At 60.9% G+C, this 111,239-nt stretch carries 104 protein-coding genes; 62 read left to right on the top strand and 42 right to left on the bottom strand.

The window, feature by feature from the left end:
- Positions 1 to 126: 126 nt before the first annotated feature.
- The 6 genes from recC (at position 127) to L8K08_RS26710 (ending at position 11,776) form a co-directional block, all read left to right on the top strand.
- Positions 127 to 3,576 (top strand): exodeoxyribonuclease V subunit gamma, encoded by a 3,450-nt coding sequence (gene recC / locus L8K08_RS26735; protein WP_242201171.1) that lies wholly within the window; start codon positions 127 to 129, stop codon positions 3,574 to 3,576.
- Positions 3,573 to 7,247: an exodeoxyribonuclease V subunit beta gene (gene recB, locus L8K08_RS26730; protein ID WP_242201168.1), complete on the top strand. Its 3,675-nt coding sequence runs from the start codon at positions 3,573 to 3,575 to the stop codon at positions 7,245 to 7,247. The genes recC and recB overlap by 4 nt, the downstream gene beginning before the upstream one ends.
- Positions 7,244 to 9,313, top strand: a complete 2,070-nt coding sequence (gene recD / locus L8K08_RS26725) for an exodeoxyribonuclease V subunit alpha (protein WP_242201165.1) — start codon at positions 7,244 to 7,246, stop codon at positions 9,311 to 9,313. Before recB ends, recD begins: the two co-directional genes overlap by 4 nt.
- A 141-nt stretch (positions 9,314 to 9,454) precedes the next feature.
- The gene (locus L8K08_RS26720) at positions 9,455 to 10,021 is read left to right on the top strand and encodes a YfiR family protein (RefSeq protein ID WP_106578168.1); all 567 of its coding nucleotides are present in this window, start codon (positions 9,455 to 9,457) and stop codon (positions 10,019 to 10,021) included.
- Positions 10,018 to 11,280 carry a diguanylate cyclase gene (locus tag L8K08_RS26715; RefSeq protein ID WP_145164393.1) on the top strand — a complete coding sequence of 421 codons (1,263 nt, stop codon included), beginning with the start codon at positions 10,018 to 10,020 and terminating at the stop codon, positions 11,278 to 11,280. The genes L8K08_RS26720 and L8K08_RS26715 overlap by 4 nt, the downstream gene beginning before the upstream one ends.
- A 4-nt stretch (positions 11,281 to 11,284) precedes the next feature.
- Positions 11,285 to 11,776: an OmpA family protein gene (locus L8K08_RS26710; protein ID WP_145164391.1), complete on the top strand. Its 492-nt coding sequence runs from the start codon at positions 11,285 to 11,287 to the stop codon at positions 11,774 to 11,776.
- Positions 11,777 to 12,732: 956 nt separating this feature from the next.
- Here L8K08_RS26710 and L8K08_RS26705 read toward each other — a convergent pair.
- Positions 12,733 to 13,023, bottom strand: a complete 291-nt coding sequence (locus tag L8K08_RS26705) for a DUF3077 domain-containing protein (RefSeq protein ID WP_145164389.1) — start codon at positions 13,021 to 13,023, stop codon at positions 12,733 to 12,735.
- Positions 13,024 to 13,353: 330 nt separating this feature from the next.
- The gene (locus tag L8K08_RS26700) at positions 13,354 to 14,301 is read right to left on the bottom strand and encodes a LysR family transcriptional regulator (protein WP_145164387.1); all 948 of its coding nucleotides are present in this window, start codon (positions 14,299 to 14,301) and stop codon (positions 13,354 to 13,356) included.
- Positions 14,302 to 14,430: 129 nt separating this feature from the next.
- On the opposite strand from L8K08_RS26700, the gene L8K08_RS26695 reads away from it, so the two are divergent.
- The gene (locus tag L8K08_RS26695) at positions 14,431 to 15,948 is read left to right on the top strand and encodes a CoA-acylating methylmalonate-semialdehyde dehydrogenase (RefSeq protein ID WP_106578173.1); all 1,518 of its coding nucleotides are present in this window, start codon (positions 14,431 to 14,433) and stop codon (positions 15,946 to 15,948) included.
- Between the two features lie 14 nt (positions 15,949 to 15,962).
- Positions 15,963 to 16,850 carry a 3-hydroxyisobutyrate dehydrogenase gene (gene mmsB / locus L8K08_RS26690; RefSeq protein ID WP_242201163.1) on the top strand — a complete coding sequence of 296 codons (888 nt, stop codon included), beginning with the start codon at positions 15,963 to 15,965 and terminating at the stop codon, positions 16,848 to 16,850.
- Between the two features lie 269 nt (positions 16,851 to 17,119).
- Here the strand turns inward: mmsB and L8K08_RS26685 are convergent, their stop codons facing one another.
- Positions 17,120 to 17,464: a cupin domain-containing protein gene (locus L8K08_RS26685; RefSeq protein WP_242201160.1), complete on the bottom strand. Its 345-nt coding sequence runs from the start codon at positions 17,462 to 17,464 to the stop codon at positions 17,120 to 17,122.
- Positions 17,465 to 17,850: 386 nt separating this feature from the next.
- Here L8K08_RS26685 and kynB point away from each other — a divergent pair, with 386 nt between their 5' ends.
- Both kynB and kynA read left to right on the top strand, forming a co-directional pair.
- A complete protein-coding gene (gene kynB, locus L8K08_RS26680; RefSeq protein WP_242201157.1) occupies positions 17,851 to 18,501 on the top strand; it encodes an arylformamidase in 651 nt (216 codons plus the stop codon).
- Positions 18,498 to 19,355, top strand: coding sequence for a tryptophan 2,3-dioxygenase (kynA, locus tag L8K08_RS26675; protein WP_242201155.1), 858 nt, complete (start codon positions 18,498 to 18,500; stop codon positions 19,353 to 19,355). Before kynB ends, kynA begins: the two co-directional genes overlap by 4 nt.
- Positions 19,356 to 19,497: 142 nt before the next feature.
- Here kynA and L8K08_RS26670 read toward each other — a convergent pair whose 3' ends face one another.
- From L8K08_RS26670 to antA, 4 genes are all read right to left on the bottom strand, one after another.
- On the bottom strand, positions 19,498 to 20,901 hold the full coding sequence (locus L8K08_RS26670) for an amino acid permease (protein WP_145164377.1): 1,404 nt from the start codon (positions 20,899 to 20,901) through the stop codon (positions 19,498 to 19,500).
- Between the two features lie 71 nt (positions 20,902 to 20,972).
- Positions 20,973 to 21,980, bottom strand: a complete 1,008-nt coding sequence (gene antC / locus L8K08_RS26665; RefSeq protein WP_242201153.1) for an anthranilate 1,2-dioxygenase electron transfer component AntC — start codon at positions 21,978 to 21,980, stop codon at positions 20,973 to 20,975.
- Positions 21,981 to 22,261: 281 nt separating this feature from the next.
- A complete protein-coding gene (antB, locus tag L8K08_RS26660) occupies positions 22,262 to 22,753 on the bottom strand; it encodes an anthranilate 1,2-dioxygenase small subunit (protein WP_124418464.1) in 492 nt (163 codons plus the stop codon).
- Positions 22,753 to 24,144: an anthranilate 1,2-dioxygenase large subunit gene (antA, locus tag L8K08_RS26655; protein ID WP_242201151.1), complete on the bottom strand. Its 1,392-nt coding sequence runs from the start codon at positions 24,142 to 24,144 to the stop codon at positions 22,753 to 22,755. Before antA ends, antB begins: the two co-directional genes overlap by 1 nt.
- A gap of 327 nt (positions 24,145 to 24,471) precedes the next feature.
- Between antA and L8K08_RS26650 the strand changes: the two genes are divergently transcribed.
- Positions 24,472 to 25,464 carry a helix-turn-helix domain-containing protein gene (locus L8K08_RS26650; protein WP_145164368.1) on the top strand — a complete coding sequence of 331 codons (993 nt, stop codon included), beginning with the start codon at positions 24,472 to 24,474 and terminating at the stop codon, positions 25,462 to 25,464.
- Positions 25,465 to 25,579: 115 nt separating this feature from the next.
- On the opposite strand, the gene L8K08_RS26645 is transcribed toward L8K08_RS26650, so the two are convergent.
- Positions 25,580 to 26,455: a LysR family transcriptional regulator gene (locus L8K08_RS26645; protein ID WP_242201149.1), complete on the bottom strand. Its 876-nt coding sequence runs from the start codon at positions 26,453 to 26,455 to the stop codon at positions 25,580 to 25,582.
- 114 nt (positions 26,456 to 26,569) lie between these two features.
- On the opposite strand from L8K08_RS26645, the gene L8K08_RS26640 reads away from it, so the two are divergent.
- The 3 genes from L8K08_RS26640 to catA are packed head-to-tail and all read left to right on the top strand — an operon-like array spanning position 26,570 to position 28,971.
- Positions 26,570 to 27,697: a muconate cycloisomerase family protein gene (locus tag L8K08_RS26640; RefSeq protein ID WP_242201147.1), complete on the top strand. Its 1,128-nt coding sequence runs from the start codon at positions 26,570 to 26,572 to the stop codon at positions 27,695 to 27,697.
- A gap of 12 nt (positions 27,698 to 27,709) precedes the next feature.
- The gene (gene catC, locus L8K08_RS26635; protein WP_016974901.1) at positions 27,710 to 28,000 is read left to right on the top strand and encodes a muconolactone Delta-isomerase; all 291 of its coding nucleotides are present in this window, start codon (positions 27,710 to 27,712) and stop codon (positions 27,998 to 28,000) included.
- Between the two features lie 41 nt (positions 28,001 to 28,041).
- Complete coding sequence (catA, locus tag L8K08_RS26630) at positions 28,042 to 28,971, top strand: catechol 1,2-dioxygenase (protein ID WP_145164362.1); 930 nt, start codon at positions 28,042 to 28,044, stop codon at positions 28,969 to 28,971.
- A gap of 120 nt (positions 28,972 to 29,091) precedes the next feature.
- Here catA and L8K08_RS26625 read toward each other — a convergent pair whose 3' ends face one another.
- Entirely contained in the window at positions 29,092 to 29,565 is a 474-nt protein-coding gene (locus L8K08_RS26625; RefSeq protein ID WP_003194103.1) for an Lrp/AsnC family transcriptional regulator, read from the bottom strand.
- A gap of 144 nt (positions 29,566 to 29,709) precedes the next feature.
- Here L8K08_RS26625 and kynU point away from each other — a divergent pair, with 144 nt between their 5' ends.
- Positions 29,710 to 30,960 carry a kynureninase gene (kynU, locus tag L8K08_RS26620; protein ID WP_242201142.1) on the top strand — a complete coding sequence of 417 codons (1,251 nt, stop codon included), beginning with the start codon at positions 29,710 to 29,712 and terminating at the stop codon, positions 30,958 to 30,960.
- Positions 30,961 to 31,099: 139 nt separating this feature from the next.
- A complete protein-coding gene (locus L8K08_RS26615) occupies positions 31,100 to 32,506 on the top strand; it encodes an amino acid permease (protein ID WP_242201139.1) in 1,407 nt (468 codons plus the stop codon).
- Here L8K08_RS26615 and L8K08_RS26610 read toward each other — a convergent pair.
- Complete coding sequence (locus L8K08_RS26610; RefSeq protein WP_106578189.1) at positions 32,452 to 33,342, bottom strand: LysR substrate-binding domain-containing protein; 891 nt, start codon at positions 33,340 to 33,342, stop codon at positions 32,452 to 32,454. The genes L8K08_RS26615 and L8K08_RS26610 overlap by 55 nt on opposite strands.
- A 190-nt stretch (positions 33,343 to 33,532) precedes the next feature.
- Here L8K08_RS26610 and L8K08_RS26605 point away from each other — a divergent pair, with 190 nt between their 5' ends.
- The 5 genes from L8K08_RS26605 to L8K08_RS26585 all read left to right on the top strand — a co-directional run bounded on the left by L8K08_RS26605 (position 33,533) and on the right by L8K08_RS26585 (position 38,587).
- On the top strand, positions 33,533 to 34,297 hold the full coding sequence (locus L8K08_RS26605; protein ID WP_242201137.1) for a sulfite exporter TauE/SafE family protein: 765 nt from the start codon (positions 33,533 to 33,535) through the stop codon (positions 34,295 to 34,297).
- Between the two features lie 123 nt (positions 34,298 to 34,420).
- Positions 34,421 to 35,011, top strand: a complete 591-nt coding sequence (locus tag L8K08_RS26600) for an NAD(P)H-dependent oxidoreductase (RefSeq protein WP_242201136.1) — start codon at positions 34,421 to 34,423, stop codon at positions 35,009 to 35,011.
- A 31-nt stretch (positions 35,012 to 35,042) separates the two neighbouring features.
- Entirely contained in the window at positions 35,043 to 35,939 is an 897-nt protein-coding gene (locus tag L8K08_RS26595; protein WP_242201134.1) for a LysR family transcriptional regulator, read from the top strand.
- Positions 35,940 to 36,042: 103 nt separating this feature from the next.
- On the top strand, positions 36,043 to 36,936 hold the full coding sequence (locus tag L8K08_RS26590) for an NAD-dependent epimerase/dehydratase family protein (protein WP_242201132.1): 894 nt from the start codon (positions 36,043 to 36,045) through the stop codon (positions 36,934 to 36,936).
- 205 nt (positions 36,937 to 37,141) lie between these two features.
- Complete coding sequence (locus tag L8K08_RS26585) at positions 37,142 to 38,587, top strand: SulP family inorganic anion transporter (RefSeq protein ID WP_242201130.1); 1,446 nt, start codon at positions 37,142 to 37,144, stop codon at positions 38,585 to 38,587.
- Positions 38,588 to 38,591: 4 nt separating this feature from the next.
- Here L8K08_RS26585 and L8K08_RS26580 read toward each other — a convergent pair whose 3' ends face one another.
- A complete protein-coding gene (locus L8K08_RS26580) occupies positions 38,592 to 38,984 on the bottom strand; it encodes a lysozyme inhibitor LprI family protein (RefSeq protein WP_242201128.1) in 393 nt (130 codons plus the stop codon).
- A gap of 247 nt (positions 38,985 to 39,231) precedes the next feature.
- On the opposite strand from L8K08_RS26580, the gene L8K08_RS26575 reads away from it, so the two are divergent.
- Genes L8K08_RS26575 through L8K08_RS26560 form a run of 4 tightly spaced genes read left to right on the top strand, consistent with a single transcriptional unit; the run spans position 39,232 to position 43,330 of the window.
- The gene (locus L8K08_RS26575; protein WP_242201127.1) at positions 39,232 to 40,581 is read left to right on the top strand and encodes a gluconate:H+ symporter; all 1,350 of its coding nucleotides are present in this window, start codon (positions 39,232 to 39,234) and stop codon (positions 40,579 to 40,581) included.
- A gap of 25 nt (positions 40,582 to 40,606) precedes the next feature.
- Positions 40,607 to 41,467 carry a MurR/RpiR family transcriptional regulator gene (locus L8K08_RS26570; RefSeq protein WP_119736703.1) on the top strand — a complete coding sequence of 287 codons (861 nt, stop codon included), beginning with the start codon at positions 40,607 to 40,609 and terminating at the stop codon, positions 41,465 to 41,467.
- 1 nt (position 41,468) lies between these two features.
- On the top strand, positions 41,469 to 42,932 hold the full coding sequence (locus tag L8K08_RS26565) for a D-aminoacylase (protein WP_242201125.1): 1,464 nt from the start codon (positions 41,469 to 41,471) through the stop codon (positions 42,930 to 42,932).
- A 29-nt stretch (positions 42,933 to 42,961) separates the two neighbouring features.
- Positions 42,962 to 43,330, top strand: a complete 369-nt coding sequence (locus L8K08_RS26560; RefSeq protein ID WP_242201123.1) for a glyoxalase superfamily protein — start codon at positions 42,962 to 42,964, stop codon at positions 43,328 to 43,330.
- A 643-nt stretch (positions 43,331 to 43,973) separates the two neighbouring features.
- On the opposite strand, the gene L8K08_RS26555 is transcribed toward L8K08_RS26560, so the two are convergent.
- A complete protein-coding gene (locus L8K08_RS26555) occupies positions 43,974 to 45,893 on the bottom strand; it encodes a methyl-accepting chemotaxis protein (RefSeq protein WP_242201121.1) in 1,920 nt (639 codons plus the stop codon).
- 290 nt (positions 45,894 to 46,183) lie between these two features.
- Between L8K08_RS26555 and L8K08_RS26550 the strand changes: the two genes are divergently transcribed.
- A complete protein-coding gene (locus L8K08_RS26550) occupies positions 46,184 to 46,801 on the top strand; it encodes an FKBP-type peptidyl-prolyl cis-trans isomerase (protein ID WP_106578202.1) in 618 nt (205 codons plus the stop codon).
- Between the two features lie 136 nt (positions 46,802 to 46,937).
- On the opposite strand, the gene L8K08_RS26545 is transcribed toward L8K08_RS26550, so the two are convergent.
- The 3 genes from L8K08_RS26545 to L8K08_RS26535 form a co-directional block, all read right to left on the bottom strand.
- The gene (locus tag L8K08_RS26545) at positions 46,938 to 47,195 is read right to left on the bottom strand and encodes a hypothetical protein (RefSeq protein ID WP_145164332.1); all 258 of its coding nucleotides are present in this window, start codon (positions 47,193 to 47,195) and stop codon (positions 46,938 to 46,940) included.
- Positions 47,196 to 47,355: 160 nt separating this feature from the next.
- Positions 47,356 to 47,697, bottom strand: coding sequence for a zinc ribbon domain-containing protein YjdM (locus L8K08_RS26540; RefSeq protein WP_017254008.1), 342 nt, complete (start codon positions 47,695 to 47,697; stop codon positions 47,356 to 47,358).
- A gap of 204 nt (positions 47,698 to 47,901) precedes the next feature.
- The gene (locus tag L8K08_RS26535) at positions 47,902 to 48,870 is read right to left on the bottom strand and encodes a polyprenyl synthetase family protein (RefSeq protein ID WP_242201118.1); all 969 of its coding nucleotides are present in this window, start codon (positions 48,868 to 48,870) and stop codon (positions 47,902 to 47,904) included.
- 239 nt (positions 48,871 to 49,109) lie between these two features.
- Here L8K08_RS26535 and rplU point away from each other — a divergent pair, with 239 nt between their 5' ends.
- The 7 genes from rplU (at position 49,110) to L8K08_RS26500 (ending at position 54,882) form a co-directional block, all read left to right on the top strand.
- Positions 49,110 to 49,424, top strand: coding sequence for a 50S ribosomal protein L21 (gene rplU, locus L8K08_RS26530; RefSeq protein WP_007950961.1), 315 nt, complete (start codon positions 49,110 to 49,112; stop codon positions 49,422 to 49,424).
- 34 nt (positions 49,425 to 49,458) lie between these two features.
- Positions 49,459 to 49,716: a 50S ribosomal protein L27 gene (gene rpmA, locus L8K08_RS26525; RefSeq protein WP_003176049.1), complete on the top strand. Its 258-nt coding sequence runs from the start codon at positions 49,459 to 49,461 to the stop codon at positions 49,714 to 49,716.
- Positions 49,717 to 49,909: 193 nt separating this feature from the next.
- Positions 49,910 to 51,133: an Obg family GTPase CgtA gene (cgtA, locus tag L8K08_RS26520; RefSeq protein WP_016976186.1), complete on the top strand. Its 1,224-nt coding sequence runs from the start codon at positions 49,910 to 49,912 to the stop codon at positions 51,131 to 51,133.
- Between the two features lie 137 nt (positions 51,134 to 51,270).
- Positions 51,271 to 52,389, top strand: a complete 1,119-nt coding sequence (gene proB / locus L8K08_RS26515; protein ID WP_026013771.1) for a glutamate 5-kinase — start codon at positions 51,271 to 51,273, stop codon at positions 52,387 to 52,389.
- 16 nt (positions 52,390 to 52,405) lie between these two features.
- Entirely contained in the window at positions 52,406 to 52,870 is a 465-nt protein-coding gene (locus L8K08_RS26510; RefSeq protein ID WP_145164324.1) for a CreA family protein, read from the top strand.
- A gap of 101 nt (positions 52,871 to 52,971) precedes the next feature.
- Positions 52,972 to 53,454, top strand: a complete 483-nt coding sequence (locus L8K08_RS26505; protein ID WP_106578205.1) for a glutathione peroxidase — start codon at positions 52,972 to 52,974, stop codon at positions 53,452 to 53,454.
- A 324-nt stretch (positions 53,455 to 53,778) separates the two neighbouring features.
- Positions 53,779 to 54,882, top strand: coding sequence for an NADH:flavin oxidoreductase (locus L8K08_RS26500; RefSeq protein WP_145164322.1), 1,104 nt, complete (start codon positions 53,779 to 53,781; stop codon positions 54,880 to 54,882).
- Here the strand turns inward: L8K08_RS26500 and L8K08_RS26495 are convergent.
- Together L8K08_RS26495 and cysZ are read right to left on the bottom strand one after the other, a co-directional pair.
- The gene (locus L8K08_RS26495; RefSeq protein ID WP_119736716.1) at positions 54,851 to 56,053 is read right to left on the bottom strand and encodes a glycosyltransferase family 1 protein; all 1,203 of its coding nucleotides are present in this window, start codon (positions 56,051 to 56,053) and stop codon (positions 54,851 to 54,853) included. The two genes, L8K08_RS26500 and L8K08_RS26495, sit on opposite strands and share 32 nt — an antisense overlap.
- 54 nt (positions 56,054 to 56,107) lie before the next feature.
- Entirely contained in the window at positions 56,108 to 56,872 is a 765-nt protein-coding gene (gene cysZ / locus L8K08_RS26490; protein ID WP_242201116.1) for a sulfate transporter CysZ, read from the bottom strand.
- Positions 56,873 to 57,164: 292 nt separating this feature from the next.
- Here cysZ and trxB point away from each other — a divergent pair, with 292 nt between their 5' ends.
- Entirely contained in the window at positions 57,165 to 58,127 is a 963-nt protein-coding gene (gene trxB / locus L8K08_RS26485) for a thioredoxin-disulfide reductase (RefSeq protein ID WP_010206474.1), read from the top strand.
- A 184-nt stretch (positions 58,128 to 58,311) separates the two neighbouring features.
- Here the strand turns inward: trxB and L8K08_RS26480 are convergent, their stop codons facing one another.
- The 6 genes from L8K08_RS26480 to L8K08_RS26455 form a co-directional block, all read right to left on the bottom strand.
- Entirely contained in the window at positions 58,312 to 58,653 is a 342-nt protein-coding gene (locus L8K08_RS26480) for a HopJ type III effector protein (protein WP_145164318.1), read from the bottom strand.
- Positions 58,646 to 58,942 (bottom strand): DUF1244 domain-containing protein, encoded by a 297-nt coding sequence (locus L8K08_RS26475; protein ID WP_242201113.1) that lies wholly within the window; start codon positions 58,940 to 58,942, stop codon positions 58,646 to 58,648. Before L8K08_RS26475 ends, L8K08_RS26480 begins: the two co-directional genes overlap by 8 nt.
- Before the next feature lie 84 nt (positions 58,943 to 59,026).
- Positions 59,027 to 59,398 (bottom strand): dihydroneopterin triphosphate 2'-epimerase, encoded by a 372-nt coding sequence (gene folX / locus L8K08_RS26470; protein ID WP_003194073.1) that lies wholly within the window; start codon positions 59,396 to 59,398, stop codon positions 59,027 to 59,029.
- Positions 59,399 to 59,400: 2 nt separating this feature from the next.
- On the bottom strand, positions 59,401 to 59,961 hold the full coding sequence (folE, locus tag L8K08_RS26465) for a GTP cyclohydrolase I FolE (protein WP_145164314.1): 561 nt from the start codon (positions 59,959 to 59,961) through the stop codon (positions 59,401 to 59,403).
- A 20-nt stretch (positions 59,962 to 59,981) separates the two neighbouring features.
- Positions 59,982 to 60,692: a dihydromonapterin reductase gene (gene folM, locus L8K08_RS26460; RefSeq protein WP_145164312.1), complete on the bottom strand. Its 711-nt coding sequence runs from the start codon at positions 60,690 to 60,692 to the stop codon at positions 59,982 to 59,984.
- 57 nt (positions 60,693 to 60,749) lie between these two features.
- Entirely contained in the window at positions 60,750 to 61,310 is a 561-nt protein-coding gene (locus tag L8K08_RS26455; RefSeq protein ID WP_242201111.1) for an antibiotic biosynthesis monooxygenase, read from the bottom strand.
- A 212-nt stretch (positions 61,311 to 61,522) separates the two neighbouring features.
- Here L8K08_RS26455 and L8K08_RS26450 point away from each other — a divergent pair, with 212 nt between their 5' ends.
- A complete protein-coding gene (locus L8K08_RS26450) occupies positions 61,523 to 62,473 on the top strand; it encodes a MerR family transcriptional regulator (protein ID WP_242201109.1) in 951 nt (316 codons plus the stop codon).
- Positions 62,474 to 62,475: 2 nt separating this feature from the next.
- Here L8K08_RS26450 and L8K08_RS26445 read toward each other — a convergent pair whose 3' ends face one another.
- Together L8K08_RS26445 and L8K08_RS26440 are read right to left on the bottom strand one after the other, a co-directional pair.
- Positions 62,476 to 63,081, bottom strand: coding sequence for a hypothetical protein (locus L8K08_RS26445; protein WP_145164307.1), 606 nt, complete (start codon positions 63,079 to 63,081; stop codon positions 62,476 to 62,478).
- Between the two features lie 58 nt (positions 63,082 to 63,139).
- Positions 63,140 to 63,607, bottom strand: a complete 468-nt coding sequence (locus L8K08_RS26440) for a PAS domain-containing protein (RefSeq protein ID WP_242201107.1) — start codon at positions 63,605 to 63,607, stop codon at positions 63,140 to 63,142.
- 129 nt (positions 63,608 to 63,736) lie between these two features.
- Here L8K08_RS26440 and L8K08_RS26435 point away from each other — a divergent pair, with 129 nt between their 5' ends.
- Positions 63,737 to 64,192 (top strand): flavodoxin, encoded by a 456-nt coding sequence (locus tag L8K08_RS26435; RefSeq protein ID WP_242201105.1) that lies wholly within the window; start codon positions 63,737 to 63,739, stop codon positions 64,190 to 64,192.
- Here L8K08_RS26435 and L8K08_RS26430 read toward each other — a convergent pair.
- Complete coding sequence (locus tag L8K08_RS26430) at positions 64,173 to 65,069, bottom strand: LysR family transcriptional regulator (RefSeq protein WP_242201103.1); 897 nt, start codon at positions 65,067 to 65,069, stop codon at positions 64,173 to 64,175. The genes L8K08_RS26435 and L8K08_RS26430 overlap by 20 nt on opposite strands.
- Positions 65,070 to 65,166: 97 nt before the next feature.
- Here L8K08_RS26430 and L8K08_RS26425 point away from each other — a divergent pair, with 97 nt between their 5' ends.
- The 8 genes from L8K08_RS26425 to L8K08_RS26390 all read left to right on the top strand — a co-directional run bounded on the left by L8K08_RS26425 (position 65,167) and on the right by L8K08_RS26390 (position 75,637).
- Positions 65,167 to 65,553, top strand: a complete 387-nt coding sequence (locus L8K08_RS26425; RefSeq protein WP_119736732.1) for a CidA/LrgA family protein — start codon at positions 65,167 to 65,169, stop codon at positions 65,551 to 65,553.
- Positions 65,543 to 66,229, top strand: coding sequence for an LrgB family protein (locus L8K08_RS26420; RefSeq protein WP_145164299.1), 687 nt, complete (start codon positions 65,543 to 65,545; stop codon positions 66,227 to 66,229). The genes L8K08_RS26425 and L8K08_RS26420 overlap by 11 nt, the downstream gene beginning before the upstream one ends.
- A 150-nt stretch (positions 66,230 to 66,379) precedes the next feature.
- Entirely contained in the window at positions 66,380 to 67,162 is a 783-nt protein-coding gene (locus tag L8K08_RS26415) for a class II aldolase/adducin family protein (RefSeq protein ID WP_242201101.1), read from the top strand.
- On the top strand, positions 67,162 to 68,064 hold the full coding sequence (locus L8K08_RS26410; protein WP_145164295.1) for an alpha/beta hydrolase: 903 nt from the start codon (positions 67,162 to 67,164) through the stop codon (positions 68,062 to 68,064). Before L8K08_RS26415 ends, L8K08_RS26410 begins: the two co-directional genes overlap by 1 nt.
- Before the next feature lie 307 nt (positions 68,065 to 68,371).
- On the top strand, positions 68,372 to 69,283 hold the full coding sequence (locus tag L8K08_RS26405) for an SDR family oxidoreductase (RefSeq protein WP_145164293.1): 912 nt from the start codon (positions 68,372 to 68,374) through the stop codon (positions 69,281 to 69,283).
- Between the two features lie 483 nt (positions 69,284 to 69,766).
- Entirely contained in the window at positions 69,767 to 71,557 is a 1,791-nt protein-coding gene (locus tag L8K08_RS26400; RefSeq protein ID WP_242201099.1) for a DUF1302 domain-containing protein, read from the top strand.
- A gap of 26 nt (positions 71,558 to 71,583) precedes the next feature.
- Positions 71,584 to 72,942 (top strand): DUF1329 domain-containing protein, encoded by a 1,359-nt coding sequence (locus L8K08_RS26395; RefSeq protein ID WP_242201096.1) that lies wholly within the window; start codon positions 71,584 to 71,586, stop codon positions 72,940 to 72,942.
- 199 nt (positions 72,943 to 73,141) lie between these two features.
- The gene (locus tag L8K08_RS26390; protein WP_242201095.1) at positions 73,142 to 75,637 is read left to right on the top strand and encodes a LuxR C-terminal-related transcriptional regulator; all 2,496 of its coding nucleotides are present in this window, start codon (positions 73,142 to 73,144) and stop codon (positions 75,635 to 75,637) included.
- A 510-nt stretch (positions 75,638 to 76,147) separates the two neighbouring features.
- Here the strand turns inward: L8K08_RS26390 and L8K08_RS26385 are convergent.
- Positions 76,148 to 77,023 carry an AraC family transcriptional regulator gene (locus L8K08_RS26385; protein WP_242201092.1) on the bottom strand — a complete coding sequence of 292 codons (876 nt, stop codon included), beginning with the start codon at positions 77,021 to 77,023 and terminating at the stop codon, positions 76,148 to 76,150.
- Positions 77,024 to 77,160: 137 nt separating this feature from the next.
- On the opposite strand from L8K08_RS26385, the gene L8K08_RS26380 reads away from it, so the two are divergent.
- The gene (locus tag L8K08_RS26380) at positions 77,161 to 78,072 is read left to right on the top strand and encodes a DMT family transporter (protein WP_242201089.1); all 912 of its coding nucleotides are present in this window, start codon (positions 77,161 to 77,163) and stop codon (positions 78,070 to 78,072) included.
- Between the two features lie 122 nt (positions 78,073 to 78,194).
- Here the strand turns inward: L8K08_RS26380 and norR are convergent, their stop codons facing one another.
- A complete protein-coding gene (gene norR, locus L8K08_RS26375; protein WP_145164277.1) occupies positions 78,195 to 79,742 on the bottom strand; it encodes a nitric oxide reductase transcriptional regulator NorR in 1,548 nt (515 codons plus the stop codon).
- 147 nt (positions 79,743 to 79,889) lie between these two features.
- On the opposite strand from norR, the gene hmpA reads away from it, so the two are divergent.
- Both hmpA and L8K08_RS26365 read left to right on the top strand, forming a co-directional pair.
- The gene (gene hmpA / locus L8K08_RS26370) at positions 79,890 to 81,071 is read left to right on the top strand and encodes an NO-inducible flavohemoprotein (RefSeq protein WP_242201082.1); all 1,182 of its coding nucleotides are present in this window, start codon (positions 79,890 to 79,892) and stop codon (positions 81,069 to 81,071) included.
- Positions 81,072 to 81,291: 220 nt separating this feature from the next.
- Positions 81,292 to 81,798 carry a disulfide bond formation protein B gene (locus L8K08_RS26365; RefSeq protein ID WP_242201080.1) on the top strand — a complete coding sequence of 169 codons (507 nt, stop codon included), beginning with the start codon at positions 81,292 to 81,294 and terminating at the stop codon, positions 81,796 to 81,798.
- Positions 81,799 to 82,272: 474 nt separating this feature from the next.
- Here L8K08_RS26365 and L8K08_RS30380 read toward each other — a convergent pair whose 3' ends face one another.
- A complete protein-coding gene (locus tag L8K08_RS30380; RefSeq protein WP_347341024.1) occupies positions 82,273 to 82,563 on the bottom strand; it encodes a hypothetical protein in 291 nt (96 codons plus the stop codon).
- A 27-nt stretch (positions 82,564 to 82,590) separates the two neighbouring features.
- Here L8K08_RS30380 and cyoA point away from each other — a divergent pair, with 27 nt between their 5' ends.
- The 13 genes from cyoA to L8K08_RS26300 all read left to right on the top strand — a co-directional run bounded on the left by cyoA (position 82,591) and on the right by L8K08_RS26300 (position 96,212).
- Entirely contained in the window at positions 82,591 to 83,532 is a 942-nt protein-coding gene (gene cyoA, locus L8K08_RS26360; RefSeq protein WP_119736759.1) for a ubiquinol oxidase subunit II, read from the top strand.
- 3 nt (positions 83,533 to 83,535) lie between these two features.
- Positions 83,536 to 85,554: a cytochrome o ubiquinol oxidase subunit I gene (gene cyoB, locus L8K08_RS26355; protein WP_145164269.1), complete on the top strand. Its 2,019-nt coding sequence runs from the start codon at positions 83,536 to 83,538 to the stop codon at positions 85,552 to 85,554.
- 3 nt (positions 85,555 to 85,557) lie between these two features.
- Positions 85,558 to 86,184: a cytochrome o ubiquinol oxidase subunit III gene (locus L8K08_RS26350; protein ID WP_056858318.1), complete on the top strand. Its 627-nt coding sequence runs from the start codon at positions 85,558 to 85,560 to the stop codon at positions 86,182 to 86,184.
- On the top strand, positions 86,184 to 86,525 hold the full coding sequence (gene cyoD, locus L8K08_RS26345) for a cytochrome o ubiquinol oxidase subunit IV (protein ID WP_010206434.1): 342 nt from the start codon (positions 86,184 to 86,186) through the stop codon (positions 86,523 to 86,525). The genes L8K08_RS26350 and cyoD overlap by 1 nt, the downstream gene beginning before the upstream one ends.
- Positions 86,526 to 86,536: 11 nt before the next feature.
- A complete protein-coding gene (gene cyoE, locus L8K08_RS26340) occupies positions 86,537 to 87,424 on the top strand; it encodes a heme o synthase (protein ID WP_106578233.1) in 888 nt (295 codons plus the stop codon).
- Positions 87,425 to 87,527: 103 nt separating this feature from the next.
- A complete protein-coding gene (gene queC, locus L8K08_RS26335) occupies positions 87,528 to 88,226 on the top strand; it encodes a 7-cyano-7-deazaguanine synthase QueC (protein WP_106578234.1) in 699 nt (232 codons plus the stop codon).
- Positions 88,227 to 88,303: 77 nt separating this feature from the next.
- On the top strand, positions 88,304 to 89,389 hold the full coding sequence (locus L8K08_RS26330; protein ID WP_242201078.1) for a pyridoxal phosphate-dependent aminotransferase: 1,086 nt from the start codon (positions 88,304 to 88,306) through the stop codon (positions 89,387 to 89,389).
- Between the two features lie 214 nt (positions 89,390 to 89,603).
- On the top strand, positions 89,604 to 90,320 hold the full coding sequence (locus L8K08_RS26325) for a LuxR family transcriptional regulator (RefSeq protein ID WP_242201075.1): 717 nt from the start codon (positions 89,604 to 89,606) through the stop codon (positions 90,318 to 90,320).
- Positions 90,321 to 90,570: 250 nt separating this feature from the next.
- Positions 90,571 to 91,641: a fatty acid desaturase family protein gene (locus tag L8K08_RS26320; protein WP_242201073.1), complete on the top strand. Its 1,071-nt coding sequence runs from the start codon at positions 90,571 to 90,573 to the stop codon at positions 91,639 to 91,641.
- Positions 91,642 to 91,645: 4 nt separating this feature from the next.
- Complete coding sequence (locus tag L8K08_RS26315) at positions 91,646 to 92,617, top strand: proline dehydrogenase family protein (protein ID WP_242201071.1); 972 nt, start codon at positions 91,646 to 91,648, stop codon at positions 92,615 to 92,617.
- A gap of 13 nt (positions 92,618 to 92,630) precedes the next feature.
- Positions 92,631 to 93,881, top strand: a complete 1,251-nt coding sequence (locus L8K08_RS26310) for an ATP-grasp domain-containing protein (protein WP_106578239.1) — start codon at positions 92,631 to 92,633, stop codon at positions 93,879 to 93,881.
- The gene (locus L8K08_RS26305; RefSeq protein ID WP_106578240.1) at positions 93,881 to 95,083 is read left to right on the top strand and encodes an MFS transporter; all 1,203 of its coding nucleotides are present in this window, start codon (positions 93,881 to 93,883) and stop codon (positions 95,081 to 95,083) included. The genes L8K08_RS26310 and L8K08_RS26305 overlap by 1 nt, the downstream gene beginning before the upstream one ends.
- A 1-nt stretch (position 95,084) precedes the next feature.
- On the top strand, positions 95,085 to 96,212 hold the full coding sequence (locus L8K08_RS26300; protein WP_242201068.1) for an aminotransferase class V-fold PLP-dependent enzyme: 1,128 nt from the start codon (positions 95,085 to 95,087) through the stop codon (positions 96,210 to 96,212).
- Here L8K08_RS26300 and L8K08_RS26295 read toward each other — a convergent pair.
- The 4 genes from L8K08_RS26295 to L8K08_RS26280 form a co-directional block, all read right to left on the bottom strand.
- Positions 96,199 to 96,915 (bottom strand): hypothetical protein, encoded by a 717-nt coding sequence (locus L8K08_RS26295; protein ID WP_145164252.1) that lies wholly within the window; start codon positions 96,913 to 96,915, stop codon positions 96,199 to 96,201. The two genes, L8K08_RS26300 and L8K08_RS26295, sit on opposite strands and share 14 nt — an antisense overlap.
- Positions 96,916 to 96,984: 69 nt before the next feature.
- Positions 96,985 to 97,242: a hypothetical protein gene (locus L8K08_RS26290; protein WP_242201067.1), complete on the bottom strand. Its 258-nt coding sequence runs from the start codon at positions 97,240 to 97,242 to the stop codon at positions 96,985 to 96,987.
- A 27-nt stretch (positions 97,243 to 97,269) separates the two neighbouring features.
- Positions 97,270 to 98,517 (bottom strand): aspartate aminotransferase family protein, encoded by a 1,248-nt coding sequence (locus tag L8K08_RS26285; protein WP_242201065.1) that lies wholly within the window; start codon positions 98,515 to 98,517, stop codon positions 97,270 to 97,272.
- 89 nt (positions 98,518 to 98,606) lie between these two features.
- Positions 98,607 to 99,500: a LysR substrate-binding domain-containing protein gene (locus tag L8K08_RS26280; protein WP_242201063.1), complete on the bottom strand. Its 894-nt coding sequence runs from the start codon at positions 99,498 to 99,500 to the stop codon at positions 98,607 to 98,609.
- A 144-nt stretch (positions 99,501 to 99,644) separates the two neighbouring features.
- On the opposite strand from L8K08_RS26280, the gene L8K08_RS26275 reads away from it, so the two are divergent.
- Positions 99,645 to 100,673 carry an amino acid ABC transporter substrate-binding protein gene (locus tag L8K08_RS26275; protein WP_106578247.1) on the top strand — a complete coding sequence of 343 codons (1,029 nt, stop codon included), beginning with the start codon at positions 99,645 to 99,647 and terminating at the stop codon, positions 100,671 to 100,673.
- A 28-nt stretch (positions 100,674 to 100,701) separates the two neighbouring features.
- On the opposite strand, the gene L8K08_RS26270 is transcribed toward L8K08_RS26275, so the two are convergent.
- From L8K08_RS26270 to L8K08_RS26235, 8 genes are all read right to left on the bottom strand, one after another.
- On the bottom strand, positions 100,702 to 101,715 hold the full coding sequence (locus L8K08_RS26270) for a sensor domain-containing diguanylate cyclase (RefSeq protein ID WP_242201061.1): 1,014 nt from the start codon (positions 101,713 to 101,715) through the stop codon (positions 100,702 to 100,704).
- A gap of 184 nt (positions 101,716 to 101,899) precedes the next feature.
- Entirely contained in the window at positions 101,900 to 102,193 is a 294-nt protein-coding gene (locus L8K08_RS26265) for an XRE family transcriptional regulator (protein ID WP_145164243.1), read from the bottom strand.
- Between the two features lie 9 nt (positions 102,194 to 102,202).
- Positions 102,203 to 102,544: a type II toxin-antitoxin system RelE/ParE family toxin gene (locus L8K08_RS26260; protein ID WP_119737164.1), complete on the bottom strand. Its 342-nt coding sequence runs from the start codon at positions 102,542 to 102,544 to the stop codon at positions 102,203 to 102,205.
- A gap of 190 nt (positions 102,545 to 102,734) precedes the next feature.
- Entirely contained in the window at positions 102,735 to 104,630 is a 1,896-nt protein-coding gene (locus L8K08_RS26255; RefSeq protein ID WP_242201058.1) for an alkaline phosphatase D family protein, read from the bottom strand.
- A gap of 104 nt (positions 104,631 to 104,734) precedes the next feature.
- On the bottom strand, positions 104,735 to 104,926 hold the full coding sequence (locus tag L8K08_RS26250) for a hypothetical protein (RefSeq protein WP_242201055.1): 192 nt from the start codon (positions 104,924 to 104,926) through the stop codon (positions 104,735 to 104,737).
- A 218-nt stretch (positions 104,927 to 105,144) separates the two neighbouring features.
- Positions 105,145 to 107,388 carry an ATP-binding protein gene (locus L8K08_RS26245; RefSeq protein WP_242201052.1) on the bottom strand — a complete coding sequence of 748 codons (2,244 nt, stop codon included), beginning with the start codon at positions 107,386 to 107,388 and terminating at the stop codon, positions 105,145 to 105,147.
- Positions 107,385 to 107,999, bottom strand: coding sequence for a biliverdin-producing heme oxygenase (locus tag L8K08_RS26240; protein WP_145164233.1), 615 nt, complete (start codon positions 107,997 to 107,999; stop codon positions 107,385 to 107,387). Before L8K08_RS26240 ends, L8K08_RS26245 begins: the two co-directional genes overlap by 4 nt.
- A 193-nt stretch (positions 108,000 to 108,192) precedes the next feature.
- The gene (locus tag L8K08_RS26235; RefSeq protein WP_242201046.1) at positions 108,193 to 108,573 is read right to left on the bottom strand and encodes a response regulator; all 381 of its coding nucleotides are present in this window, start codon (positions 108,571 to 108,573) and stop codon (positions 108,193 to 108,195) included.
- 178 nt (positions 108,574 to 108,751) lie between these two features.
- Here L8K08_RS26235 and L8K08_RS26230 point away from each other — a divergent pair, with 178 nt between their 5' ends.
- Positions 108,752 to 109,126, top strand: coding sequence for a cytochrome c family protein (locus tag L8K08_RS26230; protein WP_145164229.1), 375 nt, complete (start codon positions 108,752 to 108,754; stop codon positions 109,124 to 109,126).
- On the opposite strand, the gene L8K08_RS26225 is transcribed toward L8K08_RS26230, so the two are convergent.
- The gene (locus tag L8K08_RS26225) at positions 109,127 to 111,148 is read right to left on the bottom strand and encodes an LTA synthase family protein (protein WP_242201044.1); all 2,022 of its coding nucleotides are present in this window, start codon (positions 111,146 to 111,148) and stop codon (positions 109,127 to 109,129) included. It abuts the gene before it with no gap.
- Positions 111,149 to 111,239 lie beyond the last annotated feature (91 nt).

The following is a 111,239-nucleotide window of genomic DNA, read 5'->3' as shown; positions in this document are numbered from 1 at the left end:
TTTTGTTTTGGGCGGTCGAAAACATTCCAGTCACCCCCGTTCAGTCGGCCTGCCTCACTTGCAGCCTGCGGCCGCCTTCAATGCTAAAGTCGCTGCCTCGATTTTGCTTTTCCCAAGGAAGCCGTTATGCCGGATGCGACGTCCCTCAGCGCTGGATTCATGGTGGTTCACGGCAACCGCCTGGATGAGTTGCGCAGCCTGGTAGTCAGCTGGATGCGCCGCTATCCGCTCGCGCCCTTGGAAAACGAAATCGCCCTGGTACAAAGCAACGGCATCGCCCAATGGCTCAAGTTAGCCCTGGCCGAAGACCCGGAAGACGACGACATGGGTGGCTGCGGCATCGCTGCGGCAATCGACGTGCAACTGCCCGGCAGCTTCATGTGGCAGCTCTATCGCATGGTCCTGGGCCGTGACGAAATCCCGCCCAAGTCCCTGCTCGATAAAGCGCCTCTGACGTGGCGCCTGATGCGCCTGCTCCCTGAACTCATCGATCAACCGCACTTCGAGCCGCTGCAGCGCTTCCTTACCCACGACACCGACCTGCGCAAACGCTATCAACTGGCTGAACGCCTGGCCGACCTGTTCGACCAATACCAGGTCTACCGTGCCGACTGGCTGGAAGACTGGGCTGCTGGCCGCCACCAATTGCGCAACGGGCGAGGCGAATCCAAGCCCCTTAATCCCGCAAACTGCTGGCAGGCCGAATTGTGGCGTGCATTGCTGGTCGATGTCGGTGAAGAAGGCATGGCCGAAAGCCGCGCCGGTGTGCACCAGCGCTTTATTGAACGCATCAATACCCTTGAACAGGCGCCCGCAGGCTTACCATCCCGAGTGATCGTTTTCGGCATTTCCTCACTGCCTGCGCAAGCCCTTGAGGCGCTCGCCGGCTTAGCGAGGTTCAGCCAAGTCCTGCTCTGCGTGCACAACCCTTGCCGTCATCACTGGTCCGACATCGTTGCCGACAAGGACCTGCTGCGTAATGAATACAAACGCCAAGCGCGCAAAGCCGGCATGCCGGTCACCATCGATCCACAAACCCTGCACCAGCACGCCCACCCGCTGCTGGCCGCTTGGGGCAAACAGGGCCGTGACTACATCAGCCTGCTGGACAGTTACGACGACCCCAACAGCTACCGCGCCGCCTTCCGTGATGGTCGCATCGACCTGTTCAGCGACAGCGAACCCACCACGCTGCTCAACCAACTGCAGGACGACATCCTCGAACTGCGCCCACTCAACGAAACGCGCGAGCTGTGGCCGGCCGTCGATCTAGATAACGACAGCTCCATCCGCTTCCACATCGCCCACAGCGCACAACGCGAAGTGGAAATTCTCCACGATCAATTGCTCCAACGTTTCAGTGCCGACCCGACGCTGCGCCCGCGCGACATTATCGTCATGGTCCCTGACGTTGACAGCTACGCGCCGCACATTCGCGCCGTGTTTGGCCAACTTGAGCGAAGCGACCCACGCTTCATTCCGTTCACTCTTACCGACCAAGGCCAACGTGGCCGCGACCCTCTGCTGATCGCCGTCGAACACCTGCTCAAACTCCCGGACAGCCGCTTCCCCGTCAGCGAAATCCTCGACCTGCTCGACGTTCCCGCCTTGCGTGAACGTTTTGCCATCAAGGAGCGCGACCTGCCGACGCTGCACCGCTGGATCGAAGGGGCCGGCATCCGTTGGGGCCTCAACGCCGAGCAACGCGCCGGCCTCGGCCTGCCGCATGAGCTGGAACAAAACAGCTGGCGATTCGGCTTGCGCCGCATGCTGTTGGGTTACGCCGTTGGCACCGGTGTCGCCTGCGACGGCATCGAACCCTACGATGAAATCGGCGGCCTCGACGCGGCCCTGATCGGCCCGTTGGTCTCCTTGCTCGATGCGTTAAACGACGCCCATCAGGCCTTGTCCCAACCGGCAGCGCCCCGCGAGTGGGTTGAACGCCTGCAACGCCTGATGCAACTCTTCTTCCTGCCCAGCAGCGAACACGACGACTACCTCTTAGGCCAACTCGAACAACTGAGAGAAGACTGGCTGGAAACCTGTGAGTCCGTCGGCCTGGAGGACGAGTTACCCCTCACCGTAGTCCGCGAGGCCTGGTTGGCCGGCCTGGACCAGGGTCGCCTGTCCCAGCGCTTCCTCGCTGGAGCTGTCAATTTTTGCACCCTGATGCCCATGCGCGCCATCCCGTTCAAACTCGTCTGCCTGCTCGGCATGAACGACGGCGACTACCCGCGCGCGCAACCGCCGTTGGACTTCGACCTGATGGGCAGCGACTACCGCCCCGGCGACCGTTCACGCCGCGAGGACGATCGCTACCTGCTGCTCGAAGCCCTGCTGTCCGCCCGCGACCAGCTCTACATCAGTTGGGTCGGCCGCAGCATCCGCGACAACAGCGACCGGCCGGCCTCGGTACTGATCGGCCAACTGCGTGACCATATCGCCAGCGGCTGGCATAACGCACACCAGCAAGAACTGCTGGAAGCAATGACCCAGGAGCACCCGCTCCAACCCTTCAGTGCGCGCTATTTCCATAAAGGCGACGCGCTCTTCAGCTACGCCCGCGAGTGGCAGTTGCTTCACGAGGCCGCCGACGTTCCAGTTAAAGAACACGAACTGGCAGAGCACCAACAAGAAGAACCCCTGAGCCTCGGCCAGTTGCAGGATTTCCTGCGCAACCCGGTCAAACATTTCTTCAGCCAACGTCTGAAAGTGTTCTTCGAGGCCGCCGAAGTGCCGCTCGCCGATGAAGAACCCTTCGTGCTCGACGCGCTGCAACGCTACAGCCTCAGCGACAGCCTGCTGAACGCTGCACTGACCCAGCCCGATCACGTGGATCAAGCACTCAACGCCCAGGCCCTGCGCCTGCAGGGCAGCGGCCTGCTGCCCATGGTGGGTTTCGGCGAGTGCCTGCGTAACGAACTGATCGAGCCGTTGCCCGATTTGCTGCAACGCTACCAACACTTATTGGCACTTTGGCCCACGCCACAAACCACCGCCGAGCCGATCAGTTTTGAGCATCATGGCATCCAGTTGGAAGGCTGGATCAGCGGCCTGCACCGACGCAGTGATGGCGGCTTGCTCAGCGTGACCACCATCCCCAACAGCATCGGTTCGATCAAGACGCGTAAGTGGCACCGTCTGATTCGCCCATGGGTCAATCACGTGGTGGCGTGCGCCTGCGGGCTGCCACTCAGCACCGGTTTGGTGGCAAGTGATGACACCTTGTTACTCGCCCCGCTGGATCAATCCAATGCCCGGGAAATCCTTGGCAACCTGCTGCTGGCCTGGCACACCGGCATGCGCAAACCGCTCCCGGTAGCCGTCAAAACCGCCTTCGCCTGGCTCGGCCAAACCGATCCCGCCAAAGCCCTGGCCGCCGCAAGCAAAGCCTATGAAGGCGACGGCCTGACCACCGACGGTGAGCGCCGCGAAACCCCTGCACTCACCCGCCAATTCCCCGACTTCGTCACGCTCATCGCCAGCGAAGCGTTCGAAGGCTGGGCCGAAACCCTGTATCGCCCATTGCTCAACGCAACCTGGCGATCGCTCAGCAGTGAGGAGGCCAGCGCATGATGGGTCAACCTTTAGCCCTGGCCTTCCCGTTAAAAGGCAGCCAGCTGATTGAAGCCAGCGCCGGCACCGGCAAGACCTTCACCATTTCCGCGCTGTACCTGCGCCTGGTGCTTGGCCACGGCGGTGACGAAGCCGGCTTTGGCCGCGAGTTACTGCCGCCGCAAATTCTGGTGGTGACCTTCACCGATGCCGCCACCAAAGAGCTGCGCGAACGCATCCGCATTCGCCTGGCTGAAGCCGCACGGTTCTTGCGCGCCGAAATCGAGCAGCCGGATGCATTGATCGCCGACCTGCGCGACCAATACCTTCCCGAACAATGGCCCGCCTGCGCCAATCGCCTGGACATCGCCGCGCAATGGATGGACGAGGCCGCCGTCTCGACCATCCACAGTTGGTGCCAGCGCATGCTGCGCGAGCACGCGTTCGACAGCGGCAGCCTGTTCACCCAAACCCTGGAAACCGACCACAGCGACCTGCTCGGCGAAGTGCTGCGTGACTACTGGCGGCTGTTTTGCTACCCGATGCGCGACGACGCACTTAACTGGGTGCGCAAAAACTGGAGCGGCCCCGCCGCCCTGATGCCCCGCGTGCGTGCGCTGTTCGGCAGCGAACGGCCCACTGGCGAAAGCCGTGAGCCCGCCGAACTGATCAACGCTTGCCTGCAAGAGCGCCGCGAAGCCTTGGTAAGCCTCAAGGCGCCGTGGCAGCAATGGGCGGCCGAACTGCGTGATATCTGCCTGCAAGCCGTGGCCGCGAAAGCCGTCGACGGCCGCAAGATGCAGGCGCGTTACTTCGAGCCCTGGTTTGAAAAAATCAGTGCCTGGGCGGCTGACGAAACCCTCGAACAACTGGACATCGGCACCGGCTTCACGCGGCTGACGCCCGACGGTATGGCCGAAGCCTGGAAGGGCGAGCCGCCGAGCCACCCTGGCATCGACGCCATGGCCAGCCTCAAAGCCAGCCTCGACGCCTTGCCCACTCCCGACGCCGCCGTGTTGCAACACGCCGCCGGCTGGGTGGGTAAACGCTTCGAAGAAGAAAAACGCCGTCGCGCCGAAATGGGCTTCGACGACATGCTGATCCGCCTCAACGCCGCCCTCCAAGCCGACGGCGGCGAGCGCCTCGCCAGTGTGATCCGCGAGCAATTCCCGGTCGCCTTGATCGACGAATTCCAGGACACCGACCCGGTGCAATACAGCATCTTCGACAGCATTTACCGCATCGAAGAAAACCACCTCGACAGCGGCCTGTTCCTGATCGGCGACCCCAAGCAGGCGATCTATGCCTTTCGTGGCGCCGACATCTACACCTACCTGCGCGCCCGTCAGTCCACCACCGGCCGCCACCACACCTTGGGCACCAACTTCCGCTCCAGCCACGCAATGGTCGAGGCGGTGAACCACGTGTTCCAGCGCGCCGAAAGCGGCCGTGGGGCTTTCCTGTTTCGCGAGCCGAATGGCGACAACCCGGTGCCATTCCACTCGGTGCTGTCCCAGGGCCGCAGGGAGCAACTGCAAGTCGATGGCCGCACGTTGCCGGCACTGAACCTCTGGCACCTGCCCACCGATCAGCCGATTTCCAACGCGGTGTATCGCCAGCAACTGGCGGCTGCCTGCGCCACGCAAATCGTCGCGTTGCTCAATGGCGGGCAGCAAGGTACCGCCGGTTTCCTACAGGCGGACTCCAGCTTCAGCGGCGTACTTCCGTCAGACATCGCCATCCTGGTACGTGACGGCAAGGAAGCCCAAGCCGTGCGCGCCGAATTGGCCGCTCGGGGCGTGCGCAGCGTGTACCTGTCTGACAAAGACTCGGTCTTCGCCGCCCAGGAAGCCCACGACCTGCTCGCCTGGCTCAAGGCCTGCGCAGAGCCCGACGTTGAGCGCCCGCTGCGTGCCGCGCTGGCCTGCGTCACCTTGAACCTGTCACTGCCGGAACTGGAGCGTCTGAATCAGGACGAACTGGCGTGGGAAACCCGCGTGATGCAGTTCCGTGGCTACCGCGCGATCTGGCGCACCCAGGGCGTGCTGCCAATGCTGCGGCGCATGCTGCATGATTTCAAACTGCCGCAAACCTTGATCGCGCGCAGCGACGGCGAACGCGTGCTGACCAACCTGTTGCACCTCAGCGAACTGTTGCAGCAGGCCGCGTCGGAGCTGGACGGCGAGCAAGCGCTGATCCGTCATCTGGCTGAACACCTCGCGCTGTCGGGGCAGGCCGGTGAAGAGCAGATTCTGCGCCTGGAAAGCGATGAGCAATTGGTCAAGGTAGTGACCATCCATAAATCCAAAGGCCTGGAATACGACCTGGTCTTCCTGCCGTTCATCTGCTCGGCCAAGCCCGTGGATGGCAGCCGCCTGCCGCTGCATTACCACGACGAACAGGGCAAATCGCACGTCAGCCTGCGGCCCACCGCCGAGTTGATTGCTCAGGCCGATGATGAGCGCCTCGCCGAAGACCTGCGTTTGTTCTATGTCGCGCTCACGCGCGCCAAGCACGCATGCTGGCTGGGCATCGCCGACCTCAAGCGCGGCAATAACAGCAGCTCGGTCCTGCACCTGTCGGCGCTGGGCTATCTGCTCGGCGCCGGTGCGTCGCTGGGCGAGTCGGCCGGCCTGGCGCGCTGGCTGCTGGATTTGCAGCAAGGCTGCGCCGCGATCCACTACGCCCATGTCCCGGACGCGCAAGACACGCTGTTCCACCCGCCGCGCAACGCAGCCACGTTGCTCGCGCCGTTGCTGCCCAAGCGCAAGGCCGCCGAAAACTGGTGGATCGCCTCTTACAGCGCATTGCGCATCGGCGACAGCATGAGCGCCGCGCCCCTCGAAGCTCCGGAAAGCCCACAAGCCCAGAAGCTGTTTGACGACGAGCGTCTCGACCCCGACGCACCGCGTGAAGTGGCGGCGTCTGGTGGCGACATACACCGTTTCCCACGCGGACCAAACCCTGGCACCTTCCTTCATGGCTTGTTGGAATGGGCGGGCGAGGAGGGTTTCAACGTCACCCCCGAGGCCATCGAAAAAGCCGTGGGCGCGCGCTGTAACCGGCGCAATTGGGAAGGCTGGATCGTCACCCTCAGCGCTTGGCTCGGCCACCTGCTGCAAACGCCGCTGCCGGTGGATAACGATCAGGTCACCCTGAGCAGCCTGCAGCAGTATCAGATCGAGATGGAGTTCTGGTTCGCCAGCCACAAAGTCGACGTGCTGGCCCTCGACAAACTGGTGTGCCAGTACACCCACAACGGCGTGTCCCGCGTCGCCGCCGAATCGGTGCTGCTCAACGGCATGTTCAAAGGCTTTATCGACCTGACCTTCGAACACGACGGCCGCTACTACGTGGCCGACTACAAATCCAATTGGCTCGGCCCTGACGATTCGGCCTACACCTTAGAGGCCATGGAACACTCGATCCTCGAGCATCGGTACGACCTGCAATACGTGCTTTACCTGCTGGCCCTGCACCGCCAGCTGAAGGCGCGCCTGCCCGAGTATGACTACGACCGCCACGTCGGCGGTGCGCTTTACGTGTTCCTGCGCGGCACTGAGTCGGTGAGCAAAGGCGCGTATTTCACCCGGCCGCCCCGTGAATTGATCGAAGGCTTGGACGCGTTGTTCCAGGGCAAACCCATACCGCCCAAGGTTGAGCCCGCCTGGGAACAAGGAGTGCTGCTATGAGCCTGTCGCCGTTACCGCTTGAGGCGCTGATGCCGCTCAACCGCGCCGCCGACCTGCTGCAACTGCTCGAACGCTGGGTTGACCGGGGCTGGCTGCGCGCGTTGGACAAGGCGTTTGTCGGCTTCCTGCACGAACTTGATCCGCAGGCCGACCCTCTGGTGTTGCTGGCCGCGGCGTTAACCAGCCACCAGTTGGGCCATGGTCATGTGTGCCTCGACCTGTTCGAAACCCTCAAGGCGCCGGATTTCGCCCTGTCGCTGCCGCCCGAAGGCGACCTGCAAACCGGCGCAATGCTGCTGCCGTCGCAGTTGCTCGACGGCCTCGACGGTGCCCACTGGTGTCACGCGCTGGCGGCCAGCCAATTGGTCGCCCTGGCGGTTGATGGCAGCGAAGCCGCGCAGAGCCGCCCGTTGGTCTTGTCCGGCAAACGCCTTTACCTGCGCCGCTACTGGACCTACGAACGGCGCATCGACACAGCCTTGCGCCTGCGCCTGGCCACCCAGGAAAGCGTCGCCGCCGATTTGCCGCAACGCCTCAACAGCCTCTTCAACCAACCGCCGCCCGACGGCGTGATCGACTGGCAAAAACTCGCCTGTGCCCTGGCCACGCGCGGTGCTTTCAGCATCGTCACCGGCGGCCCCGGCACCGGCAAGACCACCACCGTGGTGCGCCTGCTCGCGCTGTTGCAGGCGCCGGCCGTGGAAGCCGGCAGCCCGTTGCGCATCCGCCTGGCTGCGCCCACCGGCAAAGCTGCCGCACGCCTTACCGAATCCATCAGCCAGCAAGTGCAGTCGTTGACCGTGCCCGACAGCGTGCGGGAAAAAATTCCCACAGAAGTCACCACCGTTCACCGCTTGCTGGGCAGTCGCCCGGGCACGCGGCACTTCCGCCATCACATCGGCAACCCATTGCCCCTGGATGTGCTGGTGGTGGACGAAGCCTCGATGATCGACCTGGAAATGATGGCCAACCTGCTGGACGCCTTGCCGCCCCACGCACGCTTGGTGTTGCTGGGCGACAAGGATCAACTTGCCTCGGTCGAGGCCGGCGCCGTACTGGGCGATTTATGCCGCGACGCCGAAGCCGGCTGGTACAGCCCCGCCACGCGCCAATGGCTGCAAGCGGTCAGCGGCGAAGACCTGAATGCCAGCGGCCTGCAAGAAGACCTCGACGGCAGCCATCCGCTGGCCCAGCAAGTGGTGATGCTGCGCTATTCGCGACGTTTTGGTGAAGGCAGCGGCATCGGCCAATTGGCACGCTGGGTCAACCAGCAAAACGCCGAAGAGGCGCGCCAACTGCTCGCCGCGCGCAGCCACGATGACCTGTTCTGCCTCAGCCTCAAGGGCGAGCATGACCACGCCCTCGAGCGGCTGATATTGGACGGGCAGGGCGGCGACGCCCAGGGCTATCGTTATTACCTCAACTTGCTGCAAAGCGCGCGCCCGGCCCTCGACACCCCGCGCGAAGACCTCGCCTGGACGCACTGGGCGCAGCAACTGTTGCAAGCCTTCGACGCCTTCCAGTTGCTCTGCGCTGTGCGCAAAGGCCCGTGGGGCGTAGAAGGGCTGAACCTGCGCATCACCGCGGCCTTGCGCAAAGTGCGGCTGATCGAGGGGGACGAGCAATGGTACGAAGGCCGCCCGGTGCTGATGACCCGAAACGATTACGGCCTGGGCCTGATGAACGGCGACATCGGCATCGCGCTCAAACTGCCCGAAAGCGATGGCGGCCCCCACGTGCTGCGCGTGGCTTTCCCACGTAACGACGGCCAAGGCGGTGTGCGTTTTGTACTGCCCAGCCGTCTGAACGATGTGGAAACCGTGTACGCCATGACCGTGCACAAGTCCCAGGGCTCAGAATTTACCCACACCGCGCTGATCCTGCCGGATGCGCTGAACCCGGTGCTGACCAAAGAACTGATCTACACCGGTATCACCCGCGCCAAGCGCTGGTTCAGCCTGATCGAACCGCGTGGCGGCGTGTTTGAAGAAGCCGTGCGGCGCAAGGTCAAGCGTTTGAGCGGGTTGATGCTGGAATTGGACGTACCGGCTGGAGAAACTGACTGATTGGTCATTAAATATTTCTGATTCAGTCGTCTGAATTTTCTGAAAAAATAGCGGACTTCGCGAAGGCCCGGCTTCGCGGGGCCTTCCGCCGCTGTGCTATCGTTGCGGCATCACCCTGAAAAAACTGAAGAGAATCGCTGCATGAACGTGGCTGTCTCGCCCACAGAGCGCAGTTTGAGCTGGAGACGCATGTTACTGGTGGCACTTCTGTGCGTGCTCGCCCCGCGAGCATTTGCCCAGGCCCCCGGCCCGGCAGACCAGCGCGCCCAGGCGGTGACGCAAGTTGTGCTCGGCATCCTCAGCTATGCACGCTGGCCGGTGGAGCCTGCGCAACTGCGCTTGTGCATCGTCGGCCCCACCCAATACACCGACGATCTGGTCAAAGGCACCACCCAGGCGACCGGCCGTCCGGTGGTGGTGCAGCGTTTGCTCGCCGATCATCCCGATATCGTCAGTGCCTGCGACGCCGTGTACATCGGCAAACTCAGCGCCGATGAACGCTCGCGGTTGTTTACCTCACTGATCGGCCACCCGGTGCTGAGCATCAGCGAAGGCGGCGACCAATGCACCGTGGGCAGCCTGTTCTGCCTGCGAGTGGGCGATGAGCAAGTGTCATTTGAGGTCAACCTGGACTCCGTCGCCCGCAGCGGCGTGCGCATTCACCCCAGCGTGTTGCAGTTGTCCCGCCGTCGAGCGCCTGCGTCATGAGAACCCCGAAAGCGCGGCCGACCTTGCGCTCCGTCATCGGCCGTGGGCATTTGATTCTGGCGTTGGTGGCCGTGACCCTGGCCAGTGTGTCCTTGACCCTGCTCGGCGTGCTGGCGCTGCGCGTGTATGCCGAGCACAACCTGCACCTGATCGCGCGCTCGATCAATTACACCGTGGAAGCGGCGGTGGTGTTCAACGACAGCGCCGCCGCCACTGAAGCACTCAGCCTGATTGCCTCCACCGAAGAAGTGGCCCAGGCCGAAGTCTTCGATGCCAGCGGCAAGCTGCTGGCGCAATGGGAGCGGCCGGAAACCGGCATGCTGTCCGAGGTCGAACTGGCGCTGGCGCATGCCTTGCTCGAACAGCCCATCAGCCAGCCGATCCTGCACCAGGGGCAAACCGTGGGCAGCATTCACGTGGTCGGCCACGGCGGTAGCCTGCTGCGCTTTCTGCTCAGCGGCCTGGCCGGCATCGTGATTTGCACCGCCCTCAGCGCCTGGGTGGCGTTGTACTTGGCGCGGCGCCTGCTGCAAGGCATCACCAAACCGTTGCAAAGCCTGGCCGCGGTGGCCCATGCCGCCCGCAGCGAGCGAGACTTTGACCGACGCGTGCCACCGGCGCAGATCGCCGAACTCGACAACCTGGGCAGCGACTTCAACGCCCTGCTCGGCGAGATGGAAGCCTGGCAAAGCCACCTGCAAAGTGAAAACGAAACCCTCGCTCACCAGGCCAGCCACGACAGCCTGACCGGCTTGCCCAACCGCGCGTATTTCGAGGGCCGGCTGATCCGCGCGCTGCGCAGCGCCGCCAAGGTCAATGAACGGGTCGCCGTGTTGTTTCTCGACAGCGACCGTTTCAAAGACATCAATGACAACTTCGGCCACGCCGCCGGCGATGCGGTACTGGTGGCCGTCGCCGAGCGGGTGCGCGCGCAGTTGCGTGAAGATGACCTGGTGGCGCGCCTGGGCGGTGATGAGTTCGCGGTGCTGCTGGCGCCACTGCATAAAGCGGAGGATGCTCAGCGTATCGCCGACAAGATCATTGCCAGCATGGACACGCCGATCCCGGTGCCCGGCAACACCGAGGTGTTGACCTCCCTCAGTATCGGCATTGCCATCTACCCCGATCATGGCGCCACTCCCGGCACCTTGCTCAATGCCGCCGATGCGGCGATGTACCAGGCCAAACGCTTGTCCCAGGGCGGCCAGCAAACGGCGGATTCGGAGCCCACCGCCGCAAACGTTACCGACAGGAGTTGATCCCTTGTTCTCGACCGCGCGTTTCATGTTTATCACGTTACTGGTGGCATTCCTTGCCCTTGGCGGCTGCCAGACGGCCCCACCCAAAGGCCTGACACCGGCGCAAATCGCAGTCCTCAAACAGCAGGGTTTTGAACTGACTGACGAAGGTTGGGCGTTTGGCCTCTCGGGCAAAGTGCTGTTTGGCAGCGACGTTGAAAGCCTCAACAAAGCCAGCACCGACATCGTCGAACGCATCGGCAAAGCCCTGGTCGGCGCCGGCATCGACCGCGTACGCGTCGACGGCCACACCGACGCCTCTGGCAAAGAAACCTACAACCAGCAACTGTCCCTGCGCCGCGCCAAAAGCGTGGGCAACGTGCTGACCGGTGTGGGCATGAAGGAAGAAAACATCCAGCTGCGCGGTTTGGGCAGCAGCGAGCCGGTGGCGCCGAACACCACGGTAGCGGGGCGCACCGAAAACCGGCGCGTGTCTATTGTGGTGATCGCGGACTGAGCGGGTTCACCCCTCTTAATCTGAAATGCCATCAAACTGTGGGAGCGGGCTTGCCGGCGATAGCGGTGTATCAGCCGCAATTAAGCTGACTGACCCACCGCCATCGCAGGCAAGCCAGCTCCCACATCAATTGGCGCCTGACGCAAAATTTCCCGACCTACACAGTCCCAACTGTGGGAGCGGGCTTGCTCGCGAATGCGGTGTATCAGCCGCAGATAATCTGGCTGACCCACCGCCATCGCAGGCAAGCCAGCTCCCACACTGATTTGTGCCTGACGCAAAATTTCCCGGCCTACACAGTCCCAACTGTGGGAGCGGGCTTGCTCGCGAATGCGGTGTATCAGCAGCAAATAATCTGACTGACCCACCGCCATCGCAGGCAAGCCAGCTCCCACATTAATTGGTGCCTGGCGCAAAATTTCCCAATCCAGCACAGTTCAACTGTAGGAGTGGGCTTGCCCGCGATGGCGGTGTATCAGCAGCAAATAATCTGACTGACCCACCGCCATCGCAGGCAAGCCAGCTCCCACACTGATTTGTACCTGACGCAAAATTTCCCAACCGCCACAGTCCCAACTGTGGGAGCGGGCTTGCCCGCGAATGCGGTGTATCAGCAGCAAATAATCTGGCTGACCCACCGCCATCGCAGGCAAGCCAGCTCCCACATTAATTGGTGCCTGACGCAAAATTTCCCATCCGCCACAGTTCAAAAATGTGGGAGCGGGCTTGCTCGCGAATGCGGTGTATCAGCAGCAAATAATCTGACTGACCCACCGCCATCTCAGGCAAGCCAGCTCCCACACTGACTTGTGCCTGACTCAAAATTTCCCATCCGCCACAGTCCAAAATGTGGGAGTGGGCTTGCCCGCGATGGCGGTCGTTCAGGCAATGATGTATTGGCTGGCCCACTGCATTCGCGAGCAAGCCTGCTCCCACCTTTATGCCGCAGTGTTCGCTTAACTGCCCGGCGTCATCGCCTGCGTCAGGTCATCCACCACGGCCTTGCCCATCTCACACAGGTAATGCGCGGCCCATGCGTATTGCTCGCCGCGCACATCCATGGCGGCTTCCATCGCGAGTTTCTTGGAGTAAAAAAGCAGGGTGGAGGCGTGTTCCAGGGCTTGCTCAATCGGCATGCCGGCGTTGACGCGGAACAGGGGTTTTTGGTTTTCGCCGTAGTCGCCGAAGGTGACGACGCCGAGGGTAGTGATGGAGGAAAGCGGTGGGTCGGGGACGATTTTGCTCATGACGATTGCTCTCTGCTGAAGTAGAGCCGCCACATCACATCGCTAAACATGAAGAGGGTGGCAGCTGTGTGCAGGTTAGCGATCCGGGCCAGAGCGCATCCCGGGTAGACTCGGAAGTCTCCCGCACACAGCCGCCATAAAACGCTCAAAGCTGGCGAGCGCCAGCTAATGCTATCGGGGCAATGTCACGCCTGAAACCCGGATCGCTAAACCCGATCGCTGATGTGCAGCGACCCAGGGAGGCTAGTGACCCAAACGGTAAGGCGCAATGGGCTAGAGAGTCTCTAGGAAACGTCCTGCAAATTAAAGCGAATCGTCATTGATGGCCCTTTAATCCGCGAACCTTATCTCCCGCGTTTCCCCCATCAACAACCCGGTGTTCTGCTCCGTCACCTCTCGGATGTAATCCCACAACAACGTAATCCGCTTCAACTTGCGCAAATCCTCCCGGCAATACATCCAGAACTGCCGCGTGATCGAAATCTGCTCCCCCAACACTGGCAACAGCCGCGGGTCCTGCGCGGCCAGAAAGCACGGCAATATCGCCATCGACCGACCCTGCTGCGCGGCCACGTACTGCGCGATCACGCTGGTGCTGCGCAAACTCGCGCTGGCGCCCGGCACCACATTCGCCAGGTACAGCAGCTCCGAGCTGAACGCCAAGTCATCCACATAACTGATAAACGGGTGCTCAGCCAAATCCGCCGGCCGCTGGATGGGCGGGTGTTGGTCGAGGTAATCCTGGGTCGCGTAGAGCTGCAGTTTGTAGTCGCACAGCTTGCAGCACACATACGGCCCGTGCTCCGGGCGTTCCAGGGCGATGACGATGTCGGCTTCACGCTTGGACAGGCTGATGAAGTGGGGCAGGGGCAGGATGTCGACCGAGATGGCGGGGTAGGTGTCGACAAAATGGCTGAGCTGCGGCGTAACGAAAAAACTGCCGAAACCCTCGGTGCAGCCCATGCGCACATGGCCGGACAGCGCCACGCCGGAGCCGGACACCTGCTCGCAAGCCATGTGCAGCGTGCTTTCGATGGACTCCGCGTAACCCAGCAAACGCTGGCCTTCGGCGGTGAGCACGAAGCCGTTGGTCCGGGATTTTTCGAACAGCAGCGTGCCAAGCGACACTTCCAGTGAACTGATGCGCCGCGACACGGTGGTGTAGTCCACCGCCAGGCGCTTGGCGGCGACGCTGGCCTTGCGGGTGCGGGCCACTTCAAGGAAAAACTTCAGGTCATCCCAGTTCAGGGAGCCCAAGGACGTGATGTTTTTTTGCATATTGGACCGGCTTTTATGTGCGTTCTTATTAGAGATTTGCACATCTATACTCCAAAAACAGTCCGAACGCCTCATTCCCAAGGCGATTCACGCGCCTTGTCTCTGCATAACTACAAGATTGGAGACCACATGAACGCTTCTGCCGACATTTCCGTGCAACAGGTCAAGTTGCTGATCAACGGTGAATGGGTCGAGTCCAAGACCACCCATTGGCAAGACATCGTCAATCCGGCCACCCAGCAAGTGCTGGCCAAAGTCCCGTTCGCCACCGCCGATGAAGTCAACGCGGCCATCGACGCTGCCCATCAAGCCTTCCAGACCTGGAAGCTGACGCCGATCGGCGCGCGCATGCGCATCATGCTCAAGCTGCAGGCCTTGATCCGTGAACATTCCAAGCGCATCGCTGTAGTCCTAAGTGCCGAGCAGGGTAAGACCATTGCCGATGCCGAAGGCGATATTTTCCGCGGCCTGGAAGTGGTCGAACACGCGTGCTCCATCGGCACGTTGCAGATGGGCGAATTCGCCGAAAACGTCGCCGGTGGCGTGGACACCTACACCCTGCGCCAACCGATCGGTGTGTGCGCCGGTATTACCCCGTTCAACTTCCCGGCGATGATTCCGCTGTGGATGTTCCCGATGGCGATTGCCTGCGGGAACACTTTCGTCCTCAAGCCGTCCGAGCAAGACCCGCTGTCGACCCTGTTGCTGGTGGAGCTGGCGCTGGAAGCCGGCGTGCCCGCTGGCGTGCTCAACGTGGTACACGGCGGCAAGGATGTGGTGGATGCGCTGTGCACTCACAAAGACATCAAGGCTGTGTCCTTTGTCGGCTCGACCGCCGTCGGCACTCATGTGTACGACCTGGCCGGTAAACACGGCAAGCGCGTGCAGTCGATGATGGGCGCCAAGAACCACGCCGTGGTGCTGCCGGACGCCAACCGCGAACACACCCTGAATGCCCTGGTCGGCGCAGGTTTTGGCGCGGCGGGCCAGCGTTGCATGGCCACCTCGGTGGTGGTGCTGGTGGGCGCGGCCAAGCAATGGCTGCCGGACCTTAAAGCGCTGGCGCAAAAGCTCAAGGTTAATGCCGGCAGCGAAGCCGGTACGGATGTTGGCCCGGTGATTTCCAAACGCGCCAAGGCGCGCATCCTGGAACTGATCGAAAGCGGCGTGAAAGAAGGCGCCAAGCTGGAGCTGGACGGCCGCGACATCAAGGTGCCGGGCTTCGAGCAAGGCAACTTTGTGGGCCCGACCCTGTTCTCGGGCGTGACCACGGACATGCAAATCTACACCCAGGAAATCTTCGGCCCGGTGCTGGTGGTGCTCGAAGTTGCCACGCTGGATGAAGCCATCGCGCTGGTCAACGCCAACCCGTTCGGCAACGGCACCGGCCTGTTCACCCAAAGCGGTGCGGCGGCGCGTAAGTTCCAGAGCGAAATCGATGTAGGCCAGGTCGGCATCAACATTCCGATTCCGGTGCCAGTGCCGTTCTTCAGCTTCACCGGTTCACGCGGTTCCAAGCTCGGCGACCTCGGCCCGTACGGCAAGCAAGTGGTGCAGTTCTACACCCAGACCAAAACCGTCACCAGCCGCTGGTTCGACGACGACACGGTCAATGATGGCGTCAACACCACCATCAACCTGCGCTGAGTCGGGAGACGACCATGAAGATTGCATTTATCGGCTTGGGCAACATGGGCGCGCCCATGGCCCGCAACCTGATCAAGGCCGGCCACGCGCTGAACCTGTTCGACCTGAACCAGACGGTTCTCAACGAGCTGGCCGAACTCGGCGGCACTGTCAGCAGTTCACCGCGTGACGCGGCTAGCGGCGCTGAGCTGGTGATTACCATGCTGCCGGCGGCGGCTCATGTGCGCAGCGTGTGGCTGAATGAAGACGGCGTGCTGGCCGGGATCGGAAAGGGCGTACCGGCAGTGGATTGCAGCACCATCGACCCGCAAACCATCCGTGATGTAGCGGCTGCGGCGGCGAAGCAAGGTGTAGCCGTCGCCGACGCCCCAGTCTCCGGCGGCACCGGCGGCGCCAGCGCGGGTACGCTGACCTTCATGGTCGGCGCCACTGCGGAGCTGTTCGCCACCCTGCAACCAGTGCTGGCGCAGATGGGCCGCAACATCGTGCATTGCGGCGATGTGGGCACCGGTCAGATCGCCAAGATCTGCAACAACCTGCTGCTCGGGATCAGCATGGTCGGCGTCAGCGAAGCCATGGCCCTGGGCGACGCACTGGGCATCGACACCCAAGTGCTGGCCGGGATTATCAACAGCTCCACCGGGCGCTGCTGGAGTTCCGACACCTACAACCCCTGGCCGGGCGTGATCGAAACCGCGCCGTCGTCGCGGGGTTACACCGGCGGCTTTGGTGCCGACCTGATGCTCAAGGACCTGGGCCTGGCCACCGAAGCCGCGCGCCAGGCCAAACAACCGGTGATTCTGGGCGCTGTGGCCCAGCAGTTGTATCAATCGATGAGCCAGCGTGGCGAAGGCGGCAAGGACTTCTCGGCGATCATCAACAGCTATCGCAAGCCCCAGTAGAACGCCGAGCCCGCTTGCCTTAGCAAGCGGGCTTTCTATGGTAAACGGGCTTGTTTTGGCAAGCGGACTTGTTATGGCCAACGGGCTAGTTGTGGCTGGCGGGTTTGTTGTGGCGAGCGGGCTTGCCCCGCGTCGGGCTGCGCAGCAGCCCCAATAAAGTCAACGCATTTTCCCAGCCAAACCGCAGTGCCTGGACCAGGGGCCGCTACGCAGCCCAACGCGGGGCAAGCCCGCTCGCCACAAGGAAGAAGTAGTCCGGGTTAGATCGCTCAGGCAAACACAAAATACTTACGCACCGTCTCTACCACTTCCCACGTGCCCTTCATCCCCGGCTCCACCACAAAGATATCCCCAGCCCGCAAGTGAATCGGCTCCAGGCCTTCTGGGGTGATCACGCAGTAGCCTTCCTGGAAATGGCAGTATTTCCACTTCACGTATTCCACGTACCACTTGCCCGGTGTGCAGATCCAGGTGCCCATGATTTTGCTGCCGTCTTCGCTGGTGTAGGCGTTGAGGTTGACGGTGTGCGGGTCGCCTTCGAGTTTTTCCCATTTGCAGGCATCCAGGACCGGCAGTGGGTGGGTGTCGCGCAGTACGGTGATGGGCTTAGACATGATGGCTCCGAGGCAGGGAAGGGAAAGATGCACCCTAAGGCCTCGGGCGTTGTGCCAGTGGTCTGAACTCGACATCGGGATGCCCAGAAGCGCAGGCGAATGCGATTGCTCTGACACTCATGCAGTTCCTGTGGGAGCGGGCTTGCTCGCGAAAGCGGTGGGTCAGCCCGCACCTGTATTGACTGGCACACCGCCTTCGCGAGCAAGCCCGCTCCCACATTGGATCTCCAGTGTTTGAGCCACTTTCATCAGATGAAACTTCCTGGCGTCAACCCGACCTTTCCTCGCAGTAACTGCGAAAGAATTCCCGCCTGGCGCTGGAATTAGCAAGAAAATGCACAGCTGGCCCTCGTATCATTCACCCCAGAACGAGTGAGAGCCTTCAAATGAACCCAATAAAAACGTGGTGGGATATCAGCCCGCCCTTGAGCACGGCGACCCCGACCTGGCCGGGCGATACGCCGTTTCAGGAAGAGCGCGTGTGGCAGTTCGGCCCCGAGTGCCCGGTGAATGTGGGCCGCGTGACCTTTTCGCCGCACACCGGCGCGCATGTGGATGCGCCGCTGCATTACAGCGCTGACGGCGCGCCGATCGGCGACGTGTCGCTGGACGTGTACATGGGCCCGTGCCGGGTGTTGCATTGCCTGGGCAGTGGCGCGCTGGTGCAGCCGCAGCAGTTGGAAGGCCGTGTGGATAACTTGCCCGAGCGCGTGCTGCTGCGCACTTATCCACAAGCGCCGCTGACCGAATGGGATTCGAACTTCACCGCCATCGCGCCGCAAACCATCGAGCTGCTCGCCAGCCTGGGCGTGCGCCTGATCGGTATCGATACGCCGTCCCTGGACCCGCAACAGTCCAAGACCATGGATTCGCACAACGCCGTGGCCCGCCATGGTATGGCGATTCTCGAAGGCATCGTGCTCGATGACGTGCCGGAGGGCGACTATGAATTGATCGCGCTGCCGCTGCGCTTTGCCAACCTGGACGCGAGCCCGGTGCGCGCCATCCTCCGCCCGCTCAAGGAGCCCACGCGATGAGCCAATGCCCCTTTTCACCTGATTACCAGCCCCCGGAAGAATGGCACAACGCCGAGCTGAATTTTTCCGAGTCGATGAGCTACGGCGACTACCTGGACCTGGGCAAGGTCCTCAGCGCCCAGCACCCGCTGTCGCCGGATCACAACGAAATGCTCTTTATCATCCAGCACCAGACGTCCGAGCTGTGGATGAAACTGATGCTCCACGAACTCAAGGCTGCCCGCGAACACGTGCGCCTGGGCGAGTTGCCGCCGGCGTTCAAGATGCTGGCGCGGGTGTCGCGGATCTTCGATCAACTGGTGCACGCCTGGGCGGTGTTGGCGACCATGACGCCGTCGGAATACAAGGCCATTCGCCCGTTCCTGGGGCAGTCGTCGGGGTTCCAGTCGTTCCAGTACCGCGAGATCGAATTTATCCTCGGCAATAAAAGCGCGGCGCTGTTGCGGCCTCACGCGCACCGGCCGCAGTTATTGAACGAGTTGAAAGTGGCGATTGCCACGCCGTCGCTGTATGACGAGGCGGTCAACCTGATGGCCAAAGCCGGTTTGGCGATTGACCCCAAACGCGCCGAGCGCGACCCGACGGCGGCCACGGTTCACGATGAGTCGGTGGAAGCGGCCTGGCGTGAGGTGTATCGCGACCCGAGCCGGTATTGGGATTTGTATCAGTTGGCCGAAAAGTTTATCGACCTGGAGGATTCGTTCCGCCAGTGGCGCTTCAGGCATGTGACCACGGTTGAGCGGATCATCGGCTTTCAACCCGGTACGGGCGGCACCGAAGGCGTGGGGTATTTGCGCAAGATGCTCGACACGGTGCTGTTCCCCGAGTTGTGGCGAGTGCGTTCCACGCTATAAAAAAAGCCCCGGAATCCCGGGGCTTTTTCATGACCAATGCAAGCGAATGTGGGAGGGGGCTTGCCCCCGATGGCAGTGGGTCAGGCACTGCATCCGGTGTCTGACCCACCGCCGTCGCGGGCAAGCCCGGCTCCCACAGGGATCACTGTGCATTCGCTAAGGCGCTACCTTTTTTGATCCGCATCCGGTAGGCAATGTAGATAATCCCCACCCACACCGGCATCGCATACACCGACTCACGAATGCCATCGATCGCCAGCATCACGCTGACAATCATCACCATGAACGCCAGGCACAGGTAGTTGCTGAACGGGAACCAGAAGGTCTTGAACGACGGCGTCACGCCTTGCTCGCCCATGGCCTTGCGGAATTTGATGTGAGTGATGCTGATCAGCGCCCAGTTGATCATCAGCGAGGCAACCACCAGCGCGAACAACAACTCCAGGGCGCTCTTGGGCGCGACGTAGTTGACCACCACGCACAGCATCGTCACCAGTGCCGAAATCGCCAGGGCGCGCAGCGGCACGCCTTGTTTGTTGAGCTTCATCAGCGCTTTGGGCGCGTCGCCTTGCTCGGCCAGGCCGAACAGCATGCGGCTGTTGCAGTACACGCCGCTGTTGTACACCGACAGCGCCGCGGTCAGCACGACGAAGTTGAGGATGTGCGCGGCGGTGTCGTTACCAATCAGCGAGAAGATCTGCACAAACGGGCTGCCGCTGTAGGCATCGCCCGACGCGCCGAGGGTTTGCAGCAGTTGGTCCCACGGGTACAGCGACAGCAAGACGGTCAGGGCGCCGACGTAGAAAATCAGGATCCGGTACACCACTTGGTTGATGGCTTTGGGGATCACTTTGCGCGGCTCGCTGGCCTCGGCGGCGGTGATGCCCACCAGCTCCAGGCCACCAAACGAGAACATGATAAAGGCCATCGACATCAACAGCCCCATGCCGCCATTGGGGAAGAACCCGCCGTGACTCCACAGGTTGCTCACCGCGGCTTGTGGGCCGCCGGTGCCGCTGAACAGCAGGTAGCAGCCGAGCACGATCATGCCGACAATTGCCACCACCTTGATGATCGCGAACCAGAACTCGGCTTCACCGAAGAACTTCACGTTCAGTGTGTTGATCAGGTTGACCGCGACAAAGAACACCAGCGCGCTGACCCAGGTCGGAATCTCCGGCCACCAGAACTGGATGTACTTGCCCACGGCGGTCAGTTCGGCCATGCCCACCAGCACGTAGAGCACCCAGTAGTTCCAGCCGGCCAGGAAGCCTGCGTAGCCGCCCCAGTATTTGTGTGCGAAGTGGCTGAAGGAGCCGGCCACCGGCTCTTCGACGATCATCTCGCCGAGCTGGCGCATGATCAGGAAGGCGATGAAACCGGCGATCGCGTACCCCAGGATCATCGACGGGCCCGCCGACTTGAGCACCCCGGCCGAGCCGAGGAACAACCCCGTGCCAATCGCCCCTCCCAAGGCAATCAGCTGAATATGCCGGTTCTTCAGGCCACGCTTGAGGCCTACCGGGTTAACCATGTCATCCGCCATTAACATTCCCTTCTACTTGTTTTTCTCAGGGTTGATTGCACGCCGCACCCGCCCCTCAAAGTACTGAGGGGTCAGATATTACTCTGCGTAAACTTTTCGTAATACAGCTGAACGCCAACAAGTGCCTGATCCAGCAGCCATTGTTGGATGGATTCGACCATCGGAGGGGGGCCGCACACGTACATATCCGCCGATTGGTCCCGCAATTCGGCCAGGTCGAAATGCTCGGTGAGGTAACCGCGCTTGCCGGGCCATTCGGGCGACGGGTCACTCAGCACTTGGGTGTAGCGAAACCCCGGGATTTTCGACGCGTAGGCTTCAATGCGTGTTGCTTCGCACAAATCCTCGGCGCCACGTACGCCGTAGTACAGGTGCACCGGCTGCTCGCAGCCGTTGGCCGCCAGTTCATCGAGCATGCCCAGCAACGCCGACAACCCGGTGCCGCCGGCCACCAGCACCAGCGGCTGGGTGACATGCCGCAGGTAAAACGCGCCCAACGGTGCTTCCATCAGCACTTCATCACCGACCTGGCAACGCTCGCGCAGGTAGTTGCTCATGACGCCATCGGGCAGCAGGCGCACCAGAAACTGCAACTGATTGCCTGGCCGGTTGGCGAAGGAGTAAGAGCGCCAGCTGTCGGTGCCGGGCACCGACAGGCGGGCGTATTGGCCCGGCAGGAAGTCCAGTGGCGCCTCCACCTGCACGTGCAAAATGGCCGTGCTGGCCGAGACCAACTGCACCGCACTCACCGTGCCGCGCACCTGCACCGGCCCCGGCGCATTGCACAGGCTCGAATCGAAATCGAAGTAAAACGTTGCATCGGATTTGACCCGCGTCTGGCAGCTGAGCATTTTACGTTGCTGCAGCTCGAGGCTGGAGAGCGCTTCCTCGTCGACATAATCCTGGCTGTAGTCGCCTGACTCGCAACGGCCCTGGCAGGTGCCGCACACGCCTTCGCGGCAATCCAGCGGGATCTTGATGCCGTTGCGCAGGGCCGCGTCCAACAGGATTTCGTTGGCGCCCACCGGGAAAAACAGGGTTTTGCCGTCGGCAAAGCTGAAGGCTACTTTGTGATTCATCCGCATAACTCCGCGTATCTGATGTGATGGCTGACGAGTGAGCTTTTGTGGCGAGCGGGCCTGCTGTGGCGAGCGGGCTTGCCCCGCGTTGGGCTGCGAAGCAGCCCCAATTAATGTCACCGCATTTTTTGCGTCAAACCGCAGTGGCTGGACCAGGGGCCGCTTCGCGCCCCAACGCGGGGCAAGCCCGCTCGCCACAGCAAGCCCGCTCGCCACAACAAGCCCGCTCGCCACAACAAGTCCGCTGGCCGCAATGGGCCCGCTGGCCACACCAGGCATGGTCAAAGGTGATAAAAATCCAGCACCGAATTGATGGTGTCGTTGAGCAGCAGGGCGTGCTTGCGGGTGATCAGCCAGCTGTCGCCATGGGCTTTGAGGCTGTAGGTGGCGCTGCCATAGAACTGCTCCGACATGGCCAGCCGATAGAACAGCGTGTGCCAGTTCAACTTCACTTCCAGCAGCCCGCCGGGTTGCTCGGCAATCCGCACGTTATTGATCAGGTGCAAGGTGCGCGGCATTGGCGTGGCCGATGCCGCCTTGCCGGTGCGCAGGCGGAACACGCGGTCTTCCAGGCCCGAACGGTTGGCGTAATAGATCAACGACATCTCGCGCTTGGGGTCGCGGGTGTAGACGTGTTCCGAGTCCCATTGCGGCAGATGGAACTCACTCTGCGGGTCGAACAGCTGCACATAGGCGTCCCAGTCCTGGGCGTCGCACAGCTCGGATTTACGGTAGAAAAACTGCTCGATCTGGTACTGCAATTGCGCATTCATCACTTCACCTCCCGCAGCTTCAGCGCGTGTTGGTCCAGGCCGTTAAGCAGGAAGTGCTGCCAGTTGCGGTGCTGGTTGACGTACAGGCCTTCGTGGGTGAACTCGGTGCCGGTCATCGCCGGTTGGATGCCGATGGCTTCGCTGTTAGGCGTAGGCCCGGTTTCCCAGCGGTGGCTGCCGCGCGAGATGTCACTCCAGCGTTCCAGGCGGCCCTGGAAGCCGCGTTGGGCTTCGCGAAACTCCACCAGGTCATCGGGTGTGCCCATGCCGGACACGTTGAAGAAATCCTCGAACTGGCGGATGCGGTTTTCGCGGTCGGCATCCGACTCGTTCTTTACGCCCAGGCACTGGCTGATGATTTCGGTCTTGTTCCACGCTACCGGGCGGATGATGCGCAGCTGCGAGCTGATCTGGTCGAGGAAGAACAGGCTCGGGTAGATGTTCAGGTTGCGCAGGCGGTGCATCATCCACTCGGCCTTCTGCTGGCCGTGCTCTTGCACCAGGCGCGGCATGATGGTGGCGTAGCCGGAACGCACACTTGGGTTGGGCATGTCGCTGAACAACAGGCTGTGGCCATTGTTGAAGGCGAACCAACCGTCGTCGGTGTTGGCATCGCCCGCGCCGAGTTTGCTGTAGTCCAGCGTGCTGGCGGAGCCGCTGCCGTTTTCGGTGTTCACCTGCTGGCGATGCTGCACCGTGGCCACGTAGTTGTAGTGCACGGTGCTGACGTGATAACCGTCCAGGCCGTTTTCGTTCTGCAGTTTCCAGTTGCCGTCGTAGGTGTAGGCGGATTTGCCCGGCAGCACTTCCAGCTCACCGGTGGCGGACTGCGCGACCATCATGTCGAAGAACACTTTGGCGTCGCCGAGAAAGTCCTCCAGGCTGTCGCGGCCATTCACGTCCAGGCTGATAAACACAAAGCCCTTGTAGCTTTCGATGCGGGCTTTCTTCAGGCCACGCGTGGCTTTGTCGAAACCTTCCGGGTATTCCCCCGGCGCCTTGACCTTCACCAGCCGGCCATCGCTCTTGTAGCACCAGGCGTGGAACGGGCAAGTAAAGGTGGATTGGTTGCCTTTGCCGACGCGCGTCAGCGTGGTGCCGCGGTGCTGGCAGGCGTTGATCAGCGCATTCAGTTGGCCCTCGCCATCGCGGGTGATGATCATCGGCTGGCGCCCGGCGCGCATCGTCACGAAGTCGTGGTTATTGGCCAGTTCGCTTTCGTGGCAGGCGTAGATCCAGTTTTTTTCGAAGATCAGTTCCATCTCCAGGTCGAACAGTTCCGGCTCGGTGAACATGTCCCGGGCGATGCGGAACACGGCGTCCGCCGGGCGAAAATCCAGGCAGCTTTCGATAAACGTTTTCCACTGCTCGACGCTTTTTGCACCACTCATGGGAGGCACCTTTTTTGATAGGGGCTAATCGGTGGTTCATTAGAGGCAGCGCGGCAGGGTGCGGGCTATCCGCTTAATGGGCAGAGATGGGCCGCATAGTTGGGCGCGCATCGTTGGGCAGCAAATACCCAGTTCGGTGCAGCGAGGTGACGCGATGCGCTACTGTCATACCAAGGGAACGTCGCAAAAACCTGCGGCTTATCCACATAGTCGACCGTTGCTATCCACCCCGTTGCATTACGGGGCGCGTGGCGTAGAACTTGCTGTCGATTGTCAACGACGCGCCGCCAGAGCGCGCAACCGCCTAACCGCCGTGGGTGCACCCTGATGAGTAGCCATACACGCGAAATCCATATTCAACGCTTCGACCTGGAAGGCGCCCGCAGCTGGATGTCCGGCATTTGTGGGCCACACCGCCTGGCGACGTCGACGCCGGAGCGCCTGCGCTTTCACCACAGCGCCAATGTGTTCAAGTCCCGCGCTACCACCTTGGGCGTGATCGAGTACGGCACGGACGTGACCATCGGCATCGAAGACGCCGAGCACTTCAGCAGCTACAGCCTGAGCCTGCCGTTGGTGGGCGAGCAGGAATTGAGCAAGAACGGCGAGCGGCTGAGTTCCAATCGCGACCAGGGCGTGATCCTGTCGCCCAACGAGCATCAGGTGCTGGCGATCTCCGGTGATTGCCGCAAATTGCAGGTGGTGATCACCCGCGCGGCGATGAGTGAATCCCTGGAAGGCTTGCTGCAACGGCCGATTGAGGCACCGCTGCGCTTCGAGTCGGTGATGGACGCGGTGGAGGGGGCTTCAGCGTCGTGGTGGCGCATGGCGCGGTATTTCATTGCCGAGCTTGAGCGCAGCAGCGAGCTGTATGAGCAGGCGGCGTTTACGCGTGACCTGGAAAGCTCGTTGATCAAAGGCTTGATCCTCGCCCAGCCGAATAACTATTCAGAAGAGCTGCGCGACGTGCTGGGCGTGAAGCTGCCGCACTACCTGATTCGTGCGCGGCAGTACATCCACGACAACGCTCGCGAAGCGGTGCATCTGGAAGACCTGGAAGCGGCTGCGGGCGTGTCGCGGTTCAAGCTGTTCGATGCGTTTCGCAAGTACTTTGCGCTGTCGCCCATGGCGTACCTGAAGAAGTACCGGTTGGGCGCGGTGCGTCAGGAAATCCTTGAGCAGGGGTCTACTCGGACCATTTCCGAAATGGCCCTGGGTTGGGGCTTTACTCACTTGGGGCGGTTTTCGGCGGAGTACCGCAAGCTGTTTGATGAATCGCCCAGCCAGACCTTGCAGCGCAAGCGCCTGCGCAGTCTCTAAACCTGATGAAGATCAGAATGTGGGAGCTGGCTTGCCTGCGATAGCGGTGGTGAATGTTCCACCGCCATCGCAGGCAAGCCCGCTCCCACAGGGGATTTGTGGTGCGCGGGAGATCTCAGATCAACTCTTCCACCAACTGCAAACAATGACTGAGCCCCGGCGACTGATCATTCACCCGTTGGCTGAGAATGATCGGCGAGGTCGCGGTGCTTTCCACAATCGGCGTGTAGCCGATATCCGCGCGGTGCAGCACTTGCACCGACGCCGGCACCAGCGTCACGCCCATGCCGGCGCCGACCAGGCCGATGGCGGTTTGCAACTCGTTGGTCCACTGCGCCACCTTGAGGCTTAGGCCGTGGGCATCGAACAGCGCAATTACATGGTCGGCATAGCTGGGGCGCGGGTTGCCGGGGTAGAGCACAAACGGCTCGGCGGCCAATTGGGCGAGGGTCGCGGGCGCACCCAGCAGCGGGTGGCCGGCGGGCAGTACGGCGACCAGTCGATCCTCCACCAGCACACGCTGGACGATGGCCGGGTCGTCGATGCGAATGCGCCCGAAGCCCACGTCAATGCGGCCGGCTTTCAGCGCTTCGACCTGCTGCAAAGTGGTCATCTCCGACAAGCCCAATTCCAGCTCCAGCACCGCATCGTTGCGCAGCCGCCGAATCAACTCCGGCAGCACGCCGTACAAGGTCGACGGCGCAAAGCCGATGCCCAGCCAGGTCTTTTCGCCTTGGCCAATGCGGCGCGTGGTGTCGCAGACCTTGCCCAGTTGCTCGAGCAGCACATTGGCGTGTTCATAGAAAAACCGCCCGGCTGCGGTCAGCCGCAGCGGTCGACCACGTTCAAGCAGAATCACCCCCAGTTCGTCTTCCAATTGCTGGATCTGCCGACTCAACGGCGGCTGGGCGATGTGCAGGCGTTCGGCGGCGCGGGTGAAGTTCAGCGTTTCACCCAGCACCTGGAAATAGCGCAGATGACGCAGTTCCATGGCGGCTCCTTTCATACCTTGAGGGTATTGTGCGAGACCCATTCTATATTGGAAGCCGCAAAAAATACGGCACAGAATCGGCTCAAACCTATAAAGAACCCCACGGGTATAGCCATGCCGATTTGCGCCATCGAGTCGATTGAAACGGTCATCGTCGACCTCCCCACCATCCGCCCGCACAAGCTGGCAATGCACACGATGCAAAACCAGACGTTGGTGATCATCCGCCTGCGCTGCGCCGACGGCATCGAGGGCATCGGTGAGGCCACCACCATCGGCGGTCTGAGCTACGGCAACGAAAGCCCTGACAGCATCAAGGTCAACATCGATCGCCACTTCGCGCCACTGCTGATTGGCCAGGACGCGAGCAACATCAACGCGGCCATGTTGCGCCTGGAGCGCAGCATTCGTGGCAACACCTTTGCCAAGTCCGGCATCGAAAGCGCGTTGCTCGATGCGCTGGGCAAACGGCTTGACTTGCCCGTCAGCGAGCTGCTCGGTGGGCGGGTGCGGGATACCTTGCCGGTGGCCTGGACCCTGGCCAGCGGCAACACTGCGCAGGACATTGCCGAAGCGGAAAAGATGCTCGACCTGCGCCGTCACCGCATCTTCAAATTGAAGATCGGCGCCGGTGAGGTTGGCCGCGACCTGGCCCACGTGATCGCGATCAAAAAAGCCCTGGGCGAGCGCGCCAGTGTGCGCGTTGACGTTAACCAGGCGTGGGACGAAGCCGTGGCCCTGCGTGCGTGCAAGGTGCTCGGCGACAACGGCATCGACCTGATCGAACAACCGATTTCGCGCAACAACCGCAGCGGCATGGCTCGGCTGAATCTATCGAGCCCGGCGCCGATCATGGCCGACGAGTCCATCGAGTGCGTGGAGGATGCCTTCAACCTGGCCCGCGAAGGCGCAGCCTCGGTGTTCGCGCTGAAGATCGCCAAGAACGGCGGCCCGCGCGCCGTGTTGCGCACCGCCGCCATCGCCGAAGCGGCCGGTATCGGCCTGTACGGCGGCACCATGCTCGAAGGCGGCATCGGTACCCTGGCCTCGGCGCATGCCTTCCTGACCTTGAACAAGCTGGCGTGGGACACCGAGCTGTTCGGCCCCTTGCTGCTCACCGAAGACATCCTCACCGAGCCGCCGATGTACCGCGATTTTGCGCTGCATGTCTCCACCGCGCCGGGCCTTGGCCTGGCTATCGATGAAGAGCGTCTGGCGTTCTTCCGTCGTGACAACCACTAAGAGGCGCCCGCCATGTTGTTCCACGTAAAAATGACTGTGAACCTGCCCCTGGACATGAACCCTGAGCGCGCGGCTGGCCTGAAAGCCGAAGAAAAAGCCCTGGCGCAGCGCCTGCAGCAGGAGGGCAAATGGCGCCATCTGTGGCGCATCGCCGGGCATTACGCCAACTACAGCGTGTTCGACGTGGACAGCGTGCAAGACCTGCACGACCTGCTGATGCAGCTGCCGCTTTTCCCTTACATGGCCATCGAAGTGAATGCCTTGTGCCGCCACCCTTCGTCGATCCATGAGGACGACCGCTGAGCCTGTTTTGCACCCAATAATGACAAGATGAGGATTGCACCATGTCCATCCGACTTTCCCAGACTGCCCACGCCCAAGCGTTTCTCGAAGAAGCCAGCGGCAATCACAATGACGCTGGCAACCCGCGCGCCAAGGCGCTGATCTACCGGATCCTGCGCGACACGGTGAACATCATCGAAGACCTGGAAGTGACCCCGCAAGAGTTCTGGAAGGCGGTCAATTACCTCAACGAGCTGGGTAAACATCAGGAGGCCGGCTTACTCGCTGCCGGCTTGGGCCTGGAGCATTACCTGGATCTGCTGATGGACGCCGCCGACGAAGAAGCCGGCAAATCCGGCGGCACGCCGCGCACCATCGAAGGCCCGCTGTATGTGGCCGGGGCGCCGCTGAGCCAATACGAAGCACGTCTGGATGATGGCAAGGACGACGCGGTGCCGCTGTTTATGCGCGGGCAAGTGCGCGACACCGATGGCAAGCCATTGGCGGGTGCAATTGTGGATGTGTGGCAGGCCAATACCGGTGGCACCTATTCATGGTTTGACCCGACGCAGTCCGAGTTTAACCTGCGCCGGCGCATCGAGACCGATGCCCAGGGCAACTACCGCTTTCGCAGCATCGTGCCGTCCGGCTACGGCTGCCCGCCGACCGGGCCGACTCAACAGCTGCTCGACCAATTGGGCCGCCATGGGCAACGGCCGGCGCATATTCACTTTTTTATCTCGGCGCCGGGGCATCGGCATTTGACCACCCAGATCAACCTGTCGGACGACCCGTACCTGCACGATGACTTTGCCTATGCCACACGGGATGAGTTGATTGCGGAGATTCGCTTCAGTGACGATCAGCAACTGGCGCGGGAGTTTGGCGTGGAAGGGCGCTTTGCGCAGATTGATTTTGACTTTGAGCTGCAACGGGCCGATGCGCCGGTAGAGCAAAAACGCATGCAACGCGTGCGCGCCCTAGAAGACTAAACACGCATAAAAATGTGGGAGCTGGCTTGCCTGCGATGGCATCAACTCGGTGTATCTGGTGCACCGAGGTGTCTGCATCGCAGGCAAGCCAGCTCCCACATTTGAATTGAGGTGTTGCTGCTATTTGCGCAGGACCAAGTCCAACACCTCATCCCGATCCTTGATCTTCTGCAACACAATCTCCGAGCGAATATCCATCACCCCCGCCGTGCGGTTCAGGTGGTTCACGATAAAGTCCGAAAAGTGCTTCAAATTCCGCGCCTGCACCCGCAACACATAGTTGCTCGCGCCCGTAATCACGTACGCGCTGGCCACCTCCGGCCAGCCTTGCACCTTTTTGATAAACGTCTCGTGCCAATCCTCCACGTCCTGGCGCAAGGACAGGTGCACGATGGCTTCCAGCTCGATTCCCAGTTGCTCGGCATTCAATACCGCGCGGTAGCCGCTGATGATTCCCTCGCTCTCGAGCAGGCGCAAACGGCGCAGGCAGGCGGAGGGCGACAGGGCGACTTTTTCGGCCAGTTCCTGGTTGCTGATGCGGCCATCCTGTTGCAGAAAATGCAGGAGGCGCAGGTCGGTGGCGTCGAGAATCATGCTTAGAATAAATCCGCGTGTTTTGGGGTTAAATTCGAATTTCCTACAGCTTAATTAGCCTGTTACCCACCACTTTGCACGAAAATTCTCTAAAGCTTCGTTCATTATTTGCTCCATCTTCACTTATAAAAATCAGGACAGCCCATGACCACCCGAAGCCACTGCCAAGCCCTCGACGCTCAGGACCCGCTGGCGCCACTGCGTCGTCAGTTCGCCTTGCCTGAGGGCGTGATCTACCTCGACGGCAACTCCCTCGGTGCGCGCCCGGTGGCGGCGTTGGCGCGGGCGCAGCAGGTGATCGACCAAGAGTGGGGCAATGGCTTGATTCGCAGCTGGAACAGCGCCGGCTGGGCAGATCTGTCCCAGCGCCTGGGCAATCGCCTGGCGCCCTTGATCGGCGCGCGCGACGGCGAAGTGGTGATCACCGATACCACCTCCATCAACCTGTTCAAGGTACTCAGCGCCGCGTTGAGCGTGCAGCGCCAACGCCAGCCGGGCCGTAAGGTGATCGTCAGCGAGGCGAGCAACTTTCCCACCGACCTGTACATCGCCGAAGGCCTGGCCGAGTTGCTGCAGCAGGGTTATTCATTGCGACTGGTGAACAGCCCCGATGAACTGCCGCAGGCTATCGACCAGGACGTGGCGGTGGTGATGCTCACCCACGTCAACTACAAAACCGGCTACATGTACGACATGCAGGCGCTCACCGCCTTGAGCCACGAATGTGGCGCGCTGAGCCTCTGGGACCTGGCGCATTCGGCGGGCGCGGTGCCCATCGACCTGCACACGGCGCGGGCCGATTATGCGATTGGCTGTACTTACAAATACCTCAATGGCGGGCCGGGTTCCCAAGCGTTTGTGTGGGTCAATCCGCTGCTGGTGGACGTGGTGCGCCAGCCCTTGTCGGGTTGGTTCGGGCATACCCGGCAGTTCGCGATGGAAGCTCAATACGCACCGAGCGCGGGCATTGCGCGCTACCTGTGCGGCACGCAGCCGATCACTTCGCTGGCCATGGTCGAATGCGGCCTGGAGATTTTTGCCCAGACCGACATGGCCAGCCTGCGGACCAAATCCCTGGCGTTGACTGACCTGTTTATCGCGCTGGTCGAAGCCCGCTGCGCCGCCCATGGCCTGGTGCTGATTACCCCGCGCGAGCACGCCAGGCGCGGCAGCCATGTGAGCTTCGAGCACCCCGAAGGTTACGCGGTGATCCAGGCGCTGATCGCTCGGGGCGTGATTGGTGATTACCGCGAGCCGCGCATCATGCGGTTTGGTTTTACGCCGTTGTACACAAGCTTCACTGAAGTGTGGGATGCCGTGGAGATCCTCGGCGACATCCTCGACAACGGCACCTGGGACCAGCCGCAGTTCAAGGTCCGCAACAGCGTCACCTGATTCAACGCGGATTAAAAATGTGGGAGCTGGCTTGCCTGCGATAGCGTCAGTGAATTCACCACCGCTATCGCAGGCAAGCCAGCTCCCACAGGGTTCGGCACCGGCAGTAACAAATCACAATAATAAAGGGGCACACCACGTGACCACACCCGACAACGGTTTTGCAGAGATCACCCACCGCGAACTGGGCCTGCGGCGCCAGCTCACTTGCGGCCAGATGAGCATGATCGCCATCGGTGGCGCCATCGGCACCGGGCTGTTCATGGGCAGCGCCTATGCCATCGGCTATGCCGGGCCCAGCGTGCTGGTGAGCTACGCCATCGGCGCGCTGATCACCTTGCTGTTGATGGGCTGCCTGGCGGAGATGACGGTGGCGCATTCCACCTCGGGCTCATTCGGCGCGTACGCCGAGTTCTACATCAGCCCGCTGGCCGGGTTTCTGGTGCGTTACGCCTACTGGGCCGCGATTGTGCTGGCGGTGGGCGCCGAGGTCACGGCGGTGGCGATGTACATGAAGTACTGGTTTGCCAACGTGCCGGAATGGGTGTGGATCGTGTCGTTTTCCAGCGTGCTGATCCTGCTCAATGCGATCAGCGTGAAGACCTTCGGCAATTTCGAATACTGGTTTTCGACGATCAAGATCAGCGCCATCGTCGGCTTCATCATCCTTGCGGTGTACGTGGTGTTCGGCTCCGGCAACCCGGCGTACGGCGTGCAGAACTACACCGCCCACGAGGGCTTTTTCCCGCATGGCTTGAGCGGCATGTGGATCGCGGTGATCGTGTCGATCTTCAGTTACTTGAGCGTGGAGATGATCGCGGTGGCCGCCGGTGAAGCCGCCGACCCGGAACAGGCAGTGAAGAAAGCCTTTCGCGCGACCATCGTGCGGCTGGTGGTGTTTTACCTGCTGACCCTGGCGCTGATGCTGGCCATCGTGCCGTGGAATCAGGCCGGTCAGACCCAGAGCCCGTTCGTCACGGTGATGCAGACCATCGGCATTCCCGGCGCCACCGGGGTGATGAATTTTGTGATTCTGATCGCCGCGCTGTCGGCGATGAACAGCCAGCTCTACATCACCACGCGCATGATGTTCAGCCTCTCGCGCGCAGGCTTTGCGCCCAAGTCGATGGGCGCGTTGAGCAAGAGCGGGATTCCGCTGAATGCGTTGCTGCTGTCCAGCTCGGGCATTGCCCTGGCGACCTTGCTGAACGTGGTGTACCCGGAAAGCTCGTTTACGCTGATGATGGCGATCTCAATGTTCGGCGCGATCTTCACCTGGTTCATGATCTTCCTCACGCACCTGTTTTTCCGCCGCTATCGCAAGCGCCATGGCGGGGCGAAGCTGTCGTTCCAACTGCGCCTGTTCCCCTACAGCACGCTGCTGGGCCTGTTGTTGATGGGCGCGGTGATGATCACCACGTACTTCACCGAGGCGTTCAAAATGACGCTGGTGTTTGGAGTGCCGTTCCTGATGATTCTGTCGGCGGTGTATTACGGGTTTTTCCGCAAGGGCAGGGCGAGGGCGTCGAACAAAGCCTTGGCGTAACCGGGCAATTGTTCGAAGGAGCGCGCGCACAACAGCAGCGTGCGGCGGGCCCACTCTTCATGCAACGGTTGGGCTTTGAAGCGGCGCTGCAGCGGCCAGCGCTCCAGTGCCGCTTGGGGCACGATGCCCAGGCCGGCGCCGCCCGCGACCATGCGAATCAACCCATCAAAACCATCGGCGCGGATACGGGTTTGCAGGCGAAAGCCCGCGTGCAGCGCCTGTTCCTCCAAATACACCGCCAATGCGCTGTTGGCGGCCAGGCCGACGTAGTCGTATTGCAGGCTGTCGATGAAACTCGCGGTCGTCAGCGGATGGTCGAGGGGCATGATCAGTACAAGCGGGTCGTCGCGAAAGGGCAGGGTTTGCAAGCCGTGGGTGTCCACTGCGTCGGAAATAATGCCCAGGTCCGCGGTGCCCTGACGCAAGGCCTGGGTGATGCGCAGGCTCGGCAGCTCTTGCAGGTCGATATCGAGGTTGGGGTGTTCGCGCAGAAAATCGGCAAGCAATTCCGGCAGGTATTCACTCAGGGCGGTGGTGTTGCACAGCAGGCGCACCTGGCCTTTGACGCCATTGGCGTATTCGGCGAGGTCTTGTTGCAGGTGTTCGGCTTGTTGCAGCAGCAAGCGCGCGTGGCGGGCCAGGGCTTTGCCCGCTGGTGTGGGTGTGACGCCCCGGCGGCCGCGCTCAAGAAATTCGATGCCCAATGACGCTTCCATCGCACGGATGCGCGCACTGGCGGCGGCCAGGGATAAGTGGCTGCGCGCCGCGCCGGCGGTGATGTTGCCGGTGTCGAGGATGTGCAGGTAGAGGCGCAGGTCGATCAGGTCAAAGTGCATGGCCGGGGTTCTCGGGTGACTGGACGGGCCTCATCGCAGGCAAGCCAGCTCCCACATTTAGATTTGTGAACACAGTTCAAATGTGGGAGCTGGCTTGCCTGCGATAGCGATCTTAGCCTCACGCAAAACAAGAGGCTGCCTCAGTATATGGCGAATTTTCATAACCGCCTTAACGTCGCACAATCCCCCCATGACTACCCTTCTAGCGTTCTACCAAAACCTCGGCGCGGCCCTGACCCTATTAGTTATTGGCACCTTCCTGCTGGCAGGCACCGTCAAAGGCGTGATTGGCCTGGGCCTGCCCACCGTGGCCATGGGCATGCTCGGCCTGGCTATGCTTCCGGCGCAGGCTGCGGCATTGCTGATCATTCCCTCAACGGTCACCAACCTCTGGCAACTGGCATTCGGCGGCCACTTGAGCGCGTTGCTCAAACGCCTGTGGCCGATGCTGGTGCTGGTTTTCCTCGGCACCGGGCTCGGCACGCTATGGCTGGGGATGGACGGCGGCCATTGGGTCGTTCGCGCCTTGGGCGGCGCGCTGCTGGTGTATGCGTTGAGTGGGTTGTTTCTGCCCATGTTCACGGTGCAGCCTCACACCGAGCGCTGGCTGGGGCCGGTGTGCGGGCTGGTCACCGGCATCATCACCTCGGCCACCGGCGTGTTCGTGATTCCCGCCGTGCCGTACCTGCAAGCCTTGGGCTTGAAGCGTGATCAGTTGGTGCAGGCGCTGGGGCTGTCGTTCACCGTTTCCACCTTGGCGCTGGCGGCCGGTCTGGCGTGGCGTGGCACCCTCGGCGGCGGCGAAATGAATGCCTCCTTACTGGCCCTGGTGCCTGCGCTGTTGGGCATGTGGCTGGGCCAGGCACTGCGTCAGCGCATCAGTGCGGTGCTGTTCAAACGGGTATTTTTTATCGGCATGGCGCTGTTGGGCGGTCATTTGCTTATCAGTGGTTAAATCAAGAGTGCGGCGTTATTCGTGCGTTTGGGTCAAATGTATTTTGTCGCACTGCTGCTTATTCCAACGGTTGAATGTCGATAGCCTGCCGGCAGACATTTTCAGCCCTTTGGATTCCTTCCCATGAAAAAAGTACTCCTGCTCAACGGCGGCAAGAAATTCGCCCATTCCGACGGCCGCTATAACGCCACCCTGCATGAAGCCGCCGTGGCGGTGCTGGACCGCGGCGGTATCGACGTCAAAGTCACCCACATCGACGAAGGCTACGACGTGGCCGAAGAGGTCGCCAAATTTCTCTGGGCCGATGTGATCATCTACCAGATGCCCGGCTGGTGGATGGGCGCGCCGTGGATCGTCAAGAAGTACATCGACGAAGTCTTCACCGAAGGCCATGGCAGCCTGTATGCCAGCGACGGCCGCACCCGTTCCGACGCGTCGCAGAAATACGGCAGCGGCGGCCTGATCCAGGGCAAGCAGTACATGCTGTCGCTGACCTGGAACGCGCCGCAGCAAGCCTTCGACGACCCGACGGATTTCTTCGAAGCCAAGGGCGTCGACGCGGTGTACTTCCCGTTCCACAAGGCCAACGAGTTCCTCGGCATGACCGGCCTGCCGACCTTCCTGTGCGTGGACGTGATGAAACGCCCGGCCATCGAGGCTGACGTGGCGCGCTACGAGCAGCATCTGGCGCAGGTGTTTAACCTGTCGGTGTAAGCTGCTACCCACCGATCAAAAAGGACAGCCTGTGAAAGCCCGATCCGATGAGTTACAGATCTTCGTCAGCGTGATTGAGTGCGGTTCGATTTCCGCCGCGGCGGAGCAGGTCGGGCAGACGCCGTCGGCGGTCAGCCGCACCTTGTCGCGCCTGGAAGCCAAGCTCGACACCACGCTGATCAACCGCACCACGCGGCGCATGGACCTGACCGAAGAGGGCAAGTACTTCTTCGAGCAGGCCAAGGTGATCCTGGCGCAGATGGATGATCTGGAAGAGCGCCTGTCGTCGCGCCAGAAAAACCCGGCCGGGCGGCTGCGCATCAATGCCGCCGTGCCCTTCATGCTGCACGGGATCGTGCCGTACATCGCCGAGTTTCGCAGCCTCTACCCGGACATCCAGCTGGAGCTGAACAGCGATGACTTGATCATCGACCTGCTGGAACAGAGCACCGACATTGCCATCCGTATCGGCGCCCTGGCCGACTCCACGTTGCATGCCCGTTCCCTTGGCTGCACGCCGCTGCATATCCTCGCCAGCCCCGACTACCTCAAGCAACACGGCACGCCCACGACGGTGGCCGAGTTGGCGGACCACACGTTGCTGGGCTTCACCCAGACCGAAACCCTCAACCATTGGCCGTTGCGCCATGTGGAAGGCGACCGTTGGCTGATCCAGCCGAGCATCGCCGCCTCCAGTGGCGAAACCCTGCGCCAGTTGGCGCTGGAAGGGCAGGGCATTTGCTGCCTGTCGAACTTCATGACGGTCGAAGACATCAATGCCGGGCGGCTGGTGCCGGTGCTGGAGGCGTTTAACAGTGGTTATCGCCAGCCGATCCACGCAGTGTTCTATCGCAACTCGCAATTGGCGTTGCGCATCCAGTGTTTCCTGGACTTCATTCAAACCAAGCTGGCGCGGTATGCCTGCTGATTCGTGACCTGTGCGCAAGATTGAATTGGGCAATACGGTCTTATTCGACAGGGATGAGTCCTCGATACTGGACCCATCACTTACCCCGTCAGGAGCACACTCCATGAATGTATTCGTTACCGGCGCAGCAGGTTTTATCGGCGGCTCCATCGCCACTGGCCTGGTCAAGGCTGGCCACACCGTTACCGGCCTGGTGCGCAGCGCCGAGCAAGCCGCTGAAATGACCGCCCTGGGCATCACCCCCGTGATCGGCACCCTGGATGACTCGGCCGTGTTGACCGAGCAGGCTTCGAAGGCCGATGCAGTTATCAACGCCGCCAGCAGCGACCATCGCGCTGCCGTCGAAACCTTGCTGGCCGCCTTGAAGGGCTCGAACAAGCCCTTCCTGCACACCAGCGGTTCGAGCATCGTTGGCGATGCGTCGGGCGGCAAGGCCAGCGATGTCATCTACTTTGAAGACAACCTGCCGGAGCCGACCGTTGACAAGGCTGCGCGCGTGGCCATCGATAACCTGATTCTGGCGGCGGCCAAAGACGGCGTGAATTCGGCGGTGATCTGCAACACCCTGATTTATGGCCACAGCCTGGGTGTGAAGCGTGACAGCGTGCAATTGCCGCGGCTGCTCAAGCAGGCGCGCAAAAGTGGCGTGGTGCGCCATGTGGGCACTGGGCAGAACATCTGGTCCAACGTGCACATCGAAGACGTGGTAGCGCTGTACCTGCTGGCGCTTGAGAAGAATGTGCCGGGCACCTTCTACTTTGTGGAAAGCGGTGAAGCGGCGTTTGTCGACATGACCACTGCTATTGCCGAAGCGTTGAAGCTGGGCAAGCCGCAGGATTGGCCGTTGGCGGAGGCTGAAGCCGAGTGGGGCTATGAAATGGCCAACTATGGCCTGGGCTCCAACAGCCGCGTGCGGGGCAAGCATGCCCGTGAACTGCTGGGCTGGGCGCCGAAGCGTACGTCGGTGGTGGAGTGGATTCGCAACGAAATGGTGTGATGTTCGCTTAGCACCGCGGTGCTGCCTTCGCGGGCAAGCCCGGCTCCCACATTGACCGAGTGTTGCTTGAATGACTCGGTCAATGTGGGAGCTGGCTTGCCTGCGATGAAGGCGCCTCGGTCATTTGTTGTTACGCTTTACTGGCCCCACTCCCTGCAATTCCGTACCATTCCCCGCCTTATTCCCCGCAACGCCCTGGTACCTCATGAACCTCACTCGTCTGCGCGCCGATGCCCTGGCCGGCCTCACCACGTCCTTTGCGCTGCTGCCCGAATGCATCGCCTTTGCCTTGGTCGCCCACCTCAACCCGCTGATGGGGCTCTACGGCGCCTTCATCATTTGCACCCTCACTGCGCTGTTCGGCGGCCGGCCCGGCATGGTCTCGGGGGCGGCCGGTTCGATGGCGGTGGTGATCGTCGCGCTGGTGGTGCAGCACGGTGTTGAGTACTTGCTGGCGACGGTGCTGTTGGGCGGGCTGATCATGGTCGCGTTCGGCCTGCTGCGCCTGGGCAAGTTGGTGCGCATGGTGCCGCATTCGGTGATGCTCGGCTTCGTCAACGGCCTGGCGATCATCATCGCGCTGGCGCAACTGGAGCATTTCAAAAGCGGTGAGCGCTGGCTCAGCGGCACGCCGTTGTATGTGATGACGGGCTTGGTCGCCGTGACCATGGCGATTGTCTACCTGCTGCCGCGCCTGACCCGCGCCGTGCCGCCTGCCTTGGTCGCGATCCTCGGCGTCGGCCTGGCGGTATACCTGCTCGGCCTGCCGACCCGCACGCTGGGCGACATGGCGCACATCGCCGGTGGCTTGCCGACCTTCGCCTTGCCGCAAATCCCCTGGACCCTGGAAACCCTCGGCATCATCGCGCCCTATGCGTTCCTGATGGCGATGGTCGGCCTGCTGGAAACCCTGCTGACCCTGAACCTCACCGACGAAATCACCGAAACCCGTGGCTACCCCGACCGCGAAAGCGTGGCCCTGGGCGCGGCGAATATGGTCAGCGGCCTGTTCGGCGGCATGGGCGGTTGCGCGATGATCGGGCAAACCGTGATCAACCTCAGCTCCGGCGGGCGCGGGCGTTTCTCCGGGGTGTTTGCCGGGGTGATGATCCTGTTGTTCATTCTGTTTCTGTCGCCGCTGATCGAGCGTATTCCGCTGGCGGCGCTGGTGGGCGTGATGTTCGTGGTGTCCCAGCAAACCTTCGCGTGGGCGTCGCTGCGGGTGATCAACAAGGTGCCGTTCAACGATGTGCTGGTGATCCTGGCGGTGACGGTAATCACCGTCTTCACCGACCTGGCCACCGCCGTGCTCTGCGGCATCGTGATTGCGGCGCTGAACTTCGCCTGGCAACAGGCGCGTGAGTTGTATGCCGATGAGCATCTGGAAGCCGACGGCAGCAAGCTCTATCGCCTGCACGGGACCTTGTTCTTTGCCTCGACGACGCCCTTCTTGAACCAGTTCGACCCGGCCAACGACCCGGCTCAGGTAACGCTGGATTGCCGTCACCTGAGCTTTGTCGACTACTCGGCGATTGCTGCGCTGATGACCTTGCGAGAGCGCTACAGCAAGGCCGGCAAACATCTGCGGGTGCTGCATTTGTCCGAGCGCTGCAAGAAGCTGTTAAAGCGTGCGCGCGTTCATCATGAGTAACTGATCACGGCCCGACCAGGTCTTCGAGTTCCTGGGCGCGGGTCTGGGTCATGTCCAGCACGCAGCCGGAGCCGTTGACCTGGTCGATGGTGCCGCCGGTGGCTGAGCCTGCGAAGGCGCAATTGGCGTCACGGTATTTGAGCCACAGGCGCTGCACGTCCTGCAGCTGCTGCTGGCGGTCGCCTTCCTGGGCGGCCAGGGCGGTTTTATAGGCTTTGTTCAGGCGGTCGTCCTGAACCTTGGTTTCCTTGACGTTGCAATTGACCATGTCGACGGTGGTGTTGGCGCTGTCCATGCATTTTTTCAGCGCCGCATTCTCGGCGGCCGAGGCGCTGCTGCAGAACGCCAGCAACAGCGCGCTGGCGGCGAAAGGAACAAGCAGGGTCTTGCGATTCATTGTCGGGATTCCTGATCGACGGTAGGGCTGCCCTCTCAGACTCGGCCCTTACGGTTGAGTTTCGGCACGGCAAAAACTTCATGTAAGAACACCCCTCGGATTTTCATTGGCTGGCGCTGGGCATGTCCCCAAGCGACAGCACTTATCCGTGGGCGAAAATTACTTTCATAGAAATTGAAAATTTAATCGAGGAATGATTTATGAGTTTCACAACCAATTCGACGTGACCCTTTCCAAGGAGTACCGCATGGCCGCACCACTGGGCTTGGGGCTGTTGGCATACGCTGCCATCGCCATCATTGCATTGATCGTGCTGATCGCACGTTACCGACTCAACCCGTTTATCGTCATCACCTTGGTGTCCATTGGCCTGGCGCTGATGGCCGGCATGCCGGCGGACACCATCATGGGCTCGTACGAGGCGGGCGTGGGTAAAACCCTGGGGCACATTGCCCTGGTGGTGGCGCTGGGCACCATGCTCGGCAAGATGATGGCCGAGTCCGGCGGCGCCGAGCAGGTGGCGCGTACGCTGATCAACCGTTTCGGCGAGCGCAATGCGCACTGGGCGATGGTGTGTATTGCCTTCCTGGTGGGGCTGCCGCTGTTTTTCGAGGTCGGTTTTGTGTTGCTGGTGCCGATTGCCTTTACCGTGGCGCGGCGAGTTGGCGTGTCGATTCTGATGGTCGGCTTGCCGATGGTCGCCGGTTTGTCGGTGGTGCATGCGCTGGTGCCGCCGCACCCGGCGGCGATGATGGCGGTGCTGGCGTATAACGCCTCGGTTGGGCAGACCGTGCTGTATGCGATTCTGATCGGTATCCCCACGGCAATTATTGCTGGCCCGTTGTACGCCAAGTTCATCGTGCCGCGTATTCACCTGCCGGCGCAGAACCCGCTGGAACGCCAGTTTATCGAGCGCGAGCCGCGCACCCGTCTGCCGAGCTTTACCCTGACCATGGGCACCATCCTGTTGCCGGTGGTGCTGATGATGATCGGCGGCTGGGCCAATGTGATTTCTACACCCGGCACTGGCTTTAACCAGTTCCTGCTGTTTATCGGCAACTCGGTGATCGCGCTGTTGGTCGCGACGTTGGTGAGCTTCTGGACCTTGGGCCTGGCCCAGGGTTTCAACCGCGAGGCGATCCTCAAGTTCACCAATGAATGCCTGGCACCGACCGCCAGCATTACCTTGCTGGTGGGCGCCGGTGGTGGCTTGAATCGCATTTTGGTGGACGCGGGCGTCACCAATGAAATTCTCGGCCTGGCCCACGCCTTCCATCTGTCGCCGCTGGTGATGGGCTGGTTGTTTGCTGCGCTGATGCGCATCGCCACCGGCTCGGCCACCGTGGCCATGACCACGGCCTCCGGTGTGGTCGCGCCCGTCGCCATGGGCCTGGGTTATCCACACCCTGAGTTGCTGGTGCTGGCGACTGGCGCGGGTTCGGTGATCTTTTCCCACGTCAACGACGGCGGCTTCTGGCTGATCAAGGAATACTTCAATATGACGGTGATCCAGACCTTCAAGACCTGGACCGTGCTGGAGACGTTGATCTCGGTGGTCGCGTTCGGTCTGACTTACGGCCTGTCGCTTGTTTTATGAGCCTCATTTGTAATCCGGAGCCCCGATGGACATCCTCTACCAGATCCGCGCCCGCCAGGACTCCTTCAGCGCCGGCGAAGGACGTATCGCCAAGCTGATGCTCGATGACGTGGGCTTTGCCGCGTCGGCCAGCCTGGAGGAGTTGTCCCAACGCGCCGAAGTCAGCACAGCGACCTTGTCGCGGTTTGCCCGCAGCGTCGGCTGCCGCGACTTGCGCGATTTACGCTTGCAACTGGCCCAGGCCAGCGGGGTGGGCAGTCGCTTCCTGGACCCGGCGGGGTTGCCGGAGCAGTCGGCGTTTCATCGGCAGATTCTCGGCGATATCGAATTGACCTTGCGTCAGCATCTGTCGGGGTTCAACCAGGCGAGTTTTGTCGATGCCGTCAGCCTGTTGGGCAAGGCGCGGATGATTCACGCATTCGGTATGGGCGGTCCGTCGAGCCTGTGCAGTGAAGAGTTGCAAGTGCGACTGGTGCGCCTGGGTTACCCGATTGCCGCTTGCCGCGACCCGGTGATGATGCGCGTCACCGCCGCGACCTTGGGCCCTGAGCAGGCGCTGATCGTGTGTTCGCTCTCTGGCCTCACGCCCGAGTTGTTGGACGTGGTGAGGCTGGCGCGCAATTACGATGCGCCCATCGTCGCCATCACCTTGGCCGATTCACCGCTGGCGCAGCTGGCGGACGTGTTGTTGCCGCTGCAGCCGGCCGAAACCAGTTTTATCTACAAGCCCACCGCGGCGCGCTACGGAATGCTGTTGGCCATCGACCTGCTCGCCACCGAGCTGGCGCTGGTCATGCCGGACGAGAACCAGGAGCGCCTGCGCCGGATCAAGCTGGCCCTGGACGATTATCGCGGCGGCCCCGATAGCCTGCCGCTTGGAGATTGATATGAAGTACGACACGCTGATTCGCCAGGCGCTGATCATTGATGGCAGCAACACACCAGGTTATGTCGCCGATGTAGGGCTGCGTGACGGGCGTATCGAGACAATCGGCGACCTGGCGACTGCGCAGGCCGAGCATGAGATCGAGGCGCAGGGTCGTGTTCTGGCGCCGGGGTTTATTGACGTGCACACCCACGACGACACGGTGGTGATCCGCCATCCGCAGATGCTGCCCAAACTCAGCCAAGGCGTGACCACGGTGATTGTCGGCAACTGCGGCATCAGCGCCTCGCCGGTGAGTTTACGTAGTGATCCGCCGGACCCGATGAACCTGCTGGGCACGCGTGAGGCGTTCGCTTACCCGCGGTTTGCCGATTACCGCGCTGCTGTAGAAAGCGCTCATCCGGCGGTCAACGTCGCGGCGTTTATCGGCCATACGGCGCTGCGCAGCAACCATATGGACGACCTGCACCGCACCGCCACGCCGGATGAAATCGGTGCCATGCGTGTGCAGTTGCGAGCAAGTCTTGAGGCTGGCGCGCTGGGTTTATCCACAGGCCTGGCCTACGCCAGCGCGTTTAATGCCCAGACCGATGAAGTGCTGCAACTCAGTGAAGAACTGACGGCGTTTGGTGCGGTGTACACCACGCATTTGCGCAGCGAGTTCGAGCCCGTGCTGGAGGCGATGGACGAAGCGTTTTTGATCGGCCGACACGGCAAGGCACCGGTGATTATTTCCCACCTCAAGTGCGCCGGTGCGGGCAACTGGGGGCGCAGTCCGCAGCTGTTGGCGTCGCTGGAACTGGCTGCAAAAACCCACCCGGTGGGCTGTGATTGTTATCCCTATGCGGCCAGCTCTTCGACCCTGGACCTCAAGCAGGTCACCGATGCGTTTCGCATCACCATCACCTGGTCGACGCCGCACCCGGAAGTCGGCGGGCGCGACTTGCAGGATATTGCCGCCGAGTGGGACGTTTCGCTGCTGGACGCAGCACGTCGCCTGCAACCGGCGGGGGCGGTGTACTACGGAATGGATGAGGAGGATGTACGACGCATCCTCGCGCATCCGCTGTCGATGGTGGGCTCTGATGGCTTGCCGGAAGACCCGTTCCCGCATCCACGCTTGTGGGGCGCGTTTCCACGGGTGTTGGGGCATTTCAGCCGCGATGTGGGGTTGTTCCCGCTGCACACGGCGGTGCACAAGATGACCGGGCTGTCGGCGGCGCGCTTTGGCTTGGCCGAGCGTGGGGAAATTCGTCAAGGGTATTGGGCTGACCTGGTGTTGTTCGACCCATTGCGGGTGCGCGACGTGGCGGACTTCAAGGCGCCACAACGCGCGGCTGAAGGCATTGACGGCGTGTGGATCAATGGTGTGTTGAGCTACAGCGAGGGGCAGGCCAATGGTCAGCGGCCAGGGCGGTTTTTGGCGCGCAATGGGGATTTGCGTGGTGGGTTTTCGACTCTATAGTGGGCGCTTTCATACACGGAGCTGTCGTCATGCACTTAGGAAAAGTCACCCCCATTCTGCGGATATTCGACGAAGTCAAAGCGTTGGAATTCTACGTCGACTTCCTCGGGTTCACGGTCGACTGGCAGCATCGCTTCGAAGCGAATTTCCCGTTGTATCTGCAGGTGTCGTTGGGTGAGTGCGTGCTGCATTTGTCCGAGCATCATGGCGATGCGTCGCCGGGGTCAGCGGTGCGGATTCAGGCGCAAGGCGTGGACGCGTATCAGCAGCAATTGCTGGCCAAGGATTATCGGTATGCCAAGCCTGGCGTTGAAGAAACGCCGTGGGGCTCGCGGGAGATGAGCATCGGCGATCCGTTTGGTAATCGGCTGGTGTTTGTCGAGGAAGGCGAGGGCTGACAGGGCAATTGCAGGCAATAAAAAACCGCCTTAGTAGGGCGGTTTTTTATTGCAAACCCAGTGAGTGGCTGGGGTTGCTGTCTCAAAGGACGCATCGACCCGCGGGTGGATACTACCTGCCAGTCACATCGTCACGCAAGACGGAAAGGATGGTTGGCAGGGAGCGCTGTTCGGGCTTTGTCCCTGGACAGATTTGATCGCAAAAGCTTGCAATGAATCTATCGATAAATGCTGGATGTTTGACCACTGTTGGACACACCTCCGGCAGGAATGTTGGTTAGGCTCTTCCTCGTTCTGCGTTTGTCGCTTTTCAGGTGAGCCGGGTATGCGCGCGAATTCTGGACCGACCGCCACGGGCTAGTAATCCGTGCCGGATTGATGCGGAAGGACCACTAGCCCGGCCACCTCAAAGGACGCATTGACCCGCGTCCAAAGGCTCACGTGTTCCGGTAAGTGCGCTGGAGGTAAGGCCCAACGCTTGGAGGGCCGAGTATGTCTAAGTTTGCACGACGTACGTGGAACCTCGTAGTGAGTGCCCTGCGTGTTTATCACGTGTGGACATTCCTGCGGGACAGCTTCGATGACCTGTAAGGTCTGAGAAGTGGAGCCGCCTCGGTTTCGGCCGAGGCGGTTTTTTGGTTTTTTAAACCCGGAAGTGGCTGACCATCTGCTGCAATTGGCTGCCCAGACGCGCCAGTTCTACGCTCGACTTGGCCGTCTCGTCGCTCGCCGTTGCGGTCTGCTCGGATACATCACGCACGTTCACAATGCTGCGGCTGATCTCTTCGGCCACGGCGCTTTGCTGCTCGGCCGCGGCTGCAATCTGCTGGTTCATCGACTGGATGTTCGACACCGTGCGCGTGATGTTTTCCAGCGACACACCCGCTTTGCGCGTCAGCTCAACGCTGCTGTCGGTGAGGCTGCGGCTGTTGTTCATCACGGTGGCCACTTGCTGAGTGCCGTTCTGCAGGCCGGCGACCAGGCCTTCGATTTCTTCGGTGGATTTTTGTGTGCGCTGGGCCAGGCCACGCACTTCGTCGGCGACCACGGCAAAGCCGCGACCGGCTTCACCGGCACGCGCTGCTTCAATCGCGGCGTTGAGTGCCAGCAGGTTGGTTTGCTCGGCCACGGCCTTGATCACGTCCATTACGCTGCCGATCTTGTTGCTCTCTTGCTGCAGGTGCGTCATCGCGTCGGTGGAGCGTGCCACTTCAGCAGCGAGGCGTTCGATCTGGGCGATGGCCTCGGCCACCACTTTGTCGCCCGCGCGGGCTTGGCCGTCGGCGTCGGCGGCGGCCAGCGAGGCTTGCTCGGCGTTGCGTGCGACTTCCTGCACGGTGGCCGTCATTTCGTGCATCGCCGTGGCGACTTGATCGGTCTCGATCTTCTGGCTGTTGACGCCAGCACTGGTCTGCTCGGTTACGGCCGACAGTTCTTCGGCGGCGCTGGCGATCTGGGTCACGCCATCGCGAATACCGCTGATTAATTCACGCAGTGTGGTGCCCATGCGCTGGATGCCTTGTTGCAATACGCCCAACTCGTCACGACGGGTCACCTGGATGTTGTGGCTCAGGTCGCCGGAAGCGATGCGCTCCACCACGGCCAGGGTGTCCTGGATCGGGCGAGTGATCTGACGGGTAATCACCAGTGCCGCAATGATGCCGACCAGCAGGGCCAGCAAGGTGCTGATCAGTTGCAGGCTGCGGGCCTGGGTACTTTCGGCGTCACGGCGATTCAGTTGAATGTCGTACAGCTTGTCGCTGATGGTGACGATATCGGCGCCTTGGGTGGTCATTTCCGCACGGGCACTGACGATGTTGGCGTTGGCCGCCTTGTAACTTTGCACGGCGCTGCGATAGGCGCCGAGCGCGGTTTCCAGCGAGGTCAACGCGCTTTGTTGGCTGGCGCCGAGTGCGGCGCTGAGATTTTTCAAACCACTGATGGCTTTTTCAATCTGTGCGGCGGCGCGGGCTTCGGTCTCTGCGCTGGGATTGTAGGTGTAGCCGCGCACTTCATAGCGGCTCAACTGGAACTCTTCCTTGGCGCGCGTGACGGCCTGGTACTGGGTGAAGCGCTCCGGACTGTCGGGCATCTGCTGCACACTGGTTTCCAGCGCGTCGATCTGGGTGTTGGCGATGTCGGCCTTGTCGCCCATGACCTGGCGCGCGGCGTTACCGTTACGGTAGGCCTCGCGCATTTTGTTCAGGGACTGCTGGTACGCGGTGATGACGGCTTTCTGCTCGTTGAGCAGCTTGAGGTTTTCCGGGCTCTTGAAGCTGTCCAGCAGTTTCTGTTGCTGGGCGGCGAAGGCGTCGAGACTGGTCTGTACGTTCTGTGCCACGGCTTCGTCGCCGTTGGCCAGCATGTATTGCAGGCGCACGATGCGCAGCTTGGTCAGCGAGGCATTGAGCTGGGTGATGTCGCTCATCCAGTTGCTGCGGTCGATCAGGCCGCCCAGGCTGGTCCAACCGGTCAGTGCCAGGATTGACGTGAGGACCAGCACCAGGCCGAAGCCCAGGCCGAGTTTGAGGTTGACGCTGATGTTGCCGAACCAGCTATTCATCGAATGCTCCGCAAGAATGATGTGTGTCTGCTGGACGGTGTTGTTGTTTGAGCCAGCCAAAGTGTGTAGGGCTGTATCGGCGCAGGCGGGGGATTCTGAAATGTTTTTAATCCGGGTGCGACAAAGGGTCGCCATCGCCGTAGAGCAATCGATTCCCTGCCGGCCCTCAGAGGCCGGGGACGGGGGGCTCATCACCGGCGGGTCTTGTGTGCTAGTCTGCTGGCCCTTTTAGTTCAGGGCCGCCACGCAAAACAGCGTTTTTCGTAATGGCCCTACAGCGGAGCCTCTTCATGTCCGAAGTTAATCTGTCCACCGACGAAACCCGCGTCAGCTACGGTATCGGCCGTCAGTTGGGCGACCAACTGCGCGACAACCCGCCACCGGGCGTGAGCATCGACGCCATCTTGGCTGGCCTGACCGACGCGTTCGCCGGCAAGCCAAGCCGCGTTGATCAAGAGCAAATGGCGGCCAGCTTCAAAGTTATCCGTGAAATCATGCAAGCCGAAGCGGCTGCCAAGGCTGAAGCCGCGGCTGGCGCTGGCCTGGCGTTCCTGGCTGAAAATGCCAAGCGTGATGGCATCACTACCCTGGCTTCCGGCCTGCAGTTTGAAGTACTGACTGCCGGTACAGGCGCCAAGCCGACCCGTGAAGACCAAGTGCGTACTCACTACCACGGCACCCTGATCGACGGCACTGTGTTCGACAGCTCCTACGAGCGCGGCCAGCCTGCAGAATTCCCGGTTGGCGGCGTGATCGCCGGCTGGACCGAAGCCCTGCAACTGATGAATGCCGGCAGCAAATGGCGTCTGTACGTGCCGAGCGAACTGGCTTACGGCGCTCAAGGCGTTGGCAGCATCCCGCCGCACAGCGTTCTGGTGTTCGACGTCGAGCTGCTCGACGTTCTGTAAGGCCTGATAGCACTGGCATCGGCTTTATGTGGGGGCCGGGCTTGCCCGCGATGCAGACGACTCGGTCTGACGCCTTACCGAGTTGAGGCTATCGCAGGCAAGCCAGCTCCCACATAGGGCCTGTGTGTTGGCTCGCTCATGGATGGAACTTGCCATTGACCTCAGTCGTCGGGCGCAACGCTCGGGCATAGCAGAACAGAAACAGATTACGCACCACTTCCTTCAGCACCCCAGGTTCACTGGAACTCAGGCCATTCACGTCAAGGTCGCCCTGGTCCTGCAGTTCATTCAGCGCTTCTTCTTCCAGCACTGCACAGACTTCACCGGTTTCCCGATGCAGGATTCGCAGGTATGGGTGTGGGCGGTCCAGCCAGGCATCTATCAAATAAGTCATGAGTCGTTCTCCTTGATGAGTTTCAATGAGAATAATTCTTATTCGTAGAATAGCAAGTGCCTATTGGCGGTTTCCTGGTTTTTCTGTGTGGATATTGCGCGTGATCAACGCAGAGGGCGAAACGCCATCCCGCGGCGGGCGCGGGATGGAGGCAGCAGATTCAGACTTTGCGCACAAACTCGGACTTGAGTTTCATCGGGCCGATGCCGTCGATCTTGCAATCGATATCGTGATCGCCGTCGCACAGGCGGATGTTCTTGACCTTGGTGCCCACCTTGACCACCAGGGAAGTGCCTTTGACCTTGAGGTCTTTGATCACGGTAATGGTGTCGCCGTCTTGCAGGACGTTGCCTACAGAGTCTTTCTTCACGGTTTCATCACCGGCTGCTTCGGCCTCGCCATTGGCGGACCACTCATGGGCGCATTCCGGGCAGATCAGCTGGGCGCCATCTTCGTAGGTGTATTCGGAATTGCATTTCGGGCAGGGTGGCAACGTGCTCACTAAAGCTCCTTGAAAGTCAGGAATGGCTAAAGTCGCACATTATATAGGGATTTGAAGCGCGAGCGGGATAGTGGGTTGGCAATGGGATCTAGATGTGGGAGCGGGCTTGCTCGCGAAGGCGGCGGATCAGCTAGATATTTCTCACAGATCCACCGCATTCGCGAGCAAGCCCGCTCCCACACAAGCCCACTGCATCAATCGTCGTCAGTGCGTACGGGCGACCGCGAATTCACTCAGCTCGACCAGGGCGTCCCGGTATTCGCTGGCAGGCAGAGCTTCAAGGCACTTGATGGCGCGGGCGACGTAGTCACGCGCCAGTTGCGCGGTGTACTCCAGAGAGCCCGAGGCTTCCACAGCTGCGCGGATGGCCTCCAGGTCTTCGATCCCGCCTTTCTGGATCGCCTTGCGCACCAGGGCGGCCTGTTCCGGCGTGCCTTCGCGCATGGTGTAGATCAGCGGCAAGGTCGGCTTGCCCTCGGCCAGGTCGTCACCGACGTTCTTGCCCAGGGTTTCGGCGTCGCCCTTGTAGTCGAGCAGGTCGTCCACCAACTGGAACGCCACGCCCAGGTGATCACCAAAGGTGCGCAGGGCTTCGGCCTGTTCGGCAGTGGCGCCGCACAGGGCGGCAGCACTGTGGGTGGAGGCTTCGAAGAGCATCGCGGTTTTGCCGCGGATTACTTCCATGTAGGTTTCTTCGGTGGTGCTGGCGTCGCGGATCTTCGACAGCTGCAACACTTCGCCTTCGGCGATGATTCGCGTGGCTTGTGAAAGAATCTTCATCACCGGCATCGAGCCCAGTTCGACCATCATTTCGAACGAGCGCGAGTACAGAAAATCGCCGACCAACACGCTGGGGGCGTTGCCCCACATGGCATTGGCGGTCTCACGGCCACGGCGCATGCCGGACATGTCGACTACGTCGTCATGCAGCAGGGTGGCGGTGTGCAGGAATTCGATGGTGGCGGCCAGCAGGCGCAGTTCATCGCCTTCGCGGCCCAGGGCCTTGCCACACAGCAACACTAATAAAGGACGCAGGCGTTTGCCGCCCGCCGACGTAATGTAGTCGCCAATTTTGGAAACCAGCGGCACTTTAGAAGTCAGCTGCTGCTTGATGATGCCGTCGACGGCGCTAAAATCGTCCGCGACCGCGCGGTAGAAAGCTTGGGGTTGCATCAGCGACAGTCGCTCCAGAAGGGTTGCGCGGCATGCTAGGACCCTCACCCCCGGGTGTCAAGGCGCGATAGACGGCCTCTTGCAACGCTCCGTTGCCTTGCGTACAATCGCGCACCCTGAACTTCCTGGGCAGCACCTGCCTTACGCAATTGCATTCGGGACGTCCATCCCATGCAGCCATGCCAGCCAATACCTCTTCTTATAAAGCGCTGGGTGAGCAGGATTATCGGAGAAATACCATGTCGTACGCAGTAATTGTTACTGGTGGCAAGCAATACAAGGTCGCCCCAGGTGAATACCTGAAGATCGAAAAACTGGAAGTCGCCACTGGCGAATCCGTTACCTTTGATCGCGTTCTGTTGGTCGCCAATGGCGATGACGTGAACATCGGCGCTCCAGTTGTTGCTGGCGCTACCGTTGTGGCTGAAGTGATCTCCCAAGGTCGTCACGATAAAGTCCGCATCATCAAGTTCCGTCGTCGTAAGCACCACATGAAGCGTATGGGCCACCGCCAGTGGTACACCGAGATCAAAATCACCGGTATTCAGGCTTAATTTCAGCCTAATTCCTCACTAGGAGAATTGACTCATGGCACACAAAAAAGCTGGTGGTAGTACCCGTAACGGTCGCGACTCAGAAGCCAAACGCCTTGGCGTGAAGATGTATGGCGGCCAGAAAATCATTCCGGGCAACATCATCGTGCGTCAGCGCGGCACCCAATTCCACGCCGGTTACGGTGTTGGCATGGGTAAAGATCACACCCTCTTCGCTAAAATCGAAGGCGTGATCAAGTTTGAAGTAAAAGGCGCTTTCAACCGCCGTTACGTGAGCGTTGTCGCCGCTTAATTGCGCGATCGCTGGAAAAGCCCTGTCTCGCGACGGGGCTTTTTCGTTTGTGGAGTGAGTCTCTTGCAAAGCTGTTTGTAATGAGCTCAGGCGCTGGATACGCGGTCATTGTTTGAGGTCGCTGCGCTCATTTTTGCAAGAGTCTTATGTCTTGGTTTCTTAAGCTCGTCCATGCGACGAGAGGCGTTTTGTTATGAAGTTCGTTGATGAAGTTTCCATCCGAGTAAAAGCAGGCGACGGCGGTAACGGTTGCATGAGTTTCCGTCGCGAAAAATTCATCGAAAACGGTGGCCCCAACGGTGGTGACGGCGGTGACGGCGGTTCCATCTACATGATGGCCGACGAAAACCTCAACACCCTGGTCGACTACCGTTACACCCGGCACTTCGATGCCGAGCGTGGCTCCAACGGCGGCAGCACCGACTGCACCGGTAAAAAAGGCGAAGACCTGGTACTGCGCGTACCGGTCGGCACCACGATCATCGACTCGGCCACCCAGGAAGTGATTGGCGACCTGACCAAGGCCGGCCAGAAACTGATGGTTGTGCAGGGCGGCTGGCACGGTCTGGGTAACACCCGATTCAAGTCCAGTACCAACCGTGCACCACGCCAGACCACGCCGGGCAAGCCGGGCGAGCAGCGTGACCTCAAGCTGGAAATGAAAGTACTGGCTGACGTCGGCCTGTTGGGCCTGCCGAATGCCGGCAAAAGTACCTTCATCCGCTCGGTCTCGGCCGCCAAGCCGAAAGTCGCCGACTACCCGTTCACCACCCTGGTGCCAAACCTGGGCGTGGTCAGCGTGGACCGCTGGAAAAGCTTCGTGATCGCCGACATTCCAGGCTTGATCGAAGGTGCTTCCGATGGTGCCGGCCTGGGGATTCGCTTCCTCAAGCACTTGTCGCGTACCCGTTTGCTGCTGCACCTCGTCGACATGGCGCCGCTGGATGACACCAGCGCACCGGACGCCGCCGAAGTGATCGTCAGCGAACTGACCAAGTTCAGCCCGGCCCTGGCCGAGCGCGATCGTTGGTTGGTGCTCAACAAGTGCGACCAGATCCTGGAAGAAGAGCACGAAGAGCGCGTCAAGGAAATCGTCGATCGCCTGGAGTGGGAAGGTCCGGTCTACGTGATCTCGGCCATCGCCAAAGAAGGCACCGAACGCCTGACCCGCGACATCATGCGCTACCTGGAAGACCGCGCCGACCGCCTGGCGGCCGACCCGGTGTTCAAGGCCGAACTCGCCGAGCTCGATCAACAGATCGAAGACGAAGCCCGTGCCCAGCTGCAAGCCCTGGATGACCAGCGTGCCCTGCGCCGCAGCGGCGTGAAGTCGGTCCATGACATCGGCGACGATGATTGGGACGAAGAAGACGTGGATGATGAAGACGGTCCGGAAATCATTTACGTGCGCGACTGATTCGTTGCAGTAAACTTAAGCGCCGCTCACTCGAGCGGCGTTTTGGTATCTGGGTATACGAGCAGTCACTCAAGTAGTCACGAATAACGTTATGGGCCGCGCTGGGTCGCGCAGCCCTCAATCTAAGGTTGAAGATGATGCGGAGCAAAGTGACAGGTGCGCAGCGCTGGGTCGTAAAGATCGGAAGTGCGCTGCTGACGGCGGATGGCAAAGGTCTGGATCGCGCAGCCATGAGCGTCTGGGTCGAGCAGATGGTGGCCTTGCATGAGGCCGGTGTCGAGTTGGTGCTGGTGTCGTCCGGGGCTGTGGCCGCCGGCATGAGCCGCCTCGGCTGGACCGCGCGACCCAGCGCGATGCACGAGCTGCAAGCCGCCGCTGCCATTGGCCAGATGGGCCTGGTGCAAGCCTGGGAATCCAGCTTTGCCGAGCATGGCCGCCACACGGCGCAGATCCTGCTGACCCACGACGACCTGTCCGACCGCAAGCGCTACCTCAACGCCCGTAGCACCCTGCGCGCGCTGGTCGAGCTCAAAGTGATCCCGGTGATCAACGAGAATGACACGGTGGTCACCGACGAAATTCGTTTCGGCGACAACGACACCCTGGCCGCGCTGGTGGCCAACCTGGTGGAGGCCGACCTGCTGGTGATCCTCACCGACCGCGACGGCATGTTCGACGCCGACCCGCGCAACAACCCCGATGCCCAACTGATCTACGAAGCCCGCGCCGATGACCCGGCGCTGGATGCCGTGGCCGGCAGCGTCGGCGGCGCCCTGGGCCGTGGCGGCATGCAGACCAAGCTGCGTGCTGCACGCCTGGCCGCGCGTTCCGGTGCGCATACCATCATCGTCGGCGGGCGCCTGGAGCGTGTGCTGGACCGTCTCAAGGCCGGTGAGCGCATTGGCACGTTGCTGTCGCCGGAACGCGGCATGCTGGCGGCACGCAAGCAGTGGCTGGCCGGACACCTGCAAACCCGTGGCACGCTGGTGCTGGACGATGGTGCCGTGTCGGCGCTGTCGCAAGGCAACAAGAGCCTGCTGCCAGTGGGCGTCAAATTGGTGCAGGGCAGCTTCCGCCGTGGCGAGATGGTGGTGTGTGTGGCGCCCGACGGTCGTGAGATCGCCCGTGGCCTGGCCAACTACAGCGCCCTTGAAGCGCAGAAAATCATTGGACAATCGTCTGACGCGATTGTCGGACTATTAGGTTACATGGCCGAACCCGAACTGGTTCACCGCGATAACCTGATCCTGGTCTAAATAAAGGGAATACACGATGCGCGTCATGAACGGAGTACTCGGCCTGTTGCTGGCTCTGCCGCTGCTGGCCTCGGCTGAAGAAATTGGCCAGGTGTCGACGGTGTTCAAATTTGTCGGGCCTAACGACCGGATCGTGGTCGAGGCGTTTGATGATCCCAAGGTTGATGGCGTGACCTGCTACCTGTCGCGCGCCAAGACGGGCGGCGTCAAAGGCGGCCTGGGCCTGGCCGAGGACCGCGCCGAAGCCTCGATAGCCTGCCGCCAGGTTGGCCCGATTCATTTCAACGGTGAGCTCAAGGATGGCGACGAAGTGTTCAAGGAACGCACCTCGCTGGTGTTCAAGACCATGCAGGTGGTGCGCTTCCTCGACAAGAAGCGCAATACCCTGGTTTACCTGGTCTACAGCGACCGTTTGATCGAAGGCAGCCCGCAAAACGCAGTCACGGCGATTCCGATTTTGCCGTGGCCGACCGCTCAGTAACCGGCGGGCGAGTTTTGTAATCGGCGTCTATGATTGCAGGCTTGCAGTCTGTAATCTCGAACGGCCGCAACGCGAAGAACATGGGATATCTGGAGTTCGTCATGAGTGCTTTCCACGACCTGAAACTCAAAGCTTTGGACGGTCAAGAGCTACCGCTGGCGCCCTTCAAGGGGCAAGTTGTGCTGGTGGTGAATGTGGCCTCCAAATGTGGCTTAACCCCGCAATACGCGGCGTTGGAAAACCTCTATCAGCAGTACAAGGGCCAGGGATTTACCGTATTGGGCCTGCCGTGCAACCAGTTTGCAGGCCAGGAACCGGGCACCGAGGAAGAAATCCAGGCGTTCTGCAACGTGAACTACGGCGTGACCTTCCCACTGGGCAGCAAGCTCGACGTCAACGGCCACGATCGCCACCAGTTGTACCGCTTGCTGGCGGGCGAGGGCGCCGAGTTTCCTGGGGATATCACCTGGAACTTCGAGAAGTTCCTGCTCGGCAAGGACGGCCGAGTGCTGGCTCGATTCTCGCCGCGTACCGCGCCAGATGATCCGACGATCGTGCAGGCCATCGAAAAAGCCCTGAGCTGAACGCTGCCAGAGGCTTTATCGGCAAGCGCGCTCCTTGTAGCGAGCGCTCTTGTAATGACGAGCGAGCTTGTTGTGGCGAGCGGGCTTGCCCCGCGTTGGGTTGCGAAGCAGCCCCAAAACCGACACCGCATTAAGCCGATAACCGCGCTGGCTTCAAACAGGGCCACTGCGCCGCCCAACCCGAGTCAAGCCCGCTCGCCACAGGTTCGTGGTGATTCACCTCCTGACTTTTACCCCTTAATCACCCAAATCAATAGTGCTTTCAGGCTCTGCGCACTGCCCATATTATCCGCATCATAAATACCTTTTCCGCGGAGTGCTCCCATGCCTGTCCAAGCCTTGTTCAAACCTTTCCAGCTCGGTGCACTGCAACTGTCGACCCGCGTGGTCATGGCGCCCATGACCCGTTCGTTTTCGCCGGGTGGCGTGCCCAATGCCAAGGTCATCGAATACTACCGCCGCCGCGCTGCCGCCGGCGTGGGCCTGATCATCACCGAAGGCACCGTGGTCGGTCATCAGGCCTCCAACGGTTACCCGAACGTTCCGCATTTTTACGGTGAGGCCGCGCTGGCCGGCTGGAAAGAAGTGGTCGACGCCGTACACGCCGAAGGCGGCAAGATCGTGCCGCAACTGTGGCACGTGGGCAGCGTGCGCCGTATCGGCACCGAGCCTGACGCCAGCGTACCGGCCTACGGGCCGATGGAAAAACTCAAGGACGGCAATGTGGTCGTCCACGGCATGACCACCCAGGACATCCAGGACGTGATCAATGCCTTCGCCCAAGCCGCCAAGGATGCCCAGCGCATCGGCATGGACGGCGTAGAGATCCACGGCGCCCACGGTTACCTGGTTGATCAGTTCTTCTGGGAAGGCACCAACCAGCGCACCGACGAATACGGTGGCAGTCTGGCCAACCGTTCGCGGTTTGCCATCGAATTGATCCAGGCCACCCGCGCCGCCGTAGGCCCGGACTTCCCGATCATCCTGCGTTTCTCGCAGTGGAAGCAGCAGGACTACACTGCGCGCCTGGTGCAAACACCCGAGGCGCTGGGTGAGTTCCTTAAGCCGTTGTCCGACGCGGGTGTGGATATTTTCCACTGCTCCACCCGTCGTTTCTGGGAGCCGGAATTCGAAGGCTCCGACCTCAACCTGGCCGGCTGGACCCGCCAGCTCACCGGCAAACCGACAATCACCGTCGGCAGCGTCGGCCTGGACGGCGAGTTCCTGCAGTTTATGGTCAACACCGACAAGGTCGCGCAGCCGGCCAGCCTGGAAAAGCTGCTGGAGCGCCTCAACAACGACGAGTTCGACCTGGTCGCTGTGGGCCGTGCCTTGCTGGTGGACCCGGATTGGGCGGTGAAGGTGCGCGAGGGGCGCGAGGGCGACATCCTGCCGTTCAGTCGTGAGGCGTTGACGACCCTGGTGTAAGAGGCGAAAGGGCGGGCACCGGGTGTCCGTCCTTGCACACTCCGCGTAACTGGCGTTCGAACTGTTCGATAATCGCCGGCCAGCCCTGGCGGCTCGCATGTTGGCGAGCATTCAGGCGCATGCGGCGCAGGCTCTCTGCATCTTCCAGCAGCCAATTGGCGGCATCGCAAAACGCAGCCTCATCCCCCGGCATCGCCAGCACGCCGTTGTAGCCATGGCGGATATGCTGGGTTGCGGCCGCCTGGTCGTAGGCCACCACCCCCAATCCCGAGGCCATCGCCTCCAGCACCACGTTGCCGAAGGTTTCAGTGAGGCTGGGGAACAGGAACACATCGCCTGAGGCGTAATGCCGGGCCAGTTCTTCACCGCGCAGGGTGCCGCAGAAAATCGCCTCCGGCAGTTCCTTTTCCAGCATCGTGCGTTGTGGGCCATCGCCGACGATGATCAGTTTCATCTGGCGCAACGGATATGTGTCTTGCAAGGTTTCAAAGCAGCGCTTGAGCAGCCCCAGGTTTTTCTCCTGCGCCAGTCGACCTACGTGCAGCACGGCGATCTGTTCAGCGTTCAATGCCCAACTTTCCCGCAACGCGTGGTCGCGTTTCGCCGGGTGGAACAACTGGCTGTCGACCCCGCGCGCCAACATTCCCAGGCGCTCGAAATTCCGCCGCTCCAGCTCCAGGCGCTGACTGGTGCTGGGGACCAGCGTCAGCGTCGAGCGGTTATGGAACCAGCGCAAATAGTGCGTGACCATGCGGCTGAGCAGGCTCAAACCGTATTGGTTCGAGTACTGCTGGAAGTTGGTGTGAAAGCCACTGACCACGCTGATGCCCAGGCGCCGTGCTGCGCGCAACGCCGACAAGCCCAATGGGCCTTCGGTGGCGATGTAGAGCACGTCGGGGCGCTGACGGGTCCAGCGGCGCAGCAACTTATGCATCGACGACTGGCCCCATTGCAGGCCGGGGTAGCCCGGCAGCGGCCAGCCGCGGCACAGCAACAACGCGTCATCGCTGGGGCGGCTTTGATCGCTGCCCTGGCGTGGGCGCACCAACTCGACCTGATGGCCGCGCGCGCGCAAACCTTCACACAGGCGGCCAAGGGTATTGGCCACCCCGTTGATCTCTGGCGGGAAGGTTTCGGTGATCAGGGTGATGTGAAGCGAAGCTGTCGTCATGACCCACAGTGTCACCGTGGGCCATGTCGTCATTGTGTCATTGGCATGATGGATTTATGACCGGGTCACTTTCTGCATTGCCATCGCCTCGGCGCCTTGCTCGCGCACCCAGAACAGCGTGGCCCCGGCCACCGCCGCTGGCATCATCAGCAGGTTGACCACGGGCACCAGCAGCACCAGGTAGACGATGCCGCCGAAGGTCATGCTCTGCCAGCGCTTCTGGCGCAGCCAGGCGAGCATCTCGTTCCAGCCCAGCTTGTGGTTGTCTGCCGGGTAGTCGATGTACTGGATCGCCATCATCCACACGCCGAACAGCAGCCACAACGGCGCGGCGATCAGGTTGACCACCGGAATGAATGACAGGATAAACAGGCCGATGGCGCGTGGCAGGAAGTAGCCCAGCTTGCGCATTTCCCGCGCCAGCGTGCGGGGCACCATCGCCACCAGTTCGCCCCAGCTGAACGGCGGGAAGTCGTCGGTGCCGCGCACCACCACTTCAACTTTCTCTGCGAGAAAGCCGTTGAAGGGCGCCGCGATGATATTCGCCAGCATGGTGAAGGTGAAAAACACCATCAGCACCACCAGCACCACAAACAGCGGCCACAGGATGTAACTGAGGAAACTCAACCAGCCCGGCAGCGTCGGCATCAAGGTGTCGACCCACAGGCTGAACTGATGGCCGGCGAAGTAGATCAAACCGACGAACAGCACCAGGTTGATCGCCAGCGGCAGCACTACAAACAGGCGCAGGCCTGGGCTCAATACCAGTTTGAGGCCTTCGCGCAGGTATTGCGGGCCGGAAAGAGCAGGGGCGGGCATGGAGAACTCCGAGCAGGATGACAAACGCGCCGACCTTACCGCCTTTGCATCTTGGGCGAAAGCAGCGACATCACAGGTAACATCTAAGCACAATGGCGTCGATTAATCGGGTGGCAGGGATAGAGACCACCTATGAGCTGGATTGTTATTCCGTATTTCCTTAATCTTGCCCCCCTCGATACGCTGCACCCATTATTTTTCAGGACCGGCGAGTTCAAGCCTTCCCCAAGTGCTTCGCGGTCCTTTTTTATTCCAGCCGTTCTGTAGTCCGGACGGTCGATAGGAGTGAGTCATGTCTGATACCCGTCATTCGCGAGTGATTATTCTCGGTTCCGGCCCTGCCGGTTACAGCGCTGCCGTTTACGCTGCCCGGGCCAACCTCAAGCCGCTGCTGATCACCGGCATGCAGGCGGGCGGTCAGTTGACCACCACCACTGAAGTCGACAACTGGCCGGGCGACGTCCATGGCCTGACCGGCCCGGTGCTGATGGAGCGTATGAAAGAACACGCCGAGCGCTTTGAAACCGAGATCGTTTTCGACCATATCAACCAGGTCGACTTCTCGAAAAAGCCTTACAGCCTGACCGGCGACAGCGGTGTGTACACCTGTGACGCGCTGATCATCGCCACTGGCGCCAGCGCCCGTTACTTGGGCCTGCCGTCGGAAGAAGCGTTCATGGGCAAAGGCGTATCCGCCTGCGCGACCTGCGACGGTTTCTTCTACCGCAACAAGCCTGTTGCCGTGGTCGGTGGTGGCAACACCGCCGTCGAAGAGGCGCTGTACCTGGCCAACATCGCCAGCACCGTGACCCTGGTTCACCGCCGCGAGACCTTCCGCGCCGAGAAGATCCTGATCGACAAGCTGCACGCCCGTGTCGCTGAAGGCAAGATCATCCTCAAGCTCAACGCCACCCTGGACGAAGTCCTGGGCGACAACATGGGCGTGACCGGCGCTCGCCTGAAAAATAACGACGGCAGCTTCGACGAGCTGAAAGTCGACGGCGTGTTCATCGCGATCGGCCACACTCCGAACACCTCGCTGTTCGAAGGCGTGCTCGAAGCCAAAGACGGTTACCTGGTGGTGCAAGGCGGCCGTGAAGGCAATGCCACCGCGACCAACATCGAAGGCATTTTTGCTGCCGGTGACGTGGCTGACCACGTCTATCGCCAGGCCATCACCTCGGCTGGCGCCGGCTGTATGGCGGCCCTGGACGCCGAGCGTTACCTCGACGGTTTGAAGGACGCTTCGTTCTAAACCCGTTGAAATGAAAAAACCGGCTGCGAGGCCGGTTTTTTTATGCGCGGGATTTGATGATCACCGCCGTTCAAATGTGGGAGCGGGCTTGCTCGCGAAAGCGGTGTGTCAGGCCGTAAATGTATTGACTGATCTACCGTCTTCGCGAGCAAGCCCGCTCCCACATTTTTGATCTATGTTCGACTCAGGATTTACGGCTCAGTGGCTGCGCGGCAAATGTCACACCGGCCAAACCGTGCGCAATCAACGCACGAATATTGCCGTGGTCACTGCCTTCCGGCGTAGCCACCACCGAACGGTAATGCTCACCAAACGCCAGCAGCGCTTCCTGATCGCTCAAGCCTTCCAACAGCGCCAAACCCAGCGTCTTGCAAGACCCTTCGTTCTGCCCGGCGGCGTTTTCCACGCTGCCATTGGTGAAGGCTTGCGGCTGGTAGTCGTAACCGGCAGCGACAAAAGCCAAGGTGTCGGCAAAAACGTGTTCGCCGCTGTTGAGGCTGGCGCGCAGGGTGTTCAAATCAGTCATGGGTTTTTCCTTGGGCAAATGCCGCCTGTTGCTCGGCATTGGCTTCTTTCTGGTATTGGGCTTTCCACTCGGCGTACGGCATGCCGTACACCACTTCACGGGCGTCATCGAGGCTCAGCTCGATGTGGCGCTCGTCGGCCTCGGCCTTGTACCACTTGGACAAGCAGTTACGGCAGAAGCCCGAGAGGTTCATCAGGTCGATGTTCTGTACATCCTTGCGGCTGTCCAGGTGTGCCACCAGCCGGCGGAAGGCGGCGGCTTCGAGTTCGAGGCGTTGTTGATCGTTCATGGTGGTCTCTTTGAGACAGCTTCAAGCGGGCAAGCTTCAAGCTGCAAGTTGGAGTGTGGTCGGCCTTTAGCTTATCGCTTGCCGCTAACGGCTTGCAGCCAGCGTTATCGACACCGACTCGGCAAAGCGCAGCGCGTGAGGCTTGTCCACTTCGACTTCGGCGTACAGCACCGACTCGTTGCTCATCACCAGGTCCAGCAGCTCCTGGGTCAGGCGCTCGAGCAGGGCGAAGCGGTTGCCTTCGACGTGGGCGATGATGGCCTTGGTGATGGTGCGGTAGTTCAGCGCGTGGTCGATGTCGTTGTCGCGCACGGCTTCCTGGGCGGCATACAGGATGGTCAGGTTGATCAGCACGTCCTGCTTGTTGAGGATTTCGTCCTCGTTGATGCCGATAAAGGTGCGCAGGCACAGGTCCTTGACCCGGATGCGCGCCATGCCTGGTTGAAGTTGTGGCATTGCTACTTGCTCCGTCCAATCAGTTGCAGGAACTCCATGCGCGTGGTGTTCGACTCGCGGAACGCGCCGAGCATCACCGAGGTGTTCATGGTTGAATTCTGTTTTTCCACGCCGCGCATCATCATGCACATGTGCTTGGCTTCGATCACCACCGCCACGCCGGCGGCTTGGGTGACCTGCTGAATCGCGTCGGCGATTTGCCGCGTGAGGTTTTCCTGGATCTGCAGGCGTCGGGCGTACATGTCGACAATGCGCGCCAGCTTCGACAGCCCGAGCACCTTGCCGGTCGGAATATAGGCCACATGGGCCTTGCCGATAAAGGGCAGCAAATGGTGCTCGCACAGCGAATACAGCTCGATGTCCTTAAGGATCACCATCTCGTCATTGTCGGACGCGAACAGCGCACCGTTGACGATTTCGTCCAGGTTCTGCTCGTAGCCGTGACACAAGTACTGCATGGCCTTGGCAGCGCGCTTGGGGGTGTCGAGCAAGCCTTCGCGTTGCGGGTCTTCGCCCAGGCCTTTGAGAATTTCGCGGTAGTGTTGGGGCAGGGACAAGGTCATACAACATCCTCACAAACGGCTTACTTGATATGCCGCCCGCCGTTGACGGTCAGGGTGGTACCGGTGACATAAGGGTTGTCCAGCAGGTAACGCACGCTCTGGTAGATCACCTCGGGCCCGGGCTCGATGCCCAGTGCCGATTTGGCCAGGACCTTGGCGCGGTAGGCCGCGTCGTCGCCCTCGTTGAACATCACCATCGCCGGCGCAATGCCATTGACCTTGATCAACGGCGCGAACTGCGCAGCAAACGACAACGTGAGGCTGTCGAGCCCGGCCTTGGTGGCGCAATAGGCAATATGCTGACGGCTGCCTTTGCGCACCACGTCGTCGCTGATATGCACAATATCGGCAGGTGAAGAGCGTTGCAGCAAGGGTGAACAATGCAGGTTGATCAGGTACGGCGCAAGCATGTGCACGCTGAACATGTCGGTAAATGCGCGGCTTTCGTCGCCGGGCGTTTCCGCGACCCACGCCGAAGCGTTATGGATGATCGCGCGCAGGCTGTTGGTGTGGGTTTGCAGTTGGGCGATGAAGGCCAGAATCCCGGCTTCACTGGAGAAGTCGGCAAACACGCCGATCGCGCCACGCTCGCGCAAGGCCTCAACGCCTGGACGCTCGCTGCGGTAGCTGAAAATAACCGGCTGGCCCTCGTCCAGCAGGCGCTCGGCGCAATGCAGGCCGACACGCTGGCCGGCACCGGTGATCAGGATCGGGGCGTTCGTTGCAGTCATGGGTGGCTCAAGTCGCTGGCAGGTTGAAACTATACCAGCGACCGGCCGCCCCTGTACTCAAGCGGCAGCTTCGGCGACCTTGCGCGGCGGCGGTGTGGGGTGCAGCCAGTTCGCCAGCAGGTGCGTCGACAGCGGAATGAACCAGAAAACCATCAAGGGCGTGAGGGCCAGGGTGCTGACCAGTATGCGTGGGGCCAGGTCCAATTCGTTGAGCAGCGGCCCAAGGACGAAGTTGAACAGCAGCGACACCGGGAAAAACGCCAGCCAGATCGCCACAGCCTGTTTCCAGCGCGGCGGCCGTGCGCCCACGGCGCCGAACCAGCCATCGATGCCACTGACGCGATGCTCGGACGGGTCGGCGAACAGCTCGCTGCCACGGCTCAACCAGGCACTGCGCGAGGCGGAAAACTCCCAGGCATGCAGGGTTTTTTCGTCGGCAAAGCGGAAGATGATTTGAAATTCGTCGTCATTGGGCGGCGGTGCCAGTACACCGGATCCCAGGTAACCGGGGAAGTCAGTGGCCAATTGCTCGCCTTCGCGCAGCCAGGCCATCAACTCTTCATAGCGCCCTTTGGCCACGCGGCGCGCAACCATCAGGGTGACAGGGGAGGTAGACATCGTGTATCTCCAAATAATCAGGTGCGCTGAGCCGGGTAGGCGGCGCACGAAGGTGGCGGCCGGGTAGGCCATCACCTGAAAAACAGGCAAGGATTATTCCTGTTTTGCAAAATTACGCCAGTGACATTGGTCAGAAGGGGGCGGGCCTTGAAAAGGACAAGTAGAAAGGCGTTAAATGGGATCCAAATCTACACGGATGTTTTTGATCCCCGATGCCTGAAATTACTGCTCCTGTTCACGAAATCGCCCATGGCAGCCTTGCCGATTCCAGCGAGCTTTTTCCGATTCGTGAAGTCTCGAGATTGACAGGTGTCAATCCGGTCACCTTGCGAGCCTGGGAGCGACGGTATGGTCTGATTCAGCCCGCGCGCACCGAAAGTGGGCATCGCCTCTACTCCAGGACCGATATTGAGACCGTCAACAGGATCCTCGATTGGATTGAGCGCGGTGTTGCGGTAAGCAAGGTCGGCAAAATCCTCGCACGCGATGATCAGCAAGCCGATGTGGTTCGCGCCGAGCGAGACTCGGTCGAGGACACGCAATGGCAAGCGCGGTTGAGACAGGCCATCAGTGCCTTCGATGATCGCGCCCTTGAACACGTGTACGGTCAGTTGTCAGCGACCTGTGCGCTGAGTGTGGCGTTTCAAGACATCCTCATGCCCCTTTGGTACGACTTGCTGCGGCATCAAGGCCGTTTCGGCCAAGCCAGCGAGTGGTTATTTTTTGATGCTTTCCTGCGTGAGCAAGCCTGGCTGCGCTTGCAACTGGGCAGCGGCTCGCCCGGGTCCCGGGTCTTGCTGGCGGCGTTGCCCGGCGAATGCCGTAAGTTGGAATTGCTGGTGGCGGCGCTATTGGTCGGTCGGCAGGATCTGCCCATGAAGGTGCTGGAAGTGGGCCAGCCCCTGGACGAACTGACATTGGTCTGTGAAAAAATCCGGCCCCAGGCGCTCGTCATCTTCTCTAACCATTCACACAACCATGAGCTGGCCGAGCGCCTGAGTCGCTTGGCGATGACGCTCGATTGCCCACTGTTTCTGGCGGGCGCCGCATCTGACTTCGCTGAAAAAGACCTGGCAGGTTCCTCGGTCGGTTGCCTGGGCAGCGATGGGCTGGTGATGCAGCGCCGCTTGCAGCAGTTTCTGAGTGGGCAGCTGGATACCTGAGCTCAGGCGTGTACGTGCGGATGAACCAGGCGGTGCTGGTGCAGGATGAACTGGCGCAGCCGCTCGATCTCATCGGCATCACTTTGGCTCAAGCGGTAGGCGAATAAGCCGCGTGCCGTTTCCCGCTCCAGCGTGCCGCGCAAGGCAATGCGTTCGTAGCCGGAAGGGCTGAACCACAGGGAAAAGGTTTTCGGCGGTTTGACCCGGCCACGAATCTCAACCAGCACGCCTTTGAATGACACCTCGTGAACCCATAACGCGGCAGGGTTGCCCTTGACGTTTTCCAGTGCCACCGGGGTTTCGAGGGCCAGGCGCCACGGCCGGATCATCGGGCCGTCTTCAAAAATGCTCGGCACACCCAGGCGCAGATGCACTGCGTGAAACTCGTCTTCGACCAAGTGCAGCGGGAACGTGAGTTGCTGGTTATCGAACTGCGCCTGGATAGTGACATGGTCGTGAGCGGCCAAGCGCGTGAGCAAATCCCGAATCTGTGCACCGCCGTTGACCGTCAGGCTCGACCACGCATCCCGCAGGTTGAGCTGCGGGTTGTGTTGCATGTCCTGGATAAAATCCAGTTCGTCCTGCGTCAGTAGCGCGTCGCGGTGCATTGATGTAGCTCAACGATGAGACATTAAAAAGCCATTATCGCTCTAAAGACCGTATTTTTTACACTTTGTTAATTCCGCTCGTCGCTTTGAGCGCCGCCAACTCGCCTTTGAGCTCGGCCACCTGTGCTTCCAGCTGGGCCGCGCGTAGTTGTGCTTTGACCTGCGCGGTGACGTCTTTTTGCACGCCCACAAAATAGGTCTGCTTGTCGGCTTCGTTGTAAACCGTCGACAGCGATAGCTCGTTCCAGAACGCAGTGCCGTCCTTGCGGTAATTGCGCAGGATCTCCCGGCACGAACCGCCGTTGTCGAGGGCTTCACGAATCGCCATCAAGGCTGGCTGGTCGCGGTCGCCCGCCTGCAGGAAGCGGCAATCCTGATACAGGATGTCGTCCAGTGCATAGCCGGTCATGCGCTCGAAGGCCGGGTTAACGTAGATCAGCGGCTTGTCTTTGCCTTCGCGTTCGGCGACGACGATGCCGTCGTTGGAGGCGTTGATGACCAGTTGCATCAGTTTGGCGTTAATCATAGAGCGGTCCATGGCTTGTTTTTAGAGATTGCAGTGTATGGCATGCCCTGAATGTTGCGCGGCATGCGCCGAAATATTTGCGCCAGCTGCTAACATCCCACGCTTTGGCTCAACTACAGGATCAGATTGATGAAAGTCGCCATCCTTTCCGGCTCGGTCTACGGCACCGCTGAAGAAGTCGCCCGCCACGCCGCCGGCATCCTCGACGCGGCCGGTTTTGAAGCCTGGCACAACCCGCGCGCCACCTTGGCCGATGTGCAGGCCTTTGCTCCCGACGCTTTTCTGGCGGTGACGTCCACCACCGGCATGGGCGAGTTGCCTGACAACCTGCAACCCCTGTATTCGAGCATTCGCGACCAACTCCCCGCCGCCTGGCGCGGGCTGCCCGGTGCCGTCATCGGGTTGGGTGATGCCAGCTACGGCGACACCTTCTGCGGCGGCGGCGAGCAAATGCGCGAGTTGTTCGGCGAGTTGGGCGTGCGCGAAGTGCTGTCGATGCTGCGCCTGGACGCCAGCGAAAGCGTCACTCCGGAAGCCGATGCCGAACCGTGGCTGGCCGAGCTGGTCACTGCACTGCGCGGTTGACCGGGAATTCGCGCAGCAGCGCCAACCAGGCCTGGGCGGCTTTGGACAAATAAGCGCCCTCACGCCAGATAAAGGCAATGTCCCAGCGTAAAAAGTCCGGCGCCTTGAGTGTCAGGCGCACCACGCCCGGTCGCACCAACCCACGGGCGACCACGCTGGGCAACAGCACCACGCCCTGACCGGCCGCGACCAGAGCGACGAGAAAATCCGCCTGGCCGCTGCGGCCGATCTCCTTCGGCGTAAAGCCCAATTGCTGACAGGCCTGCATCAGTCGGTCATTGAGCACAAAACTGCGTTGGTACATCAGGAAGGGCGTGTCCGCCAGTTCCTCCAGGCGCACCTGGGCATTGTCAGCCAGTGGATGATCCATCGGCAGCAAGGCATCCAGCGGCTCGTCGCAAAAGGGTTGCCAGGCAAAGGCCGGATCACTGGGCATCAGCGTGCCACCCACGTCCAGCTCCCCACTGAGAATCGCCTGCTCGATCGTGCGGGTGCCGCCTTCGAGCAATTGGATGGTGACCTTGGGGTAACGCCTGCGGTATTCGGCAAACAGCCCGGCAAACAGAGTGTCGCCCGCCAACAACGGCAAGCCCAGGCGCAGCTCGCCACGGGCCAGTTGCTGCATATCATCCAGCTCGCTGAGCAGCTCTGTTTGCAGGCGCAACATGGCTTCGGCGCGCTGCAACACTACCTCGCCGGCGGCCGTCAGGCGAATGTGCGAGCCCGTGCGTTCCAGCAACGGCGTACCGAGGCTCTGCTCCAACTGGGCCACCTGCTTGCTCACGGCCGATTGGCTGATGTGCAAGGTTTTACCGGCCTGGGTAAAGCCGCCCCGGTGGATCACTTCGACAAAACTGCGCAGCTGTTTGAATTCCATGGGCCTGATTCCAGTTTGGAATAGTTGGCAGTCTAACAATTCGCTGTGGGGATGGGAGGGGCGTCTTTAAACTGAGCGCCTGCGAGGATCAACGCTTATGAACCGTTTCAGCTTCAAACATATCGCCCGCCTGCTGATTGAGCTGGTGGTGCTGCTGGCTATCTATTTTCTGGGCACCCAGCTTGCCGTGTGGTTGGCGTGGCCGATACCGGGTGGCGTAGTGGGCTTGGGCCTGTTGCTGGCGACATTTGCCACCGGCCTGGTCAAGCCGGCCGCGCTGCAACTGGGCGCCGGGGTGTTGATGGCAGAGATGCTGCTGTTTTTTATCCCCGCGCTGATGAGCCTGCTTGATTACGGCGGCCTGGTGCGCAACGACGGCTGGCGCATCCTGCTGGTGATCGGCTTCAGCACACTGTCGGTGATGCTGGTGACGGCGTTTACCGTAGAGATGGTCTGCCGCTGGAGCATGCGCCGTGAAGCTTGAGTTGATGCCAGTGTTCTGGCTCGCCCTGACCTTGGGCGCCTATATCTTCAGCCGCTGGATCTATCGCCGCACCGGGCGCTACGTGCTGTCGCCCCTGATCCTCGTGCCGGCGCTGCTGCTGGCGGTGGCCGCGCCGATGCACACCGCCTACGCCGAATATGCCGCCGACACCCATTGGCTGATGCTGGTGCTGGGCCCGGTCACCGTGGCGTTTGCGGTGCCGATCTGGCAACAACGCCGCTTGCTGGCGCGTCATTGGTCGGCGTTGCTGCTGGGTATGGTCGCCGGCAGTGCGGCCTCTATCGGCACCTCGTTCGGGCTGGCCAAAGCGCTGGCATTGAACAGCTCGGTGACGATGTCGCTGTTGCCGCGCTCGATCACCACGCCGTTTGCCATGCCGGTTTCCTCTGACCTGGGCGGTGTGCCGGAACTCACCGCTGTGTTTGTGATGTTCACCGGCGTGTTCGGCGCCATGCTCGGCGGCGTGCTGCTCAAGTGGTTACCGTTGCGCACACCCCTGGCGCGTGGCGCGTTGTTTGGTGTGGGCGCCCATGGCGCGGGCGTCAGCCGGGCGCGGGAAGTGGGCGGTGAAGAAGGCTCGGTCGCGGGCCTGGTGATGGTGTTGACGGGCTTGCTCAACCTGTTCGCCGTGCCTTTATTGGCGGCGCTTCTCTGACGCGGCGCCCACTGACTTCAACTATTCTTGTTACTGACTCGTTCGGTCATCAAGCTGGCTGCGAAGGCGACTACTTGCGCGATGGCGTCTGACTAGACTGGCCCTCCACCCAAAAAAACAATAAGAAAATGCGCCAAGGAGGTCGTTGCCGTGAGCCTAGCCCCCGTTCTATCGCCACAGAATGTCAAAGACCAGGTCAGCGCTGCCGAATGGCAAGCCCGTGTCGACTTGGCCGCCTGTTATCGCCTGGTCGCGCTGCATGGCTGGGATGACCTGATCTTCACGCATATTTCGGCCAAGGTGCCGGGCACCGATGATTTTCTGATCAACCCTTACGGGCTGATGTTTCACGAGATCACGGCGTCGAGCCTGGTCAAGGTCGACCAGGCCGGCAACAAGCTGATGAACAGCCCCTACGAGATCAACCCCGCGGGCTATACCATCCACAGCGCCATCCATGAAGTGCGCCACGATGTGGCATGCGTGATACACACCCACACGCCCGCCGGTGTTGCCGTTTCGGCGCAGAAGCAGGGCGTGTTGCCGATCAGCCAGCAATCGTTGTTCGTGCTCTCAAGCCTGGCCTATCACGCCTACGAAGGCGTGGCGCTGAACCATGAGGAAAAGGCGCGCTTGCAGGCGGACCTGGGCCAAAGCAATTTTCTGATGCTGCACAACCACGGCTTGCTGACCTGCGGCGGTACCATCGCCGACACCTTCCTGATGATGTTTACCTTCCAGCGCGCGTGCGATATCCAGGTGCTGGCGCAAAACGGCGCGGCTGAGTTGATTGCCATCGAACCGCAGATTCTTTCCGGGGCCAAGGCCATGGTGGCAGCGGTCACCAAGAGCGCCCAGGGCATGGGCGGCGCGCTGGCCTGGCCGGCGCTGCTGCGTAAATTGGACCTGCAAGATCCCGGGTATAAAAGCTGATGCCACTCGCCGAAATCCCGCTCAGAGCCTGGCGCAAACGCGCCCAGGAATTCGTCTTCCGTGGTCGCACGATCCGTTACTGGGTGGCCGGGCAGGGCGAGCCCCTGCTGTTGATTCACGGCTTCCCCACGGCGAGTTGGGACTGGCACTACCTGTGGCAGCCGCTGGCCCAGCGCAACCTGGTGATTGCCTGCGACATGCTGGGGTTCGGCGATTCGGACAAGCCGGTGGATCACGACTATTGCCTGTTGGAACAGGCCGATCTGCAGCAGGCGCTGCTTGACCACCTGCGCGTAGAGCAACCGGTGCATGTGTTGGCCCATGACTATGGCGACAGCGTCGCCCAGGAATTACTCGCCCGTCATTACGAAGGCCGTTTTCAGATGGCCAGTTGCGTATTCCTCAACGGCGGGCTGTTCCCGGAAACCCATCGCCCGGCGCTGGTGCAAAAACTGCTGCTCAGCCCGCTTGGCTGGATGATCGGCCGAGCCTTCGGGCGCAATGCCTTGTCGAACAGCTTCAGTCAGATTTTTGGTCCGAATACGCGGCCCAGTGAAAGCGCGCTGGATGATTTCTGGAGCCTGATCAAGTGCAATGACGGCACGCGCATCCTGCACAAACTGATTGCCTACATTCCCCAGCGCCGCCGCTTGCGGGAGCGCTGGGTGGACGCGTTGCAGCGCGGCGAGGTGCCGTTGCGCGTCATCGACGGCGAAGTCGACCCGATCTCCGGTGTGCATATGGTGGAGCGTTATCACCAGTTGGTGCCGCACGCCGACACGGTGTTGCTGGCCAATATCGGCCACTACCCGCAGATAGAAGCGCCGGTGCTGGTGCTCAAGCATTACCTGGCGTTTCGCGAGCGCCTCGGCCAGCCCGCGCCACGAGTGGCCTATTCCTGAGCCACCTGTTGTGGCGAGCGGGCTTGCCCCGCGTTGGGGCGCGAAGCGGCCCTAAAACCTGCCACCGCGATACACCAGACACTCTGCAGTAACCTTATCGGGGCGGCTTCGCCACCCAACGCGGGGCAAGCCCGCTCGCCACAACAGGCTCGCTCGCCACTGAGAAGGCGATGCCCTGCGAAAACCTGGGCCGCACAATCATCCCGCTGCCTTATCGAGCACCATTCAGCCTCGGCCGACTTTATTGTGACCAGAGGCTGTGTGCCTGACACTCATGCCATTCCCATTGTCGCCAGCGGAGTTCGGTATGAGTGAGTCAGTGCAGTTCCAGGATAAGGTCGTGATCGTCACCGGTGCCGGCGGCGGGTTGGGCCGGGCGCATGCGCTGCTGTTCGCCCGACACGGGGCCAAGGTGCTGGTCAACGACCTTGGCGGTTCCACCCAGGGCGAGGGCGCCAACGCCTCGGCTGCCGATCGCGTGGTCGCCGAGATCCGCGAAGCAGGTGGCATTGCCGAAGCCAACCATGACTCCGTCACCGACGGTGACAAAATCGTGCAGCACGCGCTCGATGCATTCGGCCGCATCGATGTGGTGGTGAACAACGCCGGCATCCTGCGCGACAAGACGTTCCACAAAATGGACGACGGCGACTGGGACCTGGTGTATCGGGTGCATGTCGAAGGTGCCTACAAAGTGACCCGCGCCGCCTGGCCGCATTTGCGTGAGCAAGGCTATGGTCGGGTGATTTTCACCGCGTCCACTTCGGGCATCTATGGCAACTTCGGCCAATCCAACTACGGCATGGCCAAGCTGGGCTTGTACGGTTTGACCCGCACCCTGGCGCTGGAAGGGCGCAAGAACAATATCCTGGTCAACGCCATCGCCCCCACCGGCGGCACGCGCATGACCGAAGGCCTGATCCCGCCGCAAGTGTTCGACCGCCTCAAGCCGGAGCTGGTCAGCCCGTTGGTGGTGTACCTGGGCAGCGAGGCGTGCCAGGAAACCTCGGGCCTGTTTGAAGTGGGCGGCGGCTGGATCGGCAAGACCCGCTGGGAGCGCAGCCTGGGTGTGGGGTTTGACCCCGAAGCCGGGTTCTCACCCGATGATGTGGCCGCGCATTGGGCGCAGATCTGCGACTTCGAAGGCGCCGCGCACCCCAAGGACAACATCGAGGCATTGAAGGAGATGATGGCCAACTTGCAGAAATTCAGCCTCTGATCGTTGCTGGAACACTATCCAATACTGCGGGGCGCTGATGGCGCCCCGTTTTTGTTCAGGCATAAAAAAGGCCGCTGCAAAGGCAGCGGCCGAAGTAAGACGTTGGATCAAGGAGCGACAAATCAACGTCAGTTAACACGGGTAACAGATTGAATAAATTAGCCAATCCGTCGAAATTCAGCTGTTCTCCCCAGGTTGGGAGCGGGCCGTTTGCCCTTAGAGCGAGGTAAGAATAGTCGGTTGTAACAAATTGAGTAATAGCGGTTCGAGACAAGGACTGTTACAAAATTGGCAACAGTCGCTGCGCATGCCATCCATTCCCCTGATAACGCGCTATCTACCCCAGTCATGGCCCGGTCAAAACCCCGGCCAGAGCGGCTGCTAATCCTTTCGAGCGACACTGCGAATACCCCTTTGGTGCGCTTATCGCTCCTCGCGGGCGGCAGTAGGGTGGGGCCTTCTGTCACTCACCGGGGAAGACGCATGACAAAAACAACAATGCGCGCCATCTTCACGCCACAGGCGCTCGCCGCGGCGGTTGCACTGGGCTGCTGCGCTCAGGCACAGGCTGTTTCGTTCAACATTGGCGAGATCGAAGGGCAATTCGATTCTTCGCTGTCGGTCGGCGCCAGTTGGGGCATGCGCGATGCCGACAAAAAGCTGGTGGGCATTCCCAATGGCGGCACGGGGCAGGCCTCCACCGGGGATGACGGGCGGCTCAACTTCAAGAAGGGTGAAACCTTCTCCAAGATTTTCAAAGGCATTCACGACCTAGAGCTCAAGTACGGCGACAGCGGCGTGTTTGTGCGCGGCAAGTACTGGTACGACTTCGAACTGCAGGACGAAGACCGCGAGTTCAAGCAGATCAGCAATAACCATCGCGACGAAGGCGCGCGGTCGTCCGGCTATGAGCTGCTGGATGCCTTCGTCTATCACAACTATTCGATTGGCGACCTGCCCGGCAACGTGCGCGTCGGCAAGCAAGTTGTCAGCTGGGGCGAAAGCACATTCATCGGTAACTCGATCAACAGCATCAACCCGATCGACGTGTCAGCCTTTCGTCGCCCTGGTGCCGAAATCAAGGAAGGCCTGATCCCGGTGAACATGCTGTTCGCGTCCCAGAGCCTCACCAATCAGATGTCGGTGGAAGGTTTCTACCAGTTGAACTGGGAAAACACCGTGGTGGACAACTGCGGCACTTTCTTTGGCAACGACGTGGTTGCTCACGGCTGCAACAACAACTACACCGTCGGCAGCCCGGCAATTGCGCCGCTGCAACCGGTGGCCGCCGCGTTCGGCCAGGGCTTTCAAGTCACCCGCGAAGGCGTGGTGGTGCAGCGTGCCAAAGACCGCGAAGCCCGTGATGGCGGGCAGTTCGGTGCGGCCTTGCGCTGGCTCGGCGATGACACCGAGTACGGCCTGTACTTCATGAATTACCACAGCCGCACGCCCACCGTGGGCACCATTACCGCCAACACCAACCTGGCCACCATCGGGCGTATCGCGGCCACCGCCAACGCCATCGCGCCCGGCAGCGGCTCGGGCCTGGCCCAGAGCACCATGCTCGGTCGTGGCCAGTACTACCTCGACTACCCGGAAGACATTCGCCTGTACGGTGCCAGTTTCTCCACCACCTTGCCCACCGGCACGGCGTGGACCGGCGAGATCAGCTACCGCCCGAATGCGCCGGTGCAGCTCAACACCACCGACCTGACGCTGGCGCTGGTCAACCCGATTGCCGGCCAGACCGCCTCGCCGATCCGCAGCTCGTTCGGCTCGGATAACTCAGGCTACCGCCGCAAGGAAATCACCCAGATCCAAAGCACCATGACCCAGTTCTTCGATCAGGTACTGGGCGCCGAACGCCTGACGTTGGTGGGCGAGGCGGCCTACGTGCACGTCGGCGGTCTGGAGGCCAAAACCAAACTGCGCTACGGCCGCGACTCGGTGTATGGCGCCTATGGTTTCGGCGGCGATACCGACGGCTTCGTCACCGCCAATTCCTGGGGTTATCGCGCCCGCGCAATCCTGGATTACAACAACGTGTTTGCCGGGGTGAACCTCAAGCCCAACCTGTCCTGGTCCCATGACGTCAGCGGCTATGGGCCGAACGGGATATTCAACGAAGGCGCCAAAGCGATCAGCGTCGGTGTGGACGCGGATTACCGCAACACCTACACCGCGAGCCTGAGCTACACCGACTTTTTCGGCGGCGACTACAACACCCTCACCGACCGCGACTTTATCGCCCTCAGCTTCGGCGTGAACTTCTGATCTGGTTTAAGGAAGGACAAGAACCTATGCGTAAGATATTTGCAGTGATGGCCCTGAGTGTGCTGGCCGCCCACGTCATGGCGGCGGTGTCGCCCGAAGAAGCCGCCAAGCTTGGCACCACCCTGACGCCGGTCGGCGCTGAAAAAGCCGGCAACGCCGACGGCTCGATCCCGGCCTGGACCGGCGGCATCCCCAAAAATGCCGGCGCGGTGGACAGCAAGGGGTTTCTGGCCGACCCGTTTGCCAATGAAAAACCGCTGTTCGTGATCACCGCCGCCACGGTCGACAAGTACAAAGACAAGCTTTCCGACGGCCAGGTGGCGATGTTCAAGCGCTACCCCGAAACCTACAAGATCCCGGTGTACCCGACCCACCGCACGGTCAAACTGCCACCGGAGATCTACGAGTCGATCAAGCGCAGCGCATTGAACGTGCACGCGATCAACGACGGCAATGGCCTGGAGAATTTCACCGGCAACCGCTACTACGCTTTCCCGATTCCGAAGAATGGCGTGGAAGTGTTGTGGAACCACATCACCCGTTACCACGGCGGCAACCTCAAGCGCATCATCACCCAGGCCACCCCGCAAACGAACGGCAGCTACACGCCGATCCGTTTCGAGGAAGAAGTGGCGGTGCCGCAAGCCATCCCGGACATCGATCAGGCCAAGGCGGCCAACGTGCTGAGCTTCTTCAAGCAATCGGTGACCGCCCCGGCACGTCTGGCGGGCAACGTGCTGTTGGTGCACGAGACGCTTGATCAGGTGAAAGAGCCACGCCTGGCCTGGATCTACAACGCCGGCCAGCGCCGGGTGCGCCGCGCGCCGCAAGTCTCCTATGACGGCCCGGGCACCGCCTCCGACGGCCTGCGCACCACCGATAACTTCGACATGTTCTCCGGCGCGCCGAATCGCTATGACTGGAAGCTGGTCGGCAAAAAAGAGGTCTACATCCCCTACAACAGCTACAAGCTCGATTCGCCGACCCTCAAGTACGACGACATCATCAAGGCCGGGCACATCAACCAGGACCTGACCCGTTATGAGCTGCACCGCGTGTGGGAAGTGATCGGCACCGTCAAGCCGAGCGAGCGGCACATCTACGCCAAACGCCACATGTACATCGACGAAGACAGCTGGCAGGTCGCGCTGGTTGATCACTACGACGGCCGTGGCCAACTGTGGCGGGTAGCCGAGGGCCACGCGCAGTTCTACTACGACCATCAGGTGCCGGCCTACACCGTGGAAACGCTGTACGACATCATCGCCGGGCGCTACATCGCGCTGGGGATGAAAAACGAGGAGAAGAGCAGCTTTGTGTTCGGCTTTGCGGCCAAGGCGGCGGATTACACCCCGGCAGCATTGAGGTCTGAGGGCGTGCGCTGATCTTCAATTGCAATGCGATCACCCTGTGGGAGCCGGCAAGCCAGCTCCCACATTGACCGGGTTCCACTTTATGGAGGAGTGGAATCCCGGGTTTTGTGCATGGCTACCAATCACCCCGCTGAATACTTCTTCAACAACCGCCGACCACAGGACTAGGGTAGGCGCCAGGTTGCATAACAATAAAAAGCAGGATGCAGCAATGACCGCCATGACACGCTGCCTGGACCGTCCTGGATTCATGCCACGGCTGTCCGCTCATCATCTGTTGCGCCCGCGCCTGGCCGGGCCTTTGCTGGCGGCGTCGGTCAGGGTGAAGCTGCTCTGCGCGCCCGGTGGCAGTGGCAAGAGCGCGTTGCTCGCCGAGTGTGCGTTGCAGGCGCCGGCGGAGTGTCAGGTGTATTGGCTGGCGCTCAATGGCGCCGTGCTCAGCCCCGATGATTTTTGCGCGCGGTTGGCGCTACACCTCGGTTTGTCGTTTGTCGACGAAGCCACCTTGTTGCTCGACCTCAGCCGCTGGCACAGCCCGGCGTGGATATTTCTCGACGATTTCTGCCGCCTGCCGGCCCCCGAACTGGACGCCTTGCTCGACCGTTTGCTGAGCGCCGCCAGCCCGGCGCTGACTTGGTGGCTGGGCGCCCGGCGGCGCCCGCTGTGCAACTGGCCGCGTCTGCTGCTCGACGATGAGTTGCTGGAATGCAGTGAGTTGATGTTCAACCCGGCGGAAATCCAGCAACTGCTCGGGCCCACGCACACCGTCGACAGCGTGATGCAGTTCAGCGGCGGTTGGTGCGCCGGCGTGCGCATCGCCTTGCTCGGTGACGGGCACCCGGACAAAACCTTGCTCGACTACCTGCAACACGAACTCTTCGGCACCTTGCCCGCCGAGCTGGCGGAGACCTGGCGCGTGTTGGCGCATATGCCGCGCTTCAACCCGGGCCTGTGTGAGCACCTGTTCGGCTTTGGTGACGGCGATCACTACCTGCGCGACCTGCAAGCGCTGGGCGCATTTATCCAGCCGTGGGAGGACACCACCGATTGGCTGCAAATTTTTGAGCCACTGGCGCAACTGATCCGCGATGAGCCCTGGCCGGCCAAGCGCTCCTGGCATCGTCGCGCCTGCCAATGGTTCACCGCGCAGCAGGACTGGCAGGCCGCCTTTGAACAGGCGCTGCTGGCCGAAGCCTACGAGGTGGCGGTAAGTCTGTTGCAGCACTTCAGTTTTGAAGACTTGTTCCGTCAGCACAACGCCGTGCTGCTGTTGCGTCTGCATGAGCAGCATGGCGATGAATTGATGCTTGGCTCGGCGCAACTGGTGGGGCTGGTCACGGCGGCGTTGCTGTTTGCCGGACGCTTCGACCAGGCAGCCTTGTGTATCGATCAATTGGCGCGGTTCGCCCCGCAACCGACGGCGGCGCAACAGCGTTATCTGTTGGCCCGCTGGCAGGCGCAATGGGGCTGGCTGTTGCACTTGAGCGGCGATGCCCAGCGCTCCCGCGAGCATTTTCTCGAAGCGCTGCAAGCCTTGCCCGACAGTGCCTGGACCTCGCGCCTGATGTGCCTTTCGGGCCTGACCCAGCAAGCCCTGCTGCGCGGTGAACTGGACGTGGGCCAGGCCTTGAACCGCGAAGCCCTGTGCCTGGCGCGTGCACAGGGTTCGTTGGTGCTGGAGGCATTGCTGGAGCTGGATCACGCGCAACTGCTGGAACAACGCGGCGCGCCCTATCGGGCACAAAGCCTGTTGGAGCAGGTGCAGGCGATGCTGATGGGGCAGCGGCTCAAGGCCGGCCCGCTGGTGGGGCGGATTGCTTTGCGGCGCGGGCATCTTGCGTTGCGTCAAGGGCAGGATGCGCTGGCCACCGAGTGCTTTGAGGCCGGGTTGGAAATGTGCCTGCACAGCCAGGACAAACGCGTGCTGTACGGGTTTCTCGGCCTGGCGCTGCTGGCAGCGAACCGAGGCGATTACGCCCAGGCGTTCATCCAGCTGCGTGAAGCCGAGCGCTTGATGCAGCAACGCCAGGTACCGGACACGGTGTATCGCGCGGTGCTGCTGTTGGTCAGCGGGCATTTCTGGTTGCAGCAGGGCCGCGCCGAATTGACGCTGGAAGCGGTGCGCCGGGTGCTGCGCCACTTTCGCGGGCCCGGTGCCAAGCAGGCGCCGCCGGCCACGCTGGAACTGATCCCGCGCCTGGAGTACTTGCTGGTGCTGGCCGAAGTGAAGCTGGGCTGTGCCGAGCAGCCGATTGCACGGCTCAATGATTTGCTCGACACCACTCGGCAGCGCGGCATGCTGTGCCTGGAGACCGAGTTGCAACTGGTGCTGGGCGAGGTGGCCTGGCAGCTCGGCGATCCGCTGTTGGCTCGTCGGGCCCTGGAGGCAGGGCTGGCGCTGGCCGGGCGCTGCCAGGTGCAGCAGGCGATTCGCGAACTGCGGTTGCGCTCGCCAGGGCTATTGAGTGAACTGGGCCTGGAGGCGCAGGCGGCGCCCAGCGGCGTGGCGGAAAACCCTCTGAGCCAGCGCGAGCTGCAAGTGCTGCAATTGATCGCACTGGGCAACTCCAACCTGGAAATCGCCGACCGGCTGTTTATCTCGTTGCACACCGTCAAGACTCACGCGCGGCGCATCCACAGCAAGCTCGGCGTGGAGCGGCGCACCCAGGCGGTGGCGAAAGCCAAGACATTGGGGTTGATGGCGTAGGCAGCGGGGTCTACATAGCGTTGGAATGACGTCTCACGCTTTCGTGGCAAGCCCGCTCGCCACGGGAGTGGTGCGGCTGGTGGGGTTGTGTTTAGGCGTGGAGGGCTTGGCGGTATTCGCTGGGTGTGGCGTCTCATGTTTTTGTGGCGAGCGGGCTTGTCCCGCGTTGGGCTGCGCAGCGGCCCTGTAAGGGCATTGAGATTTTCCTGGTGGAGGGCGGTGGCTGTTTTAGGGCTGCTGCGCAGCCCAACGCGGGGCAAGCCCGCTCGCCACGGGAGTGGGTGTGCTGGAGGGTTTGTGTTTAGGCGTGGAGGGCTTGGCGGTATTCGCTGGGTGTGGCGTCTCATGTTTTTGTGGCGAGCGGGCTTGTCCCGCGTTGGGCTGCGCAGCGGCCCTGTAATGGCATTGAGATTTTTCTGATGGAGCGCGGTGGCTGTTTTAGGGCTGCTGCGCAGCCCAACGCGGGGCAAGCCCGCTCGCCACGGGAGCGGGGCGGCTGGAGGGTTGTGTTTAGGCGTGGAAGGCTTGGCGGTATTCGCTGGGTGTGGCGCCCATGGCTTGGCGAAAGCGATGGGTGAAGTGGCTGGCGCTGGAGAAGCCGCACATCCAGGCGATGTCGCCCAAGGGTAGTGTTCCGGCGCGCAGCAGGCTTTGCGCGCGGGCCAAGCGTCGCGCCAACAGGTATTGATGGGGCGGCAGGCCGAAGCTTTGGCGGAACATCCGCGCGAAATGGTATTCGGACAGCGCGCACATCCCGGCCAATTGCCCCAGGCTGATCGGGTCTTCGAGGTGATGGTCGATGTAGTCCACCAACAGCCGGCGCTGATGCGCGGCCAATCCGCCTTTCAAACGCAGACCGTCGCGCGCGCCAACCTGGCTGAGCAAGGTGTGGCTGAGCATTTCATGGGCCAGGCTGCTGGTCAGCAGGCGCTCGGCGGGCTCGTGCCAGTTGAGGGCGATCAACTGGTGAAAGCGCCGGGCCTGGCTGGCGTCTTCCAGAAAGGTGCTTTCGCGCAATTGCAATTCGCGCGGTTCGCGGTCCAGCAGGGTGACGCAGCCGAGGGCAAATTGCTCCGGGCTGAAGTACACATGGGCCAGGCGAATTTCACCATTGATCACCCAGGCTGACTGATGCTCGGCCGGCAGGATGCAGAGTTTGTCGGGGCCACCTTTGGTGCCGGGCTGATCACGGCGAAAAGTGCCGGTGCCGCCGCCGATGTAGCAGGACAAGGTGTGGTGGGTGGGCGCCTGGTAGTCCTGAGCATCGTGATGGTTGCTCCACAACGCCGCAGACAAGCCGTCACCGAGCTCGGCGCAGGCTTCGAGGCGTGCGTTGGGCGAGCGGTTAAGGGCTTGAAAGACTTGCAGGGATTCCAGCTCTGGCATGGTTGTTCTCTCCGACGCCTTGCATCCTACTCCGCAGCGCGGGCGCTGTGATCCTGCCGCCCGACAAAAGCGCAAGAATGTGCAAGAGCGCGAGCCGGTCTGCGGGCAACACTGTGGCTCAATCGACGGAGCCCGCTATGAACCTTTTCCTGTACTTACTTACCGTGCTGATCTGGGGCACCACCTGGATCGCCCTCAAGTGGCAATTGGGCGTCGTGGCGATTCCCGTGTCGATTGTCTATCGCTTTGGCCTGGCCGCGCTGGTGCTGTTTGCGCTGTTGCTGCTCAGCCGCAAGTTGCAGGTGATGAACCGGCGCGGGCACTTGATTTGCCTCGCTCAGGGCGTGTGCCTGTTTTGCGTCAACTTCATGTGCTTTCTGACGGCCAGCCAATGGATTCCCAGCGGCCTGGTGGCGGTGGTGTTTTCCACGGCCACGCTGTGGAATGCCCTCAATGCGCGGGTGTTTTTCGGTCAGCGAGTGGCGCGCAACGTGTTGATGGGCGGCGCGCTTGGATTAATCGGCCTGGGTTTTCTGTTCTGGCCAGAGCTGGTCGGGCACACCGCCAGCCCGCAGACGTTGCTGGGCTTGGGCTTGGCGCTGTTGGGGACGATGTGTTTTTCGGCCGGCAACCTGCTGTCGAGCCTGCAGCAGAAGGCCGGGCTCAAGCCGTTGACCACCAATGCCTGGGGCATGGCCTACGGTTCGGTGATGCTGGCGACCTATTGCGCGGTGCGCGGGATACCGTTCGACATGGATTGGAGCGCGCGTTATGTCGGCGCGCTGTGGTACCTGGTGATTCCGGGGTCGGTGATTGGTTTTACCGCCTACCTCACGTTGGTGGGCCGTATGGGCCCGGAGCGCGCGGCGTATTGCACAGTGCTGTTTCCGGTGGTGGCGCTGAATGTGTCGGCGTTTGCCGAGGGGTATCAGTGGACGGCGCCGGCGTTGATGGGGCTGGTGCTGGTGATGCTGGGGAATGTGTTGGTGTTTCGTAAGGTTAAACCGAGCCAGCCTGTGAACCCGATGCTCAAGGCAAAGCAAATCTGATGTGGGCGCTGGCTTGCCGGCGATGGCGGTAAGTGGATGAGCCGGCAGGTACACCGCTATCGCAGGCAAGCCAGCTCCCCCATTGGAGAGGGTTGTTCCTACATTCAGGCTGAGTGATCGTTCTATTTGAGACCCAGACGTTTGGCCATGCGGCCGAGGTTGGCGCGGTCGAGGCCCAGTTCGCGGGCGGCGCTGGCCCAGTTGTGCTGGTGGCGCTCCAGGCAGGCGCTGATGACTTGGCGCTGGTAGTGCTCGGTGGCCTGGCGCAGGTCGCCGGTGACAACCGGGGCCACATCGGCCGGTGCTTCGATTGCCGGCGGCGCGCTGACGTCGGGCAGGTCCAGGTCTTGGGCACTCAGGCTCAGGATCTTCGGACGTTCGCGACAGTTTCCCAGGGCTTTTAGCGCGCTGCGTCCGATCAAATGTTCCAGCTCCCGCACATTGCCCGGCCAGTTGTACGCCAGCAGCGCCGCCTGCGCGTCGCTGGTCAGGCGCAGGCTGCCCAGGCCCATGCGTGAACGGTTCTGCTCAAGGAAAAAGCCCGCCAGCAATAACACGTCACGGCCGCGTTCACGCAGCGCCGGTACTTGCAGCGGGTACACGCTCAGGCGGTGATAAAAGTCGGCACGGTAGCGGCCGTTGCGCACCTCTTCGGCCAGGTCGCGGTTGGTGGCGGCGATCAGGCGCACGTCCACTTGATGCTCCTTGTCCGAGCCCAGGCGCTGCAGTTGGCCGCTTTGCAGCACGCGCAACAGCTTGGCCTGCACGGTCAGCGACAACTCGCCCACTTCATCCAGAAACAGCGTGCCGCCATTGGCCAATTCGAATTTGCCGCGGCGCTCGTTCAGCGCACCGGTAAAGGCGCCGCGCACATGGCCGAACAGCTCGCTTTCCACCAGGGTTTCCGGGAGTGCGGCGCAGTTAAGGCTGATCAGGGGTTTGTCTGCACGCGGCGACGCGGCGTGGAGGGCCTGGGCGACCAGTTCTTTGCCGACGCCGGTTTCGCCGGTAATCAACACGGTCAGGTCGCTGCCGCCCACCAGCTTGATTTCCTCGACCAGGTGCTTGTGGGCCTTGCTCTGGCCAATCATTTCCTTGTGCTGCTGGCCGCTGGCCTGGCGGTAGATCTCGGCGCGCTGGTGCTCATCGTCGGCGCGCAAGGCCAAGCGCTCGATACGTTCGGCGACGTTGACGGTGGCCGCTGCCAGGCTGGCGAAGGCTTGCAGGGCGTCGAGTTCGACACGTTCGAAGCGCTCGGTATCCAGCGCATCAAGGGTCAGCAGGCCCCAGGGTTTGTCGTCGATAAACAGCGGGCAGCCCATGCAGTCGTGCACTTGCAGGTGGCCGTGCAGGCCATCGACCAAACCATCGTAGGGGTCCGGCAGTTCGCTGTCGGCGTCAAAGCGGGTAGGGCCGGGGCTGCTCAGCAGCACCGCAAAGCGTGGGTGCTCGCTGACCTTGAAGCGTCGGCCGAGGGTGTCGGCGCTCAAACCGTCCACCGCCAACGGCACCAGCCATTCACCGTCCAGGCGCAACAGCGCGGCGGCATCGCACGGCAGCAGCGCGCGCATGGCCTGCAACAGGCGTCGGTAGCGCTCGCCTTCAGGCAGGTCGCGCGACAAGTCGGCAACCAGAGGCAGCAGGGTGGTGAGCAGCGATTGTGCAGTCATAATGACTCCTTGTAGTCCTTATGACTATAAAGCGTAGGAAGTCATATTGACTACACTATATTTAACTCATTGAAAAATAACGGTTTATAAGTTGGCACGAATACTGAGTACATAAGGGTAATCAGTTAAAAGACCCAGGAGTCTGCCATGCTTAGTGCCCAAGACCGTGCCATCGTCAAATCCACTGTGCCCCTGCTGGAAAGCGGCGGCGAAGCGCTGATCACGCACTTCTACCGCATGATGCTCAGCGAGTACCCGGACGTTCGCCCGCTGTTCAACCAGGCCAATCAGGTAAATGGCGACCAGCCCCGCGCCTTGGCCAATGGCGTGCTGATGTACGCGCGGCATATCGACCAGTTGGACCAGTTAGGCGATCTGGTCGCGAAGATCATTAACAAGCACGTGGCCCTGCAAATCCTGCCGGAGCACTACCCGATTGTGGGGACGTGCCTGCTGCGGGCCATTTCCGAGGTGCTGGGCAGCGAGATTGCCACGCCCGAGGTGCTGAGCGCCTGGGGCGCCGCCTATGGCCAACTGGCCGATATCCTGATTGGCGCCGAAGCCGCCATCTACGACGAAAAGGCCCAGGCCCCGGGCGGCTGGCGCGGTGCGCGGCCGTTCCAGTTGGTCAAGCGCGTGGAGGAGAGCAACGAGATCATTTCGTTCTATTTTGCCCCGGTGGATAACGGCCCGATCCTGGCGGCCGCGCCGGGCCAGTACATTGGCATGAAGCTGATGATCGATGGCGAAGAAGTGCGTCGCAATTATTCCTTGTCGGCCCTGAGCGATGCGGGTTTGTACCGTATCAGCGTCAAGCGCGAGGCCGGTGGGCGGGTCTCCAACTACCTGCATGACCAGATGCACATCGGCGCGACCCTCGACCTGTTTCCGCCATCGGGCGAATTCACCCTGGTCGCCAGCGACAAGCCACTGGTGCTGATCAGCGGCGGGGTGGGCATCACACCGACGCTGCCGATGCTTGAGGCAGCCCTGGCCACCGAGCGCCCGGTGCACTTTATCCACTGCGCGCGTAACGGCGGGGTGCATGCATTCCGTGACTGGGTCGACGCCCTGGCGGCCAAGCACCCGCAACTCAAACGCTTCTATTGCTACGCAGAAGACGATGGCGTGAGCCCGGCGGCCGACAAAGTCGGGATGCTGAACCAGGCGCAACTGGCGGCGTGGTTGCCCGAGCAGCGTGACCTTGACGCCTATTTCCTCGGCCCTAAAGGCTTCATGGCAGCGATCAAGCGCCACCTCAAAGCCCTCGGTGTGCCGGACAAACAGGCACGCTATGAATTCTTCGGCCCGGCCGCGGCCCTGGAATAAGGTTTAACCGGCGCACCGAAGCGGCACCATCGCGGGCAAGCCCGGCTCCCACATGGAAAGGCAATCCACTGTGGGAGCCGGGCTTGCCCGCGATGGCGTCCGCACGGCCGCAACATTCCTCCCGATTAATCCGCCGTTAACCCCTCTCTGTTTTAACCATCCCCTGTGTGTAAACTTGCGGCCATCAGGCACAACCATAATCAGGCAAAGGGAAACGGGGATGAGTGACGAATTGCGTTTAGGCAGGGAGCGGCGCTTTCTGGTGTTGCTGGGCATCATCTGCCTGGCGCTGATTGGCGGTGCGTTGTACATGCAGGTGGTACTGGGCGAGGCGCCATGCCCGCTGTGCATCCTGCAGCGCTACGCCTTGCTGTTGATCGCGGTGTTCGCGTTCCTCGGTGCCGCCATGCGCCGCAAAGGCGCGGTCACCTTCTTTGAAGGGCTGGTGGTCCTCAGCGCCTTGGGCGGCGTGGCTGCGGCCGGCCATCACGTGTACACGCAGTTTTTCCCTACGGTCAGCTGTGGCATCGATGTCCTGCAGCCGATTGTCGATGACTTGCCGCTGGCCAAAGTCTTTCCCCTGGGCTTCCAGGTTGATGGCTTTTGCAGCACGCCATACCCGCCGATCCTTGGCCTGTCCCTGGCACAGTGGGCGCTGGTAGCGTTTGTGCTGACGGTGATCCTGGTTCCGCTGGGCATCTATCGCAATCGCCAACGCATGGCCTGACCCGGCCCACTGAAACGCCCTGTTCTTGCTTAATCGAAGGACGGGGCGTTTTTGTATGTAGGGTTTTGTGAAAGGGACGTGACGAAGGGCAACTTGAGGTGCGCGCAGCGTGCGACATGTTGTCACACGGACGCTGTCGCAGGACGTTTCTGACGCGCCGCGCCGGCCCATAAATTTGCATAAAACGGCCAAGATGTGCTGTCAGTTCGTCGATTGAGCGGTGCCGCGAACGTCGCACGGTTCGCATCATTCGGTGATGTCCGAATGCCTTGTTTTATGGGGACTTGGATACGTTTTGCATGCCCTTACAAGGTGTAAGGGAAGGGCGCCCTCACGCAATAACACGGCAATTTTTGTGGTTTTTGTTGAGAATCGAACACGATAAGATCCCGAACCTTTGCAAGATTGGTGAAGGATTGTTGCTGGAATCGATAAAAATTATTTCTTTATAAGACATGGTTTATACATCGCTAGCTAACTACAATCGCCCGCACTGAATGTCCGGTGCTGTTCAATATTTGAGCATTGGAGCGGTCGAGGGGCAGATGGATGGCTCTGTGCGACCCCAGGTTCCGGCAGCCTTTCAACTATCCGCACCAAATGGAATTGGTCTGTAACAAGGCCTTTAGCCACGAAATCGAATAAGAACTCACCGCAGGTCCGTGAAACGTCCATGTATGGCGCGCCGGGCAGGCTCTTATTCAATCGAAGAGAAATGCCAACCCTTGGCAGGGTGAAGTGTTGGCGATCAAAACCCAACTGCATTGCGCAAGCTGCTTTAGAGGTCGTGAGATGAGTAAAAACAGGTACCCCCGATTACTAGGCTTTTTGCCGCTGCTTGGCATGTTGTTAATGCTGGGAGGCTGCAAGTGGACCTTGCTCGACCCAAAAGGACAGGTCGGTCTGGATGAACGAAACCTGATCATCACCGCCACCCTGCTGATGCTGCTGGTCGTGGTCCCCGTGATCATCATGACCTTCGCCTTCGCCTGGAAATACCGCGCGTCGAACACCAGCGCTACCTACGCGCCGAAGTGGTCGCACTCCACCAAGATCGAAATCGCAGTGTGGCTGGTGCCGATCCTCATCATCATTGCCCTGGGTTATGTGACCTACAAGTCCACCCACGCACTGGACCCGTACCGTCCGCTGGAATCCGACGTCAAGCCGATCAACATTGAAGTTGTCGCGCTGGACTGGAAGTGGCTGTTCATCTACCCGGACCTGGGTATCGCCACTGTTAACGAAATCCAGTTCCCGGAGCACACTCCGCTGAACTTCAAGATCACCTCCGACGCTGTGATGAACTCGTTCTTCATCCCTGCTCTGGGCGGCCAGATCTACGCGATGGCAGGCATGCAGACCAAGCTGCACCTGATCGCCAACCAGAAAGCTGAAATGGAAGGCATCTCCGCCAACTATAGCGGCGCTGGCTTCACCGGCATGAAATTCAAAGCGATCTCGACGAGCCAGGAAGATTTCGACGCCTGGGTAGCCAAAGTCAAGGCCGCACCTAAACAGCTTGATCAAGCTGAATACGATGCTCTTGCCAAACCAAGCCAGAACAACCCAGCCACTCTGTACTCCGCGTACACGCCGGACCTGTTTCAGAAAATCGTCGACAAGTACGAAGGTATGAAACCAGGCAAGCCGGTCAAGCACGAGAAGAAAGAAGTGGCCGCGGTTGAAGGTTCTGACACGGGCTCGCATTCAACTGCTGGGGCAGAGGAGTAAACGATGTTTGGTAAATTAAGTTGGGATGCGGTCCCGTTCCACGAGCCGATCGTGATGGTGACCATCGCCATGATCGCGCTGGGTGGTCTGGCACTGTTTGCTGCAATCACGTATTTCAAGAAGTGGACGTACCTGTGGACCGAGTGGTTGACCTCTGTCGACCACAAAAAAATCGGTGTCATGTACGTCATCGTTGCCATGGTCATGCTGCTGCGTGGTTTTGCCGACGCCATCATGATGCGTACCCAGTTGGCCATGGCCACCGAGGGTTCGCCTGGCTACCTGCCGCCTGAACACTATGACCAGATCTTCACCGCTCACGGTGTGATCATGATCATCTTCATGGCGATGCCATTCTTCACCGGCTTGATGAACCTTGCCTTGCCGCTGCAGATCGGTGCGCGTGACGTTGCCTATCCGTTCCTGAACTCCTTGAGCTTCTGGCTGCTGGTTTCCGGCGTGGTACTGATCAACCTGTCCCTGGGCGTCGGCGAATTCGCCAAGACCGGTTGGGTTGCGTATCCGCCGCTGTCGGGCATTCAGTACAGTCCGGGCGTGGGTGTGGACTACTACATCTGGGCGCTACAGTTATCAGGACTCGGGACGACACTGACGGGGGTCAACTTCCTGGCCACCGTCCTGAAAATGCGCGCCCCTGGCATGAAACTGATGGACATGCCGATCTTCACCTGGACCTGCACCTGGGCCAACGTCCTGATCGTGGCTTCGTTCCCGATCCTGGCCGCTACCATGGCGCTGCTGTCGCTTGACCGTTACCTGGATTTCCACATTTTCACCAATGAACTTGGTGGCAATCCGATGATGTACGTGAACCTGTTCTGGGCATGGGGTCACCCTGAGGTGTACATCCTGATCCTGCCAGCGTTCGGTATCTTCTCTGAAGTGATCTCGACCTTTACCGGCAAGCGCCTGTTCGGTCACCACTCGATGGTTTACGCATCGGGCGCGATCTCTGTACTGGGCTTCATGGTGTGGCTGCACCACTTCTTCACCATGGGCTCGGGGGCCAGCGTCAACGCCTTCTTCGGCCTGGCGACGATGCTGATTTCCATCCCGACGGGGGTGAAGCTATTCAACTGGCTATTCACCATCTACCACGGCCGTCTGCGTATCACCAGCCAGGTTCTGTGGACCCTGGGCTTCATGGTGACCTTCGCCATCGGCGGCATGACCGGCGTACTGCTGGCCATCCCGGGTGCTGACTTCGTACTGCACAACAGCCTGTTCGTGATCGCTCACTTCCACAACGTGATCATCGGTGGTGCTGTATTCGGTTACATCGCTGGTTTCAGCTTCTACTTCCCGAAAGCGTTCGGCTTCAAGCTGCACGAAGGCTGGGGCAAGGCTGCATTCTGGTTCTGGATCTCGGGCTTCTTCGTCGCGTTCATGCCGCTCTATGCACTGGGCTTCATGGGCATGACCCGTCGTCTGAACGCCACCACCAACCCTGAGTGGGTGCCGTACCTGTACGTCGCCATGTTCGGTGCGTTGATGATCGCTGCCGGTATCGCCTGCCAGCTGATCCAGCTGTACGTGAGTATCCGTGACCGTAAGCAGAACGCTTGCGAATCCGGCGACCCATGGAATGGCCACACCCTGGAATGGTCGACCTCGTCGCCACCTCCGTTCTACAACTTCGCTGTGATTCCTACTGCGAACACGATCGATGCGTTCACCGAAGCGAAGGAAGACGGTACTGCGTACCAGCAACCCAAGCATTACGAGCCGATCCACATGCCGAACAACACCGCCACTGGCGTGGTGATGGGTGCGCTGTTGACCGTGTTCGGTTTCGCGATGATCTGGCACATCTGGTGGCTGGCAATCGTGGGCCTGGCAGGCACCATCGGTTACTTCATCATTCACGCTGCCCGTGATGATCAAGGCTACATGGTGCCGGTCGAAACGATCGAGCGCATCGAAGCCGAGCAACACGCTCGCCTGGTAGCCGAGAAGAAAATCCCGGCCAACCGTGTAGAAACCTCGTTGGAACAGGCTTAAACCATGTCGAACTTAGTGACCAATGCTGGACACGCCCATGTCGATGACCATGGGCACGATGACCATCACCACGACTCGGGGCCAATGACCGTATTCGGTTTCTGGCTCTACCTGATGACCGACTGCATCTTGTTTGCGTCGATCTTCGCGGTGTACGCGGTACTGGTAAACAACGTAGCGGGTGGCCCGTCGGGCCACGACATCTTCGAACTGCCTTACGTGCTCGGCGAAACCGCCTTGCTGTTGTTCAGTTCGATCACCTACGGCTTCGCCATGCTGGCCTTCTACAAGGGCAGCAAGAAAGGCGTACTGAGCTGGTTGGCACTGACCTTCCTGTTCGGCCTGGGCTTCATCGGCATGGAGATCAACGAGTTCCACCTGCTGATCTCCGAAGGCTACGGCCCGCACCGTTCCGGCTTCCTGTCCGCGTTCTTCACGCTGGTAGGCACCCACGGTCTGCACGTATCTGCCGGCCTGCTGTGGATGGCGGTGATGATGTATCAGGTCAATAAACACGGCCTGACCAACACCAACAAGACTCGCCTGAGCTGCCTGAGCCTGTTCTGGCACTTCCTGGACGTGGTCTGGATCTGCGTCTTCACCGTTGTTTACCTGATGGGGACCCTGTAATGGCTAATGCACACTCCCATGACCATGACAGCCATGATGCGAGCCACGGCAGCGTTAAGTCGTACGCCATCGGCTTCATCCTGTCGGTAATCCTGACGCTCATCCCGTTTGGTCTGGTGATGTACCCGACCCTGCCGAAGTCCATCACGTTGATGATCGTTCTGGCCTTCGCGGTGATTCAGGTTCTGGTTCACCTGGTGTACTTCCTGCACTTGGATCGTTCCAAAGAGCAGCGCGATAACGTGATTGCGTTTGTGTTCGCAGGCCTTGTGATCCTGCTGCTGGTTGGTCTGTCGATATGGATCATGTTCAGCATCCACACGTTCATGATGGCGAAGTGAGGTAAGACCCGATGTCGCTTAAGCACTTTATCCAAATCACCAAACCGGGGATCATTTTCGGTAACGTGCTTTCTGTGGCAGGCGGTTTCTTCCTGGCCTCCAAGGGACATGTCGATCTGGCCATCTTCCTGGCTGCAATGATCGGCACCTCCCTGGTGGTAGCTTCCGGTTGTGTATTCAACAACTGCATTGACCGCGACATCGATATCAAGATGGAACGCACCAAGAACCGCGTGCTGGTCCAGGGCCTTATCTCCCTGAAACTGGCACTGCTGTTCGCGACCGTCCTGGGTGTTGCCGGCGTCGTGTTGTTGTACAAGGTGGCCAACCCATTGGCGGCGCTGTTTGCCGTGATCGGCTTTGTCATCTACGTCGGCCTTTACAGCCTGTACCTCAAGCGCAAGTCGGTTCACGGCACGCTGGTGGGCAGTCTGTCGGGGGCGATGCCGCCGGTGATTGGTTATGTGGCTGTGACCAATAGCTTCGACATGGCCGCGCTGGTGCTGCTGGTGATGTTCAGCCTGTGGCAGATGCCGCACTCTTATGCCATCGCGATTTTCCGCTTCAATGACTACCTGGCTGCGTCGATTCCGGTTCTGCCGGTCAAGCGTGGCATCCAGGTGGCCAAGAAACACATCCTGCTCTACATCCTGGCCTTCCTCGTGGCGACCTTGATGTTGACCTTCAGTGGCTATGCCGGCATGAGCTACCTCGCCGTCGCTGCCGCCATGGGCATGTACTGGTTGTACATGGCCTGGACCGGCTACAAGGCGGTGGATGACACCGTCTGGGCGCGCAAGCTGTTCGTGTTCTCGATCTTCACCATCACCGCGCTCAGCGTGATGATGTCCCTGGATTTCCAGGTACCGAAAGAGCTGTTGCTGACCTACGCACACTGAGTCATCGAGCAGTAAAAAACCCCGCCTTCGCAAGAAGCGCGGGGTTTTTTATGGAGTGGCCTTTAAACTATTCCCGAATTCTACAAATGCAGGAAGCAAACCGATGAGTAAAAAAGCCGTTATCGTATTCAGTGGCGGGCAGGACTCGACGACCTGTCTGATCCAGGCACTGCCGCTGTATGACGAAGTGCACTGCATTACCTTCGACTATGGCCAGCGCCATGTGGCAGAAATCGAGGTCGCCCAGAAGCTTGCCAAGCAGTTGGGCGCTACCGTTCATAAAGTCATGGACGTGTCCCTGCTCAACGAGTTGGCCATCAGCAGCCTGACCCGCGACAACATCCCGGTGCCGACCGTGAACAGTTCAGGCGACAGCCTGCCCAGCACTTTTGTGCCGGGTCGCAATATTTTGTTTCTGACCCTGGCGTCGATTTACGCCTATCAGGTAAAGGCGCAGACCGTCATTACCGGGGTGTGCGAAACCGACTTCTCAGGCTATCCCGATTGCCGCGATGAGTTCGTCAAAGCGCTGAACAAGGCGCTTGAACTGGGCATGGAGTACACGCTGCGCCTGGACACCCCGCTGATGTGGCTGAACAAGGCCGAAACCTGGGCCCTGGCGGATTACCATAATCAGTTGGACCTGGTTCAGCACCAGACCCTGACCTGCTACAACGGCATCCTCGGCAGCGGTTGCGGTAACTGTGATGCGTGCAACTTGCGGGCTCGCGGCCTGAATGACTACCTGCAGAACAAGGCCGATGTGATGCACAGCCTCAAGCAGAAGTTGCAGCTGAACTAAATCAGCCCACACCTGCCTCGTCATACTCCTCTGTACGTGCTGTGCGAATCCAACACACGACTACAAGGAGTAGTTCCATGGTCAGCGTAAGTCGTCGGTCACTTCTCGCCTTTGGCGCGGCCTTGCCGGTGCTGGGGCGCCTGGATTGGGCGCTGGCCAGCCCGCCGCCGTCACCCGCTGACAAGGTGCGGCTCAATTACAACGAAAGCCCCTACGGCCCCTCAGGCGCTGCCCGTGAGGCGATGCAGCGTGGGGTGGCCATCTCCGGGCGGTATCCCTATGACCACATGTACGCCTTGGCTGGGCTGTTTGCCCAGCAGCAGGGCATCGCCGAAGAACAGGTCGCCGTGTTTGCTGGCTCCATGGCCGCGCTGCGCTACGCCGTGCTGGCGTTTACCAGCCAAACACGCGGGCTGGTGATGGCCACACCGTCCTACGAAGTACCGCGCCAGGCCGCTGAGTCGTGGAAGGCGCCGGTGCGCGAAGTGAGCCTCAATGCCGAGCATGCGCACGACGTGCCGGCCATGCTTGCTGCCGATCCGCAGGCGGGCATGCTGTACCTGTGCAATCCCAACAACCCTACCGGCACCCTGACGCCAACCGAGGCGATCCGCCAGGCGCTGGCGAACAAGCCCAAAGGCAGCGTGCTGGTGGTGGACGAGGCGTACATCGACTTCTCTGATGCCCCGAGCTGCGTGAGTTGGGTCAAGGACCACGACGATTTGCTGGTGCTGCGCACCTTCTCGAAAATCTACGGCATGGCCGGCGCACGCCTGGGCTTGGCGATTGGCCACCCCGCGCTGCTGGCACGGCTGGCGGTGTTTGGCGGCGACAACGTGCCAGCCGCCTCGACTTTACTCGGGGCCCGGGCGAGCCTGGAAGACGTCAAACTGCTGCCCCACCGCAAGGCGCTCAACGCGCAGTTACGTGATGAGACCGTGGCGTGGCTGAAGGGGCGGGGGTTTGCCTGCACCGCGTCGCACAGCAACTGCTTCATGATCGACGTGAAGCAACCGGCCCAGCAGGTCATCGAAAAGCTCGCAGCACACAATGTGTTGATCGGGCGGGTCTGGAAAGACTGGCCGCAATGGGTACGTGTGACGGTGGGCAGTCAGCAGGAGATGCAGCGGTTTCGCGAAGTATTTGCGGCGCAGATGGCCTGAGCCTGGGCGCTCGGCAGCGCAAATGGCCACTGCGTGCTGATGGTCGGCTCGGCCCAGGAAGCACTGGACAAGGCCTGTACGGCATGTTTCATTCTTGTCTTTGTGTAGAGATATTTCCTACAGTATGGGTCGACTCTGACCAGAGGCTTCGGGATTGAAGCGTTCCCGTCAGAGCATTAGCCTCATACGTTGTCACTCATCAGGGACGATATTCATGCGAAGCGATGGCCAATCCAGCAACACCATGTCCATACAGCCCGCCGATGTGCGCCAATTGCTCGATGCCGAACTGACCCGGCGCGGCCTGGGGCACTTCGAGGTGTATCAGTGTGGGCCGACACTGGATGAAGCAGAGATCATCACCAATTACCCCGACGCGCTGGACCGCTCCGACTCGGCGGACGATTTTTACCAGCGTGGCCAACTGCTGTCCTTGTCCAAGGAGCGGGTCAAACCTTTTTTCTGGAGCGATGAAAACATCCTCGCGCCTGCCGCAGAAGCGGTGCCGGTGCCTGGGCCCTGTGCACCGGTGGGCGAGGGCGCGAGCTTTATCGTGCATGGCAACCGCGGCTTTTACTCGATCCTCAACCTGTGCAGCTTCGGTGAAGACCAACAGTTTCGCGACACGGTGTTGGCCAACAAAAGTGAGCTGCAGATGCTGCTGGTCTCGGTCTACGACGAGGCCCTCGAAAGCTGCGCCACGGTCGCACCTGCGCCGATACAGGAAACCGTACTGACCCCACGAGAAACCGAAGTGTTGTCCTGGACCAGCCTGGGCAAGACCTACAACGAAATAGCCGTCCTGACCTCAATGAGCCCGCGTACCGTCAAGTTTCATATGAAGAATATCTTCAGCAAGCTGGACGTCACCAACGGCAAGTCGGCGATTCGCAAGGCCCTGAACCTGGGGTACATCCGCGAAAAGGCCTGATCTACAGGCTTCCCTCCTCATAAACGCTACGCTCGCCGGTGATTTTTCAGCGGCGAGTCTACGCGTGCGCCTCGTCGCAGCCTACCTGTCTAAAAGGGCAGCTTGTTCGCCATCGAGCGGTGCTTTAGTTTTTTTTGCAGCCGATGAGTCTAGCTCAGGCAAAAAAAACAATAGCCGCACCACCTGAAAAAATTCCTTTGCCCAGCAATGAGACGGGTGTTGCAGCGTGCCGCTTAATTATGGAGTGATTATGCTGGTCGATAAAAACAAAGAACCTGCTGGCGAATACGCTGCGGGCATTTCCCGTGAAACCTTCGGAATGCTCAAGCACCTGTGCAAAAAAGATAACTATCACTGGGCCATCGCGTTGGGTAAGGATTACGCAATCATTGCCTTTGCCATTTACCTGTCCTTGGGCATCAGCTACTGGTTCTACCCGGTTTCGCTGTTTCTGATCGGCACCACGCAACGCGCCCTGGCGAATGTGCTGCACGAGTCAGCGCACAAGATGCTGGCCAAGAACCGCGTGATCAATTGGATCTCCGGCACGTTTCTCTCCGGCTACCTGATCTTCCACCTGCATCAGTCCTACAGCACGTCGCACATCAAGAATCACCACGTGCACCTGGGCGATCCGGAAAAAGACCCTGACTACGCCTTCCACCTGCAGTGCGGCCTGTACGACGTCAAGCAAAGTGAACGTGAGTTCTTCCTCAAGAACGTTTTGCTGGCGCTGTCCGGCTACCGGACCGTGCAGTACATCCGGTACATCATCAAAGACCGCGTCAAAGCTCAGGGTGCGGACAAAACCATCCGCAACGAACGCATCATGCTGTGGGCTTACTGGGCGGTGATCTTCGCCGTCGCCGCCTGGTTCGGTGTTGTCGCGCAACTGTTGCTGTTCTGGCTGGTGCCGCTGTTCACCACTGCCGTGGCCGTGGGCTGGATCATCGAGTTGGCCGAGCATTACCCATTGCCGGCTGCTGAGACCGAGAAGCTGCTGCTCACCCGCAATCGCAAGGGCAACGCCCTGGAGAACTTCTTCTTCGGCCGCCATGACGACAACTACCACCTCGTGCACCACCTGCACCCGGCCATTCCTCACTGGAACATGCGCAAGGCTCACGAGCTGCTGATGTCGCACCCGGAATACGCGCGTTGGGACAACCTGTGGGCGGGGATCTTTACCCGTGACCGCCATGGCCGCCACAAGGAAACCATGCTCAGTTACGCGGCCAAGTTTCGTGCTCACAAGATTGCCAACCACACCGATGAATCGAGCTTCGCACGTCGGATGCTGAACCAGGCCTACGGGGTTTAACGCCATGAATGACATCGACAACAGCCTGCTGGCGACCCTGGCCCTGAAGAAACTGGCGGCGAACAAGACGTACCGCGACCTGTTCCTGGCCAGTGACACGCTGCGCGACTTCCTGCGCCCGGCCGCCCTGCGCTACATCATTTCCGAAGACCGCCTGGAGATGCTCGACAAGCTTGCCGCCCTGCAAGGCAAAGGCTATCGCACCGGCGTCGAATACGTCGGTGAAGAGGCCACCACCCTGGCCGAGGTGACCACGGCCACCGACGAATACCTGAAGCTGATCGACCTGATGGCGCTGCACCCCACACTGGCCGAGCCACCACAGCTGGGTTTTGACCTGTCCAACGTCGGCACGATCATTTCCCGTGAACTGGCGATCGAGAACTGCTCGAAGATCCTTGCCCATGCAGCCGACAAGGAGGTCGGTGTGATCCTCAGCATGGAGCGGTCCCAGTGGACCGACTCGATCCTGGATATCTTCATGCACCTGAGTGCGCGTTTTGCCAACTTGGGTATCACCCTGCAGGCGCAGTTGAACCGTACGCCCGATGACCTGGGGGAAGTCCTCGCAACGGGCTGCAAAGTGCGCCTGGTCAAGGGCGTCTATGCTGAGCCTGCTGCTATTGCCTTGCCGCGCGGTGCGCAACTGAACGAGCGTTACCTGGGGCTGTTGGACCGCATCAACGGCGCCAGCACGAACTACGCGTTCGCCACCCAAGACCCGCTGCTGGTGAAGGAGATTCTCGCCAGCGGGATTGCCAGCCGAGGCGAGCTGGAGATGCTGCACGGTGTGCGCCCCGAGCTGATCAAGGCGGTCAAGGACCAAGGTCAGGTCAAGACGCGTGTTTCAGCGGTCTACGGCACCAACTGGTACCTGCACCTGCTGCACCGCGTGGCCGAGTTCCCACAGAATATTTTTCTGGCGCTGGATGACGTGGCCTCGCCACGGCCTTCCGAAACCGCCAATCACTACTGAAAAGGACATTCTCATGAAGCAGTACGTCGCGTTGGTCGATGTCTATTCGAGCGGTAACTTCCTGCCGCAGTTCTTCCATGAGGCGGGCATCGGCCTGATCCATGTGCAGAGCACGCCGGAACTGATGCCGAGCATGCTGGGGCCGAACCTTTCGGAGTTCGAGCACAACCTGATTTTCAACGGCAACCCCGAAGACGTTGTGCGTCGCCTGCGTGAGTTCAACGTGATTGCCGTGATCGCCGGCCAGGAACCCGGCGTGCCGTTCGCTGACTACTTGAGCGAACAGCTGCAACTGCCGTCTTCCAACGGCAGTGCCGGTTCCCGGGCACGTCGCGACAAGTTCGAGATGATCAGCAAAGTGGCCGCCGCCGGCCTGCTGACCGCGCGGCAAATCAAGTCCGCCGACCCTGCCGAGCTGCTGGCCTGGGTGCAGGACGGCCAAGTGTTCCCTTGCGTGATCAAGCCGCTGAGCTCGGCCTCAACCGACGGCGTGTCGATCTGCCACAACGTCGACGACGTGAAACGCGCCTGCGAGGAAGTGGTGTCCAACCTGGATATCTTCGGCCTGGCCAATACCGAAATTCTTTGTCAGTCCTACCTCAAGGGCCCGGAGTACATCGTCGACACGGTCAGCCGTGACGGGCAGACCTATGTCTGCGGTATCTGGCGCTATGTGAAGCGCGAGATCAGCGGTGGCAAGAACATCTACGACCGCGACGTGCTGATTGCTCCGGACAGCGCCGAGGCCAACGTGCTGGTGGACTACATCGTGCAAGTGCTCAAGGCGCTGGGAATCAACAACGGCCCGGCCCACTCGGAAGTGATCCTCACCGAGGCCGGCCCTGCGCTGGTGGAAGTAGGCGCACGCTTGAATGGCAACATGGAACCCAGGTTCCATGACATCAGCCTGGGCGGCAACCAGGCGCAGCTCACCTACCTGGCGTACTGCGACGGTGAGGCGTTCAAAGCCGGTTATGCCGGCAAGCGCTACCACAAGCTCAAGGAAGCCTGTGTGATCAATACCGATACCACCTTGCAAGGTGAGGTCACCGGCTTCAATGACGCCGCCATCCACCTGATCGAGGCATTGCCCTCGGTGCATAAACTGAGTGTCAAATACAAGGCTGGCAAGTTGATGAAAAAGACCGTGGACCTGCTCAGCAGCCCGCTGCGCGTGTTCCTGGTATCGGAAAACCAGCGCGATATCGACAAGGACTACGAGCAGATCCGCCAGTACAAAGACAACGTTTACGTGATCCGCTGATGATGGGCACCTATCGCGCGTTACGCGGGCTCAACGGTCGGTTGCAGTCGCTGTTCCTGATTACCCTGGTGTTCCGCATGGGCACCATGGCGTTCCCTTTCTATGCGGCGTACCTGATTCATCAGCACGCCGTGTCGGCGGGCACGGCTGGCTTGCTGGTCGGGGTGTACGGCGCGGGTGCGCTGTTTGTGGACTTGATCATCGGCGCGGTGATCAAGCGGTTTTCCGCCAACCGGGTGATCCTCGGTTCGTTGCTGCTCAATGCCGTGCTGTTGCTGATCATTCCTTCAGTGGACAACACGGCCGCGCTGTTTGTGTTGTCGTTTCTGTGGGGCGCCTGTTACGAGGCGTTCACGCCGGCGACGTTCTCCGAAACCGTCACCCACAGCAGCAGTGAGACGCGCAAAGTGGCGTTCTCCTGCAACCGTCTGGCCATCAACATCGGCATGGCCATCGGGCCACTGTTGGGCAGTCTGATTTTCCTCAGCAACGCCGACGCGGTGTTCTACCTCAACGCTGCGTTGTCGTTGGTCTCGTTCGTCGCCTGCCTGCGGTTTGGACGCGCGGTTCCGGTGGCGCCGGTGACCACGCTCGCCGGCAAGGGCAATGGCTTGCCGGAGAGCGCGCCGCATGAGCGGTCGCGACTGCTGGTGATCCTGTTGGCGGCATTGCCGGTGCACATCGCCTACGCGTTGCCGCCGACGTTCCTGTCGGCCTACATCATCAATTACACCGAGTTGCCGGCTTACTACGTCGGCATCATTTTCTTTATCAATGCATTGTTGGTGATTCTGTTCGAGGTGCCGATCAACCAACGCATGTCGCACCTGTCGAGCAGCCGCTCGTTGGTGGCCGGTTTCCTGGTGGCCGGCGTGGGGTTTTTCCTGATGGGGTTCAGTCACATCGGCGCGTTGCTGCTGGTGGCCACTGTGCTCTGGAGCCTGGGCGAAATGATCGTGTTTCCCGGTATCACCCACTACGTCAGCAGTATTTCCAGTCGCCATACCGTGGACCGCAACCTCGGTTACTACTCGGCGGGCGTCAATATCGGGGTCATGATCACCCCGTCGCTGGCGTTCATGTTGGTGTCCCAGCCGTCCTTGCCTTCGCCGTGGCTGCTGGCCGGCACCGTATTGCTGCTGTTCGCGGTGGCGGTGGGCGTGATGAAAAGCTCGACACTTTTGTGGAACAAGGAAGCGTGAAATGAATATCGTGCATTTGAACACTGCCGGTGCCGGCCTGATGTCATCGGCCACCCTGAACGCGATCCAGCGCTTCACGGCCATCGAAGCCCAGATGGGCAGTTATGAGACCGAGCTGGCCTACGACGAGTTGCTCAACGTCGACCTGTATCGGGCGGCAGCCGGGCTCTTGAATGCACAGCCTGCGGACATCGGTTTTTTCAGCAGTGCCACCGAAGCCTGGACCAGCATCCTCGGCAAACTGAAATTTCCCCTTGGTAAGCGCGTGTGGGTGTCGACCTCGGAGTACGCCGCGAACCTGATCTTTTTCAACTACCTCAAGCTGTCGCGCGATATTCGCGTTGAAGTGATCCCGACCACCGCCACCAGCCCGCTGGACCTGGAATGGGTGCGACGTCATCTGGACGACGATGTGTTCCTGGTCAGCGTGTCGCACTTGCCGTCGTGCTGCGGCGTGATCAACCCGGTGGAAGCCTTGGGCGCGCTGCTTAAAGAGACGAACACGCTGTATGTGGTAGACGCGTGCCAGTCGCTGGGGCAATTGCCGCTGGACGTGCGGGATATCCATTGTGATTTGTTGACCGGCGCGGGCCGCAAGTTTCTCTGTGGGCCGCGTGGCAGTGGGATCGCCTACGTGTCGCCACGCCTGCTCAGCCAGTTGGTGTTGAATTTCGCTGACTTGCACGCGGCCAGCACGGATGGCCAGGTCAACCGGATCGAGGTGTCCGGGGCTCGGGTGCTGGAAATTGCAGAAAAGAGCTTTTCAGCGTTGGTGGGGTTGCACACCGCGTTGAGTGAATACGCGCAGGTCGCAGCAAAGGTGAGCACCGAGCCCTACGCGCTGCTGGCGCAGGAGCTACGGCGCCTGCCGCAGTTGACGCTGCTGTGTGATCAGTTCCAGCAGACCGGGATTGTCTCGTTCGTGCCGCACAACCTGTCGGCCAAGGCGTTTGTCGGCCAGGCCCGCGAGCTGGGGCTCAACCTGTGGGCGGGCACGGCCGCCCATACGCCGCTGCTGTTGAAGGACCTCGGCGCGACGCATTTCGTGCGCGCCTCGGTGGGCCGGCATGTCACCCAGGCCCAGGTTGAGCAGGCCCTGGTGACCCTGCGCGCACTTATTGCGCAGTGATGGCGTAACCGTCAAAGGCGCTTTGTTGTTGCAGCGCGGTCACGATGCTTTTGCGCGTGACCGGCTGCTCTACGCCGCTGTTGTCGACGAAGGTTTCAGTTTCCAGTTCCGCCTCGTTGCCTTCACCCACGAACGTAAAGCCCAGGAATTCCAGCGCCTCACGGTCAACGTTCAACTTGGAGCGAGGTGTACGCAGTGGCAGGGTGACGCTGATGCCATCCTTGCTGATCACAAACACTTCGGCTTCCTTCTTCGCGCGTGCTGCCTTGCTCTTGCCGGCGCTGGGGTTGCTGATGGCCTGGTGAGACTGGTTCAGCACCTTCAGGGCCAGGCCATAGACCAGTTCCTGGAACTCGGGATCGTCCTTGAAGCTGGACAGAATGCGGCTGATCGAGAACTTGCTGCTGAGGTCCTCCAGGGCGATGTTGTCGGCGGCCTCGGCATCCTTGAGTTGCTTGAGCTGGCCCATCAGGTCGTAGGCCTTGTCGTCGTCGAAGGCGTCGTGGGCCTGGCGGATGGCCACGCGCAATTCGCGGATCTGGTCGCTTTCCTTGGAAGTGTGGAATGCGTCCAGCACCATCTCGCTGATGATCTTGGCCGCAGGCACATGCTGTGAAAGATTGATGGCGTTTTCGTATTCAGCTTTGGACTGCAGGGCTGTTACGGATTCTTCGGTGGAGTGTTCGGTGTAAGAATCGGACATTGAAATTTCACTACTTCAGTAAACGGGACAAAAAAGCGTCGCGCATTTTCAGCGGGGAGGGTGATCAGGTCAAGGCAGCACAATGCCCTTGTCGCGGCGCAACACCGTCAGCGCCCGCTGCAGCCGCAGGGCGCGTCCACAGAACAGACCAACGGTAAATCCCGACACACCGCCCACCGCCACCGGCATCGCTGGCGTGTTCAAAAACAGCGGATGCGTCGCCTGCTGGTAGCTGAAGTAGTACTTCACCGCGAAGAACAACGTCGCGGCGTATTTCTCCGGCCAACCGCGCCCGGATTTCCCGGACAAGGTCAGAGACTGGCCCAACGGCGGCAAGCCCGCCGACGCGCGCTACTAAGTCAGCTGCTTGAGACAGGCCTCGAGGATATCCAGGCCTTCCTCCAGCACCGCAGGCTCGGTGGTCAGCGGTGCCAGCAGGCGGATGATGTGTCGCGATTTACCGCTGGGCATCAGCAGCAGCCCCGCGTCCCGCGCCAGGCTCAGCAGTTGGGTCAGTTGCCTGGACGCGGGCGTGCCGTCGGCATTGGCCAGCTCGATGCCGCGCATGGCACCGACGCCGGTCAGGCGACCCAGATAGGGCACACCTTGCGCACGCCATTGTTCATAACGGCTGACGATGGCTTCGGCCTGGTGTGAACCCCAGGTTTTCAGGTGTGCGTCCGTCATCGCGTCCAGCGTGGCCAACGCGGCCGCGCACGCAATCGGGTTGCCGGAGTAGGTGCCGCCCAGGCCGCCTTTGGGCAAGGTGTCGAGCAAGGCTTTGCGGCCGACCACCGCGCCCAATGGCACGCCGCCGGCGATGCTTTTGCCGAGCAGGATCAAGTCCGGCTCAATTCCAAGGCGCGAGAAGGCGAAGCGCTGGCCGGTGCGCCCGAAGCCGGACTGGATTTCGTCGGCGATCAGCAGGATGTTTTTCTCATCACAGAAACGTCGCAAGGCCTGGGCGAATTCGACGTCCAGGGCCAGGAAACCGCCTTCGCCCTGCACGGGTTCGATGATGAAACAGGCCACGTCCTCAACGTCGATTTCCACGCTGAACAGGCGGTCCATGGCCTTGAGTGCTTCGGTACAACTCACGCCGTTATCAGCGCTGGGGTAGGGCAGGTGGTACACCGGCCCAGGCAATACGCCGACCTTTTGCTTGTAGGGCGCTACCTTGCCATTGAGGTTGAGCGTGGCCAGGGTACGGCCGTGAAAGGCACCGTCAAACGCGATCACCGCCGTGCGGCCGGTGGCGCCGCGCACAATCTTCAACGCGTTTTCCGCCGCTTCCGCACCGCTGTTGGTGAGCATGCCGCTCACCGGGTAATCCACCGGCATAAACGCGGTAAGACGGTCCATCAGTTCGATGTAGGGCGCGTGAGGTGCGGCGTTGAACGCGTAGTGGGTCAGTTTGGTGGCCTGCTCCCGAATCGCCTCGACCACGCCGGGGTGGCAATGCCCAAGGTTGAGCACGCCGATGCCGCCGACAAAATCGATGTAGCGCTTGCCCGTGGTGTCCCAGACCTCGGCGTTTTTGCCGTGGCTGAGGCTGATGGGGTGGACGATGGAAATCGACTGGCTGATGGTTTCGCGGCTCATGAATCTCGGACTCGGCAATGGCGGGCGTCTTTTTATCTAAGCCGCGCGCCCGGCCTTGCCGCAAACGAAATAAAGTCGCCGGGTCATTATTAAAAGTCGGGATGTGCTTTTAAGTAGTCCACCATCCAGTTCAAGAATGCTTTTACTTTGGGGATCTCGCCGGCGTGTTCGGCGTGCGCGATAAAGTGCGCGCCGGCGCTGGGCATCGTGTAATCCCAAGGCGTCATCAGGCTGCCATTGGCCAACTCTTCGGCCACCAGGTACTGCGGCACCAACGCCACGCCGTAGCCCGACTGCGCTGCGCGAATGCACATGTAGAACGTGTCGAAACGCGGCCCGTGATAGCTGTTCTGCGAATGCAGGCCCTGTTCCAGAAACCACTCATGCCAGGCTTGCGGGCGTGACGTGCATTGCAGCAAGGTATGGCGCGAGGAGGCATCGCTGCCCTCGGCGACAAACCCCGGCGCACAGACCGGCACCACGGCCTCGCGAAACAGCTCGATGCACGTCGCCCCCGGCCAGGAGCCCTGGCCGAAGAAAAACGCAATATCGGCCTTGGCCTGCAACACGTCGAAGGGCTCCAGCTCGTTGCGCACATCCAGGTGGATGTTCGGATGTCTGGCCGCAAAATCCTTGAGCTTGGGCACCAGCCAGCGGTCGCCGAAGGTCGGCTGGGTGGCGATGCGCAGCACTTCGGTCTCGCCGCCGTAGGTGAGGATGTACCGGCTGGAAATGTCCACCTGAGTCAAAATCTTGTGGACCTCGGCGAGGTACAGCGAGCCCGCTGGCGACAGATAGAGACGCTGGCGCACGCGCTCGAACAGGTTGTGGCAGAGCATCTCTTCGAGCTGCGCGACCTGCTTGCTCACGGCACTTTGGGTCAGGTGCAGCTCTTGGGCGGCGCGGGTGAAACTCAGGTGGCGGGCGGCGGCTTCGAAGCACTGCAGGGCGGTCATCGAAGGGGTCAAGCGTTTAGAGATCATGCAGTTCATTCCAAATCGGAAGGAGCCTTTGCCTAAAGGTCGTTTGTGACAGGGGCGTAAAGCCGTCGATACTGCGCGGCCACACTATAAACCGGCGCGGGCTGTGCGGCGCCGAATAATAAAGATCGACAGGGAGTGCCTCGCATGAACAACCTCAAGACCACCTTGGCCGCCCTCACCGCTGCTGCGGTCGTGGGCCTGGCGGGCAGTGCCCACGCCGGTGTGACCCTCGACGCAATCCAGAAAAAAGGCTTTATTCAGTGCGGCGTCAGTGACGGTTTGCCGGGCTTCGGCGTGCCGGACGCCACCGGCAAAATGACCGGCATCGATGTAGACGTGTGTCACGCCGTCGCCGCAGCGGTATTCGGCGACGCCTCAAAAGTGAAGTTCAGTCAGTTGACGGCCAAAGAGCGTTTTACCGCGCTGCAGTCCGGCGAAATCGACCTGATCTCACGCAACACCACCTGGACCAGTTCGCGTGATTCGGGCATGGGCCTGGTGTTCACCGGCGTCACCTATTACGACGGCATCGGTTTTCTGGTCAACAACAAGCTGGGGGTGACCGGCGCCAAGCAACTCGACGGCGCAACCATCTGCATCCAGGCCGGCACCACCACTGAACTCAATGTCTCGGATTACTTTCGCACCAACGGCATGAAGTACACGCCAATCACCTTCGATACCGCCGACGAAAGCGCCAAGGGCCTCGAAGCCGGGCGCTGCGATGTGCTGACCACTGACCAGTCGGGCTTGTACGCGCAGCGCATCAAGATGGCTCACCCGGATGAGTTTGTGGTGCTGCCGGAAGTGATCTCCAAGGAGCCACTCGGGCCGCTGGTGCGCAAGGGTGATGACGAGTGGTTCAGCATCGTCAAATGGACGCTGTTCGCCATGCTCAATGCCGAGGAAATGGGCATCACCTCGCAGAACGTCGAAGCGCAGGCCAAATCCAGCAAGAACCCCGACGTTGCGCGGCTGCTGGGTGCCGACGGCGATTACGGCAAAGATTTGAAACTGCGCAAGGACTGGGTGGTGCAGATCGTCAAGCAAGTGGGCAACTATGACGAAGTGTTCGAGCGCAATATCGGCCAGGGCAGCGTGTTGAAGATCAAGCGTGGGCTCAATGCCTTGTGGAGCAACGGCGGCATCCAGTACGCGCCACCAGTGCGCTGATCACGCCAAGCCAGTGGAGTCGCCGTATTTACTCCGACACCACGTCCTTTCCCGCCGCCTTGGACCGATACAGCGCTTGATCGGCGCGTGCCATCAAGGCGGCAGGGTCCTCACCCATACGACGTTCGACCACACCTAGGCTCAGGGTCACTTTGAAATCACCCACGGCGGGTATTTCGGTGACCTTCTGCCGCACGCTTTCGGCCAGTTGCCTGGCCGAATCGAGGGTGCTTTTGGGCAGCACCACCATAAATTCGTCACCGCCCCAGCGCGCGAGCAAATCACCGGGACGCACACAGGCTTCCAGGTTTTCCACCACCCGAATCAGGGTCTTGTCGCCGACGCCATGGCCGTGTTGGTCATTGATCGGCTTGAAGTCATCGATATCCATGGCCACCAATGCCAATGGCACGCGGAAGCGCTCGGCGCGCTCACACTCCTCCAGCAGCACTTTTTCCAGGCGATAACGGTTGGCGATACGCGTCAGGGCGTCCTGTTCGGCCAGGGAGCGGTTCTCATCCAGCTGCAATTGCAGTTGCTGATTGACCCGAGACAATTCACGGGTGCGTTCGGCCACCAGAGCCTCCAGCGATTGATTACGCTTTTGCAGCTGTTCGATGGAGTTCTTGCGGGTGTGAATATCGCGGTGGGCGCCGACCATGCGGGCTACCGAGCCGTCAGGGTTACGTGCAATGACGTAGCCCCGGTCCTCGATCCACAGGTAGCTGCCGTCTTCTTTTCGGCAGCGGTACTCGGCCTGGTAATGGGGGGCGCGCTGGTTGATGTAGTCATCAAACACGGCCATCACGCGCGGGTAATCCTCGGCGTGGATCACGTTCTCCCAGGTGAACACAGTGTTTTCCAGGGAGTGGCGGGGGTAACCCAGCATCTCGTACCAACCGGGGTTGCGGTAGACGAAGCCGGTATTGGCGTTCCAGTCCCAGATGCCGTCGCTGACCAGTTCCATGACGGCGTGCAACATGTCGGCGTTGAGTTCGGAAAAGTCATTACGCAGCGGTTTATTGCCGGAGTTATCGCCCATCTTTGCGCTTCCCTGCGTGTGCTGGTTTGTAAGGCCAGTCTTCGTTGACGCCGATACTCCGTGGCTGGCGCTACTGTACATCGGGACTTGCGCGGTTTGAATAGGGCGGGTGTGCTGCTTTAGATGTATGGCTATGAGCCACCTATGCTGGATTTACGTGGACCGGTTTTCACGTCATCACCGGTCATGTATTGGCGTTCGGTAAAAGCCGCACTTCTACCCGCTGGCCCAACGCTCTTGCGGCACTTGCCAGGGTTGCCAGAGTCATGCCTGCATCGTTTTGATCCAGCGCCCGATCCACAGCAGTGCGGCTGGTGTGCATACGTTCTGCCAGCGCTTTCTTGCTGACTTTCTGCGCCTTCATTGCTTGCGCCAACTGCCAGGCGATAACACGCTTCAATGCGGCAGCGGACACTTCTTCTATGAGCCCATCGTCACTTAGAAAATCATCGAAGTTGGAGCCGATATGTTTATTCATGGTGGTCCCTCAAAGCTTGCTTTTACGACGCCTCGCGGTGTTCAGGTCCACTGACGTCGTTTTCTGGCTCTTTTTGATAAAGCCGTGCAGCAACACAATTTCGCGGTCAACTAACGTAAAAATGACCCGTGCAATGTTCTCATTGAGGTCACTTCGTATTTCCCAAAGGCTGTGCTCCAGCTTTCGAACCAGCGGCATTCCCAGCGGCCATCCAATCTGGACTGCTTTGATGTCAATGCCTATGAGTCTGCGTGACTCCCTTGGCAGTTCCAGCAGCCATTCACGCACGGGCTCGTTGCCAGCCTGCGTTCGGAAAAACGCGACGCTCAACATGAGAGGTAAGTCGTTCACAAGAGTGCACCAAAATAGGTTCATACGGCAATCGGCGATTGATGAAGCTTTTCGCGAAGAGCGGTCAGAGCCTGGCACTTTTTTTGTGAGCGATGGATGTCGAAGCTTTGCAGAAAATTACAGCAAAAACAGATAGTTATGAATTTTCCGCAGAGTGAGTGCGAGCGTGGTTTTGCATGTGTAAGAAAACTTACTCCGGCGCCAGCATCCTCGTCCGAGGCTTTCCATCGGCGTTGTGCTGGTAAATCGCCTCCGGTTGGCCGTGGTCGTTGAAAAACACCTGGCCGATGCCTGCCGAATTCCACAGCCGTTCGCCCGCTTCGGCATGTTCCGGAATATGGGGCACCACCTGCATGGTACGGCGGCGCGTGAACCAGTTGAGCGGTGAGCGCGGTGAATAGAGCCAGCGGTTCAGGCGGTCGAACCATTCCAGCAGGCGTGGGGGGAACTCGTTCTTGATGCCGCTGCTGGTGATCTGCCAGATGCTCGGCCCGCCGTTGCGGTAGCGGATCAGCACTTGGTAGACGAACGAGTAATGCACGTCGCCCGAGAGGATCACGTAGTTACCCGGCGTGCGCGAGTGGCGGAAGATGTTGAGGATTACCTGGGCGGCGCCGCGATGGGCCATCCAATTTTCGGCGTCTACCAGCAGCGGGTAGCCACACCAACTGAACACCTTCTGCACGGTTTCGATCAGCTTGACGCCAAAGACCGGCGCGGGCGAGACGATGATGGCGCAGGGGTGGTCCAGCAGTTCCTGTTGCAGCTCACTCAAGGCTTCCCAGTCCAGCAGGCCAGAGGGCTGCTTGAGGGTGAACTCGCTGCGCCAGCGGCGGGTACGGGTGTCGAGCACCACCAGGGCCGGTGTGGTGGGCAGTACGTAATGCCAGTGCTGGAATTTCAGCAGCGCCGCCAGCAGGTCATCTTGCAGGCCGGCGTCCAGGTGGTTGCCTTTAACCTGGGTGGCCAGTGCCTGGGTTTGGCTCAGCAGCTCAGCGAACACATCCGGCTGGTTGCCCCAACCCTGGCACAGCAAGTAGGCGAGCAGGGCATTGCCGATAATGCGCCTGGAGAACGGGTGGCCGTAGGCGGTTTCTTCCCATTGGGCACTGAGGTTCCAGTCGTCGGTGATGTCGTGATCGTCGAAGATCATCAGCGTCGACAGATGAGCCAAGACCCGTGCGGCGCCCGGCAACCCTTGTCGGAATTGATCAATAGGCACCTGCTCGCGGGCATAACGCTGCTGTTCCTCGACGCTCAGTTGCGGGGGTTGTGGCGTGATCAACTGCCAGGGCGTGGGCGACCAGGCCAGCAGGTACATCGCGATCACCTCGGCAAAGCTCACCAGGTGATTGTCGGCCGTGCTGCTGGTGAAAATCGGCTTCTTTACGCCACCAAAAAACCGCTCGCGCAGGGTCTCGTTGCTGTCCAGCGCCGGGAGCAGTTCGGCGCGATGGTAATAGCTGGCGCGATGCCCGTAGAGGCTGGCGCTGTCAGTCACCACCGCACCTTCCAGGTATTCGTCAAACAGGCCCAGTCGCGCGATCAGCGCATGAATCGCGCGCAGCATCGGGCCGGCGACATCGTCGGCGTAGATCTGGTCACCGCTCATCATCAGCAACGCCGGGCGTTCGGTCGGCGTGTGTGCCTCGGCCAGCAGGCGGTCGACGCACAGCAAGCCGTCGTCGGCTCGGTGGTGCGGTTTGCGGCAGGAACCGTGCACCAACTGGTGGATACGGCTGTGCAGTACGAAGTTCGGCTGCCGGGCGTCGGCATACAGCAGGTGCGGCGCCCATTCGGCGATGCCCAGGTTGTCGATCAGCAGGTCATAGCCGATGAGCACGTCCAACGGCAGGGCGTCGTCCAGCCCCACGTCGATCAGGTGGATGAAGGCGTGGCGCCCCACCGGCACGACTTGGCACTGGCCCTGATCCAGGCGGATGTCCCGGCTGTGTTCGGCAACGTGCAGCCTCAAGGTCGGCGACAGTTCACGGCTTGCCACCAGCCACAACACCAGGCGGCGAGGCTCCAGCCGCCGTAACAGCGGCCCGGCAAGAACGGCGGGCAGTGTGCCTGCTTCAAGCATAGGAATGAGGACTCTGTGCAGGAAAGGCCGGCAGGTTAACCCAGCGGATGTCAGTGTTTTGTTAAGGGATGGCGGGGCGGGATGGCTTGCCCCGCATTCATAGGCTAGAGCAGATTGCCCTTGCCCAGGCTTTCCAGGTTGCCGGAGCGGTTGTTCTTGTCTGGGGTATTTGCGCCGCTCAGGCCTATGGCCGACGCCTGATCGAGGCTTGGCTTCGGCGGTTGTGGCGCAGGCGCGGCGTTGATCATCTGGATGGTGTTGATGTAGTTCAAGTTAGCGCTGAGAAAAAAATCCATTGGGTGTGCTCGGTAAGGCCAGGGAAGTGTTGTCGCGTTGTGAACGCGCACAGAACTTACAAAGCCTTGGCTGGCGCGGCTATACACGCGTTGAGTCAAAACATGACAAGGCTACCGGCCACCAACTCGTCGCGGCCAGGGTGGTATGTTGCGGGTTTAACCAGCCGGCCTGATGTGGAGAGCAAGCCCGCTCGCCACATCAAGTCCACTTTCCGCTGTCAGGGGTGTGACCCCTCGACTCCCTTGGGTACCGTAAAACGAAATTCGCTGCCCCGGCCAACCTCGCTGTGCGCGTCGATTTGCCCGCCATGGGCCTGGACGATGCCCTGAGTGATGTACAGCCCCAACCCGCTGCCGGTCGGGTTGTTTTCGGTCTGGGTCCAGTAGCGATCAAACACATGCGGTAACTGTTCAGGCGCAATGCCTTCACCGGAATCGCGCACCGAAAACACGATCTCTTCGTCATTGCTCATGGCGCTCACGCCGATGTTCCCCTGGCGCGGGGTGAACTTGATGGCGTTGCCGATCAGGTTCGACAACACCTGGAACAGACGCTCAGGGTCCCCGTTGATCTGCAACCCCGGTTCCGCATTGAACGACAGCTCGATACCCTTCTCCATCGCCAGCGGCGCGAGCAGGGCATAGGCTTCTTCAAACATCTGGCTGACGTCCAGCACCACCGGCTTGACCACATAACGGCCCGCCTCGATTTTCGAGGTGTCGAGCAAGTCTTCCAGCAGCACGTTCATGCGCCCTGCGGCCTGTTGCATGGTGTCGATCGCCGAAGAAATACGTCGCGAGGTGTGCGGGCCTTCGGAGCTGAACGCCTTTTGCATCATGCCGCAGAGCATCGAGATAACGGTCATCGGGTTACGCAGGTCGTGGGACACCACGGCCACCAGGTCATCACGCGCGCGTACGGCTTGCTGTTCGCGCAACACTTGGCGGGCGAGGTCATTTTCCAGGGCTGAACGGCGCAGGTCGTTGGCAGCAAAACGGTCGCCATGGCTCCATTTGGTGGAGATGCCGGCCATTTCCACTTTCCAGATTTCAAACGAGGTCCGAGGGCGAAGGCGCAAGCCGGCGTCTGACTCTTCCAGATTCAACGGCTTGTCCGGGTTGCCGCTCCAGTTGATGTTCTCTTTCACTTCCGGGCGAAACCACAGCACGCCGTTATCCACAGGCTTTGGCAGGCTCATGGCCAACACGCCACTGGCCACGTGCTGAAACTCGGCGGCCGGCGGATACACCGAGGTCAGGTTGTGGCTGGAAAACACCGGTTCGCCGCTGGCTTGCAGCCATGCGTGCAGCGCGCGAATCTGCTCGGGCTGCGGGCAGTTGCCGTAACGGTGCAACTGTTTGTCCTCGATGATTGCCACGCCGCCCGACAGCGTCAGGTCCATCAGGACTTGCGGCTGCTGGGCCAGGCCGTCGAACACGTTTTGTTCCGATGCTTTCATCGCGCGATCAAGCAGGGCCAGGGCCTCGAGCTTTTCGTCGCGTTGGCGGCTCAGGTCCAGGGCTTCCATGGCGCTGATCTGCAACGACAGCACCTGGCCGATGGTTTGGCAGGCCAGGCGCAGGTCATTGGGCACCAACAGTGGCTCGCGGTTACCGCAACTGATCAGGCCCCAGAGCTTATCGCCTGCCATCAAGGAGATGCTCATGGACGACAGCACGCCCATGTTCTGCATGTACTGGCAGTGAATCGGCGACACGCTGCGCAGGGTCGCAAAGCTCAGGTCCAGCGGTTGGCCGGTGTCCGGGCGCAGCTTGGGCAGCAACGGCACGGGCTCATAAGCGGCATTCGGGATGATGCGCAGCCAGTTGGTGCGGTACAGCTCGCGGGCCTGCTCGGGGATGTCGGACGCCGGAAAGAACAGCCCGTTGAACAGCTCCATGGACGGCGCCGAGGCTTCGGCGATCACCTGGCCATGGCCTTCCTCTTCGAAGCGGTAGATCAGCACTCGGTCGTAGCCGGTCATGGCCTGGATTTCATTCACGCTGATTTCGTACAGCGCTTGCAGGGTTTTCGCTGCCTGCAGGCGTTGCAGCATCTTGCCCAGATCGCTAGTGCGACCATTCAGGGCTCGCGGTTTGAAATCTTCCAGGCGCGGTTCGAATTCCAGCACCAGCACCGCTTGATGGCGGTGCAGCAGGCCTTCGAATTGCGCGCCATTGAAGGTGACATGCAGCGCTGGCGCATCGAAAAACGTGTTGTGTTCAGCCATGGCCTGCACGGCTTGGGCATGTTCGGCGCCGATCAACCTGTGCAGCGGCTGACCCAGCAGCGACTCGGGCGTGTGACCGAACAGGCTGCCGACGTTGGCGCTGACCTGAATGATGTGCAGGTCCGGCTCTGACAACGTCAGCAGCACACCATGGGGCTGTATCGCGCCGGGGGTGCGGATGGGTTCGTCGGCACAGTTGGCAAGCAGCTCTTCAAAATCTTCGGGTTTCATAGCAGTACCTCCTGGCTGACGAGCCAATGCTCGAAGCCGCTGAATGTCGAACAAGCTGCCTGCACTGCGCGCTGTTTGGCGTGCGCATCGAGGGGTTGGCGGCTCAGGTAATCGAGAAAGTCTTTCCAGCGTCGACCGGTCTCGGCGCCGTACACATTGAGAAACGCGCCGCCGTGTTCGGCGTCGATGCCCAGGCGCTGGGCCATTTCCCGGCGCAGCAATTGGCCACCCAGGGTCGCGCCTTCCAGTACATAGAGGGCACCGAGGCAGGCGGCGGCGGTATCGAACAGTGGCAGGCTGGTGCAACGCGGCAGGGCACTGATGGCGTCGTCAGTCAGGCCAAGGGCGTAAAGATCGTGCAGGAGTGTAGGCGTTTTCACACGCAATGACGTATCGAATCCATCGGGGATCAAACCACTGTCATACAGCGCCGATTCCATTGGCTCATAAAAACCGTAGTACGCCTGAAGCAAGCGCTGGTACCACTCGGCATCCAGACGCTCGGAGAAAAACGGCAAGCGTTTTTCCAGCGCTACATGCAGCAGGGCGGTGCCTGAACGTAACGCTTCCAGCAATGAGGGCGCACTGACGTCAGGGGCCTGTGAATGCATTCAATGAGCTCGAACTGTGGGCCTTCCGGCCATGAATGACGCTGTAAATGGGCGACGATTCTACACAACTCATTGCCATCACCTGTGCGCACTAGGCGAAAAGGCTGACCGGCGGATCAGAAAAGTCACTCCTTGCGTGATTAATGACCACGGAAAAGCACCTCAAGTTCGCTTTTGTGATATCGCGACGATATCAGTGCAGGGACATACCCTGTTGGCTCAGCGCCGTTTGTACGCACTCAACCAGGTGCTCTGCGCTCCACGGCTTGGGTAAAAAACGCACGGAACCGCCCAACTGCGCCGCCAGCTTGATATTGCCGGAGGTCAGCACCACGGGCACAGACGGCCAGCGATGCGCTACCACCTTGCTCAAGTCATAACCATTGAGCAAACCGGGCATCTGGATATCACTGACAATCAGATCCACGGGGTCGTCGCCGCGCTCCAGGTAAATCATCCCTTCATCCGCCGAAGGAAATGACGTGACGTGCGCCCCGAAATCCTCCAGTACATCCACCATTAACGAGCGAATGATCTCGTCGTCTTCCAGCACTAAAATCGATGGCTGAGCCATGATCCTTACTCCACCATCAGGGTTCAGTAAGGTGGAGTGGGGCGGGCGTGAATAGGTTCGATTGGATATATTCCGGGCGATGGATGGTCGGTTTAGAGCGGGTAGCAGGGCGTTGCCCGCAGCGGCACAGTGCGCTTGCAGGCATAATCGCCTCACCGTTTCCTGATGTGGAGCCTTCATGAAGCACGCTTTATTGACCCTCGCCCTGATTCTCACCACCGCCCCGGCTTTAGCGGCAGGCGATGCCGAGGCGGGCGGCAAGCTTTTCAGCAAGACCTGCGGCGGTTGCCACAGCATCGGCGAAGGCGCGCGCGGCGGCTTCGGCCCGCAGCTTAACGGCATCATCGGCCGCCCTGCCGGCACCACCACGGACTACCAGTACTCCGACGCGATGAAAAACTCCGGCGTGGTCTGGACCCGCGACAAACTCGCTGCCTATATCGAGGCACCAAAAAAAGTCGTCAGCGGCACACGCATGATTTTTTGGGGCATCAGCGACCCGGAAAAGATTGAAAACATCCTGGCCTACCTCGAAACCTTCCAGCCCAAATGATCACTCGCGCACGTTCCTGAACAGCATCAACCGCGCACTTTCATGCAGCCCGCGCGTCAGGCCCTGCAGGCGCTGAAACTCTTCAGGGTGCTGCTCGGCCACGTCTTCCCGAGGTGTTGGCGACGCCAGGTCATGCAGGGTTGGTGAACTGCCGTCGTGTTGCATTTGCAACAGAAAGTCCTGGGTCACGCCGCCGATAATCGGGAACGTGCCCTCGTGCAACACCAGTGGCACCACACGTTCGCCTTCCGGTGCCGGCTGCTGGATGTCGCGGCCCATCGCGCCAGTGCGAAAGGGGACGCCCGCCATGCCGGCCACTGTCGGCAACAAATCCGCCAGGCCCACCGCCTCTTCAATCACCCGTGGTTGCAGGCCCGGCGCGTGGATCAGCAACGGCACGTTGTTGCTTTCCAGACCCAGTTGCTCAAAGGCCGGCGGCATGTGCGGGATCTGGCTGATGCGGGTGTTGTGGTCGCCGAAGAACACAAAAATGCTGTTGTCGTACCAGCCGCCGGCCTTGGCGATGTCCATCAGGCGGCCGATGTTGAAGTCCAGCAAACGCACTGCGTTGTACTGCTCGACGCTGCGCGAGCCAGCAGCCTGGGCTTGCTCCAGGGTCACGTCACGGACCTGGAAGCCGTCGTTCTGCTTGGGAATGGTGAACGGGCGATGGTTGCCGGAGGTTTGCACGTAAGCGAAGAACGGCCTGTCCTTGGGCACGGCGCGCAGCAGTTGGTCGCCCTCCTTGAACAGGTCCAGGTCAGAGATGCCCCACACGTCCACTCGCGGTGAGCGCCAGTAGCTTTCATCAAACAGCTGCACGCCGTCGATGCTCTGGCGGATCAACGCATTGATATTCGCCCAGCCAGCGTTGCCGTTGATCATGTAGAACTTTTGGTAGCCCTCGAACGCGCTGATCAGCGTGTGCTGCCGCGTGATCAGCGGGTTGCGCGTGGCGGTCTCCTGGCGCGTCACATCGGGCACGCCAGTGATGCTCGCCCACACGGTTTTGGCGGTGCCGGTGACGGGCACGTAGAAGTGTTTGAAGAACCAGCTTTGCGTAGCCAACGTGTCCAGGTTCGGCGTGGGGTTCAGCGGGTTACCGTAGGCACCGACGGCGCTGGTGCCGAGGGATTCAAGCATCACGAAAATCACATTGGGCGGGCGTTCGCCTTGCAGACGATAAGGTTGCACACCTTGTTCGCGGGTGAAATTCAGTTGTTGGGGATCGGGCTGGTCAACGCCCAGATACTCGGCTATTTGCGGGTAATGCTTGCGCACTGTGGCTTCATCGAATTGCGCTTGGCCGACCTTGAGCGTGTCGTATAAAAACAGCACCGGGTTCAGGCCCACGGCGGCAACCTGGCTGTTGCCGGAAAAAAACGCATCGCTCCAGCGCAGCGGCACCGGGTTTTCCAGGTTGAGGTTGGCCACGCGGCCGAGCAGGGCCAGCAGCACGGCGACAACGCCGACTACGGCCACGGAAGCTACGGCCCATTTGCCGATGACTGTGGGTTCGCGATCCAGGGTCAATCGCTCCAGGCACACCAACGCCCATACCCACAGCGCCACGGCGGCCAGCCAGCAGGCGGTTATCCACAGCACCGGGTAGGTTTCCCACACCATCTGTTGCGAAATCTGTGCGTCTTGCAGGTAGCGCAACACGGTCGCGTTGATGCGCACGCCGAGGTAGGCGTAGTGGCCGAAGTCGATGATGTACACCAGGCCGACCACGGCCAGGGCCACGACCAGATAGCCGCGCGCCAGCCAGCGCAGGGCGGGCAGGGTGGTGAGGTTCCAGCGTGGGAGCCAGGCCAGCACGGCCAGTGGCAACATAATCAACACGGCCAGGCGCAGGTCGAAACGCAGGCCGATGCCCAGGGTTTCTGCCAGCCCCGGGGTGTTTAAATCCAGACCCGAAAAGCTGATCAAAAACATCAGCCGCAAAGCCGCCAGCAACGCAAACACCAACCCGATCGCGCCCACGCCGTAGCGCAGGCGGCGTGATTGCAACACACCCATTATTGACCTCTACTCAATCTCACAAACACCACACAGCAAATGGGGGAACGGGCTTGGCCGCGAAGGCGGTGGTTCAGTGCCAGCGTTGTCG

Origin of the sequence: Pseudomonas sp. TREG-RG-20F-10-E-6-01 (genome assembly GCF_022662455.1) — a bacterium.
Taxonomy (GTDB): domain Bacteria; phylum Pseudomonadota; class Gammaproteobacteria; order Pseudomonadales; family Pseudomonadaceae; genus Aquipseudomonas.
This window is presented reverse-complemented; position numbering and strand designations above follow the sequence as displayed.

Bases quoted from the DNA above. Each gene is read 5' to 3' on its own strand.
- L8K08_RS26535 (WP_242201118.1), bottom strand. From the start codon at position 48,870: ATGCAACCCCAAGCTTTCTACCGCGCGGTCGCGGACGATTTTAGCGCC.
- L8K08_RS26365 (WP_242201080.1), top strand. From the start codon at position 81,292: ATGAGTGACGAATTGCGTTTAGGCAGGGAGCGGCGCTTTCTGGTGTTG.
- L8K08_RS26320 (WP_242201073.1), top strand. From the start codon at position 90,571: ATGCTGGTCGATAAAAACAAAGAACCTGCTGGCGAATACGCTGCGGGC.
- L8K08_RS26705 (WP_145164389.1), bottom strand. From the start codon at position 13,023: ATGAGCAAAATCGTCCCCGACCCACCGCTTTCCTCCATCACTACCCTC.
- L8K08_RS26605 (WP_242201137.1), top strand. From the start codon at position 33,533: ATGACTACCCTTCTAGCGTTCTACCAAAACCTCGGCGCGGCCCTGACC.
- L8K08_RS26700 (WP_145164387.1), bottom strand. From the start codon at position 14,301: ATGCAAAAAAACATCACGTCCTTGGGCTCCCTGAACTGGGATGACCTG.
- cyoB (WP_145164269.1), top strand. From the start codon at position 83,536: ATGTTTGGTAAATTAAGTTGGGATGCGGTCCCGTTCCACGAGCCGATC.
- recB (WP_242201168.1), top strand. From the start codon at position 3,573: ATGATGGGTCAACCTTTAGCCCTGGCCTTCCCGTTAAAAGGCAGCCAG.
- L8K08_RS26250 (WP_242201055.1), bottom strand. From the start codon at position 104,926: ATGGATTTTTTTCTCAGCGCTAACTTGAACTACATCAACACCATCCAG.
- folE (WP_145164314.1), bottom strand. From the start codon at position 59,961: ATGACCTTGTCCCTGCCCCAACACTACCGCGAAATTCTCAAAGGCCTG.
- L8K08_RS26500 (WP_145164322.1), top strand. From the start codon at position 53,779: ATGCCTGTCCAAGCCTTGTTCAAACCTTTCCAGCTCGGTGCACTGCAA.
- kynU (WP_242201142.1), top strand. From the start codon at position 29,710: ATGACCACCCGAAGCCACTGCCAAGCCCTCGACGCTCAGGACCCGCTG.
- L8K08_RS26645 (WP_242201149.1), bottom strand. From the start codon at position 26,455: ATGGAACTGCGTCATCTGCGCTATTTCCAGGTGCTGGGTGAAACGCTG.
- L8K08_RS26565 (WP_242201125.1), top strand. From the start codon at position 41,469: ATGAAGTACGACACGCTGATTCGCCAGGCGCTGATCATTGATGGCAGC.
- L8K08_RS26425 (WP_119736732.1), top strand. From the start codon at position 65,167: ATGAACCGTTTCAGCTTCAAACATATCGCCCGCCTGCTGATTGAGCTG.
- recC (WP_242201171.1), top strand. From the start codon at position 127: ATGCCGGATGCGACGTCCCTCAGCGCTGGATTCATGGTGGTTCACGGC.
- L8K08_RS26575 (WP_242201127.1), top strand. From the start codon at position 39,232: ATGGCCGCACCACTGGGCTTGGGGCTGTTGGCATACGCTGCCATCGCC.
- L8K08_RS26715 (WP_145164393.1), top strand. From the start codon at position 10,018: ATGAGAACCCCGAAAGCGCGGCCGACCTTGCGCTCCGTCATCGGCCGT.
- L8K08_RS26455 (WP_242201111.1), bottom strand. From the start codon at position 61,310: ATGTCTACCTCCCCTGTCACCCTGATGGTTGCGCGCCGCGTGGCCAAA.
- L8K08_RS26410 (WP_145164295.1), top strand. From the start codon at position 67,162: ATGCCACTCGCCGAAATCCCGCTCAGAGCCTGGCGCAAACGCGCCCAG.
- mmsB (WP_242201163.1), top strand. From the start codon at position 15,963: ATGAAGATTGCATTTATCGGCTTGGGCAACATGGGCGCGCCCATGGCC.
- L8K08_RS26265 (WP_145164243.1), bottom strand. From the start codon at position 102,193: ATGAATAAACATATCGGCTCCAACTTCGATGATTTTCTAAGTGACGAT.
- L8K08_RS26610 (WP_106578189.1), bottom strand. From the start codon at position 33,342: ATGCACTTTGACCTGATCGACCTGCGCCTCTACCTGCACATCCTCGAC.
- catC (WP_016974901.1), top strand. From the start codon at position 27,710: ATGTTGTTCCACGTAAAAATGACTGTGAACCTGCCCCTGGACATGAAC.
- L8K08_RS26695 (WP_106578173.1), top strand. From the start codon at position 14,431: ATGAACGCTTCTGCCGACATTTCCGTGCAACAGGTCAAGTTGCTGATC.
- catA (WP_145164362.1), top strand. From the start codon at position 28,042: ATGTCCATCCGACTTTCCCAGACTGCCCACGCCCAAGCGTTTCTCGAA.
- L8K08_RS26450 (WP_242201109.1), top strand. From the start codon at position 61,523: ATGCCTGAAATTACTGCTCCTGTTCACGAAATCGCCCATGGCAGCCTT.
- L8K08_RS26445 (WP_145164307.1), bottom strand. From the start codon at position 63,081: ATGCACCGCGACGCGCTACTGACGCAGGACGAACTGGATTTTATCCAG.
- L8K08_RS26255 (WP_242201058.1), bottom strand. From the start codon at position 104,630: ATGCTTGAAGCAGGCACACTGCCCGCCGTTCTTGCCGGGCCGCTGTTA.
- L8K08_RS26395 (WP_242201096.1), top strand. From the start codon at position 71,584: ATGCGTAAGATATTTGCAGTGATGGCCCTGAGTGTGCTGGCCGCCCAC.
- recD (WP_242201165.1), top strand. From the start codon at position 7,244: ATGAGCCTGTCGCCGTTACCGCTTGAGGCGCTGATGCCGCTCAACCGC.
- L8K08_RS26405 (WP_145164293.1), top strand. From the start codon at position 68,372: ATGAGTGAGTCAGTGCAGTTCCAGGATAAGGTCGTGATCGTCACCGGT.
- L8K08_RS26240 (WP_145164233.1), bottom strand. From the start codon at position 107,999: ATGCATTCACAGGCCCCTGACGTCAGTGCGCCCTCATTGCTGGAAGCG.
- norR (WP_145164277.1), bottom strand. From the start codon at position 79,742: ATGACTGCACAATCGCTGCTCACCACCCTGCTGCCTCTGGTTGCCGAC.
- L8K08_RS26330 (WP_242201078.1), top strand. From the start codon at position 88,304: ATGGTCAGCGTAAGTCGTCGGTCACTTCTCGCCTTTGGCGCGGCCTTG.
- L8K08_RS26550 (WP_106578202.1), top strand. From the start codon at position 46,184: ATGTCCGAAGTTAATCTGTCCACCGACGAAACCCGCGTCAGCTACGGT.
- antC (WP_242201153.1), bottom strand. From the start codon at position 21,980: ATGAATCACAAAGTAGCCTTCAGCTTTGCCGACGGCAAAACCCTGTTT.
- antA (WP_242201151.1), bottom strand. From the start codon at position 24,144: ATGAGTGGTGCAAAAAGCGTCGAGCAGTGGAAAACGTTTATCGAAAGC.
- L8K08_RS26510 (WP_145164324.1), top strand. From the start codon at position 52,406: ATGCGCGTCATGAACGGAGTACTCGGCCTGTTGCTGGCTCTGCCGCTG.
- L8K08_RS26590 (WP_242201132.1), top strand. From the start codon at position 36,043: ATGAATGTATTCGTTACCGGCGCAGCAGGTTTTATCGGCGGCTCCATC.
- cyoE (WP_106578233.1), top strand. From the start codon at position 86,537: ATGTCGCTTAAGCACTTTATCCAAATCACCAAACCGGGGATCATTTTC.
- L8K08_RS26685 (WP_242201160.1), bottom strand. From the start codon at position 17,464: ATGTCTAAGCCCATCACCGTACTGCGCGACACCCACCCACTGCCGGTC.
- folM (WP_145164312.1), bottom strand. From the start codon at position 60,692: ATGACTGCAACGAACGCCCCGATCCTGATCACCGGTGCCGGCCAGCGT.
- cyoA (WP_119736759.1), top strand. From the start codon at position 82,591: ATGAGTAAAAACAGGTACCCCCGATTACTAGGCTTTTTGCCGCTGCTT.
- L8K08_RS26380 (WP_242201089.1), top strand. From the start codon at position 77,161: ATGAACCTTTTCCTGTACTTACTTACCGTGCTGATCTGGGGCACCACC.
- L8K08_RS26435 (WP_242201105.1), top strand. From the start codon at position 63,737: ATGAAAGTCGCCATCCTTTCCGGCTCGGTCTACGGCACCGCTGAAGAA.
- L8K08_RS26280 (WP_242201063.1), bottom strand. From the start codon at position 99,500: ATGATCTCTAAACGCTTGACCCCTTCGATGACCGCCCTGCAGTGCTTC.
- L8K08_RS26230 (WP_145164229.1), top strand. From the start codon at position 108,752: ATGAAGCACGCTTTATTGACCCTCGCCCTGATTCTCACCACCGCCCCG.
- L8K08_RS26235 (WP_242201046.1), bottom strand. From the start codon at position 108,573: ATGGCTCAGCCATCGATTTTAGTGCTGGAAGACGACGAGATCATTCGC.
- L8K08_RS26325 (WP_242201075.1), top strand. From the start codon at position 89,604: ATGCGAAGCGATGGCCAATCCAGCAACACCATGTCCATACAGCCCGCC.
- L8K08_RS26640 (WP_242201147.1), top strand. From the start codon at position 26,570: ATGCCGATTTGCGCCATCGAGTCGATTGAAACGGTCATCGTCGACCTC.
- L8K08_RS26720 (WP_106578168.1), top strand. From the start codon at position 9,455: ATGAACGTGGCTGTCTCGCCCACAGAGCGCAGTTTGAGCTGGAGACGC.
- L8K08_RS30380 (WP_347341024.1), bottom strand. From the start codon at position 82,563: ATGCAGTTGGGTTTTGATCGCCAACACTTCACCCTGCCAAGGGTTGGC.
- L8K08_RS26315 (WP_242201071.1), top strand. From the start codon at position 91,646: ATGAATGACATCGACAACAGCCTGCTGGCGACCCTGGCCCTGAAGAAA.
- L8K08_RS26310 (WP_106578239.1), top strand. From the start codon at position 92,631: ATGAAGCAGTACGTCGCGTTGGTCGATGTCTATTCGAGCGGTAACTTC.
- L8K08_RS26400 (WP_242201099.1), top strand. From the start codon at position 69,767: ATGACAAAAACAACAATGCGCGCCATCTTCACGCCACAGGCGCTCGCC.
- queC (WP_106578234.1), top strand. From the start codon at position 87,528: ATGAGTAAAAAAGCCGTTATCGTATTCAGTGGCGGGCAGGACTCGACG.
- cysZ (WP_242201116.1), bottom strand. From the start codon at position 56,872: ATGCCCGCCCCTGCTCTTTCCGGCCCGCAATACCTGCGCGAAGGCCTC.
- proB (WP_026013771.1), top strand. From the start codon at position 51,271: ATGCGGAGCAAAGTGACAGGTGCGCAGCGCTGGGTCGTAAAGATCGGA.
- cgtA (WP_016976186.1), top strand. From the start codon at position 49,910: ATGAAGTTCGTTGATGAAGTTTCCATCCGAGTAAAAGCAGGCGACGGC.
- L8K08_RS26300 (WP_242201068.1), top strand. From the start codon at position 95,085: ATGAATATCGTGCATTTGAACACTGCCGGTGCCGGCCTGATGTCATCG.
- L8K08_RS26225 (WP_242201044.1), bottom strand. From the start codon at position 111,148: ATGGGTGTGTTGCAATCACGCCGCCTGCGCTACGGCGTGGGCGCGATC.
- L8K08_RS26350 (WP_056858318.1), top strand. From the start codon at position 85,558: ATGTCGAACTTAGTGACCAATGCTGGACACGCCCATGTCGATGACCAT.
- L8K08_RS26650 (WP_145164368.1), top strand. From the start codon at position 24,472: ATGAGTAGCCATACACGCGAAATCCATATTCAACGCTTCGACCTGGAA.
- L8K08_RS26245 (WP_242201052.1), bottom strand. From the start codon at position 107,388: ATGAAACCCGAAGATTTTGAAGAGCTGCTTGCCAACTGTGCCGACGAA.
- L8K08_RS26560 (WP_242201123.1), top strand. From the start codon at position 42,962: ATGCACTTAGGAAAAGTCACCCCCATTCTGCGGATATTCGACGAAGTC.
- cyoD (WP_010206434.1), top strand. From the start codon at position 86,184: ATGGCTAATGCACACTCCCATGACCATGACAGCCATGATGCGAGCCAC.
- kynA (WP_242201155.1), top strand. From the start codon at position 18,498: ATGAGCCAATGCCCCTTTTCACCTGATTACCAGCCCCCGGAAGAATGG.
- L8K08_RS26285 (WP_242201065.1), bottom strand. From the start codon at position 98,517: ATGAGCCGCGAAACCATCAGCCAGTCGATTTCCATCGTCCACCCCATC.
- L8K08_RS26430 (WP_242201103.1), bottom strand. From the start codon at position 65,069: ATGGAATTCAAACAGCTGCGCAGTTTTGTCGAAGTGATCCACCGGGGC.
- L8K08_RS26570 (WP_119736703.1), top strand. From the start codon at position 40,607: ATGGACATCCTCTACCAGATCCGCGCCCGCCAGGACTCCTTCAGCGCC.
- trxB (WP_010206474.1), top strand. From the start codon at position 57,165: ATGTCTGATACCCGTCATTCGCGAGTGATTATTCTCGGTTCCGGCCCT.
- L8K08_RS26270 (WP_242201061.1), bottom strand. From the start codon at position 101,715: ATGGGCGATAACTCCGGCAATAAACCGCTGCGTAATGACTTTTCCGAA.
- L8K08_RS26475 (WP_242201113.1), bottom strand. From the start codon at position 58,942: ATGAACGATCAACAACGCCTCGAACTCGAAGCCGCCGCCTTCCGCCGG.
- hmpA (WP_242201082.1), top strand. From the start codon at position 79,890: ATGCTTAGTGCCCAAGACCGTGCCATCGTCAAATCCACTGTGCCCCTG.
- rpmA (WP_003176049.1), top strand. From the start codon at position 49,459: ATGGCACACAAAAAAGCTGGTGGTAGTACCCGTAACGGTCGCGACTCA.
- L8K08_RS26480 (WP_145164318.1), bottom strand. From the start codon at position 58,653: ATGACTGATTTGAACACCCTGCGCGCCAGCCTCAACAGCGGCGAACAC.
- L8K08_RS26585 (WP_242201130.1), top strand. From the start codon at position 37,142: ATGAACCTCACTCGTCTGCGCGCCGATGCCCTGGCCGGCCTCACCACG.
- L8K08_RS26385 (WP_242201092.1), bottom strand. From the start codon at position 77,023: ATGCCAGAGCTGGAATCCCTGCAAGTCTTTCAAGCCCTTAACCGCTCG.
- L8K08_RS26625 (WP_003194103.1), bottom strand. From the start codon at position 29,565: ATGATTCTCGACGCCACCGACCTGCGCCTCCTGCATTTTCTGCAACAG.
- L8K08_RS26505 (WP_106578205.1), top strand. From the start codon at position 52,972: ATGAGTGCTTTCCACGACCTGAAACTCAAAGCTTTGGACGGTCAAGAG.
- L8K08_RS26670 (WP_145164377.1), bottom strand. From the start codon at position 20,901: ATGGCGGATGACATGGTTAACCCGGTAGGCCTCAAGCGTGGCCTGAAG.
- L8K08_RS26555 (WP_242201121.1), bottom strand. From the start codon at position 45,893: ATGAATAGCTGGTTCGGCAACATCAGCGTCAACCTCAAACTCGGCCTG.
- folX (WP_003194073.1), bottom strand. From the start codon at position 59,398: ATGCCACAACTTCAACCAGGCATGGCGCGCATCCGGGTCAAGGACCTG.
- kynB (WP_242201157.1), top strand. From the start codon at position 17,851: ATGAACCCAATAAAAACGTGGTGGGATATCAGCCCGCCCTTGAGCACG.
- L8K08_RS26600 (WP_242201136.1), top strand. From the start codon at position 34,421: ATGAAAAAAGTACTCCTGCTCAACGGCGGCAAGAAATTCGCCCATTCC.
- L8K08_RS26495 (WP_119736716.1), bottom strand. From the start codon at position 56,053: ATGACGACAGCTTCGCTTCACATCACCCTGATCACCGAAACCTTCCCG.
- L8K08_RS26440 (WP_242201107.1), bottom strand. From the start codon at position 63,607: ATGATTAACGCCAAACTGATGCAACTGGTCATCAACGCCTCCAACGAC.
- L8K08_RS26545 (WP_145164332.1), bottom strand. From the start codon at position 47,195: ATGACTTATTTGATAGATGCCTGGCTGGACCGCCCACACCCATACCTG.
- L8K08_RS26295 (WP_145164252.1), bottom strand. From the start codon at position 96,915: ATGTCCGATTCTTACACCGAACACTCCACCGAAGAATCCGTAACAGCC.
- antB (WP_124418464.1), bottom strand. From the start codon at position 22,753: ATGAATGCGCAATTGCAGTACCAGATCGAGCAGTTTTTCTACCGTAAA.
- L8K08_RS26305 (WP_106578240.1), top strand. From the start codon at position 93,881: ATGATGGGCACCTATCGCGCGTTACGCGGGCTCAACGGTCGGTTGCAG.
- L8K08_RS26390 (WP_242201095.1), top strand. From the start codon at position 73,142: ATGACCGCCATGACACGCTGCCTGGACCGTCCTGGATTCATGCCACGG.
- L8K08_RS26580 (WP_242201128.1), bottom strand. From the start codon at position 38,984: ATGAATCGCAAGACCCTGCTTGTTCCTTTCGCCGCCAGCGCGCTGTTG.
- rplU (WP_007950961.1), top strand. From the start codon at position 49,110: ATGTCGTACGCAGTAATTGTTACTGGTGGCAAGCAATACAAGGTCGCC.
- L8K08_RS26275 (WP_106578247.1), top strand. From the start codon at position 99,645: ATGAACAACCTCAAGACCACCTTGGCCGCCCTCACCGCTGCTGCGGTC.